112 protein-coding genes, 1 pseudogene and 2 other annotated features (2 of these 115 cut by a window edge) are annotated in these 115,343 nt (G+C 40.1%); of the genes and pseudogenes, 91 read left to right on the top strand and 22 right to left on the bottom strand.

Going from position 1 to position 115,343, the window contains the following annotated elements; translation table 11 throughout:
• The 3 genes from K8L98_RS19330 to K8L98_RS19320 all read left to right on the top strand — a co-directional run.
• Nucleotides 1–49 carry the end of a serine hydrolase gene (locus K8L98_RS19330; RefSeq protein ID WP_223437276.1) on the top strand. It extends 1,232 nt beyond the left edge of the window, so 49 of the gene's 1,281 nt are visible here — the last part of the coding sequence; its start codon lies off the left edge, out of view; the stop codon is at nucleotides 47–49.
• Nucleotides 50–128: 79 nt separating this feature from the next.
• Entirely contained in the window at nucleotides 129–935 is an 807-nt protein-coding gene (locus tag K8L98_RS19325) for a histidinol-phosphatase (RefSeq protein ID WP_223437275.1), read from the top strand.
• 252 nt (nucleotides 936–1,187) lie between these two features.
• The gene (locus tag K8L98_RS19320) at nucleotides 1,188–1,406 is read left to right on the top strand and encodes a hypothetical protein (RefSeq protein ID WP_223437273.1); all 219 of its coding nucleotides are present in this window, start codon (nucleotides 1,188–1,190) and stop codon (nucleotides 1,404–1,406) included.
• Between the two features lie 261 nt (nucleotides 1,407–1,667).
• On the opposite strand, the gene K8L98_RS19315 is transcribed toward K8L98_RS19320, so the two are convergent.
• The 3 genes from K8L98_RS19315 to K8L98_RS19305 all read right to left on the bottom strand — a co-directional run bounded on the left by K8L98_RS19315 (nucleotide 1,668) and on the right by K8L98_RS19305 (nucleotide 4,771).
• A complete protein-coding gene (locus K8L98_RS19315) occupies nucleotides 1,668–3,302 on the bottom strand; it encodes an NTTRR-F1 domain (protein ID WP_223437271.1) in 1,635 nt (544 codons plus the stop codon).
• Between the two features lie 114 nt (nucleotides 3,303–3,416).
• The gene (locus K8L98_RS19310; protein ID WP_223437269.1) at nucleotides 3,417–3,902 is read right to left on the bottom strand and encodes a hypothetical protein; all 486 of its coding nucleotides are present in this window, start codon (nucleotides 3,900–3,902) and stop codon (nucleotides 3,417–3,419) included.
• Between the two features lie 308 nt (nucleotides 3,903–4,210).
• Entirely contained in the window at nucleotides 4,211–4,771 is a 561-nt protein-coding gene (locus K8L98_RS19305) for an NADPH-dependent FMN reductase (protein ID WP_223437267.1), read from the bottom strand.
• A 73-nt stretch (nucleotides 4,772–4,844) separates the two neighbouring features.
• On the opposite strand from K8L98_RS19305, the gene K8L98_RS19300 reads away from it, so the two are divergent.
• On the top strand, nucleotides 4,845–5,936 hold the full coding sequence (locus tag K8L98_RS19300) for a low temperature requirement protein A (RefSeq protein WP_223437265.1): 1,092 nt from the start codon (nucleotides 4,845–4,847) through the stop codon (nucleotides 5,934–5,936).
• A gap of 191 nt (nucleotides 5,937–6,127) precedes the next feature.
• Here the strand turns inward: K8L98_RS19300 and rpsD are convergent, their stop codons facing one another.
• The gene (gene rpsD, locus K8L98_RS19295) at nucleotides 6,128–6,730 is read right to left on the bottom strand and encodes a 30S ribosomal protein S4 (RefSeq protein WP_070876502.1); all 603 of its coding nucleotides are present in this window, start codon (nucleotides 6,728–6,730) and stop codon (nucleotides 6,128–6,130) included.
• A gap of 348 nt (nucleotides 6,731–7,078) precedes the next feature.
• On the opposite strand from rpsD, the gene K8L98_RS19290 reads away from it, so the two are divergent.
• Nucleotides 7,079–8,869: a sensor domain-containing diguanylate cyclase gene (locus K8L98_RS19290; RefSeq protein WP_223437264.1), complete on the top strand. Its 1,791-nt coding sequence runs from the start codon at nucleotides 7,079–7,081 to the stop codon at nucleotides 8,867–8,869.
• Between the two features lie 111 nt (nucleotides 8,870–8,980).
• On the top strand, nucleotides 8,981–10,165 hold the full coding sequence (gene megL, locus K8L98_RS19285) for a methionine gamma-lyase (RefSeq protein ID WP_223443600.1): 1,185 nt from the start codon (nucleotides 8,981–8,983) through the stop codon (nucleotides 10,163–10,165).
• Between the two features lie 36 nt (nucleotides 10,166–10,201).
• On the opposite strand, the gene K8L98_RS19280 is transcribed toward megL, so the two are convergent.
• Complete coding sequence (locus K8L98_RS19280) at nucleotides 10,202–10,681, bottom strand: GAF domain-containing protein (RefSeq protein ID WP_223437262.1); 480 nt, start codon at nucleotides 10,679–10,681, stop codon at nucleotides 10,202–10,204.
• A 136-nt stretch (nucleotides 10,682–10,817) separates the two neighbouring features.
• Between K8L98_RS19280 and refZ the strand changes: the two genes are divergently transcribed.
• Nucleotides 10,818–11,456, top strand: a complete 639-nt coding sequence (gene refZ / locus K8L98_RS19275; RefSeq protein WP_223443597.1) for a forespore capture DNA-binding protein RefZ — start codon at nucleotides 10,818–10,820, stop codon at nucleotides 11,454–11,456.
• A gap of 36 nt (nucleotides 11,457–11,492) precedes the next feature.
• On the opposite strand, the gene hisJ is transcribed toward refZ, so the two are convergent.
• Nucleotides 11,493–12,296 (bottom strand): histidinol-phosphatase HisJ, encoded by an 804-nt coding sequence (gene hisJ, locus K8L98_RS19270; protein ID WP_223437259.1) that lies wholly within the window; start codon nucleotides 12,294–12,296, stop codon nucleotides 11,493–11,495.
• 228 nt (nucleotides 12,297–12,524) lie between these two features.
• Between hisJ and ezrA the strand changes: the two genes are divergently transcribed.
• Nucleotides 12,525–14,228, top strand: coding sequence for a septation ring formation regulator EzrA (ezrA, locus tag K8L98_RS19265; RefSeq protein ID WP_223437257.1), 1,704 nt, complete (start codon nucleotides 12,525–12,527; stop codon nucleotides 14,226–14,228).
• 44 nt (nucleotides 14,229–14,272) lie between these two features.
• On the opposite strand, the gene brnQ is transcribed toward ezrA, so the two are convergent.
• Nucleotides 14,273–15,631 carry a branched-chain amino acid transport system II carrier protein gene (gene brnQ / locus K8L98_RS19260; protein ID WP_223437255.1) on the bottom strand — a complete coding sequence of 453 codons (1,359 nt, stop codon included), beginning with the start codon at nucleotides 15,629–15,631 and terminating at the stop codon, nucleotides 14,273–14,275.
• A 261-nt stretch (nucleotides 15,632–15,892) separates the two neighbouring features.
• Here brnQ and K8L98_RS19255 point away from each other — a divergent pair, with 261 nt between their 5' ends.
• The 6 genes from K8L98_RS19255 (at nucleotide 15,893) to K8L98_RS19230 (ending at nucleotide 22,178) form a co-directional block, all read left to right on the top strand.
• On the top strand, nucleotides 15,893–17,032 hold the full coding sequence (locus tag K8L98_RS19255; RefSeq protein ID WP_223437253.1) for a cysteine desulfurase family protein: 1,140 nt from the start codon (nucleotides 15,893–15,895) through the stop codon (nucleotides 17,030–17,032).
• Nucleotides 17,033–17,036: 4 nt separating this feature from the next.
• Complete coding sequence (thiI, locus tag K8L98_RS19250; protein WP_223437251.1) at nucleotides 17,037–18,236, top strand: tRNA uracil 4-sulfurtransferase ThiI; 1,200 nt, start codon at nucleotides 17,037–17,039, stop codon at nucleotides 18,234–18,236.
• Nucleotides 18,237–18,325: 89 nt separating this feature from the next.
• A complete protein-coding gene (locus K8L98_RS19245) occupies nucleotides 18,326–18,529 on the top strand; it encodes an alpha/beta-type small acid-soluble spore protein (RefSeq protein ID WP_223437249.1) in 204 nt (67 codons plus the stop codon).
• Between the two features lie 105 nt (nucleotides 18,530–18,634).
• Nucleotides 18,635–18,772: a hypothetical protein gene (locus tag K8L98_RS19240; RefSeq protein WP_223437248.1), complete on the top strand. Its 138-nt coding sequence runs from the start codon at nucleotides 18,635–18,637 to the stop codon at nucleotides 18,770–18,772.
• 149 nt (nucleotides 18,773–18,921) lie between these two features.
• Nucleotides 18,922–20,499 carry an acyl-CoA synthetase MbcS gene (gene mbcS, locus K8L98_RS19235; RefSeq protein ID WP_223437246.1) on the top strand — a complete coding sequence of 526 codons (1,578 nt, stop codon included), beginning with the start codon at nucleotides 18,922–18,924 and terminating at the stop codon, nucleotides 20,497–20,499.
• A gap of 92 nt (nucleotides 20,500–20,591) precedes the next feature.
• A complete protein-coding gene (locus K8L98_RS19230; protein WP_223437243.1) occupies nucleotides 20,592–22,178 on the top strand; it encodes an amidohydrolase in 1,587 nt (528 codons plus the stop codon).
• A 335-nt stretch (nucleotides 22,179–22,513) separates the two neighbouring features.
• On the opposite strand, the gene K8L98_RS19225 is transcribed toward K8L98_RS19230, so the two are convergent.
• Nucleotides 22,514–23,317, bottom strand: a complete 804-nt coding sequence (locus tag K8L98_RS19225; protein ID WP_223437241.1) for an NAD kinase — start codon at nucleotides 23,315–23,317, stop codon at nucleotides 22,514–22,516.
• Between the two features lie 254 nt (nucleotides 23,318–23,571).
• On the opposite strand from K8L98_RS19225, the gene sppA reads away from it, so the two are divergent.
• The 10 genes from sppA to K8L98_RS19175 all read left to right on the top strand — a co-directional run bounded on the left by sppA (nucleotide 23,572) and on the right by K8L98_RS19175 (nucleotide 32,756).
• Entirely contained in the window at nucleotides 23,572–24,576 is a 1,005-nt protein-coding gene (sppA, locus tag K8L98_RS19220) for a signal peptide peptidase SppA (protein WP_223437239.1), read from the top strand.
• A 15-nt stretch (nucleotides 24,577–24,591) separates the two neighbouring features.
• Nucleotides 24,592–25,107, top strand: coding sequence for an RDD family protein (locus K8L98_RS19215; RefSeq protein WP_223437237.1), 516 nt, complete (start codon nucleotides 24,592–24,594; stop codon nucleotides 25,105–25,107).
• Nucleotides 25,108–25,165: 58 nt separating this feature from the next.
• The gene (locus tag K8L98_RS19210) at nucleotides 25,166–25,864 is read left to right on the top strand and encodes a DUF2953 domain-containing protein (RefSeq protein ID WP_223437235.1); all 699 of its coding nucleotides are present in this window, start codon (nucleotides 25,166–25,168) and stop codon (nucleotides 25,862–25,864) included.
• A gap of 15 nt (nucleotides 25,865–25,879) precedes the next feature.
• The gene (gene ytfJ / locus K8L98_RS19205) at nucleotides 25,880–26,353 is read left to right on the top strand and encodes a GerW family sporulation protein (protein ID WP_223437233.1); all 474 of its coding nucleotides are present in this window, start codon (nucleotides 25,880–25,882) and stop codon (nucleotides 26,351–26,353) included.
• Between the two features lie 188 nt (nucleotides 26,354–26,541).
• Entirely contained in the window at nucleotides 26,542–27,042 is a 501-nt protein-coding gene (tpx, locus tag K8L98_RS19200) for a thiol peroxidase (protein WP_223437231.1), read from the top strand.
• A 143-nt stretch (nucleotides 27,043–27,185) separates the two neighbouring features.
• Nucleotides 27,186–28,178: a class I SAM-dependent methyltransferase gene (locus K8L98_RS19195; RefSeq protein WP_223437229.1), complete on the top strand. Its 993-nt coding sequence runs from the start codon at nucleotides 27,186–27,188 to the stop codon at nucleotides 28,176–28,178.
• Nucleotides 28,179–28,554: 376 nt separating this feature from the next.
• Nucleotides 28,555–29,742, top strand: coding sequence for an acetate kinase (locus K8L98_RS19190; protein ID WP_223437227.1), 1,188 nt, complete (start codon nucleotides 28,555–28,557; stop codon nucleotides 29,740–29,742).
• Nucleotides 29,743–29,882: 140 nt separating this feature from the next.
• Nucleotides 29,883–31,298: a Na+/H+ antiporter NhaC family protein gene (locus K8L98_RS19185; protein WP_223437225.1), complete on the top strand. Its 1,416-nt coding sequence runs from the start codon at nucleotides 29,883–29,885 to the stop codon at nucleotides 31,296–31,298.
• Nucleotides 31,299–31,399: 101 nt separating this feature from the next.
• A complete protein-coding gene (locus K8L98_RS19180) occupies nucleotides 31,400–32,254 on the top strand; it encodes an EcsC family protein (protein ID WP_223437223.1) in 855 nt (284 codons plus the stop codon).
• Nucleotides 32,241–32,756, top strand: coding sequence for a MogA/MoaB family molybdenum cofactor biosynthesis protein (locus K8L98_RS19175; protein WP_223437221.1), 516 nt, complete (start codon nucleotides 32,241–32,243; stop codon nucleotides 32,754–32,756). Before K8L98_RS19180 ends, K8L98_RS19175 begins: the two co-directional genes overlap by 14 nt.
• Before the next feature lie 63 nt (nucleotides 32,757–32,819).
• Here K8L98_RS19175 and K8L98_RS19170 read toward each other — a convergent pair whose 3' ends face one another.
• Nucleotides 32,820–33,131 carry a hypothetical protein gene (locus K8L98_RS19170; protein WP_223437219.1) on the bottom strand — a complete coding sequence of 104 codons (312 nt, stop codon included), beginning with the start codon at nucleotides 33,129–33,131 and terminating at the stop codon, nucleotides 32,820–32,822.
• A 185-nt stretch (nucleotides 33,132–33,316) separates the two neighbouring features.
• Here K8L98_RS19170 and K8L98_RS19165 point away from each other — a divergent pair, with 185 nt between their 5' ends.
• The 4 genes from K8L98_RS19165 to K8L98_RS19150 all read left to right on the top strand — a co-directional run bounded on the left by K8L98_RS19165 (nucleotide 33,317) and on the right by K8L98_RS19150 (nucleotide 36,574).
• Nucleotides 33,317–34,528: an argininosuccinate synthase gene (locus K8L98_RS19165; protein ID WP_223437217.1), complete on the top strand. Its 1,212-nt coding sequence runs from the start codon at nucleotides 33,317–33,319 to the stop codon at nucleotides 34,526–34,528.
• Complete coding sequence (gene argH, locus K8L98_RS19160) at nucleotides 34,525–35,898, top strand: argininosuccinate lyase (RefSeq protein ID WP_223437215.1); 1,374 nt, start codon at nucleotides 34,525–34,527, stop codon at nucleotides 35,896–35,898. The genes K8L98_RS19165 and argH overlap by 4 nt, the downstream gene beginning before the upstream one ends.
• Nucleotides 35,899–35,984: 86 nt before the next feature.
• Nucleotides 35,985–36,155 (top strand): hypothetical protein, encoded by a 171-nt coding sequence (locus tag K8L98_RS19155; protein WP_223437213.1) that lies wholly within the window; start codon nucleotides 35,985–35,987, stop codon nucleotides 36,153–36,155.
• A gap of 188 nt (nucleotides 36,156–36,343) precedes the next feature.
• The gene (locus K8L98_RS19150) at nucleotides 36,344–36,574 is read left to right on the top strand and encodes a hypothetical protein (protein ID WP_223437211.1); all 231 of its coding nucleotides are present in this window, start codon (nucleotides 36,344–36,346) and stop codon (nucleotides 36,572–36,574) included.
• 261 nt (nucleotides 36,575–36,835) lie between these two features.
• Here K8L98_RS19150 and K8L98_RS19145 read toward each other — a convergent pair whose 3' ends face one another.
• Nucleotides 36,836–36,976 (bottom strand): hypothetical protein, encoded by a 141-nt coding sequence (locus tag K8L98_RS19145; protein ID WP_223437208.1) that lies wholly within the window; start codon nucleotides 36,974–36,976, stop codon nucleotides 36,836–36,838.
• Between the two features lie 374 nt (nucleotides 36,977–37,350).
• Between K8L98_RS19145 and K8L98_RS19140 the strand changes: the two genes are divergently transcribed.
• Together K8L98_RS19140 and ald are read left to right on the top strand one after the other, a co-directional pair.
• Nucleotides 37,351–38,109 (top strand): SDR family oxidoreductase, encoded by a 759-nt coding sequence (locus K8L98_RS19140; protein ID WP_223437206.1) that lies wholly within the window; start codon nucleotides 37,351–37,353, stop codon nucleotides 38,107–38,109.
• A gap of 169 nt (nucleotides 38,110–38,278) precedes the next feature.
• Nucleotides 38,279–39,397 carry an alanine dehydrogenase gene (ald, locus tag K8L98_RS19135; RefSeq protein ID WP_223437204.1) on the top strand — a complete coding sequence of 373 codons (1,119 nt, stop codon included), beginning with the start codon at nucleotides 38,279–38,281 and terminating at the stop codon, nucleotides 39,395–39,397.
• Between the two features lie 534 nt (nucleotides 39,398–39,931).
• Here ald and K8L98_RS19130 read toward each other — a convergent pair.
• Complete coding sequence (locus K8L98_RS19130; protein WP_223437202.1) at nucleotides 39,932–40,990, bottom strand: NTTRR-F1 domain; 1,059 nt, start codon at nucleotides 40,988–40,990, stop codon at nucleotides 39,932–39,934.
• Nucleotides 40,991–41,079: 89 nt separating this feature from the next.
• On the opposite strand from K8L98_RS19130, the gene K8L98_RS19125 reads away from it, so the two are divergent.
• From K8L98_RS19125 to K8L98_RS19115, 3 genes are all read left to right on the top strand, one after another.
• Nucleotides 41,080–41,433: a hypothetical protein gene (locus K8L98_RS19125; protein WP_223437200.1), complete on the top strand. Its 354-nt coding sequence runs from the start codon at nucleotides 41,080–41,082 to the stop codon at nucleotides 41,431–41,433.
• 460 nt (nucleotides 41,434–41,893) lie between these two features.
• A complete protein-coding gene (locus K8L98_RS19120; RefSeq protein WP_223437198.1) occupies nucleotides 41,894–41,992 on the top strand; it encodes a YjcZ family sporulation protein in 99 nt (32 codons plus the stop codon).
• Nucleotides 41,993–42,294: 302 nt separating this feature from the next.
• Nucleotides 42,295–42,864, top strand: a complete 570-nt coding sequence (locus K8L98_RS19115; RefSeq protein ID WP_223437196.1) for an NTTRR-F1 domain — start codon at nucleotides 42,295–42,297, stop codon at nucleotides 42,862–42,864.
• A 39-nt stretch (nucleotides 42,865–42,903) separates the two neighbouring features.
• On the opposite strand, the gene K8L98_RS19110 is transcribed toward K8L98_RS19115, so the two are convergent.
• Nucleotides 42,904–43,092 (bottom strand): helix-turn-helix domain-containing protein, encoded by a 189-nt coding sequence (locus K8L98_RS19110; RefSeq protein ID WP_223437195.1) that lies wholly within the window; start codon nucleotides 43,090–43,092, stop codon nucleotides 42,904–42,906.
• 700 nt (nucleotides 43,093–43,792) lie between these two features.
• Nucleotides 43,793–44,470, bottom strand: coding sequence for a hypothetical protein (locus K8L98_RS19105; RefSeq protein ID WP_223437193.1), 678 nt, complete (start codon nucleotides 44,468–44,470; stop codon nucleotides 43,793–43,795).
• A gap of 601 nt (nucleotides 44,471–45,071) precedes the next feature.
• Between K8L98_RS19105 and K8L98_RS19100 the strand changes: the two are divergent.
• From K8L98_RS19100 to K8L98_RS19085, 4 genes and pseudogenes are all read left to right on the top strand, one after another.
• Nucleotides 45,072–46,128, top strand: a pseudogene (locus K8L98_RS19100) (GerAB/ArcD/ProY family transporter).
• Nucleotides 46,129–46,635: 507 nt separating this feature from the next.
• Complete coding sequence (locus K8L98_RS19095) at nucleotides 46,636–47,316, top strand: metal-dependent hydrolase (RefSeq protein ID WP_223437186.1); 681 nt, start codon at nucleotides 46,636–46,638, stop codon at nucleotides 47,314–47,316.
• Nucleotides 47,317–47,445: 129 nt separating this feature from the next.
• Nucleotides 47,446–47,688, top strand: coding sequence for a hypothetical protein (locus tag K8L98_RS19090; RefSeq protein WP_223437184.1), 243 nt, complete (start codon nucleotides 47,446–47,448; stop codon nucleotides 47,686–47,688).
• A 69-nt stretch (nucleotides 47,689–47,757) separates the two neighbouring features.
• Nucleotides 47,758–49,077 (top strand): DRTGG domain-containing protein, encoded by a 1,320-nt coding sequence (locus K8L98_RS19085; RefSeq protein WP_223437182.1) that lies wholly within the window; start codon nucleotides 47,758–47,760, stop codon nucleotides 49,075–49,077.
• 160 nt (nucleotides 49,078–49,237) lie between these two features.
• Here K8L98_RS19085 and K8L98_RS19080 read toward each other — a convergent pair whose 3' ends face one another.
• Nucleotides 49,238–49,534 carry a YtpI family protein gene (locus tag K8L98_RS19080; RefSeq protein WP_223437180.1) on the bottom strand — a complete coding sequence of 99 codons (297 nt, stop codon included), beginning with the start codon at nucleotides 49,532–49,534 and terminating at the stop codon, nucleotides 49,238–49,240.
• A 147-nt stretch (nucleotides 49,535–49,681) separates the two neighbouring features.
• On the opposite strand from K8L98_RS19080, the gene K8L98_RS19075 reads away from it, so the two are divergent.
• Nucleotides 49,682–50,617, top strand: coding sequence for a DHH family phosphoesterase (locus K8L98_RS19075; RefSeq protein WP_223437178.1), 936 nt, complete (start codon nucleotides 49,682–49,684; stop codon nucleotides 50,615–50,617).
• Nucleotides 50,618–50,622: 5 nt separating this feature from the next.
• Here K8L98_RS19075 and K8L98_RS19070 read toward each other — a convergent pair whose 3' ends face one another.
• The 3 genes from K8L98_RS19070 to ytrH all read right to left on the bottom strand — a co-directional run bounded on the left by K8L98_RS19070 (nucleotide 50,623) and on the right by ytrH (nucleotide 51,812).
• Nucleotides 50,623–50,805, bottom strand: coding sequence for a YtzJ family protein (locus K8L98_RS19070; protein WP_223437176.1), 183 nt, complete (start codon nucleotides 50,803–50,805; stop codon nucleotides 50,623–50,625).
• A gap of 168 nt (nucleotides 50,806–50,973) precedes the next feature.
• On the bottom strand, nucleotides 50,974–51,477 hold the full coding sequence (gene ytrI, locus K8L98_RS19065; RefSeq protein WP_223437174.1) for a sporulation membrane protein YtrI: 504 nt from the start codon (nucleotides 51,475–51,477) through the stop codon (nucleotides 50,974–50,976).
• Entirely contained in the window at nucleotides 51,474–51,812 is a 339-nt protein-coding gene (gene ytrH / locus K8L98_RS19060; protein ID WP_070877732.1) for a sporulation membrane protein YtrH, read from the bottom strand. The genes ytrI and ytrH overlap by 4 nt, the downstream gene beginning before the upstream one ends.
• Nucleotides 51,813–52,029: 217 nt before the next feature.
• Here ytrH and dnaE point away from each other — a divergent pair, with 217 nt between their 5' ends.
• The 8 genes from dnaE (at nucleotide 52,030) to K8L98_RS19020 (ending at nucleotide 62,992) form a co-directional block, all read left to right on the top strand.
• Nucleotides 52,030–55,392, top strand: coding sequence for a DNA polymerase III subunit alpha (dnaE, locus tag K8L98_RS19055; protein WP_223437172.1), 3,363 nt, complete (start codon nucleotides 52,030–52,032; stop codon nucleotides 55,390–55,392).
• Between the two features lie 123 nt (nucleotides 55,393–55,515).
• Nucleotides 55,516–56,751 carry an NADP-dependent malic enzyme gene (gene ystJ, locus K8L98_RS19050; RefSeq protein WP_223437170.1) on the top strand — a complete coding sequence of 412 codons (1,236 nt, stop codon included), beginning with the start codon at nucleotides 55,516–55,518 and terminating at the stop codon, nucleotides 56,749–56,751.
• Nucleotides 56,752–56,761: 10 nt separating this feature from the next.
• Nucleotides 56,762–57,418 (top strand): FadR/GntR family transcriptional regulator, encoded by a 657-nt coding sequence (locus K8L98_RS19045; protein WP_223437168.1) that lies wholly within the window; start codon nucleotides 56,762–56,764, stop codon nucleotides 57,416–57,418.
• A 183-nt stretch (nucleotides 57,419–57,601) separates the two neighbouring features.
• Nucleotides 57,602–58,465, top strand: a complete 864-nt coding sequence (gene accD, locus K8L98_RS19040) for an acetyl-CoA carboxylase, carboxyltransferase subunit beta (protein WP_223437166.1) — start codon at nucleotides 57,602–57,604, stop codon at nucleotides 58,463–58,465.
• Complete coding sequence (gene accA / locus K8L98_RS19035) at nucleotides 58,459–59,436, top strand: acetyl-CoA carboxylase carboxyl transferase subunit alpha (protein ID WP_223437165.1); 978 nt, start codon at nucleotides 58,459–58,461, stop codon at nucleotides 59,434–59,436. Before accD ends, accA begins: the two co-directional genes overlap by 7 nt.
• Nucleotides 59,437–59,739: 303 nt before the next feature.
• A complete protein-coding gene (gene pfkA / locus K8L98_RS19030) occupies nucleotides 59,740–60,699 on the top strand; it encodes a 6-phosphofructokinase (RefSeq protein WP_223437163.1) in 960 nt (319 codons plus the stop codon).
• 53 nt (nucleotides 60,700–60,752) lie between these two features.
• Nucleotides 60,753–62,513, top strand: coding sequence for a pyruvate kinase (pyk, locus tag K8L98_RS19025; protein ID WP_223437161.1), 1,761 nt, complete (start codon nucleotides 60,753–60,755; stop codon nucleotides 62,511–62,513).
• Between the two features lie 92 nt (nucleotides 62,514–62,605).
• Complete coding sequence (locus tag K8L98_RS19020; RefSeq protein WP_223437159.1) at nucleotides 62,606–62,992, top strand: FxsA family protein; 387 nt, start codon at nucleotides 62,606–62,608, stop codon at nucleotides 62,990–62,992.
• Between the two features lie 44 nt (nucleotides 62,993–63,036).
• Here the strand turns inward: K8L98_RS19020 and ytvI are convergent, their stop codons facing one another.
• Entirely contained in the window at nucleotides 63,037–64,146 is a 1,110-nt protein-coding gene (gene ytvI / locus K8L98_RS19015) for a sporulation integral membrane protein YtvI (protein ID WP_420828798.1), read from the bottom strand.
• 340 nt (nucleotides 64,147–64,486) lie between these two features.
• Here ytvI and K8L98_RS19010 point away from each other — a divergent pair, with 340 nt between their 5' ends.
• The 26 genes from K8L98_RS19010 (at nucleotide 64,487) to K8L98_RS18885 (ending at nucleotide 90,921) form a co-directional block, all read left to right on the top strand.
• Nucleotides 64,487–64,945 (top strand): DUF441 domain-containing protein, encoded by a 459-nt coding sequence (locus K8L98_RS19010; protein WP_223437157.1) that lies wholly within the window; start codon nucleotides 64,487–64,489, stop codon nucleotides 64,943–64,945.
• Between the two features lie 393 nt (nucleotides 64,946–65,338).
• Nucleotides 65,339–66,457, top strand: a complete 1,119-nt coding sequence (gene citZ, locus K8L98_RS19005; RefSeq protein WP_223437155.1) for a citrate synthase — start codon at nucleotides 65,339–65,341, stop codon at nucleotides 66,455–66,457.
• 230 nt (nucleotides 66,458–66,687) lie between these two features.
• Entirely contained in the window at nucleotides 66,688–67,956 is a 1,269-nt protein-coding gene (gene icd / locus K8L98_RS19000) for an NADP-dependent isocitrate dehydrogenase (protein WP_223437153.1), read from the top strand.
• A gap of 66 nt (nucleotides 67,957–68,022) precedes the next feature.
• Nucleotides 68,023–68,961: a malate dehydrogenase gene (mdh, locus tag K8L98_RS18995; RefSeq protein WP_223437151.1), complete on the top strand. Its 939-nt coding sequence runs from the start codon at nucleotides 68,023–68,025 to the stop codon at nucleotides 68,959–68,961.
• An 80-nt stretch (nucleotides 68,962–69,041) separates the two neighbouring features.
• The gene (locus K8L98_RS18990) at nucleotides 69,042–69,518 is read left to right on the top strand and encodes a MaoC/PaaZ C-terminal domain-containing protein (protein ID WP_223437150.1); all 477 of its coding nucleotides are present in this window, start codon (nucleotides 69,042–69,044) and stop codon (nucleotides 69,516–69,518) included.
• Nucleotides 69,519–69,795: 277 nt separating this feature from the next.
• Nucleotides 69,796–70,515 (top strand): response regulator transcription factor, encoded by a 720-nt coding sequence (locus K8L98_RS18985; RefSeq protein WP_223437148.1) that lies wholly within the window; start codon nucleotides 69,796–69,798, stop codon nucleotides 70,513–70,515.
• Nucleotides 70,508–72,268 carry a two-component system histidine kinase PnpS gene (gene pnpS, locus K8L98_RS18980; protein ID WP_223437145.1) on the top strand — a complete coding sequence of 587 codons (1,761 nt, stop codon included), beginning with the start codon at nucleotides 70,508–70,510 and terminating at the stop codon, nucleotides 72,266–72,268. Before K8L98_RS18985 ends, pnpS begins: the two co-directional genes overlap by 8 nt.
• Before the next feature lie 218 nt (nucleotides 72,269–72,486).
• Nucleotides 72,487–73,467 (top strand): FtsH protease activity modulator HflK, encoded by a 981-nt coding sequence (hflK, locus tag K8L98_RS18975; RefSeq protein WP_223437143.1) that lies wholly within the window; start codon nucleotides 72,487–72,489, stop codon nucleotides 73,465–73,467.
• Nucleotides 73,457–74,392: a protease modulator HflC gene (gene hflC, locus K8L98_RS18970; protein WP_223437141.1), complete on the top strand. Its 936-nt coding sequence runs from the start codon at nucleotides 73,457–73,459 to the stop codon at nucleotides 74,390–74,392. Before hflK ends, hflC begins: the two co-directional genes overlap by 11 nt.
• Before the next feature lie 146 nt (nucleotides 74,393–74,538).
• Nucleotides 74,539–77,169, top strand: coding sequence for a DNA polymerase I (gene polA / locus K8L98_RS18965; RefSeq protein ID WP_223437139.1), 2,631 nt, complete (start codon nucleotides 74,539–74,541; stop codon nucleotides 77,167–77,169).
• A gap of 12 nt (nucleotides 77,170–77,181) precedes the next feature.
• The gene (mutM, locus tag K8L98_RS18960) at nucleotides 77,182–78,006 is read left to right on the top strand and encodes a DNA-formamidopyrimidine glycosylase (protein ID WP_223437137.1); all 825 of its coding nucleotides are present in this window, start codon (nucleotides 77,182–77,184) and stop codon (nucleotides 78,004–78,006) included.
• A gap of 66 nt (nucleotides 78,007–78,072) precedes the next feature.
• On the top strand, nucleotides 78,073–78,708 hold the full coding sequence (gene ytaF / locus K8L98_RS18955; RefSeq protein WP_223437135.1) for a sporulation membrane protein YtaF: 636 nt from the start codon (nucleotides 78,073–78,075) through the stop codon (nucleotides 78,706–78,708).
• 17 nt (nucleotides 78,709–78,725) lie between these two features.
• Entirely contained in the window at nucleotides 78,726–79,331 is a 606-nt protein-coding gene (gene coaE / locus K8L98_RS18950; RefSeq protein WP_223437133.1) for a dephospho-CoA kinase, read from the top strand.
• A 124-nt stretch (nucleotides 79,332–79,455) separates the two neighbouring features.
• Nucleotides 79,456–80,478 carry a glyceraldehyde-3-phosphate dehydrogenase gene (locus tag K8L98_RS18945; protein WP_223437131.1) on the top strand — a complete coding sequence of 341 codons (1,023 nt, stop codon included), beginning with the start codon at nucleotides 79,456–79,458 and terminating at the stop codon, nucleotides 80,476–80,478.
• 467 nt (nucleotides 80,479–80,945) lie between these two features.
• Complete coding sequence (speD, locus tag K8L98_RS18940) at nucleotides 80,946–81,326, top strand: adenosylmethionine decarboxylase (RefSeq protein ID WP_070877709.1); 381 nt, start codon at nucleotides 80,946–80,948, stop codon at nucleotides 81,324–81,326.
• A 152-nt stretch (nucleotides 81,327–81,478) separates the two neighbouring features.
• The gene (locus tag K8L98_RS18935) at nucleotides 81,479–81,877 is read left to right on the top strand and encodes a cytosolic protein (protein WP_223437129.1); all 399 of its coding nucleotides are present in this window, start codon (nucleotides 81,479–81,481) and stop codon (nucleotides 81,875–81,877) included.
• 74 nt (nucleotides 81,878–81,951) lie between these two features.
• A complete protein-coding gene (gene nrdR / locus K8L98_RS18930) occupies nucleotides 81,952–82,410 on the top strand; it encodes a transcriptional regulator NrdR (RefSeq protein WP_223437127.1) in 459 nt (152 codons plus the stop codon).
• A 60-nt stretch (nucleotides 82,411–82,470) separates the two neighbouring features.
• Nucleotides 82,471–83,880 (top strand): replication initiation and membrane attachment family protein, encoded by a 1,410-nt coding sequence (locus K8L98_RS18925; protein WP_223437126.1) that lies wholly within the window; start codon nucleotides 82,471–82,473, stop codon nucleotides 83,878–83,880.
• 19 nt (nucleotides 83,881–83,899) lie between these two features.
• Complete coding sequence (dnaI, locus tag K8L98_RS18920) at nucleotides 83,900–84,835, top strand: primosomal protein DnaI (protein WP_223437124.1); 936 nt, start codon at nucleotides 83,900–83,902, stop codon at nucleotides 84,833–84,835.
• Nucleotides 84,836–85,054: 219 nt separating this feature from the next.
• On the top strand, nucleotides 85,055–85,879 hold the full coding sequence (gene ytxC / locus K8L98_RS18915) for a putative sporulation protein YtxC (protein ID WP_223437122.1): 825 nt from the start codon (nucleotides 85,055–85,057) through the stop codon (nucleotides 85,877–85,879).
• A 496-nt stretch (nucleotides 85,880–86,375) separates the two neighbouring features.
• Nucleotides 86,376–88,307 carry a threonine--tRNA ligase gene (gene thrS / locus K8L98_RS18910; protein ID WP_223437120.1) on the top strand — a complete coding sequence of 644 codons (1,932 nt, stop codon included), beginning with the start codon at nucleotides 86,376–86,378 and terminating at the stop codon, nucleotides 88,305–88,307.
• A 133-nt stretch (nucleotides 88,308–88,440) separates the two neighbouring features.
• Nucleotides 88,441–88,570: a sequence feature (ribosomal protein L20 leader region), on the top strand.
• A 58-nt stretch (nucleotides 88,571–88,628) separates the two neighbouring features.
• Entirely contained in the window at nucleotides 88,629–89,147 is a 519-nt protein-coding gene (infC, locus tag K8L98_RS18905) for a translation initiation factor IF-3 (RefSeq protein WP_180850219.1), read from the top strand.
• 21 nt (nucleotides 89,148–89,168) lie between these two features.
• Entirely contained in the window at nucleotides 89,169–89,369 is a 201-nt protein-coding gene (gene rpmI / locus K8L98_RS18900) for a 50S ribosomal protein L35 (protein WP_029279195.1), read from the top strand.
• 27 nt (nucleotides 89,370–89,396) lie between these two features.
• The gene (gene rplT, locus K8L98_RS18895; RefSeq protein ID WP_223437118.1) at nucleotides 89,397–89,756 is read left to right on the top strand and encodes a 50S ribosomal protein L20; all 360 of its coding nucleotides are present in this window, start codon (nucleotides 89,397–89,399) and stop codon (nucleotides 89,754–89,756) included.
• Nucleotides 89,757–89,986: 230 nt separating this feature from the next.
• A complete protein-coding gene (locus tag K8L98_RS18890) occupies nucleotides 89,987–90,256 on the top strand; it encodes a DUF1294 domain-containing protein (RefSeq protein WP_223437116.1) in 270 nt (89 codons plus the stop codon).
• 56 nt (nucleotides 90,257–90,312) lie between these two features.
• Nucleotides 90,313–90,921 carry a TVP38/TMEM64 family protein gene (locus K8L98_RS18885; protein WP_223437114.1) on the top strand — a complete coding sequence of 203 codons (609 nt, stop codon included), beginning with the start codon at nucleotides 90,313–90,315 and terminating at the stop codon, nucleotides 90,919–90,921.
• Nucleotides 90,922–90,927: 6 nt separating this feature from the next.
• Here the strand turns inward: K8L98_RS18885 and K8L98_RS18880 are convergent, their stop codons facing one another.
• Complete coding sequence (locus tag K8L98_RS18880; RefSeq protein WP_223437112.1) at nucleotides 90,928–91,323, bottom strand: sigma-w pathway protein ysdB; 396 nt, start codon at nucleotides 91,321–91,323, stop codon at nucleotides 90,928–90,930.
• Nucleotides 91,324–91,461: 138 nt separating this feature from the next.
• Between K8L98_RS18880 and K8L98_RS18875 the strand changes: the two genes are divergently transcribed.
• Nucleotides 91,462–91,950 (top strand): dUTP diphosphatase, encoded by a 489-nt coding sequence (locus K8L98_RS18875; protein WP_223437110.1) that lies wholly within the window; start codon nucleotides 91,462–91,464, stop codon nucleotides 91,948–91,950.
• A gap of 62 nt (nucleotides 91,951–92,012) precedes the next feature.
• Nucleotides 92,013–93,098 carry a M42 family metallopeptidase gene (locus K8L98_RS18870; protein WP_223437108.1) on the top strand — a complete coding sequence of 362 codons (1,086 nt, stop codon included), beginning with the start codon at nucleotides 92,013–92,015 and terminating at the stop codon, nucleotides 93,096–93,098.
• Nucleotides 93,099–93,132: 34 nt separating this feature from the next.
• Here the strand turns inward: K8L98_RS18870 and sspI are convergent, their stop codons facing one another.
• Nucleotides 93,133–93,345 (bottom strand): small acid-soluble spore protein SspI, encoded by a 213-nt coding sequence (sspI, locus tag K8L98_RS18865; RefSeq protein ID WP_029279208.1) that lies wholly within the window; start codon nucleotides 93,343–93,345, stop codon nucleotides 93,133–93,135.
• Nucleotides 93,346–93,619: 274 nt separating this feature from the next.
• Here sspI and K8L98_RS18860 point away from each other — a divergent pair, with 274 nt between their 5' ends.
• The 3 genes from K8L98_RS18860 (at nucleotide 93,620) to pheT (ending at nucleotide 98,685) form a co-directional block, all read left to right on the top strand.
• Nucleotides 93,620–94,378, top strand: coding sequence for a TrmH family RNA methyltransferase (locus tag K8L98_RS18860; RefSeq protein WP_223437106.1), 759 nt, complete (start codon nucleotides 93,620–93,622; stop codon nucleotides 94,376–94,378).
• 538 nt (nucleotides 94,379–94,916) lie between these two features.
• Nucleotides 94,917–95,159 (top strand) — a binding site (T-box leader).
• A gap of 62 nt (nucleotides 95,160–95,221) precedes the next feature.
• Entirely contained in the window at nucleotides 95,222–96,256 is a 1,035-nt protein-coding gene (pheS, locus tag K8L98_RS18855; RefSeq protein ID WP_223437104.1) for a phenylalanine--tRNA ligase subunit alpha, read from the top strand.
• Nucleotides 96,257–96,270: 14 nt separating this feature from the next.
• Nucleotides 96,271–98,685: a phenylalanine--tRNA ligase subunit beta gene (gene pheT, locus K8L98_RS18850; RefSeq protein WP_223437102.1), complete on the top strand. Its 2,415-nt coding sequence runs from the start codon at nucleotides 96,271–96,273 to the stop codon at nucleotides 98,683–98,685.
• A 53-nt stretch (nucleotides 98,686–98,738) separates the two neighbouring features.
• Here the strand turns inward: pheT and bioA are convergent, their stop codons facing one another.
• Nucleotides 98,739–100,118 (bottom strand): adenosylmethionine--8-amino-7-oxononanoate transaminase, encoded by a 1,380-nt coding sequence (bioA, locus tag K8L98_RS18845; protein ID WP_223437100.1) that lies wholly within the window; start codon nucleotides 100,116–100,118, stop codon nucleotides 98,739–98,741.
• Between the two features lie 141 nt (nucleotides 100,119–100,259).
• Here bioA and K8L98_RS18840 point away from each other — a divergent pair, with 141 nt between their 5' ends.
• Both K8L98_RS18840 and bioD read left to right on the top strand, forming a co-directional pair.
• The gene (locus K8L98_RS18840) at nucleotides 100,260–100,853 is read left to right on the top strand and encodes a biotin transporter BioY (RefSeq protein WP_223437098.1); all 594 of its coding nucleotides are present in this window, start codon (nucleotides 100,260–100,262) and stop codon (nucleotides 100,851–100,853) included.
• On the top strand, nucleotides 100,850–101,566 hold the full coding sequence (bioD, locus tag K8L98_RS18835) for a dethiobiotin synthase (protein ID WP_223437096.1): 717 nt from the start codon (nucleotides 100,850–100,852) through the stop codon (nucleotides 101,564–101,566). The genes K8L98_RS18840 and bioD overlap by 4 nt, the downstream gene beginning before the upstream one ends.
• Nucleotides 101,567–101,592: 26 nt before the next feature.
• On the opposite strand, the gene rnhC is transcribed toward bioD, so the two are convergent.
• Nucleotides 101,593–102,531 carry a ribonuclease HIII gene (gene rnhC / locus K8L98_RS18830; protein WP_223437094.1) on the bottom strand — a complete coding sequence of 313 codons (939 nt, stop codon included), beginning with the start codon at nucleotides 102,529–102,531 and terminating at the stop codon, nucleotides 101,593–101,595.
• 105 nt (nucleotides 102,532–102,636) lie between these two features.
• Here rnhC and zapA point away from each other — a divergent pair, with 105 nt between their 5' ends.
• The 12 genes from zapA to uvrC all read left to right on the top strand — a co-directional run.
• On the top strand, nucleotides 102,637–102,909 hold the full coding sequence (gene zapA / locus K8L98_RS18825; RefSeq protein ID WP_070876341.1) for a cell division protein ZapA: 273 nt from the start codon (nucleotides 102,637–102,639) through the stop codon (nucleotides 102,907–102,909).
• An 8-nt stretch (nucleotides 102,910–102,917) separates the two neighbouring features.
• Entirely contained in the window at nucleotides 102,918–103,460 is a 543-nt protein-coding gene (locus tag K8L98_RS18820) for a CvpA family protein (protein WP_223437092.1), read from the top strand.
• Nucleotides 103,461–103,594: 134 nt separating this feature from the next.
• Nucleotides 103,595–105,319 carry a DNA polymerase/3'-5' exonuclease PolX gene (gene polX / locus K8L98_RS18815; protein ID WP_223443590.1) on the top strand — a complete coding sequence of 575 codons (1,725 nt, stop codon included), beginning with the start codon at nucleotides 103,595–103,597 and terminating at the stop codon, nucleotides 105,317–105,319.
• Between the two features lie 29 nt (nucleotides 105,320–105,348).
• Complete coding sequence (locus K8L98_RS18810; protein WP_223437090.1) at nucleotides 105,349–107,706, top strand: endonuclease MutS2; 2,358 nt, start codon at nucleotides 105,349–105,351, stop codon at nucleotides 107,704–107,706.
• 21 nt (nucleotides 107,707–107,727) lie between these two features.
• Nucleotides 107,728–108,132, top strand: coding sequence for a DUF350 domain-containing protein (locus tag K8L98_RS18805; RefSeq protein ID WP_223437088.1), 405 nt, complete (start codon nucleotides 107,728–107,730; stop codon nucleotides 108,130–108,132).
• A gap of 409 nt (nucleotides 108,133–108,541) precedes the next feature.
• Nucleotides 108,542–110,230, top strand: a complete 1,689-nt coding sequence (locus tag K8L98_RS18800; protein ID WP_223437086.1) for an AMP-binding protein — start codon at nucleotides 108,542–108,544, stop codon at nucleotides 110,228–110,230.
• 214 nt (nucleotides 110,231–110,444) lie between these two features.
• Nucleotides 110,445–111,029 carry a fatty acid metabolism transcriptional regulator FadR gene (locus tag K8L98_RS18795; protein ID WP_223437085.1) on the top strand — a complete coding sequence of 195 codons (585 nt, stop codon included), beginning with the start codon at nucleotides 110,445–110,447 and terminating at the stop codon, nucleotides 111,027–111,029.
• A gap of 49 nt (nucleotides 111,030–111,078) precedes the next feature.
• Nucleotides 111,079–111,852: an enoyl-CoA hydratase gene (locus K8L98_RS18790; protein WP_223437082.1), complete on the top strand. Its 774-nt coding sequence runs from the start codon at nucleotides 111,079–111,081 to the stop codon at nucleotides 111,850–111,852.
• Nucleotides 111,853–111,926: 74 nt separating this feature from the next.
• Nucleotides 111,927–112,700 (top strand): electron transfer flavoprotein subunit beta/FixA family protein, encoded by a 774-nt coding sequence (locus K8L98_RS18785; RefSeq protein WP_223437080.1) that lies wholly within the window; start codon nucleotides 111,927–111,929, stop codon nucleotides 112,698–112,700.
• 54 nt (nucleotides 112,701–112,754) lie between these two features.
• Nucleotides 112,755–113,732 carry an electron transfer flavoprotein subunit alpha/FixB family protein gene (locus K8L98_RS18780; RefSeq protein ID WP_223437078.1) on the top strand — a complete coding sequence of 326 codons (978 nt, stop codon included), beginning with the start codon at nucleotides 112,755–112,757 and terminating at the stop codon, nucleotides 113,730–113,732.
• Between the two features lie 166 nt (nucleotides 113,733–113,898).
• Nucleotides 113,899–114,213, top strand: a complete 315-nt coding sequence (trxA, locus tag K8L98_RS18775) for a thioredoxin (RefSeq protein ID WP_223437075.1) — start codon at nucleotides 113,899–113,901, stop codon at nucleotides 114,211–114,213.
• Nucleotides 114,214–114,446: 233 nt separating this feature from the next.
• Nucleotides 114,447–115,343 carry the 5' portion of an excinuclease ABC subunit UvrC gene (uvrC, locus tag K8L98_RS18770; RefSeq protein WP_223437073.1) on the top strand. Its footprint extends 876 nt past the window's final position, so the window shows 897 of its 1,773 coding nt (coding positions 1–897); it begins with the start codon at nucleotides 114,447–114,449; its stop codon lies off the right edge, out of view.

The raw sequence follows: 115,343 nt of genomic DNA, 5'->3' as shown, positions 1-115,343 counted from the left end.
GCTGTCTAAGAAAATCGCCAACATCGTTTATTCTTCGATTAATCGATAAGACACCTCACAAAAAGGTGTCTTTTTAGCATGATGGAAAATTGATACACTACTAATAGAAGAAAAGCGAGGTGCAGAAAATGAAATTTGATTACCATACTCATCATGAAAGATGCGGACATGCAGAGCGCTCCATTCGCGATTACGTGGAAGCGGCATTGGAAAAGCAGCTGGATATCATTGGGATTTCGGACCATTCTCCATATTTATACAGCGAAGAAGATCATTTGTTCCCGAATATTGCGATGGCAAAAAGTCATTTTCCGGAATACGTGAAGGAAGTGCTGAGCCTGAAAAAAGAGTATGAAGGCAAAATAGAAGTTCTTCTTGGTGTAGAGTCTGATTTTTTTCCGGAGCATATCCATATGTACAAGCAGTATTACGCAAAGTATCCATTCGATTATGTGATTGGATCGGTGCATCATGTTGAAGGGCTGAATATTTTTAAAAAAGATCGCTGGGAAGGGCTCACTGAAAAGGAGAAACAGAAGACGAAGGACAACTATTACACCTTGATTCAGAAATCTGCCCACAGTGGCGTGTTCCAAATTCTCGGACACATAGACGCCATGAAAGGTTATTATCCCGAATTTTCAGCGATTCAAACTGAGGCGGTGGACCGGACGTTATCCATCATTTCAGAGTGTGATGTAGCGATCGAAATCAATACATCCGGCAAAAATAAATTTTGCGGAGGATGGTATCCTTCTGACGAAATACTGGAAAGAGCACTTTATCATGGAGTGAAGGTCACATTCGGTTCAGATGCCCACACCCCTGCTCGTGTCGGAGATGAATTTGAAGAGGTGCAGAATAAGCTAAAAGAAATGGGATTCAAAGAATGGGCTAGTTTTAGGCAAAGAAAACGGTTTATGACTTCTCTATAAAAAATTCCAGTGAATCACGCGAATCACTAGAAAACTTGAGACTTGGTTGAAAATTGAGGAATTAGTGCCGGAAGACAGTTTACGGAGTGTAACAAACCGTTTTGGAGAAAAATTTACCAGGACAGCAGGAAAAATGCTGAAATATATAATATCTTACCTTTTCCAAAAATTACACGAAAATAAATTTGTTATAACTGTTATAACGGAACATTTGTTCGCATATGATGAAAGGAGAATAAAGGAGCTGATATTATGAAGGTCTTATTGGAGAAATCAAAAAATCAGCAGATGCCGATTGAAATTATCTACCTTTCTGAAAAAGGATTAATTACGCAAAGAACTATCATTGTTAATGAAGTAAATGAAAATTATATGAAGGTTTACTGTTTCAGAAAGCAACAAATTAGGCTCTTAAAAACAGGAAATATTTTATCAGCTGCTATGCCAAAGAGGAAAGCGAAATTTGCCTAGAAAACAGTTTTAGGTTTAAGAATAGAATTTGCAGTTGTTTTATCCCTGGAAATCGTTTTATCAACGTTTCCAGGGATTTTATAATTACCATGAGCAGATCACAAGCAGCAGGAAAACCTTGCCGTTCCAATACATTGGAGAGCAGAAGATAAAAGGAAGGTTTAAATGTATTAACGAATGAAAACATACAAGCTATTAATTATGTAAAAAGATGACTCGGGATTAACCCGAAATCATCTCTAAATGGTTGTGAATTAAGCGTTAAAGTCCAGTCGGTCCAGTCGGTCCAGTAGCGCCAGTAGCACCTGTTGCGCCAGTAGCACCCGTTGCACCTGTTGCGCCAGTAGCACCCGTAGCACCCGTTGCGCCAGTAGCACCTGTTGCGCCAGTAGCACCCGTTGCACCTGTTGCGCCAGTAGCACCCGTTGCACCTGTTGCGCCAGTAGCACCCGTTGCGCCAGTAGCACCAGTAGCGCCAGTAGCACCCGTTGCGCCAGTAGCACCCGTTGCGCCAGTAGCACCCGTTGCGCCAGTAGCACCCGTAGCACCCGTTGCGCCAGTAGCACCCGTAGCACCAGTAGCACCCGTTGCGCCAGTAGCACCCGTAGCACCCGTAGCACCCGTAGCCCCCGTTGCGCCAGTAGCACCCGTTGCGCCAGTAGCCCCCGTTGCGCCAGTAGCCCCCGTTGCGCCAGTAGCCCCCGTTGCGCCAGTAGCCCCCGTTGCGCCAGTAGCACCCGTAGCACCCGTCGCGCCAGTAGCACCCGTTACGCCAGTAGCACCCGTAGCCCCCGTTGCGCCAGTAGCCCCCGTTACGCCAGTAGCACCAGTAGCCCCCGTAGCCCCCGTAGCCCCCGTTGCGCCAGTAGCACCCGTCGCGCCAGTAGCACCAGTAGCACCCGTTGCGCCAGTAGCCCCCGTAGCACCCGTTGCGCCAGTAGCCCCCGTTGCGCCAGTAGCACCAGTAGCACCCGTTGCGCCAGTAGCACCCGTCGCGCCAGTAGCACCAGTAGCACCCGTTGCGCCCGTAGCACCCGTTGCACCTGTTGCGCCAGTAGCACCCGTTGCGCCAGTAGCACCTGTTGCGCCAGTAGCACCCGTTGCGCCAGTAGCACCAGTAGCACCCGTTGCGCCAGTAGCACCAGTAGCACCCGTTGCGCCAGTAGCACCCGTCGCGCCAGTAGCCCCCGTTGCGCCCGTAGCCCCCGTTGCGCCCGTAGCACCAGTAGCACCCGTTACGCCAGTCGCGCCAGTAGCACCAGTAGCACCCGTTACGCCAGTCGCGCCCGTAGCACCAGTAGCACCAGTAGCACCCGTTGCGCCAGTAGCACCCGTTGCGCCAGTAGCACCCGTCGCGCCAGTAGCACCCGTTGCGCCCGTAGCACCAGTTGGGCCAGTAGCACCAGTCGGGCCTGCAGCCCCTCCGTCTATTAGGAATAATGATACATCATCTACTACTATTTCTGCAGTTCCTGCTTGAGGAAGTTTATTAATAAGGATTAAAGCCTGAGTTGCTCCTAAAGGTACTGGAGAAGTATTATCATACAGCTCAATCCAATTAAATTGATTAACATCCGGTAATCTATTTGCTGGGATATTTGTAATTAACCCAAATCCTAATAATGAAAAAGCATCATCATAATAAGCAACAGTTATAGAAATTGGCGGACTTGGAAGAGCTCCTACTTTTGCTAGTGAAATTTTAAATAGAAATGTTTCTGTTGGATTCACTTCTGTAAATTGGAAAATAAAGGAGTTTATATTTCCGCCAACAAAGCGTGCAGAAAAGAAACCGCTATGAGAAATTTGAGAGGATATAGTTGCGTTTATAGCAACCCAGGGCGGGAATGAACCTGTTTCAAAACTATCGTTTATAATTCTATTTTCAATTGACATTTGGAACCTCCTTTCAACTTTTAATAGCTTTACCAATAGTAATATAAGTAAAGCTTTTATATAGTACGCATATTTTTTGTTATTGACAGTGCATTTTAACTATTAAATTCAAAATTAGTTATTAAGTCTATTAATAAATGTAATCAATATTTCATACAGAATTTTTGTCTGATTATCCAAATCGTTAAAATTATTTTGACTTCTAATATAATTAAATTTCAGCCTGTTACTTTTTGCTGTTTCGTTTTGATATTTAATTTCTTTGATATCAATTAAGAAGTTTTCGGTTTGTATTGGATCTGTAAATGATAATAAAGCAAGTGATTTTATTGTTTCCTCCATTGCTGCATTAAGAGCAATTTGATTTTGAATTTGGAAAGTGATTGGATTAAAATCATTAGAATCTAGATATTTTTTTTGAGCAGTTGTGTATATAGCTGCTACGTTCTCTGTATTAATTACCTGTTTACTAAATTGATTAACTCTACTAATTAAATGATCTTTATCAGCATTTTGAATAGTATCGAATTTTACAAAAGACTTGTATTTATCAAATAAAGCATCAACAAACTTGTTAGTATCATTATTAATTGTAATCAATCCTCCTTTCTGCAAATATCTTATTCAGAAATAAAAGAATTGAATAGGATCATTAACTGAATAAAAGACACATTTTTACATTTTTTGAAATTTCATAAAAATATTACACAAACAAAAAAGCCGCCTGAATTATTTCAGGCGGTATTATTATTCATACCTTTCTATCTAAGTCTCTATTAATAATGGAGATCTAAGAACTGCAGCATCATCTTTGGAAAGACGGGAATAAAGATCAGACATTTAATAGACCTCTTTTAATAAATGAAATCGAAGAAAGTTTATAAATCGGAAGATTCACCTTAAACTCCTTAATCAAGAATAGGAGTGTGATCAATCCAATAAATAAATTGTTGTAAATAACGCTGAAGATAACGTTTAGTTTTTTCGTCAGTAAGCACTTTCTGCTCAGAGTCAACCTTTTCGTGTACTTGCGAAATTAATACTTTTTGAAATGGAAGAATATGAACTTGCATGGCTTCTAATATTTGTCTAGTTTGCATCTGAGAAAAAGCAGTGCCTAATCCCCCAGGAGTTGCTCCGATTAAGCCAACTGGTTTTTTACTCAGAACAGAGGACTTCGGAGGTCTTGATGCCCAGTCCAATGCATTTTTTAGCGCGCCCGAAATTCCTGAATTGTATTCTGGACTTACGATTATAATACCGTCGACTTCTTGAATAGCCGACTTAAATGAGGTTACTGGTTCTGGATCACCGCCGACTTCTAAATCCTCATTAAATAAAGGAAGATCTTTGATCTCTATCCAGCGAAATTGAACGGAATCATACATGTCTGTCAATGATTGAGCAATAATTCGATTAAAAGAATTTTTTCTTAAACTGCCGCAAATAAGGCCAATGGTTTTAGTCATGTAATTTCCTCCTTGTATGTAATCATCTTTTATCTTACTATAAACTTGTTAAATATAGGAAGGAGTAATGTGGATGGAAGAAAAGAAAGTTACGTGGTTAGAGCTTTTTTATGACTTGCTATTTGTGGCAGCGGTTGCTACTGCTACTCATGTCTTACTTCATGTTGAAAAGGGATTTATTCATCCAGAGTATTTATTTAAGTTTGCATTAATATTTATTCCAATATGGTGGGCTTGGACTGGTCAAACTATGTTTATTAATCGGTTTGGACAGGATTTTTTACATCAGCGTATCTTTATGATTTTTCAAATGTTTTTTGTACTTATTATGATATCAAGCTTATCGGTAGATTTTGATCAATATTATTTCTCTTTTCTGATTGGTTATATTGGACTGAGAGCATTGACATCAATCCAATATCTTGTTGTTCAGAACTTTGAAAAAGGGGATAGAAAAAAGGTAGCACGTTTTTTAGGAATACGTTTTGGAATTGGGGTTTTTATCTCATTTCTCTCTATCTTTTTTGATTCTTGGGTTCGATACGCAGTGTTATATGCAGGAATTATTGTTGATATGATTTTACCTATTATAGGACATAAGTATTTGGTAAAAGTACCGTCTAATACCGCTCATTTGTTAGAACGGTTTGCTTTATTGACATTAATCCTGTTTGGAGAATCTGTCATCAGCATCCTTGCTGTAGTACAACCTCAAAAAGGGGAATGGGATTCAATCTTATTTTCAATTATGACATTCGTCCTTATTATTTCAATGTGGTGGCAGTATTTTGAAAATGTAGAAAAAAAGGTGAACAAATCTATTCAGAGAGCAGGACAAACAATTGTTTACGGACATTTATTTATTCTAATGTCTTTGAGCATGATTGCAGCATCTATCAAACTGATGTTTTTACATGAGGTCCAATATACATTTATCTTATATTTTGTATTCGGTTCTGTATTGCTCTATTTCATTGCAACTACAATTGTTTTTCATCAATACAGGTTTGAACAGCACCGTTTAAAAATTTATCATTTAGGATTGTTTTTAGGGATTTTAGCAGTCTTTTTTACGATTAATTTGTTCCTGACAGTTCCGTATATTGTAATAATAGGAGAATTAACCCTATTCTTTATCGTTTATGCTAAAGTTACAACCACATAACAAATATAGCCATTTCATAAATGGGTTCATCAGGGAAATAAAAATTTTTAGCTGAATAAGCAAAAGGGTTCTTCTAATCGAAGGTCCTTTTTTCATTCCTAATAGACAAATAAAAACACAAAAAACCCTAGAAAGTACGTTATATTAACGTTTCTAGGGTTTTGATAAATGCTGTTTACGATCCGCTTTACTTAACGTGAGTAGAACTCAACGATAAGAGCTTCGTTAATTTCAGCCGGCAATTCAGAACGCTCAGGTAAGCGAGTGAAAGTACCTTCTAATTTGTCAGCATCGAAAGTTAAGAATTCAGGAACGAAGTTACTTACTTCGATTGATTCTTTAACGATGTCAAGGTTACGTGATTTTTCACGTAAAGTGATTGTTTGACCTGGTTTCACTTGGAATGATGGAATGTCTACACGGCTTCCATCAACCATGATGTGACCATGGTTAACGATTTGACGTGCCTGACGGCGAGTGCGAGCTAAACCAAGACGATATACAACGTTGTCTAAACGAGATTCAAGAAGAATCATGAAGTTTTCACCGTGTTTACCAGTCATTTTAGCAGCTTTGTCAAATGTGTTGCGGAATTGACGCTCGTTCACACCGAACATGTGGCGAAGCTTTTGTTTTTCCTGTAATTGTAAGCCGTACTCAGATAATTTTTTGCGTTGAGTCGGGCCGTGCTGACCTGGCGCGAATGGACGCTTTTCTAATTCTTTACCTGTTCCGCTTAATGAAATTCCCAAACGACGGGAAAGTTTCCAACTTGGACCTGTATAACGAGACATATATGTCTCCTCCTTACATGTTTTTATTTGGCATAAAATAAAAACAGACTGACCCTAAACTGACATGCACATTTTGTTTTCATATATCCTCGCTCCAGCAGCAGAGAGTTACACGATACACCTCACAATGGAGGAACAAAATGAAATCACAGCAGTGGTATCAATAGGCTGCGAATATTTATTTTACACAACGAACATTATATGATTTTAATAATATAAAGTCAAGGAAACATTTGAAAAAGGTCCAGGAATGAATCTTTTGAAAAAAACATTAAATAGATAAATTGGAAAATATTCTATGCTATACTGAAATAAATAGTGCAGGATTCGACAATACGGGGGATTTTTGTGACACACCTAACTGAGTATACGTTAATGTCTATTAAGAGTCTTTTCTTTGATTATATCAGCAGCGAAAGCCTGCAAAACAGCAAAACACATGAAGAATATTTTGTCAGCACCCTGCAGAATGCAATGAATTCAAAGGATGCTGCGCTTTTTAAATATGAGAATCATAAGTTTGTTCTGCTGGCTGCAACTGCCGGCTTTTATCAATTCAATCGAATTGTTAAACAGCAAAATCGAGTGGAAATGCATAATCATGAGGTTGAACTATTAATTCCAGGAGAATTTCTTATCGTAGTAAAAGAAGAAAAGAATGCATTCAGTAAGGAGTTCTACGAGAAACTTCAAAGAGAATGTGATCAGTTCCTTTCCTATTTTATCAGACTGTTTAATAAAAAGGAGAGCGACGCAAAACATAAATCACTGTATCAGCTGACAGAAAAACTTCATTCCACTATGAGCAAGGACGAAGTTTTGAATCAATTAATCTTTTCTCTTCAAACGATGTTTCCTGCTTATCTTTTTTATTTGTTCCTATCACAGGATAATGAAAATAAACAAAATTTGTTGATTAAAAGCTTGGATTATGAGGGGAATTACGGAAATGAAAAAGCAATGGAGGCTTATTTGACAGGGGATGTACAGTGGGAGCTTTCCAAACATTCAAATCAGCTTGTAGTTTATGCTCCGCTTAAAGGAAATCAGGGGGTATATGGAGTTTTAGAAGTCACACAGCAAAATCAATCTGATTTGAACAGTGATGTCATGCTTATTATTACATCTCTCGCAAAGGCTGCCGGCAATGCACTTGAAAACGCAAAGCTTTATGAACAATCAAAAAAGCTTGTTTCTGACCTGCAGCTTATAAATGAAACCTCTCAGCGTCTGAATAAAAACTTGCGGTTAATTGAAACGATGACTTTCATGTCAGAACGGATTATGCGTTCATTTTCTGCTGAAGAGGTTGGCTTTTATTATATGAATGAGGAAAGACAGCCGCGCATTTTGCCGGGCAGTACGCCTTTTTTTCACAAAAGGGAATCAGAACCTTATATTAACTTAGTTCATAGCAAAGTTAGCCAGCAATTAGAAGGTATGTTTATGGGAGAAGTAAGGGTAAATGAAAGCTCAGAATTTTCCTCGCTCATTGCCATCCCGATGATTCAAAGCGAACAGCTGAAAGGATTTGCCATTGTTCTTCATTCTGACTCTTATTTCTTTACATTTGAGATGTTTAAGCTGCTGCAATCGCTTATTCATCATTCTACGCTGGCCCTGATGAATTCCATGCTTCGGGAGGAACTTGAGCAGCTTGTTAAAACTGATCATTTAACAAAGTTACACTCCCGCAACTTTTTGGACGAGTCAGTGCAGAGTTCCCTGGAAAAAGACCGGCAGGGAACGTTTATCTTAATGGATATAGATAATTTTAAGCAAATTAATGATACTTATGGACATCAAGTTGGAGATGAAGTTCTCATTCAAGTCGCAAAGATTATGAAGAACAGCATCGGTGAATACGATATTGGTGCAAGATGGGGCGGTGAAGAACTTGCAGTCTATTTGCCGCAGGGGGATCTTGCAGCAGGAATCACTTTTGCGAACAGCCTTGCAGCTTCAGTGCGGAAAGAAACAGTTCCGACAGTTACTGTTTCATGCGGAGTCGCACATTGGAGGGAAGGCCGTCATGATACCCTGAAAAGAATCATCATGCGTGCAGACAAAGGTTTATACAATGCGAAGGAAAGCGGCAAAAACTGTGTCATTTTTCAAGAGGATATAGAGGTTGAATAAGAAAGATGTCATTTAGGATGCCATCTTTTTTTCTTTTGTTAAGAAAGCGCTTTCAAAATTAATTGAACTATCATATGATATTGAATGTAGGAAGAGAAGGGGGAGAGGACACTGAAGAAGGAACTCAGCTTTGAAACAAAGGTTATTCACGGACAAAAACAAATGAATGACCCATATAACAGTTTAACGCCTCCGCTTTATCAAACAGCGACATTCGTATTTGACCGTGCTGAAACTGGAGAAAAGCGTTTCGCAGGAGAAGAAGAAGGTCATATTTATTCTCGATTAGGAAATCCGACCGTACAATTAGCCGAACAGAAAATAGCAGCACTTGAAGAGGCTGAAGCAGCACTTGCTTTTGGATCCGGTATGGGAGCTGTTTCAGCTGTTCTCATGTCTATGGTCAAAACAGGTTCCCATATTCTTTGCTCTAAAGGAATCTATGGATGCACATTTGGATTGCTGAAAATGCTTGAAGAAAAATTCGGGGTCACGCATTCATTTTCAGAATTGACCAGTATAGAAGAAATAGAAGCTGCGATTAAACCGGAGACTTCATGCATTTATATTGAAACGCCAATTAATCCTACTATGCAGCTGATTGATCTGGAAACAGTTACCGCTGCTGCAAAGTCACACGAATTAAAAGTAATAGTTGATAATACGTTTTGTTCACCATATCTTCAGCAGCCTCTTTTGCACGGCTGCGACATTGTGCTGCACAGTGCAACAAAATATATTAGCGGCCATGGTGATGTAATCGGAGGTTTTGCTGCAGGAAAGAAAGAATACATTCACCAGCTTGCAATGACAGAAAGAAAAGATATCGGCGCCATTATGTCTCCATTTGATGCCTGGCTTTTGCTTAGAGGTTTGAAGACACTGCCTGTCCGAATGGATCGCCACTGTGAAAATGCGGGAAAAATTGCAGAAAGGCTCCTTGCTCATCCATCAGTTGAACATGTTGCCTATCCATTTTTGGGAGATCCGAAGCAGGTTGCTCTTGCTGAGAAACAAATGAAAAAAGGCGGCGGACTCATTACCTTTACACTTAAAAACCATGATAAAGCAGGAACTCAAGCTTTCATCAACTCGCTGGAGCTGATAAAGATTGCCGTTAGCCTTGGGGATGCAGAGTCCTTGATTCAGCACCCGGCAACTATGACACATTCGGTGATACCAGAGTATGAAAGAAAACAAATGGGGATTGAAGATAATCTAGTCCGGCTGTCGGTAGGTCTTGAAAACATCGAGGACATTTGGGAAGATCTAGAACAGGCACTAGAGAGAAAATAAAAAACCGGAACCCTGAAGGTTCCGGTTTTGTGATTCTTATAAAATATCAGTCAGTGCCGCTGTAAATTTCTCTAAATATTCTTGATCCAGTTCACTGAAACGGTTTTTTACAGGGCTGTCGATATCAAGCACACCGAACAGCTGCCCATCTTTTACAATTGGTATAACGATTTCAGACTGTGATGCTGCATCACATGCAATATGGCCCGGGAAAGAGTGAACGTCTGCGATGCGCTCAGTTTTTTGATTTGCTGCGGCTGTTCCGCAAACTCCTCTGCCCATAGGGATTCTGACACATGCAGGAAGACCCTGGAATGGCCCTAATACAAGCTCGCTGTCTTTATATAAATAGAATCCGACCCAGTTCACTTCGTGCAAAAATTGATTCAATAATGCAGAAGCGTTTGATAAATTGGCGATTTGATCGCTTTCTCCTTCTAAAAGAGCCTTCAGCTGTTTAATAAGCAGCTGATAATTTTCTTCTTGTTTGCCGCCGTACTTTTCGACATGAAACATGGTTCTTCCCCACCTTTGTGTATTTTTCAGCAATTTATAAAGAGCCGGACAAACTTTGTCGAGAAAACATTAGAGGATAAACCTCCTGTTTCCTTGAAATAACATAGTAATGATGAAAGGGGTGAGATTTATGCCAATGCAGCCGACCGTCCCCAATCAAACGAAAGAAAAGATCATTGAAGCAGCTATTGCATTATTCAACACACAGGGCTTTAATGGGACTTCTGTCAGGGAAATCGCCAAAAAAGCAAATGTTAATGTTGCTCACATCTCCTACTATTTTAATGGAAAGGGCGGCCTCTTGGAGTACCTCGTCTCCAAGTATTATGAAGGATACCTTTCTGTCATTGAAGAAGGCTATATTCGACTGAGCCATGAAACACCGAAAAATTGTCTTCTTCTCTTAATTCAGGACATTTTAAACTACCAGCATTATAATCGTCAACTTGCGAGGTTTGTGCTTAGAGAAGTTACCCTGGACTCAACTTTAATAAGAGAAGTCATGACCACGTATCTGACGAAGGAAAAGTATTTTTTAAAAGCCATTCTTGAAGAAGGCATTAAAACCGGCTATTTCCGCAAAGCGCCAATGGTGCACATTTTAGTGCAGCTAAAGAGCCTGCTGAACATGCCCTACCTTCAGACTCAATATATGACTGAAGTGCTTTATATACAAACACATGAAACCTATTTCGTAAAACAATACTTCCACGAAATTGAAATATGGATCGATCATTTGCTGTGCGAACCTGCACAGAAAGAAGCTATTGTTTAAAAAATACAGGCTCCCCAATCATTCTGCATAGGAATCTTAGAAAAGAGCCTCCTTAAAAAGGGAATAGTGTGCACCAACATCCTTTGCACTATGGGCGTCAGACCCGTATATGAGAGGGATGTTTTGTTTTTTTGCCTCGTTAATCATCCACTGATCAAGATAAATGGCACCGCATAAATCTTTCCTTAATCCTGCTACATTAAAATCAAGCTCCATGTTCTGTTCTTTAATAGCAAGCAGCAAATCATATTGCATGTTCTTTAAATCAAAATCTGAAGGAAACCGCTTTTGAAATTTATTGATGAGAGTGAGATGCCCAAGCCTTTTCGGTTTATGTGGACCAAGCTTCGATTTTACTGCGGCAAGCAGGGTTTCATAATATTTTTTATGAAGTGATTTCAAGCTTCCTGCAGCTTCAATCATCTGAGGAAACGCACTCTCATGAAAATCCACGCAATAATAATGGTCTCCTATTTTTAAAAAGTGAACCGAAAGCACAGCATCATCAACATACTTGCTGTATTCATCCAGAAATGCCTGTGTCTCTTGTTCAAATCCCTCAATATAATCAATTTCAAATCCAATGTTAACCTTAATATCTTTTGAGTATTTTTCTTTTACTGTTAACAGTTGTGAGAAATAGTCATTTAAAAGTCTCCTGCTCATTGCACTGTCTGAATCCGGAACGGGGTCGGAAAAACCATCAGGCAGGGGAGCATGCTCAGTAAATGTTATTTCTTCCAATCCAATATTAAGAGCTTTTTCGATATACATTTCAAAACTGTCTGCTGTACCATGTGGGCAAAATGGCGTATGGACATGTCCGTCTTTTTTTATCATGCTTAGTCACACCTCTCGAAAGCCTCGAAATATGGCGATAAATTATGTAAAAAAATTTAAATTATCGGTCAAAAATTGTCGTTTACATGGTATCATAAATACAATGAAATAACATCATTCACAAATAAATACACTTTACATAAGAATTCGACAATCGTTACTTACATTCATATAAAAATATTATACCTTGTTATGACGATTTGCTGGAACACAACGAGGGGGCTCATTATGGAAGTCGTTATTGGACTTATTGTCATTTTGCTGGTTTTATTTAGTGTCGGCTACGTTATCAGAAGAAACATATACAAAGAAGTAGATCGTTTAGAAGCCTTGAAGATTGAGATTATGAACCGGTCGATTGTAGATGAACTTTCAAAAGTCAAAGATTTGAAAATGACAGGACAAGCAGAAGAATTATTTGAACGGTGGAGGAAGGAATGGGATGAGATTATTACTGCCCAGCTTCCTGAAGTGGAGGAGCTTCTGTTTGATGCAGAGGATTATGCTGATAAATACCGTTTTACTAAATCCAAAAAGGTTTTGGAACACATCGAAAAAACACTGAAGCTTGTTGATGAATCAATTGAAATCATCATATCTGAGATCAATGAGCTGATTACAAGCGAAGAAAAGAACAGCACAGAGATAGAGGACGTAAGGGCAAATGTGAAAAAAGCAAAAAAGAAGCTTCTTGCACACAGCCATACGTTTGGCAAAGCTCATGCAAAGCTTGATGAAATGCTAGGTGAGATTGTTGAATCTTTAAAACAATTTGAAGCAGAAACTGAGGCAGGCAACTATTTGACTGCAAGAGAGATTCTGCTCATTCAGAAAGAAGAGATTCTGATCCTGCTCTCTAAGATTGATGACATACCAAAACTTTTGGCAGAGTGTCACACCGTTATTCCGAATCAGCTTGCAGAGCTTGCTGAGGGCTATCAGGAAATGCTGGATAATGGCTTCCATTTAAAGCATATTCAGTTTGAAACAGAGCTTCTCAAAATGACGAAGCAGCTTGAAGAGCATATGGAGCTCCTAGCTGAAACTAATACAGCTGAAGTAAAAGAAAGCTTAGAAGAAATTCAGGAAGCAATTGACACATTCTATGATCTGCTGGAAAAAGAAGTTCTTGCCCATCATTATGTGCAAGCGGCAACAAGCAAGATTGATCAGCAGATTTCAGAGCTTCTCACTAAGCGTACAGAAACGCAGGAAGAAGCAGAACTTGTTAGACAGAGCTATCAGATTTCTGAAGCTGATTTGGATAAACAGAGAAAACTGGAAAAACAGATTAATTCTCTCAATAAGCAGTTCTCGCATATTCAAAATAACCTGCAGACAGAACCGCTTGCCCATTCTATTTTAAAAGAAGAGCTAGAAGAACTTGAGAAGCATATTGCTTCTGTCAAAACTGAGCATCAGGATTTCAGTGATCTGCTTCAGGCCCTCCGCAAGGAAGAACGCGAAGCAAGACAAGCATTGGCTGATGCAAGAAAGCAGCTTCACGACTCCAGCAGAAAAATCCAGAAAAGCAATGTGCCTGGACTGCCTGAGAGTCTTGCGCAGCTGCTTCAGGAAGCAAAGCAATCGATTTCTCATGTTTCACGCAAGCTTGAAGAGATTCCATTGGATATGATTGTGGTTAATTCAATGCTTGATGAGGCTGCAAAGAACATTGATACTTTCTCCAAACAGGCTGAGGAAATGATTGAACAAGTATATTTAGCTGAAAAAGTCATTCAATATGGCAATAAATACAGAAGAAGAAATGGAACAGTTGCTGATCAATTAAAAGAGGCCGAACTTCATTTCCGGAAATATGAATACAGCAAGTCGCTTGAAAAAGCAGCCGCAGCTCTCGAACAAGTTGAGCCAGGTTCACTTTCAAAGCTTCAGATCATTCTTGATGAAGACACAAAACCATCCTCATAAAAAAACTCCCGTACCAATTGGTACGGGAGTTTTTTTATCCATTTCTATTTTCTTCGCGAGCTTGCAAAGGCTGCACCGCTTTTCTGATTAGTCCGGGTGGAGGATATGATTAGCCCAATTACTCCGCCAATGATAGCAGGGACTAAAAATCCAATGCCGTAGTCGAATAACGGAATAGTGGATACCAGCCACTCGTCAATTGCGCCTGGGAGCAGACCTCCAGCTTTTAATCCATCAGCAATGCTTATGACTGTTGTCAGCATTAAACTGCCGATGTAAACTTCAGGTGCTCCTTTAAAATAACTATGAAGAAAAGAAAGAATGATCAGAACAATTGCAAGCGGATATAAAGCAATCAAAATTGGAACAGAAAAAGCAATCAGCTTCGTTAATCCCGCGTTTGCAACAATTGTACTGAATAAACAAATAACTGTAATGATCAGTTTATATGAAACACTTGGAAAGACCATTGAAAAGTACTTGCCGCACGCTGAAACCAAGCCAATACTTGTTGTCAGACAAGCGAATGTAATAGCGGTGCTTAAGATCACATTTCCCAGTGAACCAAATAGGATATTGACTGATTCAGACAAAACAGCACCGCCGTTATCAAAATAACCAATTTGGCTCACGCTCGTAGCCCCCAAATACGCGAGGGAAATATAAACAGCAGCAAGACCCGCAGCTGCAATTAATCCGCATCTGATACAAATTTTTGCAATGGCCGCACGGTCTGTTATCCCTCGTTCTTTAACAGCATTTATGACAACAATACTGAAAACTAATGCTGCAAGAGTATCCATTGTCAAATATCCTTCTAAAAATCCCTTGAAAAAGGCACCATCTGCATATTCTCCTTTAGGAGCCTGCATTTCTCCCATAGGTGTTATGAGCATCTTAACTGAGATTAGTGCAAGTACAATCAGTAAGATTGGGGTTAACAGTTTCCCGACTGTATCTACAATCTTCGCTGGATTGAGCGACAGCCAAAGCGTAATTCCAAAAAAGATAATAGTGAATATCATCAAAGGCAAACTGCTGTCTGCAGCTGCAGCGGGCAAGAAAGGTAATATACCTACTTCATATGTGACTGTTCCCGTTCTTGGAATGGCAAAGACAGGACCAATGGCTAGATATAAAACAAACGTAAATACTAAACCAAAAACGGGATGAACCCTGCCTGCCAGAGATTGAACATCACTGCCTGATACGCTAATCGCGACAACCCCAAGAAGCGGGAGCCCAACACCGGTAATCAGAAAACCGATGATCGCTTCCCACATGTTTACACCAGCCTGCTGGCCCAAACCGGGTGGAAAGATTAAATTACCTGCTCCGAAAAATAGGGCAAAGAGCATAAGTCCTATAGTTAAAGTTTCTTTTGGTGGCAATGATTTTGACATGAAAAATCCTCCTGAAGAATGAGTGTTAGGGAATGTATCCGTTTTCATCCTAACACATTATCTAAAAAATTTGTCGAAAAATAAGATATAATCAATTTTTATTATATTCAAAAAATTTAATATGTCAAATAGTCAAACATTTCTTTCTTATTTTCTGGTTTTATGTTATTATGATTGTTTGTTTCGTACACCATTACTCTTTTATTTAAATATATAGTCTCAGAACTCCTTGTTTTTTAATGTATTGGAGGATTGAATAGTTTGATTTATCTTGATAATAGTGCAACCACAAAACCATATGATGAAGTATTGCATGCTTTTGCACATGTTGCAACCCGTTATTTTGCGAATCCTTCCTCGCTGCACGGTCTCGGTGCAGAAGCAGAAAATCTATTGGCACAGGCAAGAAAACAAATGGCTGGCCTATTAGGAGCAGATGAACAAGAAATTATTTTCACATCCGGGGGCACTGAAGGAAATAATTTAGCCATAAAAGGCATGGCTCTTTCTTTAAAAAAGAAAGGGAACCATATTATCACTACACAAATTGAACATCCTTCTGTCATTGAAAGCTGCAGACAGCTGCAAAAGTTGTTTGACTTTGACGTAACGTATCTGCCTGTAAATGAAGAAGGAATAGTCGCCGTTGAAGATATTAAGAAAAACATAAGAAAAGAAACTATTTTAGTATCAATCATGCATGTAAATAATGAAACAGGATCGATTCAGCCAATAGAAGAAATCAGCATGCTGCTGCTTGATTTTCCGGACATTTATTTTCACGTTGATCATGTACAGGGCGCGGCTAAAGTTCCTCTCTTACTTAAAGGGATTGATTTATGTACGATATCGGGCCACAAATTCCATGCACTTAATGGCTGCGGAGTTTTGTATGCCCGAAAAGGAATGAAATTCGAGCCTCTTTTGTCGGGAGGGGCCCAGGAGAAGCAGGCCCGTTCAGGTACGGAGAGCATCGCTCTTGCGGTATCAATGGCAAAAGCATTAAGAATGTCCATGGATAAATATGAAGCTTGTATAGATAATTTGCAAAAGATGAAATCAAATCTGATCCGAAAGTTAAATAAAATAGAAGGTATTGTCGTAAACACATCTGCTTATAAGTCTGCACCCCATATTATTAATTTTTCCGCACCGGGTATTCAGGCAGAAGTGCTTTTACATATGCTTGAACAATCTGGAATCTTTGTCTCGACAACTTCTGCATGTTCGTCAAAAAGGAAAAAAAGCAGTACAGTACTGCTCGCTATGGGAAAAGGAGAAGCTGTCGCATCAAGTTCGATCCGAATCAGTCTTTCTTATGAAAATACAAATGAAGAGCTGGAAGAATTTATGGCTGCACTTAAGAAATCTCTTGAAAAATTAACGAAATTAACGAGGTAGTAAGATGAATTATGATCATATTTTAATTCGATATGGAGAAATTTCTACAAAAGGAAAAAACCGAAAACGATTTGTCGATCAATTAAAAGAAAATATAAAACTGGTGCTGCATGAGTTCCCTGCCTTAGGCTACAGCAGCAACAGGGACCGTATGTATATCAGGCTTCACGGTGAAAATCACGAACCGATTCTTGAAAAACTGAAAAATGTTTTCGGCATACATTCTTTTAGTTTAGCTTTAAAAGTAAAGAATGAGCTTGAGGCAATTAAAAATGGAGCACTTGAGCTGATGTCTGAGCAATATAAACCTGGAGATACCTTTAAAATATCTGCAAAAAGAGCGGATAAATCATTTCCGCTGCTTACAAATGAAATTAATCACGCAATCGGCAGCCACATTCTGCAAAATTTTGAAGGCTTAACAGTGGATGTGCATGAGCCTGATATCGATTTAAGAGTTGAAGTCCGTGAGGAAGCTGCCTATTTGACTTGTAAAGATTATCAGGGAGCGGGCGGTCTTCCTGCAGGGGCAAGCGGAAAAGCGGTATTAATGCTCTCAGGAGGGATTGACAGTCCAGTTGCAGGTTTCTTTGCAATGAAACGCGGTATTGATGTTGAAGCGGTTCACTTCTTCAGTCCTCCATACACGAGTGAACGTGCCAAGCAAAAGGTGATTGACCTGGCAAGAAAGCTTACTTCTTTTAGCGGGAAAATCAAGCTTTATATTGTGCCGTTTACAGAAATACAGGAAACGATTCAAAAGCAAGTGCCTGAAAGCTATAACATGACATCTACACGGCGGATGATGCTTAAAATAGCTGACAGAATCCGCGAAAAACAGGGCGGGTTAGCTATAATCACCGGAGAAAGCCTTGGACAAGTTGCAAGCCAAACGTTAGAAAGCATGTTTGCTATAAATGAGGTGACGAGCACGCCGATTATCCGTCCGCTGATTACTTATGATAAAACGGATATTATAACTATCGCCAAGCAAATTGGAACACATGATACCTCCATTTTGCCTTACGAAGACTGCTGTACTATCTTTACACCAGCGTCGCCAACGACAAAACCAAAACTTGAAAAAGCACAAAGGTTCGAAAGTTTTCTGGATTTTGAATCGCTGATTGATAAAGCTGTTGAAGATACGGATGTAATCGTCATTTCGTCTGCTGAAGATAAAGAATTTAATAAGTTATTTTAGACCAGAAAAATTGTGAACAATTACCAAAATTAGTTTGAATGAAGCCATGTGTTTTTACACAATCTATACTCACAAGGAGGTGAAAACACATGGCAAACAACAATAGCTCAAACCAATTAGTAGTACCAGGTGCACAACAAGCGATCGACCAAATGAAATACGAAATCGCAACTGAGTTCGGAGTGAACTTAGGAGCTGAAACAACTTCTCGTGCTAACGGTTCTGTAGGTGGAGAGATTACTAAACGTTTAGTATCTTTCGCTCAACAAAACATGAGTGGTTTTTCAAAATAATTGAACTAAATAGATATGGCTACGAAGGGTGGGGATCATACCCCACTCTTTTCTATTCGCTTTTTTATGCTTGCGGAGCATTTTAAATAGAGGAGGTTTTTTATCATGACAAAGAATAATCGTCCAAATACCGAATTTGAAGGCGGACAGGAGCAGGACCAAAAGCTTCAGAAGTCTAAAAAGCAAGGCCGGAAAAGAAGAAATGAACCTAAAAACGCAGTTGAATCGAATGAGCAAAGCTAAAGCTAGAAAGCGCGGATGATGTTTCCGCGTTTTTTTAATGGAGCTGTTTAACTAGGATTTCAATAAAATATAAGATATGTTGCAATAATATTCAAAAATGTTAAAATATTATGTATAATTTACTGTGAGATAACAAGGGAGGGGTCAAAATGTTGAGAGATGAGCTAATTGCGCCAGAAAACTATAACCTAGTAGAAGAAGTAGAAAAGCATGCAAAAGATGCAGACCGGATCGCATTGAAGTGGGAGAATGAAAAAGGCGATAAAGAAGAGCTTACATACGGACAGCTTCTTGATAAAGCAAATAGAATTGGAAGCGCTTTATTAAATAAAGGTCTAATACAGGGAGACAAAATTCTTGTCATCATTCCCCGTTTTCCTGAAGCATATGCAGCATACTTAGGAGCATTAAAGGCTGGCTTTGTTGTCATCCCAAGCTCGGAAATGCTGCGCACAAAAGATCTTCAATATCGTGTGACCCACGGAGATGTGAAAGCCATCATCTCTTATACGGATTTCACAGAGGAATGCAAAGGAATAAATGAATTTGATTCCCTTCATAAATTTTCAATTGGAGGAAAAGCTGAAGGCTGGTACTCTCTTGAAGATGAAGCAGCTAAGGAATCAGGGGAGCTAAAGCTTGCGGAGACCAAAAGGGACAGTCATGCCTTTTTATCCTACACGTCAGGCACCACGGGCAATCCCAAAGGGGTCGTACATACACACGGCTGGGCTTTTGCTCATTTAAAAACAGCAGCTGCGAATTGGCTGAGCATTGAAGAAAATGATGTGGTATGGGCAACGGCAGGACCGGGCTGGCAAAAATGGATCTGGAGTCCTTTCTTATCGGTGCTTGGATCAGGTGCAACAGGACTTGTCTATAATGGGCGGTTTGAACCTAAGAAATATCTTCAGCTGCTGCAGGATTATAAAGTTAACGTATTATGCTGCACACCGACTGAATATCGTCTGATGGCTAAGGTAGACAATTTAAAAGAATACTCTCTTCCTTCTCTGCACAGTGCTGTTTCAGCTGGTGAGCCTTTAAACAGGGAAGTTATTGATACATTTAGAAATTACTTTAACATCGAAGTGCGTGATGGATACGGACAGACGGAAAATACCCTGCTTGTAGGTGTGATGAAGGGCATGGAAGTAAAGCCAGGCTCAATGGGCAAGCCTACTCCTGGAAATAAGGTCGAAATCATTGATGATGAAGGAAACATCTGCAAAGTTGGAGATGTAGGTGATATTGCGGTCCATGTTGATACACCAGCTTTATTTAAAGAGTATTATAAAGACGCCGAGCGAACGGCTATGCAATTTAGAGGCAGCTATTATATTACCGGGGATAGAGCAAGAACAGATGAAGACGGCTATTTCTGGTTTGAGGGAAGACGGGATGATATCATCATCAGTTCAGGATATACAATTGGACCGTTTGAGGTTGAAGACGCACTCGTCAAGCATCCTTTTGTAAAAGAGTGCGCTGTTGTCGCAAGTCCGGATGAGCTTCGCGGGAGCATCGTAAAAGCGTATGTTGTCCTGCAGGATGATGTGGATGAGAGCTCGCCGGAACTGATACCTGTATTACAGGATCATGTAAAAGAGCTGACAGCCCCTTATAAATACCCGCGTAAAATTGAATTTGTATCTGAATTGCCTAAAACGACCTCCGGCAAAATCAGAAGAATTGAATTAAGGCAGAAAGAGCTTGCAGAAGCATAATAGGTAAATAAACCAGATGGATGACTCTGTCTGGTTTTTCCATGTGCCGAGTGATAACATATATTGAAAAAGAAAGCTGGAGGAATGTCACCGTGGGCACGCTTTGGTTTGGCGGAACAATTTATACTTTAATAGAAGAAAACGATACGGTTGAAGCGGTCTATGTTGAAAATGGCCTTGTAGTTGCTGCCGGGGATGAGGAAAAGATCCGGGCTGATTACCCGTGCACGGATGAAATAAATCTTAAAGGCAGCATCATGATTCCAGGATTTACAGACAGCCATATGCATTTAATGGGTCATGGTGAAAAACTGATCCGTTTGGATTTTACTGGCATGACTTCATCTGATCAGGTCATTCAGAGTCTTCGCGAGAAGGCAGAAGGACTTGAGCCGGGAACGTGGATTGTTGGTGAAGGGTGGAATGAAAATCAGTTTGAAGATAAAAAAATTATTCATCGCAGAGAGCTTGATGAAGTAACTTGCACTCACCCTTTGATGCTTAAACGAATTTGCCATCATGCAGTAATCGTTAATACAAAAGCAATGGAACTTGCCGGAATAACACCTGCAACCCCGGACCCTGAAGGCGGAGTTATCGTAAAGGATCCTGACGGAAATCCTACAGGCTACTTGCTTGATCAGGCACAGGAACTTGTTTTTCAGGCGCAGCCTCAAGTGTCTGTTGCATACTTAAAAGAAGCATTGATGAAATCGATAGAGGATTGCCACAAAAAAGGTCTTGTAGGCGGACATACTGAAGATTTGGCCTATTATGGCAGTCTTGAAAATACTTTGCATGCTTATGATGAAGTCATGAATCATGAAAAAAAGAAATTCAGAGCTCATTTGCTTGTCCATCATTTAGTGGCAGATGAATTTATGCAAAAGGAAAGAAATCTAGGGCCATTTATTGAATTTGGGGCAATGAAGCTCTTTGCAGACGGTGCGCTTGGAGGCAGAACAGCTCTATTAAGCAGTCCTTACGAGGATGATCCTGATACAAACGGAGTAAGCATTCACTCTGATGAAAACCTGAAACGCCTGATTCAAACAGCAAGAACCTACGAAATGGAAGCAGCTATTCATACAATTGGCGATTTAGCTTTCGAAAAGGCTCTTGATGCCATTGAAGCATATCCTCCTGTGAAAAAGAATCAGCATGACCGGCTCATACATGCCCAAATCTTAAGAAGAGACTTAATTGAAAGAGCTAAAAAACTGCCGATCATTTTGGATATTCAGCCCAGGTTCGTCTCAAGTGATTTTCCATGGGTGATTGACAGAATTGGTGAGGATAGAATGAAGGATTGCTACGCTTGGAAAACGATGATATCAGAAGGATTAAAATGTGCAGGAGGTTCAGATGCCCCTATTGAGCCCATTGATCCTCTTCTCGGAATTTATTCAGCAGTTAAGAGAGAGAGTATTTACGATCATCAAGTATATATGCCTGAAGAGAAGCTTTCTGTGTATGAAGCAGTAGAGCTTTACACAAAAGGCAGTGCTTATGCCATCCATCACGAAAATGACCGCGGGTGTATTGCAAAGGGATATTCAGCTGACTTCACTGTGCTGAACCGGGATATTTTTAAAGAGGACGCACTGCTCGAAACAGAAGTGGTTATGACGGTTGTAGACAATACCATTGTATATAATAGAGAAAGACATGCAAATTAAGCTGCATGTCTTTCTCTATTCTTGACTGCTGGAACAGCTTTCAGTGATACTCAGTTCGGCCAATTTTCGAATCAAAAGAAAGCTGAACCTTGGCTAAATAAAGGCCATTTCTGCTGGGAAATTAGGATTTAGCAAGATCCTGAATAATAAAGGCGAATAGATAAAAAAACGTCGGCTAATAAATTCAATAAATCGGCTAAATTAAATCAAATTACCGTTAATAAAACTGGGATTTCCGCTAAATAAGCAGATTCCCCGAAAAAGTAAAACCCGGACTTTTTCGGGGAATCCTTAGCTTCCATGCCTGAGCTAAACAGTCGGTTCCGTTTTTCTAATTATAAAAACGTCCGCTTCACTTTTTCCCAGAATGAATTATCTTTTAGTTTTACCGTTTTAATAATGGAGTGACTTAGTGACAGATCAATTTTTTCGACGTGGCGGATGCTTAGTGCGTCATTATCCATGCCGATTACGGGATGGTCATTACCATCCTGGACAATTTTCAGAGTCAATTTTCTGTCTGCGCTTAAGATGAATGGAGATCCGAGTGTTCGATATTTATTGTTATTAAGTGACGCAAGCTCACTTACTTGAAGACATGGAAGGAGCGGATCGACTACAGCACCCTGTACAGATTTATTGTAGGCGGTGCTACCTGTAGGCGTGGAAATAATCATGCCGTCTCCTCTGAATGTTTCAAAATGAAGGTCGTCAATGAAAACATCTATGACAAATGTTTTGATAATGCCAGAGCGGATGGAGCATTCATTCAGACACTGAAAGGTCGTGTGGCCGTCAATTGTAACATCGAGAATCGGATAGCGTCTTACTTCGATTTGCGCTTCTTTCATTGCTTCAATGATTTTATCTGTTTCTTCAACTTTAAAGTCACAGTATAGGCTTACCGTTCCTTTAACAGAAATACCTACATACAGACAGTCATCTCTGAAATTCGTTTTTCTTACAGCCTGAAGGAACGTGCCGTCACCGCCTATGCTTACGATAATATTTGCCTGCTTTGAATCAGGTACAACGTTAAATCCCTGTTCTTCAGCAAGAGAGGTAAGCCCTTTCACTTTTTGTACTAGTTCGTCCTCTTTTTTGTAATAAAAATAAACGTTGCGGCGATTATCTGTCATGTTAGTCCTCCTTAATGTTGGAAAAGTTACACAATCTTAGCAAATGGTGTTACAATACTTTATGGTGTTTAGTTTACCATTTTTAACATAAATATTGAAAGAATTGCACGTTTTTTTATGATCGCTTTTCGTAAAAAAAGGTTGTTTTCAAGAGCTTAAGATAAGTCCGCAAAAGGGAACAAAATTTTATGTGAAAAAAACAACAATAAAATGCGAAAACAGTTATGTCTTGCGAAAATCAGGGAGGAATCATCATGAATGGAAAACGATGGGGGGCCCTTGTCATTGCTGCTGTCCTGTTTGGTATTTCAATAGTAGTCAGCTTAACCAATATGGCTTTGGCAAACAGCAATGCTTTTACAAATGCCCTAACTGCAAATGAAGAGTTTACAGAAACGGTTTTGGAACCTGGAAATGAATCTAAAAAAATTGTTGTCCTTGAAGTGAACGGAGTGATTCAGGATACAGGCGAAAATGTCACTTCATTTTTTGAAACTGCAGGTTATCAGCATCAGCAATTTTTAGATATGATTGATGCTGCTGCGAAAGATAAAAGTGTTCGCGGCATTATGCTGAAAGTGAATTCTCCGGGTGGAGGAGTCGTTGAAAGTGCAGAAATACATAAGCATTTAATCGAGGCAAAAGAAAAACATAAGAAAAGTATCTATGTTTCTATGGGTACCACTGCTGCTTCTGGAGGATATTATATCTCAGCTCCAGCTGATAAAATCTATGCGGCGCCTGATACATTGACGGGCTCATTAGGAGTTATTATGCAGGGCATTAACTACAGCGGTCTGGCAGAGAAGTACGGCGTAAAATTTGAAACGGTGAAAAGCGGAGAGTTTAAAGACATTATGTCTCCTGCACGTGAAATGACGCCTGAAGACAGAGAAATTCTGCAGGCGATGGTTGATAATGCATATCGGGGCTTTGTTGATGTGATCGCCGACGGGCGCGGCTTGTCTGACGGGGAAGTGCGCAAACTTGCTGATGGCCGAATTTATGATGGACGTCAGGCTAAGGAATTAAACTTAATTGATGAACTGGGTTTTTCCGATGATGCACTTAAAGGTATGAAAAAAGATCTCAAGTTAGAGGGTGCTCACGTTATTGAATATGAAACTAGTGCAGGCCTCGATTCATTGCTTGCGCTTGGCGCCAATAAAGTGTTCAGCGAGGAATTTGAGCTGATGGGATTATACCGCTTTTTCTCACAATCTAATTCACCGCGGATGATGTACCTTTATTCAGAATAAGAGGAGGATTTGCAAATGGATGCTACGTATGAAGAAGGACATAACCATGAGCAGCCTCTTCAGAGAATAGAAGAAAGCCATCCAGTAATGAATATTCATTACGCAGGCTTTTGGCTCCGGTTTTGGGCATATTTAATTGATTTAATTGTCATTGGAAGCGTAAATCGCATCGTCTTTCATCCGTTGTTTACTTGGCTTGAGGTGCCCACATCAGACAATTTCATTTTCTCCCCCATCCAAATTTGTACGGCTGTCTCTTTCTACTTGTACTTTGTCTTGATGACAAAGTATTTGGGGCAGACATTGGGGAAAATGGTTTTTGGGCTTAAGGTTATATCTCTTAAGCAAGAAAAGCTGTCGTGGAGTACCATATTTTTCAGAGAGCTGATCGGTCGTTTCATTTCGAAATTCACATGGATCGGATATGCTGTCACTGCCTTTACGCCTAAAAAGCAGGGAGTACATGATCTCTTTGCAGATACAGCTGTTATAACGGAATATATGAAAAAACATGAACCTGCTGCCGATTAACGGCTGCAGGTTTATTTTTTTTTTAGGAGGGTGATAATGAAAGATTGAAAGGTTGTGAATGAAGGTGTTATGGATCTGGATTATTGCATGTGCACTTTTTTTGTTCTTTCTTTTCCTTACTATGAAAATAACGGTTATTTTCGATTTAAAACATGTAGGTGACGATGATGAAATAAAGGTCAAGCTGAAAGCTTTATTCGGGCTGCTGAAATATACTATTAAAATCCCTCTAATAAAAGTAGACCCCAATGGACCAAATCTCATTTTAAAGGAAGAGAAAAAAATGGGTAAGGCGGACAAGCCGAAAGAAAAAGATGAAAAAATCTCTCCTGATGATTTTTTGACGAGTATAAAAGATGTTAAAGAACTGACTGAGCATATTGTTCATTTACATGTTATTATCCGAAAATTTTTACAGCATGTGAAAATTGTTAAATTTGAATGGCGCTCTCAGTTAGGGACCGGAGATGCTGCGACTACAGGTATGCTTATTGGCCCGGGCTGGACAATAAAAGGAGCAGCGGTAGCGGTTATCAGTGGATATATGAAACTGAAAAGCCAGCCAATTATATCAATTGAGCCAAATTTTTATCAAAAGAGTTCAAAAACAATCCTTTCATGTATGCTTCACTTTCGAACCGGGCATGCTATGGTAGCGGGATTACGCTTGCTCAAATATTGGAGAGGCGGACGTCCAACCTTTATTAATCAGCAACTTTCTTTTCTTTCTAAAGAAAAGAAAAATAAACCAGCTTAGAGGAGGCTACTTATCATGAGTGATCATCCGATTCAAGGACTTATGAAAACAGCTATGGAAAACCTGAAACAAATGATTGATGTAAACACTATCATTGGTGATCCTGTAGAAACACCTGATGGCAGCGTCATTTTAACCGTTTCAAAGGTTGGCTTTGGTTTTGCTGCTGGCGGAAGTGAATTTAACGCCTCAGGCAGCGAGGAAAAAAATCATTCTGGAACAGGAACAGGCGGGTCAGCAGGCGGTCATAAATTACCTTTTGGCGGAGGCAGCGGCGGCGGTGTTTCCATTACTCCGATTGCATTTTTAATTGTTGGCACAAATGGCGTAAAGATGCTGCATTTAGATGAAAGCACGCATTTATACGAAAAAATTCTGGATACTGCTCCTCAGGCGGTAGAGAAAATTCAGGGGATTTTCAAAAAAAATCGCAGTGATCAAAATCAATCAAGTGCTCAGCAGCAGCAAAAAGAAGATTTTAATATTTAATAACAGGTGCCTGTCATTTAATTGACTGGCACTTTTTAATGAAATCCGCGTCATATGTTTGATGATTAAAGGTTTATTTCCCGTATAATAATTTAAATATTTTGTAAATAGACAGGCGTAAACATTGCAAACGCGCTTTATTCAAGCTATATTAACACTGTACATACTTATTGGGGAGGAGTTTTTTTATGGCATCTATTACATTTAAACAAAATCCGGTAACGCTTATTGGCAATGAGGTAAAGGTTGGGGACACGGCTCCTAATTTCACTGTGCTTGCAAATGATATGTCTGAAGTTTCATTATCTGATTCTAAAGGTCAAGTCCGAATTCTATCTGTTGTACCTTCTATTGATACGGGTGTATGTGATGCACAAACACGCCGTTTTAATGAAGAAGCAGCTAAATTGGATAATTTAAAAGTATTAACTGTCAGTGTAGATCTTCCTTTTGCTCAAAAGCGCTGGTGTGCAGCTAATGGCATTGAAAATGTCCAAACGGTTTCTGATCACCGCGATCTGTCTTTTGGCGAAGCATACGGTGTACATATCCAGGAATTAAGACTGCTGGCACGTGCTGTATTTGTAGTTGACAGCAATGATAAAGTGACATACGTTGAATACGTAAGTGAAGCAACAGATCATCCTGATTACGATGCTGCAATTGAGGCTGCTAAAGCTGCAAACTGATAATTGCCAAAAAGAACCTCATGGCCCCGGGGCACTGAGGTTCTTTTTGTTTGCAAAAAAAGCAGGACATGGTGTTTGCTGCTTGAAATATATAATACCGATCAGTAGAATGGGGGATACGAACATTGAAGGAGGAAACGACCATGCAAGCCGTTTCGAAAGTAGAGAAGCTGTTTAGTTTGATGAATGAATCAGCTGAATTAATTTCAAAAGAATTAAATTGTACATATATAGAGGCAGTTGCCGAAACTGGAGAGAATTTATTTCAAAATGAAGTACTTCAGGAGGAAATGAGCGAAATCGCCAAAAAGAACCTTGCAAAGAAATATGAGCAATTAAATATCCGTTCATATGAAAAAGAAGAAATCCGCAAAGCGTTCCAGCTCGTTATCTTAAAAGGGCTGAAAGAAGGCGCTCATGCCAATCACCAAATGACTCCTGATACGGTTGGCTTGTTCACCGGATATCTAGTTAATAAATTTGCTTCAGATCAAAAGGAAATCTCCCTCCTCGATCCAGCTGTGGGGACTGGGAATTTATTAACAACTGTTCTAAATCACTTGAAACAAGAGCAAACAGAAAATTTTGGCGTAGAAGTAGATGACCTTCTTATAAAGCTTGCTTTTTTAAATGCAAATCTTGGAGAGCACTCCGTTCAGTTTTACAATCAGGATTCTCTGGAACCACTCTATGTTGATCCTGTTGATTATGTCATTTGTGATTTGCCGATCGGCTATTATCCGAATGATGTTGGTGCAGATAAATTTGAACTCAAGGCTGACAGCGGCCACTCTTATTCCCACCATCTCTTTATTGAGCAAAGCATTAAGTACACAAAAGCAGGAGGATATCTTTTCTTTATCGTGCCAAATCATTTATTTGAATCAAAAGAAGCACCAAAGCTAAAGGAATACTTAAAAGAGCATGTCATAGTACAAGGCCTTCTTCAGTTGCCAGAGTCTTTGTTCAAAGATAAACAGCATGCTAAAAGCATTTTTATCCTTCAGAAAAAGGGAGAAGGCGTCACTGCTCCTAAACACGCAATGCTTGCCGAACTTCCGAAGTTTTCAGATAAAGCAGGCATGCAGTCCATTATGAAACAGCTGGACAGCTGGTTTGCAGAAAATAAAAAGTGAGTTTAGGATGAAAAATTAAATTTACTGCTTCAATCAGCTTGGGAAAAAACGGGAAGACAGCAGATGTCTCCCCGTTTTTTTGCTTAGATGAGCACTTGTCTCAGATGTAAAAAAAGAATGATTGGACACATTTTAAAACTCTGCCTTTGTATTAATTTTAAATGACCTGAAAGGTTCATTTTCCTTTGAAATATCTGAATAAAATGAATATATCCTGCAAACGATTGCAAGCTGGAAATGTACTTGAAATGTCTGACATGCAATGTTTAAATGAGAAAGTCAGATAATATTCTGGTTCATTTGTAAAGAATAAGGAAGAGAACAATTTCTTATTAAATATGCAAAGTGCTTTATATAAAAAGGAGCGGTAAACATAATGGCAAAAGTAATTGCAATTAATGCAGGGAGCTCTTCTTTGAAGTTCCAATTATTCGAAATGCCGGCTGAGGACGTTTTAACGGCTGGTCTTGTAGAACGAATCGGTTTAGATCAAGCCGTATTTACGATTTCAGTAAACGGGGAAAAAATAACAGAGACAACAGATATTCCAGATCATGCTGTTGCTGTTAAAATCCTGCTTTCTAAATTAACAGAGCTTGGAATAATCGGTTCGTTGGATGAAATTGAAGGAATTGGCCACCGTGTTGTTCACGGCGGAGAAAAATTCGATGATTCCGTACTTATTACTCCTGAAACATTGAAAGAAATTGAAGAGCTATCAGAACTTGCTCCTCTTCATAATCCGGCTAACGTTGTCGGTATCAAAGCATTTAAAGAGGTTCTTCCAAACGTGCCTGCTGTAGCTGTTTTTGATACAGCTTTTCATCAGACAATGCCGGAACAATCTTTCTTATACAGCCTTCCATACGAGTATTATGAGAAATTCGGCATTCGTAAATACGGTTTCCACGGAACATCTCATAAGTACGTTTCAGAAAGAGCAGCTGAATTATTAGGCCGTCCGATTGAACAGCTTCGTCTTATTTCCTGTCATTTAGGGAACGGTGCAAGTATTGCTGCGATTGAAGGCGGAAAATCCATTGATACATCAATGGGCTTTACCCCGCTTGCTGGTGTAGCGATGGGAACTCGTTCAGGGAATATCGATCCTGCTTTAATTCCATTCATTATGGAGAAAACAGGTCATTCTGCTATTGAAGTATTGGACATTTTAAACAAAAAAAGCGGTCTGCTTGGAATTTCAGGATTATCATCCGACCTGCGCGACATTACAAAAGCTGCAGAAGGGGGAAATGATCGTGCAAGAACTTCATTAGAAGTATTTGCAAGCAGAATCCACAAATATATCGGTTCCTATGCAGCGCGCATGTCAGGTGTAGATGCTATCATCTTCACTGCTGGAATCGGGGAAAACAGCATCGATATTCGCGAACGTGTACTTCGCGGATTAGAATTCATGGGTGTATACTGGGATCCTGCACTTAATCAGGTTCGCGGCGAAGAGGCGTTCGTAAGCTATCCTCATTCACCAGTAAAAGTCATCATTATTCCAACAAATGAGGAAGTTATGATTGCGCGTGATGTTGAACGCATTGCTAAATAAAATGGAATGATAGAAAGGCAGTCATCATTGATGGCTGTCTTTTTTGAATTCTTCCTTATATGCAAACTAAATGCATTAGTGGAAATGCCATGTTTTTGGCACACTAATAAAAAAATGCATGAAAGGAAGGAGCAATCTGTTTGGAATACGCCTGGCTCTCACTTGTTCCGTTTTTAATTGTTATTGCACTATCTATATGGCTGAAAGAAATTTTGCCCGGACTCGTACTTGGTCTGCTTGCAGGTTCTTTTATTGTAAAGGCAGAACTTTTAGGAGGTCTGCAGCAAGTACTGAATTATGTTCTCGAAACGCTGGCGGATGATACAAATATGAAAATTATTGTTTTTTTGTATTTATTTGGCGGGTTAGTCGGAATGATGAAAATTTCCGGAGGAATTAAAGGGTTCTCAGAGTGGGTCGGAAAGAAAGTAAAGTCAGAACGGGGGCTGTTAAGCATTATTTGGCTGTCTTTGCCCTTTACCTTCATGATGCCGATGTTTCGGATTATGATGATCGGGCCAGTCATTAAGTCACTTATGGAAAAAACCGAACTGTCAAAACAAAAAGTTGGTTTTACAATGGATGTTTCAACTGCTTCTACAATTGTTTTATTGCCCGCAGGCACTGCATTTACTGGTTTTATGCTTTCATTGGTAGAGAGCGGAATTGAAAGAAATCACCTGGACCTCTATCCCTATCAAATTTACCTCTCAAGCATACCTTTTAATTTCTTTGCAATTGTCATGCTTTTTCTTGGACTGATCAGCACGTTCAGAAAATCTAAAAAACAGAGCAGGGCAAAAAAACAAAAGGCAGCGGCAGAAGAGCACCCCTATCATGGAATAGGGCTTAAGCAAGAGCTGGAAGAAGTAAAAGCTCAACCCTGGCATTTAATAGTCCCTTTATTTTTTCTTCTTGGACTATCAATGTTTCTGCTTTGGCAGGATGGCACTGAAAAGGGCGGAAATACAGTTTTTCAATCTTTTGCAAAAGCGGATGCAACCTTCGTTATGCTGCTTGCTGTCTTCTTGACATTGGTGATTACCTTTTTGTTTTACAGCATACGCCGAGTCCCGCTGAAAGAAACACTCTATCATTTTTATGACGGCGGCAATCAGATGATGCAAGCAATTATCCTTCTTATTTTAGTATGGGCCCTTTCCCTTTCAGCCGAGGATATTGGCTTTTCTGATTTCATCAGTTTGACGCTTGGGAACGTTCTGCCTGCTTCCTTAGTGCCGGCCATTATCTTTTTGCTTGGCTCTGCTGTCGGTTATTTTATCGGATCTTCCTGGGGGACGTGGGGATTATTTATGCCGCTTGGGATGACACTTGCGGTCGCTTCAGGTGCTTCCATACCGCTTACAGTGGGCGCGGTATTTGCAAGCGGGGCATTTGGCGCCATGACCTCACCGCTCGGAGATACTACCATTACTACAGCATCAATCCTCGAGATGCCTGTTGTAGAGTATGCCCGCTATAAATTGACTTTTACCGCAGTCGGCTGTGCAGCTGCAGCCATATTATATGTTGCCGCAGGTCTTTTATTAAATTGATTCGAGCTGAAAAGCAGCATGTGATCATCAATGAAACTAAATGATCCAATATGATATAATTAAATAAATAATGGAGATGTCTGGAAACGGGAGGAAGGAAAATGACGCTATCAAATCGGGAAAGTCAGTTGCTTGCAGAAATACAAGTGTGGGAACAGCGCTTGAGGGAGGATCTTCGCTCAGATTTTGGCCGCACGTATGACAAGTGGCTAAACCGAAAGCTTAACGGCATTCCAGAGCCGATCAAACGGAAATTCTTCGATAAGCTTGACGATATCCTCTTTCATTTGCATTCTTTCATTCAAAACTCACATGTGCAGCATGATGCAAGACAGCAGCTGCTCATGACAGCAAAAACATTTGATGAAGACATTCATCACATTTATGATTTAAAAAAACTCAGTGTAGATCAGCTGCATTACATATCAGATTTACAATTGTCCAAGCATCGTCTATATTCATTCGTTCAAGGCGGTTTAGCAGGGACAGGGGGATTCCTATTAATGGGAATTGATCTTCCAGCTCAAATGCTGTTAAACCTGCGTGCAGTACAAATGACAGCTCTAAGCTACGGCTATGAAGTGAATTCTCCTTTTGAAATGATGACATCTTTAAAAGTTTATCATGCTGCACTTCTTCCCAAGCATCTGCGCTATAAGCAATGGGTTGATCTGACAGATGACCTGAATAACAAAGAGGAAAATCCGTTTTTTTATGAGGGAGAAGACAAGCTTGCCAATCAGGCGAGCATTGATCATTTACTTAAACAGCTTTTAAAAGTATCAGCTATATCCATGCTGCGAAAAAAGATGATTGGCGGTATTCCATTGATAGGTATGGCTATTGGGGCTGGAATAAATTACCAGCTGACAAGGCAAATTACAGATTTTGCCCATCAATATTACCGCTACAGGCTGCTGCTTGAAAAAAAGGAGGCCGATTATGAGTTCAATTGAACATAAATTGCAGGCACCTTCAAAGGTATATTGCAAAATTATAACGGTCAGCGATACTAGAACGGCAGATACGGATAAAAGCGGTCAGCTAATCTCGGCGCTTATTAAAAAAGCAGGTCATGAGGTTGTTCAATATGAAATCATTCCTGATGAAGAAACGTTAATTAAAAGCGCTGTTAACAGCGGGTGCAAATCGAGTGAGGTTGACGTGATCCTCCTAAATGGAGGCACTGGAATTGCAAAAAGAGACGTAACAATTGAAGCAGTTCAGAGCTTGCTTGAAAAAGAGATTCCAGGCTTTGGAGAGCTGTTCAGAATGCTGAGCTACCAGGAGGACATTGGATCATCAGCCATCCTGAGCAGAGCTATAAGCGGCGTTTCAGATGATACAGTTATCTTCTCTATGCCAGGTTCTGCGGGTGCTGTTAAACTGGCAATGGAAAAGCTGATCATACCGGAATTGGGACATGTTGTAAGAGAAGTTAATAAAGATCTGAAATAATCATAAAAAAACATCACCGTCTCAGGTGATGTTTTTTTATGCATATTATCTTATTTCTATACTTTAATAATGCACACGTTCTGATACATGCTGATGAAGTCTGAACCACAGCCATAAATCATTGATAATAGATGCGTGCTCGGATATTTCGGCGTTAAGCCTGCAGGATTTTGAAAAATCCTCTTCATTGTTCAATTCATCCTGTTTCGCGTTAATCTGTTCTTCTATTTTTGCGATTTGGTCCGGTATGCTTCCCCGTATTTTTTCCCATTGCATCAGGATTGCTTCCTGTTCAAGGGGGTGAATCTTTTCCCACTCCATTTCGAGGTTTGGATAATAGATTCCAAGCCGCTCGCTAAAACGAAAATGTTTCATTGTCATTCCCCCGTGCGTAAGCTTTCCTTTATTCTACATGACACGTGCATAAAATTCACGATTATTTCATAAAAAGTTTTGAGAAACCTATTGAAAAACTATGAATAACTTGTTAAAGTAGTATTTATCAAATGAATATATATAAATCAAAATTAATATTTATACATCCGAGAGGGGAAATTAAGTTGAATATAAATAAAAAAGTAGTATTGGCTTATTCAGGCGGTTTAGATACATCAGTAGCAATCAAGTGGCTTCAGGATCAAGGGTATGAAGTGATTGCATGCTGTTTGGATGTCGGTGAAGGAAAAGACCTTGCATTTATTCAAAGCAAAGCTCTGCAGGTCGGAGCTTCTAAATCATACGTAATTGATGCTAAAACAGAATTTGCTGATGAATTTGCATTGGTTGCTCTTCAATCACATGCTTTATATGAAGGCAAATACCCGCTTATATCTGCCCTGTCACGTCCGTTGATAGCTAAAAAGCTTGTAGAGGTTGCTGAGCAGGAGAATGCCATCGCAGTTGCGCACGGCTGTACAGGAAAAGGCAATGATCAGGTTCGGTTTGAAGTATCTATTAAAGCTTTGAACCCTGACCTTGAAGTGCTTGCTCCAGTCCGCGAGTGGAGCTGGTCGCGTGAGGAAGAAATTCAATATGCACAGGAAAATAATATTCCGATTCCAATTAATCTAGGAAGTCCGTTTTCAATTGATCAGAACTTATGGGGCAGAAGCAATGAGTGCGGAGTTCTTGAAGATCCATGGGCAGCTCCTCCCGAAGAAGCATATGACCTGACAAATTCGATTGAGAATACACCTGATACACCTGACATGGTGGAAATCGAATTTGAACAGGGTGTGCCGGTTTCATTAAATGGTGCTTCTTATCCACTGTCAGAGTTAATTCTTCATTTAAATGCACTTGCAGGAAAGCATGGAGTCGGAAGAATTGATCATGTAGAAAACCGCCTTGTTGGGATTAAATCGCGTGAAGTATATGAATGTCCGGCTGCAATTACACTGCTTAAAGCTCATAAAGAATTAGAAGATCTGACTCTTGTAAAAGAAGTGGCACACTTTAAACCTGTTATTGAAATGAAGCTTACAGAGCTCATTTATAACGGTTTATGGTTTTCGCCGCTCAAGGATGCCCTGCTTGGTTTCCTGAAAGAGACACAAACATATGTAACAGGAACGGTTCGGGTAAAACTCTTTAAAGGTCATGCCATTGTTGAAGGAAGAAAATCTGCATACTCTCTTTATGATGAAAAGCTTGCAACATATACAACTGATGATTCGTTTGACCATCAGGCAGCAGTCGGTTTCATCTCTCTTTATGGACTTCCTACCAAAGTCAGCAGCATGGTACAGGGAAAAAAGAAGGTGAACGTATGAAAAAACTGTGGGGTGGCCGCTTTCAAAAAACACCTGAAAAATGGGTGGATGAATTTGGAGCTTCCATTTCATTCGATAAAGAACTCGTTCTAGAAGATCTTCAGGGAAGTCTTGCGCACGTTCATATGCTCGGACAATGCGGGATCATCGAACCTGCTGAAGCAGAGCAAATAAAGACAGGACTTCTACTCTTAAAAGAAAAGGCAGAAAACGGAGAACTCCAGTTTTCTGTTGATTATGAAGACATACATTTAAATATTGAAAAGCTGCTCATTGATGAAATCGGCCCTGTCGGAGGGAAACTGCATACCGGCAGAAGCCGAAACGATCAAGTTGCTACCGACATGCACCTTTATTTGAAAAATCATGTAAAGGAAATTACTCAGCTGATTAATGAATTTCAGCAAACGCTTTTAGAAAAGGCAAAAGAAAATGTAGAAACGATTTTACCGGGATATACTCATCTTCAGCGTGCACAGCCGATCTCGTTTGCTCATCACCTCTTAGCCTATTTCTGGATGCTTGAGCGGGATAAACAGCGCTTTGATGAATCCTTAAAGCGAATAAATATTTCGCCTCTCGGCTGCGGGGCGCTTGCAGGGACAACGTTTCCGATTGATCGTTACTTAACTGCTGAACTGCTTGAGTTCGAAGGGATTTATGAAAACAGCCTTGACGGAGTAAGCGACCGCGATTTTATCATTGAATTTCTAAGCAACAGTTCCCTGATGATGATGCACTTATCTCGCTTATGCGAAGAACTGATTTTATGGTGCAGCCAGGAATTTCAGTTTGTAGAGCTTGATGATACTTACGCAACGGGAAGCTCAATGATGCCGCAGAAGAAAAACCCGGACATGGCTGAATTAATCCGAGGTAAAACGGGACGGGTTTATGGCCATTTGTTTGCTTTGCTGACGACTTTGAAAGGATTGCCGCTCGCATATAACAAGGATATGCAGGAGGATAAAGAGGGAATGTTTGATACAGTCCGCACAGTAGAAGGAAGTCTGCAAATATTTATTGGCATGATCGGAACGCTGAAAGTGAAAAAAGAGAAAATGAAGAAAGCTACAACAGAAGACTTTTCAAATGCGACGGAGCTTGCTGATTATCTTGCGAAAAAAGGCATGCCTTTCAGAGAAGCACACGAAGTAGTTGGGAAACTTGTTTATACTTGCATTGAAAAAGGCATTTATTTAAAAGATCTTTCACTCGAAGAATATCAGGATGCATCTTCTTTATTTTCTTCAGATATATTCGAAACAATCGATCCATATACTGCTGTTGCAAAAAGAATCAGTGATGGCGGTACCGGTTTTTCAAAGGTTAATGAAGCGATAGCTAAAGCTGAAAATGCATTACTGTGAAATTTGAAGTTTTTACCATCGTAAACAGGTCCATTTTCACAAACGATAGTATAGACACACTATCTGAATACGAGGAGCTGATATCGATGGGAAAAGAAAAAGATCCGAAAAATCAATCTGCCTATTTTGATTATGAAGGTGAAAATGAAACGTCACAGCTGATTACAGACGCTTATTCAAGCGGGGTAGTTGAGCAGCAATACGAGCAAAATTTCCTTCAGGAAAATCTTCAGCCAAGAGAAGAAGAAACAGAATAGTGAAACTGTATAAAAACAAGAAAAAGTCATCAATCATGATGACTTTTTTTGTTTGTATTAGGATCCAGTAGAACATGCAAGAGGAAACCTGTGCTGTTTTTAAATAATTTTTAACTAATTCTGCGACGATAACAGCAGATAATGGAATAATCATGGATCCCATCAAAGAAATGAAATAAGAAGCTTCAGTGACAAATGCAGGTAATGTGCTCAAGCATACGGCACCAATCCCGAACAAAGCTGCACTTTTCAGCCTTCCAAGTGATGGGAATATATTCAGCAGGCTGAAGGCGCCTGTATTAGCATTGTTCAATTTAATGGAAAACATGGATATAAGTGAACAACGTAAAATAACCATCACGATTGGGATGGGATCGGTTAAAGAGCTTGCTGATATGAATGGATTCAGCTGGTTATAATAAAGGGCACTATAAGCACCAAAGCATGCTGACAGGAAAATTCCCAAAAAATTGCCGGTGTATAAGCCGAAAAAAGCCATGCTTAGGAGATTTTACGTATCTCCCCATATCAGCTGAAGCACTGATACCTTAAATATACTGAACAAAAACAAGGCTTGCATAAAGAGCCATTGTCAAAAATGCAAAATTTGTTTCTGCGGGCATATCAAATGCTGAAGGCGCTGCAGACCTTGTAGTAAAATACAAGTAGAGAATAAATCCTTATCCAGCAAGCAAAAAAGGCAGAAAAGATCTTGTGATTTTCTTTACAGCATCGAAGCCTGCAGCGGCAATTGCCGTCATGCCTGTACCTAGCAGCATAGCAAGGGAGCGAATCAGGTTCAGCCTGAAAGCAGCAATCATCATGGTACCTCCTATTGTTTGAAGGCAGAACAATACAGTGATGTAATGATTCACACCGGTGAAGAGAAAAAGCGCGCTCCTTTTATTCCATAAAAGATCTTATCGCATATTGTGCAGGAATTCCGTGAATTGAGCCAGAAAACGATAAACGGGCAGTTCCGCTTTTCGTAATGTCCAGCTCCACCGCCCAGCTCCTCGGCCAGAACAAATTCCCCCAAAAAGTCAAACCCGGACTTTTCGGGCGAATTCTTATCTGTCTGCCGGAGCTAAACGGGCGGTTCCGCTTTTCGTTATTGTAAGATCCTTTTCATTTCACTACAATGAAAAAGATAAAAAGTTTAATATATCCCGGTGCACCGAGGAGGATTTTAACGTTGAGACATGCCATCATAACAGCTGGTTCAAAAGGTTTAGGAAGAAAAGTGACGGAGCTGTTCCTGAATAAAGGCTACTCAGTCACAATTAATTACCGCAGTGATGAATCTGCCGCTGCGCAGCTAAAGAAACAATATGCACATCTTGAAGACCGCATGCTCTTTATTAAAGGGGACGTAACAAAAAAGGAAGACCTGCTTTATTTAGTTGATGAGGCATTCAAAAAGTTTGGCCGCATCGACTGTTTAATAAATAATGCCGGCCCTTACATATTTGAAAGAAAAAAACTGGCTGATTATCTGGATGAGGAATGGCATGAAATGATAGACGGCAATTTGACTGCTGTCTTTCATCTACTGAAAAAAGTGATTCCCATTATGCGAAAACAGCAATACGGGCGCATTATCACCTACGGATTTCAAGGAGCTGATTCATCATCCGGCTGGCTCCATCGTTCAGCCTTCAGCGCAGCAAAAACCGGGCTTGCTTCTCTAACAAAAACCATTGCCATTGAAGAAGCAGAATACGGCATTACAGCAAATATGATCTGTCCTGGAAATATCACAGGAGAGATGAAAGAAGCGACTATTTCTCAGGCAAGAGAGATACGAGATCCGGAGACGCCGATTGGCAGATCCGGTACGGGAGAAGATATTGGAAGACTGATTGCGTTTTTATGCAGTGAAAATTCAGATATGATAACAGGAGCCGTCATTGAGGCTACCGGAGCTGTAAATGTATTGAACCGAAGACCATAATGTTTACCTCTACTTAGCTGGGCTTTTTTTAAAAGATTGAGAAATCTATTTAAGAAAAACACACATTTCCTAGAATACATTTCCAATTTATATAAGTTTCCATATGATAAATTAAGGAAATACTAAAACAGTACCGGAATGAATTGGAAATGATACAGGAGGAAAAACGATGAAAATCGGCATACCTAAAGAAATTAAAAATAATGAGAACCGTGTGGCAATGACCCCTGCTGGCGTCATCCCCCTTATTCAGGCGGGTCATGAGGTTTATATTGAGCAAAACGCAGGGGAAGGATCTGGTTTTCCTGATCATCAGTATATTGAAGCAGGTGCAAGAATTGTAGCTTCACCAGAAGAAGCATGGGCGATGGACATGGTTATGAAGGTGAAGGAGCCCCTTCCCTCTGAATACCAGCATTTTCGTGAGGGCTTAATTTTATTCACCTATCTGCATCTTGCTGCTGAATCAGATCTTACACGTGCACTGATTGACCGGAAGGTAGTTGGAATAGCATATGAAACCGTTCAGCTTCCAAACCGATCACTGCCTCTATTAACACCGATGAGTGAAGTGGCAGGAAGAATGGCCTCGCAAATTGGAGCCCAATTTTTAGAAAAGCCAAAAGGCGGAATGGGTATTTTATTGTCAGGAGTTCCAGGAGTGAAGCGCGGGAAAGTGGCCATTATTGGAGGCGGTGTAGCCGGAACGAACGCTGCCAAAATTGCCGTCGGACTTGGAGCCGATGTTACCATGCTCGATGTGAATCCGGATCGTCTGCGCCAGCTGGATGATATTTTTGGAAAAGAAATCACCACGCTTATGTCAAATCCCTTTAACATTAGTTATGCTGTGAGCCAATCAGATCTTGTCATTGGAGCGGTGCTGATTCCGGGGGCAAGAGCGCCAAAGCTTGTATCCGAAGAAATGGTCCAAAGTATGACGGCAGGTTCAGTCATTGTTGATATTGCCATCGATCAGGGCGGTATTTTTGCTACTACAGACAGAATTACAACTCATGACAATCCTACGTATGTAAAGCATGGCGTCCTTCACTATGCTGTGGCCAATATGCCTGGAGCGGTACCGAGAACATCAACGATTGCCCTTACAAATGTAACTGTTCCTTATGCCGTGCAAATTGCGAATAAAGGGTATAAAAAAGCTTGCTTGGAGAATGAATCGCTTTTAAAAGGCCTCAATACATTAAATGGGTTTGTAACTTATGAAGCTGTTGCGGAATCTCATGGATTAGCCTATTCAGATGCAAAAGCACTGCTGGGCGAATAATGCAGAAAGAAAACATTAACAAGATGTTTGCTTTACTTGGGAAATCAGGTTTTGAAGAAGTTAAAGCTAGCTTGAAAAACACTTAGGGTTTTATGCTACTTTCCTTATTAGGTAATTGCTTAGTTCTCGGAGTATAAAAAGGGTGACTGACCACATTCCTTGCTAAAATGTGTTTCAGTCGGCCATATACTCCGGGAATTTTATTTATTGATTTGGCTCCCATTGATTTTGTAACATGGGAATAAATGTTTCCGGTAGTCATAAATCAGTTTCATGAAAGGGCATTTTTGTACTAAAATTTCTTTATAAATGGATCTGTTAAAGTTTAAGTGGTCATTTTCTTATGAACTCCCTCGGTTAGATAAGTTTTTCTTATAAATGTTCGCTAGAACTAACGGGGACCTTATGTTCAATTTGCTATCTTATGTAGAAAAGCCTCCTTGCATGGATTGCTACTTAGTAATGATTCATGCAAGAAGGTGTAAAAAATCAACTTATTAGGAAATACCTTAACAGAAATATCATAGAGATTTATTAACCAATTCTTTGAATTAGTAGAGAGGCAGCTAATACTGGACGAGAATCAATAGTATTGATCAAGGAATCGAGACTTCCTCCAATATTTACTAATGAAACATTAATAGGTGAAGTGACATTAATAATAGTAAAGCCAATAACTTGATTACTCTGACCAGCAGCACTAGTTGTTCCGTAGTTTGAAGCAAGTGCTTGACCCGTATCACTGCGGAAAATTGCATATGCACCGTTTTGGCTCAAAGATAGCGTCACTTCGTAGTCTATACGATATCGGCCAGGTGTGTTGATAGTAACAAAAGTACCACCAAAGGTGAAATTTGCTCCTGTGATTGTAGGGTTAACGCTATCGAAAGTTACAGGTGCTCCTGATGGTACTGTTAGAGGTGCACCGATTTTAAATACCTGTATAAATCCTGGCGGTGTTCCTGGTCCAGTAGCCCCAGTAGCGCCAGTAGCGCCAGTAGCGCCAGTAGCGCCAGTAGCGCCAGTAGCCCCAGTAGCCCCGGTAGCGCCAGTAGCGCCAGTAGCCCCGGTTGCTCCAGTAGCCCCGGTAGCCCCAGTAGCCCCTGTCGGTCCAGTAACACTTTCTATTGTTAGAAGAGCTACATCATCTACTATTACATCAGCAGATCCAGCTTGTGGCAATTTGTTAATTAAAACTAAAGCTTGTGTCGTTCCAAGTGGAGCTGGGGATGTTGTTTCATATACTTCTAACCAAGTTTCATCCTCAACGTTAGGTAAGCGGCTAGAAGGGATATTTGTAATTAAGCCGTATCCTAAAAACGAAAAAGATGCATTATAGTAAGCTACTGATAATGTTATGGGAGGACCTGAGAGGGTTCCTGCTTTTGCTAATGAAACTAGAAATTCAAATCTTTCGGCAGGATTTGCTTCTACGTATTGAAAGATATAGGAATTTACACTTCCACCTAATAAACGTGCTGAATAAAAACCACTATGAGAAAATTGAGTCGATATAGTAGCATTGAATGCAGACCATGGAGGAAATGAGCTTGTCTCAAATCCACCGTTTATTATTCTGTTTTCAATTGACAATATATTACCTCCAATCATATTTTTTTGCTTCACAGACAATCTTCTTAGAAGCATATGTTAGCTTATGAACTAGCTATATATAAGTGCTAGTGAACTTTCATCAATTATTTAACTTAAAGGAAAAACGTAGATTATTCACCTATTTTCTAAATAAGCCTGTCTTGGTTTTTGTCAAAGAAGAAATAGCAAATTCACAGAATCAAATTACAGCAGATGAAATGAATGGGATTGCGATATTAGAATTATCCAATCTAATATTTAGGTTCAAAAACCAGGTTCTAATCCTGTTGCAAAACCAGAAACAAGGGTCGGTACAAATTCATACTGGTGGAATAACTGCTGATTCTGTAAAAATAATTGCTGAATACTTCATTGCTAAGAAATGGTGGGGACAATTACAATTTGAAGCTCCAGGCAATCCTAGAATGCTATCTATCCGGTGAACTTAGTCCATCAATGAAAGCAGAATACGAATCTTGGTTAAATAAACGTGACTGGCATTATGAAGTGATAAAGAAATAAATTGAAGCAGAAAAAAGGAGACTGACTTTTTACGGTCAATCTCTAACATTTGGAGACGTATGTCAGAAGTGGCAAACTACATACGCCTTCTAAAGTATGTAGGTGTTGGAATAAGAATGAATTCCAATTGTTTACAATGTTATAAATGAAAAGTGAACTAACATACAATGATTTATAAGATTAGACTACATAAAAAACCCTTCTCTTTGTTGAGGAGGGCATTTTATGTTTTACAAAACCAATCTTTGTTAATGATTTTGAAATTATACTCGGAGTTTAAATGGAAGATGATACATTTTCTCGAAATTCAGCATTTGTCCAAACAAACGCAACTTTTCCACATAAAGTATTAGTAGCTTATATTGAGGGGAGGAATCTTAAATGAGTGATTATGGCAGAAGAGACAACAATTTTGCGTTAATCGTTGTGTTGTTTATTTTATTGATTATTGTAGGCGCTTCATTCTTTAATAGCTACTAATAGCTGTTTATTTTCCTCTCACAAATGGGGTATACCACCAGATATCTCATTTATTAAGCTGCAGATGAAAAATCGGCAGCTATATGTGACTGTCACAAATATTCGCTGTAGCCTAAAAAGTCCTTCTCTTAATTGAGAGGGCTTTTTTGCCTTGGTCAGTAATCTGAGTTAACTGCTTTAAAAGAGTATATGTGTGCTTCTAGTTGATGAAAGTGCACCAGTACTCAAAATATAGCAAGTACATAAGATATTATAAGCTTTAAAAGTTATGAAGCTAATTAAACAAGATTGGAGATAACCTAGTGACAATTGAAAATAAAATATCAAATGGCGGATTTGAAATAAGTACATTCTCACCTTGGATTTATACAAATGCAACTATTACGAGTGAATTTTGCCATAGTGGTTCTTTTACAGCACGGCTATCTGGTGGAAGTGTAAATAGCTATCTCATTCATTTTGTTGAAGTAAATCCTCCCGAGAGATTTGAATTTCTGGTTTCATTAGCAAAAGTAGGAACCAATCCAAGCCCGCCGCTATCATTATCGGTAGCTTACTATAATGCATCTTTTGTGTTTTTAGGATATGGCTTAATTATTAATATTCCAGCTAATCAATTACCCAACGTTGCCATGGAAACATGGTTAGAATTAAATCAAACAACTTCCCCAATCCCACTTGGAACTACACAAGCTCTAGTTTTAATTAACAAGCTACCCCTGGCTGGTTCAGCTGATGTAGTCGTGGATGACGTATCTTTTCTAACAATAGACAGCGTTATTGAACTAATGCGTACTACTGCTAGTGATAATTTGTCCTCTGGTTCTCTGCAAAATAATGGAATTAATATTGTAAATTTCTTTTTCCAATAAAAAGCCCTTCTCATCTGAGAGGGCTTCACTAACTTTTTACTACAGCAAGTCACTTTTATTAATTTCAAACAGTTCGCAGACTTTCGCAATTTGATCAGCAGTTAAATTTTTTTTATTTCTCTCAATGGAAATAAGTATTCTGACTGAAATATTTAGATATTTGGCTAATAGCCCTAGGGGGATACTGCGTTCTTCTCTAAGCTGCCGAAGTTTCGTACCAGCAATCATAGTAATCAGTCCTTTGAGCTTCTGTTATCTTTATAATCATCGGCAGAAAATCTGATATATACAGGAAAAGCCCTTCTCTTAATTGAGAGGGGCTTTTTTTATTTAACTTCCTGTTCCCGGGTCTTTATAGATTGCTCCGCCACCTGTACCTGGTCCTTTATGAATTGGGATACCGCCAACTCCTGGATCCTTCATGGAAATCAATTCAAACCAAAAGCGCATCTCCTAATGAAGTACGCCTTTTTATGAAGTAAGAATGTAATTTGGAGCAGGCACTACACGTCTCTTTTAATCACTACTTATGGTATCTTTTTTGTTTGTTGACTGTCGAAGCAAGTAACTGAAAATGTAAAAGGATTTGCGGGAAGACGACACCACTTGGAGAAAAAGGATTTTCAGGTCTCTTGGATATTACCTTATTTTCCTATTTCTTCACTTATTCAAAAACCGGATTTTCCGTTAGCCTTGAAAAAAAGCTCAGATAATTTTACCTGAGCCTTTTTAGTGGTATTTACTTATCCAATAATATACTTGTGTTCGTCTTCGTCTTTTTGTTTAACTAACCTTCCACCGTTAATTAAATAACTTAGAGCTTCAATTCACATTCTAATTTTTCAAGAATATGGACCTAACATAAAAAGAGCACAGTTCTTGCTGTAGAAAACGCCCTTTCGCTGAAGAAGGCCACGTCAGTTTATCATTAATTTTTCTTCTCTAATTCTAATTGATTAACAATGGAAGATACTAATGTATTCAATGGGTTAATAATAGTCTTAGATGTTTTATACTCAACTTGCCGAGATGCATCAACCATAGATAATTGAGCAACGGAGATAACTTTCTTTTCATCTTTAATGATTTGGTTTAAGAACTTGGAAATTTCTTGATTGTATTCTTCTTTTTGTCCTTGCATGATCAATTCAAAAGTATTATTTATAACAATAACCTCTATATCTAAAGATTTTTGATGGTTATTAGCATAATGGTTAAGACGTTTCACTGTACCTTCAACAGTTGCAGGATTTGTAAAAAGAATTGTCTGAGGTTGCTGTAAATTGCAGATGAAATCAAAGAAAGGTTCATCAATTTTAATAATTGGCACTGATATTGAGAGTTGGTCTTCTTGTAAAATTGCAATATAGTTTGTGCAAGTAATAAGGATAGCATCAACATTACATTGGGCAATCCACTCTATTTGCTCTTTAACTTTAATTTGAGCATCTGATTCTTGGAAATTTTCATCTGATGTAACTCGATACATTAATGCTGGGTCAACAAAGTGTATTAATTCAATGTTAAATAGGGAAAGTGCATTTTCTATATATTCTATATTCGAATAATGTGCGTGTAAGCATCCTAATCTTTTTCTCAATTCCATTCCACCTCTAATATATTTCTGATTATTCTATCAGTATGCGAATCCAATTGTCTATTATTATTGAGATGAGACCTTTCCTCATATTCCCATTAAATGGCCCGATTGCTGGTCAGAACAATTGAAACCACTCTTCAATTAAACTGCTCTTTACTTCAAGAATTAGAGGCGACACTTTGTTAAGCAATCGCCCCCGATTGTGAAAGATAATAATACTATTTAATGCTTTTGAAACCAGTGCTATATTACTCTCGTTATTTTGCAAAGTGCCTATGCATAAAACCTAATTTTACGTTTAATTTCTTTTAAGAATGAAGCACTAATTGACCTTGCTTTCTCTGCTCCATTGTTTAAAATTTCAACTAACGTTTCAGGGGAGGCCATAAGCTCAATATATTTCTCCCGTGGTATTTTCCTAGAATTGAGAGATGCCTTCACAAGCATTTTCTTATAAGTGGCAGGAACAAAAGTATCAAACCAGCAAAGGGAGGGCGTCTTTCCCTATAGAAAACGTTGATATAACAACGACTCCTAAAACCAAGAGTTTATTCTGACAAAACAAGGTCAACAATAGGGGTTATAAACATTGATGGGAAGTTAGACTATGGTAAATAATCTTAAAATTAATGCAAGACAATTTGCAATATTTGTTATTTTATATTCTATAGGCACCACCATCTTATTGGTTCCTGGAAGTCTTGCTCAAGAAGTAAAACAGGATGCTTGGATCGCAGCTTTAGTCGGTACAGGCGTAGGTTTATTACTGGTGGTTTTATACAATGCCGTAGGCAGGATGTTCCCTACGATGACAATAATCGAAATGAATGAAGTACTTCTTGGCAGTTGGATAGGTAAGGCCGTTTCTCTTACTTTTGTTTTCTTTTCACTTCTGTCCACGACAGAACTATTGCTTTATGTGGGAACTTTCATGACTACACAGGTCATGCCGGATACGCCAATCGAAGCTATCCATGTTATTTTCTCATGTTTTTTTATTCTTAATTCTAGTAGTTACAGTCTTAATAACTCCTGGACAAGTGAATTTTGAAAACATACAACCCGTATTGGAAACAGGAATAAAACCGATGATCCGTGCTGTTTATCTTTTTACAAGTTTTTTTTCTTTATCTTTAATTGTCTTATTAATGATTTTTCCTGTTTCAGTGAATCGACCAAAAGCAGCTGAAAAAACTTTTTATATCGGAATACTAATCGGGGGATTCTGTTTAAGCATCATTATTATTTTAGCTATTTTAGTTTTGGGCGCGGATAACTCAGCGAGGCAGATGTATCCGAGTTATGCTTTGGCTAAGAAGATAAGCGTAGGGAATTTTTTGCAACGGATAGAAGCCATAATGGCCTGCATGTGGTTTATCACGATTTATTTTAAAATGACTCTTTATTTTTACGCGTCCGTTATCGGTCTTGCACAAACGTTGAAATTAGACAATTATCGCCCACTTACGATACCTTTAGGGATGATCGTGGTTTCACTTACCTTAATTGTACATCCCAATGTGATCCACGGAGCCAAATTTGATAAAGAAATATGGCCACTATATGCCTCAACATACGGACTTGTTCTTCCTTTACTCTTATTAGCAGTCAATGCTTTAAGGAAAAAAATACATAAACATAAAAAAAGTAAAGTTTTTCAGTAAGCAATGCTCTAACTAAATAATTTAGTTACATTATGAATCTTAAATATGTAGATGAACTAAATTCAACTTTAAATATAAAGAAAATAGATATACATATAGGTAAGGATAAGGGTCAACAAGGAATTTTAATTCAGTTACCTGGATAGCTTCTTAGAAAGCTATTTAAATATGAAAGTGCCACTAAACAAAATGCTTGTCGGTTTTCATATTCAGATTATGCCATTGCTATTATTAAAAGAAGTTGGGGTCAGCATCTAAAAACAATCTTTTTGACCACATTATTGACCACATTTTACCCGAAAAAAATTGAAAATCTACAAATGGGCAAAACGTTATTTTAGAGAAATATTAAGTTGGATATATATATAGAAAAATAAAAGAACCTGATTTTCCAAGTTAATAATAAAAAGATGATGTTCGCTTTTCCTATTTTTATGGGAAGTTATAATGTGACATCATTGGTCATTTCTAGTACGATAAAATTATCAAAGGATTGGGAGTGAGAAAATGAAAGTTTCATACCATGGACATTCAGTTGTAAAAATTCAAACGGATAAACATACGATTGTCATTGATCCATTTATAAATGGAAATGGCCAGACAGACTTGAAGGTTGAAGATTTGAAAGTTGATGTTATTTTACTGACACATGGTCATAACGACCACGTCGGTGATACCATTCAGCTTGCGAAACAAAACAATGCCCTGGTTGTTGCTCCTTTTGAACTTGCTACATATTTAGGATGGAAAGGATTAAATGTTCATCCTATGCACATTGGCGGATCGCACAAATTTGATTTTGGAACGGTTAAATTAACACAGGCATTTCATGGTTCAAGCTATGAGGAAGAGGATCAAAAAATCATTTATACAGGCATGCCGGCTGGCATTCTCTTTAAAAAAGACGGGAAAACGGTTTATCATGCAGGGGATACAGGTCTCTATTCAGATATGAAACTACTTGGCGAATTTGAAGATATAGATCTTGCCTTTTTGCCGATCGGGGATAATTTTACAATGGGTCCTGAGGATGCGGCGATTGCAGCGAAGTGGATTAAAGCAAAGACAGTAGTTCCCATGCATTATAATACGTTTCCTGTCATTGAACAGGATCCAAAAGATTTTGTCAGCAGGCTCACAGGCAAAACCGGAAAAGTCATGGAAGCAGGAGAATCTATTAAACTATAAAAATGCAGGCGGGGGTTATTCCTCCGCTTTTTTCTATGTCTATTTTTCTCCTCTTAAAACCCGGGTGTTTTCGCATGAATGAGAGGACCGGCGCATAAAATGAAACAAGCTGTAAAAAGGAGTTGGTCAATGATGCGTATTCTTTATATCTTACTTGCGGGGGCTGTTGTCTATTTTGCTTTGCCCCATCTGGATTTTTCAAGCAGCAGTTCACTTGAAAGCTTGTTTTCTCTCGTTTGGCTGATGTTTGCTTTATTTGTGATAGGAGGCAATATGACGGGACTGATTTATACTCCTAAAAAACGTTTAACAAAACATTCAGCTGTAAGTAAATACCAGAAAAAAACAAAGCAGCGTGCAGCCGCTCGTTGATATAAAGCCTTCACACCCTTATAATGAAGTTGGAAGATTAGAATGGCTGATGAAAAAGGGTGAAGAAGCTTGGCAACGAAGCATGAACAAATACTGCAGCATATTGATTCCCTCCCAATCGGAGAAAAAATCTCGGTCCGTCAGATTGCAAAAGATATGAGCGTGAGCGAGGGTACAGCTTATCGTGCGATAAAAGAAGCAGAAAACAAAGGGTATGTCAGCACGATAGAGCGGGTGGGAACAATACGGATTGAAAAAAAGAAAAAAGAAAACATCGAAAAACTCACTTATGCTGAGGTTGTAAATATCGTTGATGGACAAGTACTGGGAGGCCGTGCGGGACTTCATAAAACGCTGAATAAGTTTGTCATCGGCGCAATGAAACTAGAAGCAATGATGCGTTATACAGGCGCCGGCAACCTGCTGATTGTAGGGAACCGCACGAATGCCCATCAGCTTGCAATTGAAGCGGGTGCTGCTGTGCTGATAACAGGCGGCTTTGACACGGACGAGCATGTCAAAAAAATTGCCGATGAGGCAGAGCTTCCGATTATTTCAACGAGCTATGACACCTTTACTGTTGCAACCATGATCAACAGGGCCATTTACGATCAGCTTATTAAAAAAGAAATTGTTCTTGTAGAAGACATCTTAACATCACTGGACAAGACCGTATGCCTGAAAACAACCGATCCAATTGAAGAATGGTACCAGAATAATTATAAAACAGGGCACGGCCGTTTTCCTGTTATCGATCATAATTTAAAAGTACAGGGAATGGTTACATCTAAAGATGTAATGGGGTATGAACGCCATGTCATTGTAGAAAAAGTGATGACGAAAAACCCGATTACCGTTATCGGAAAAACATCCGTGGCATCTGCAGCTCAAATGATGGTCTGGGAAGGCATCGAAGTATTGCCTGTTGTCGATCATAACAATCGTCTTGAAGGAATGATCAGCCGTCAGGATGTGCTCCAGGCGCTGCAGATGATTCAAAGACAACCTCAAATCGGCGAAAAACTGGATGATATTGTGACAAACCAATTTGTGGTGATTGCCGAGGATGCAAAAAAGGCAAATGTTTATCGCTTCCAGGTCAGTCCCCAAATGACCAATCATCTTGGCACGATTTCTTATGGAGTATTTACAACAGTCGTCACAGAAGCAACCAACCGCTATTTGCGTACACAAAAAAAAGGCGAAATTGTTGTTGAGAATATAACCATTTATTTTATGAAGCCTGTTCAGATGGATAGTATGCTTGAGGTTCACCCGAAAATACTTGAAGTCGGACGCAAGTTTGGAAAAATAGATGTTGAAGTGTTCAGCAATGGCGTTGTTGTCGGAAAAGCGATGATGATGGTTCAGCTTATTGAGAGAAGTTAATGCTGATATCTAAAAAAGGACGGAGAGCCGTCCTTTTTCTTTTTTAAGTAATAAGAAAGTATAACATTCTGCATTTTGATGGCAGGCGGCAGCGCCTAACTCCCCGGTCAGTGCAGGCTCTGCCATGCCTGCACTGACCAAGGCGCTTCCGCTTTTTTAATCAGCCTTGTTTGGATTCCTTGACGGCAAAAGGCAAATAATGTTTATAAGCTTTATATCCTGCCCAGCTGCTGGCGAGTCCGACGATCATAAAAATGATTCCAACGACTAATGATACAGTTGAATGAAAAAGAAATAATTGATTGAGTCCAAAGAAAAAGACGAAAATTCCAAGTGCAATGCTTGATTTTGCAGAGAGCCACTGCTTCTCCATAGGTTTTTTTGTTCTGTAGAATTTCACTTTATAGAAGAGATAAAAGGAAAATGCAAAGATGATCAGAATTACGAATACAGGCATTAAGTAAAACCTCCATATTAAACTTACATCCTCTATTTTAATCATTCTTGCAGTGAATTGCCATAACCAAAGAGAAGATTCGCTTTTCTGCACGGTGGTTTTTATGATTTAATTAGTCTATAAGCAGGTACGCAAAGGAGATTACATATGAAAAGTGAAATACTGTCAGCCATAAAAGAAAATCAAACGATCATTATTCACAGGCATGTGCGGCCTGATCCGGATGCATACGGATCACAGTGCGGATTAGCTGAAATCATTAAAGCATCATTTCCTGATAAGAAAGTTTTACTTGCGGGACTTGGGGAGCCGACTCTTGAATTTTTGTACAAAATGGACACCGTAACAGACCAGGATTTTGAGGGCGCTTTAGTGATTGTCTGTGATACAGCCAATCAGGAGCGTATTTGTGATCAGCGCTACCATACAGGCGCGAAATTAATTAAGATTGATCATCATCCTAATGAAGATCCGTATGGAGATCTATTATGGGTTGATACAAATGCAAGTTCTGTCAGTGAAATGATTTATGAATTTTATCTTTCAGGGAAAGAAGATGGACTTATTTTGCCTGATAAAGCAGCTCAGCTGATTTATGCAGGCATAGTGGGAGATACAGGCCGTTTTCTTTTTCCGAGCACAACGAAAAAAACGCTGAAATACGCAAGTGAGCTAGTCGAGTACAACTTTGCTTTCACTGAAATTTATGATGAGTTATATAAGACAAAGGTGAATGCTGCAAAGCTGAGCGGATACGTTCTGCAAAATTTCAAACTGTCATCTTCCGGTGCTGCCTCGATGATCCTGACAAAAGAAATTCTCGATAAATTTGAAGTAAGTGCTTCTGAGGCTTCACAATTGGTTGGTATGCTTGGCAATATTGAAGGTCTTCGGGCATGGGTCTTCTTTGTAGAGGAATCCGATCAAATTAGAGTACGATTAAGATCTAAAGGACCGATTATCAATGAATTGGCAAAGAAATACCGCGGCGGAGGTCACCCGCTTGCTTCCGGGGCATCGATTTATAATTGGGAAGAAGCAAAGCAGGTTCTAGCAGATCTCGAAAAGGTGTGTCAGGGTTAATCGCTTTATTTAACAGGAATAAACCAATATCCAAATTCTGTAGAATCTTCATGGAAGGTCAGTCCTTGTGAAAGCAGTTCTTTTTTAATTAATGAAGCGAGCTCCGCAGACTCTGCATAAGCGGAGAAACCTTCTTTCAGCCGTTCTGCTTTTTCGCGGGCCATCTTTTTGTGATTTAATACATACATCACATTCCCTCCTTCTTTATAGTGGGTGACCGGGTCTGATGCTATTACCATTTTACCCCAAAGACGCGAGGGAGTGCGATTTAATTAATTGAAATTTCAAAAAATAATTCAATTTATTTAGATATGTTTATACTTGAGCCATTTGTTCGGTTCGTTAAGTCCCGGTTTCTACTTTGCGAATGCTACTTTAAGCTCAATGAAAAGAGTGGTGTATATGAACATTTCCTCAATTTCTACCTTATACTGCTTGTCATCAATTTTATATACCTTATTTTCAATGGCTTTTTTCATCAGCTTCCGGCTTTTATAAACACTTTCCAAATCCTTTGCAATGACGTCAGAAATATCCTCTTTTACATGATCTTGGATCATATAGGTCATAAGTGACGTGAATTGATACCTTTCCCCATTGATCAGTGTCACATGGATGTTTTGGACCCTCAGTTTTTCCTGATTTATTTTATTAAGAGTCTCAATTTCTTCTTTATAGCTTATATTTGTTTTTTTTAATTCCTCAATTGTATATGCCTGATCTTCAATCTTGGTAATAAGCTCTTCCTGCCATTCCCCGTAAATAAAGAGAAAGATACACCAGCTGACGACGGCGCCGAGAACCATTCCTGCGAAAAGTCGCTGCCAGGAAGGTCTTTTGTATAAAGGCGGTATTCTCATTGAGGCTGCTCCTGTGTCAGCCATGAAATAAGAAGCCAGCCAGTCTGTGCCCCGCCCATTGCTGATATAATAAGCAGAATCTGCTTGATGACATCCCGTGTTTCACCTTCGAAAAATCCTCTTTCAAAGCTGTAAAACGTATCAAACGTACCGCCGATTGCAGCGACAAGCGCCCAAATTTTCAATCTGTTTGCAAGGCTGTAAATCGTTGACAGAGGAGGCTCTCCGGCTAAGTATGCTCCTACGCCGCCGATGATTGAACCGCCTAAGATTACTCCGAGCGCTATAAAATAACTATTAATAAAGGCTGGTATAAAAGCTTCTTTAACCTCCATTTTTCATCATCCCCTTACTAATGTATATGGACAAACAGTGGGAAGTATGTGATGAGAAAGCTTCAATTTGTGTCACTTTTCAAACAGGAATATAATATTACTATGGGATTGTTAGAAAAGCGGAGCCGTTCTGGCCAAGTAGTCAGGCGGTGGAGCTAGACATAGATGAACAAAATTTTATACAATTTATAGCTGTCAGAAAGGATGGGAACATAGATTGCCATTTGTTCACCTTCAAGTTCAAAGTGCCTACAGTCTGCTGAACAGTTCAGCAAGAATTAACAAGTTAATTGAAAAAGCTGAATCATTTCAATTAAAGGCTCTCGCTATTACAGATTTTCACACGATGTATGGAGCGATTGCTTTTTATAAACAATGCAAAAAACACGGCATAAAGCCAATTATCGGACTGACAGCTTCAGTCATTTTAGAGGAGACCGATGAAACTACAGGGTATCCCCTGGTATTGCTTGCTAAAAATAACGACGGCTACCGGAATCTATTGAAAATAAGCAGTGTTCTGCAAACAAAATCGCCTGAAGGAATTAAGAGCAGATGGCTGAAATCCTACAGCGGCGGTTTAATTGCGTTTACCCCTGGAAGAACTGGGCTTGCTGAAAAGTATATACAAGAGGGAAACAGTGAAGAAGCAGTCAAGATTTTAAAGATATACAGAAGCCTTTTTAATGAAGGAGACTTTTATTTATCTGCTCAAAAGCATTTCCTTCATGATGAACTTAAAATGGCTGAAGAACTGCTCCAAATAAGCATTCAGACAGGCCTTCCGCTTGTAGCAGCAAATGATGTTCATTATATAGAAAAAGAGGATGCCTTTGCACATAATTGTTTGCTGTCTATTAAAAATGGCTCAAAAATGGAAGATGACAGCGATTATGCATTGCCTTCGAATCAGTATTATTTTAAATCACCGTCTGAAATGGCTGAACTTTTTCAAGATTGTCCCGAAGCCTTGGAGAATACGCTGAAGATTGCAAAAGAATGTAATGTATCTCTTGAGCTTGGAAAAACACAGCTTCCGAAATACCCTGCACCAGGCGGCCAATCGCCTGATGAATATTTGGAGAGACTCTGCCTGCAAGGATTGAAACACCGTTTTTCAGAACCCAAAGATACATATTTTAAAAGGCTCGAGTATGAACTGGATGTTATTAAACAAATGAAGTTCAGTGATTATTTCTTAATCGTTTGGGACTTTATGAAGTATGCCCACGATCATCACATTTTGACGGGACCTGGGAGGGGGTCTGCTGCAGGATCCCTTGTAGCATACGTATTAAAGATTACAGATGTAGATCCGATAGAACACCATCTTTTATTTGAACGGTTTTTAAATCCGGAACGAATCAACATGCCCGATATAGACATTGATTTTCCTGATACAAAACGGGATGAAATGATTGCCTATGTTGCAGAAAAATACGGGTCCATGCATGTTGCTCAAATTGTGACATTCGGTACGCTTGCAGCTAAAGCTTCGCTTCGGGATGTCGGGAGAGTCATGGGAGCATCAGCAAAAGAATCAGATGTATTGGCCAAACTCATTCCTTCTAAACCAGGTACAACTTTAAAGCAGGCTTATTCAGAGTCCAAAGATCTGCAAAGCCTTCTTTCGGAATCGGATCTTTATAAGAAAATTTATGAAACGGCCATGAAGATAGAAGGGCTTCCGCGCCATACATCCACACATGCTGCCGGTGTAGTGCTCAGCAGCGAGCCGTTAACGGACATCATTCCCATTCAGGATGGGCACAACGGCATTTATTTAACTCAGTTTTCGATGGATTACCTTGAAGACCTCGGTTTGCTGAAAATGGATTTTCTTGGATTGAGAAACTTGACACTAATCGAAAAAATAACAGGTCTTATTGAACGGAATGAGAAAAAGAAAATCGATTTCTCCCAAATTTCATATAAGGATGAAGAAACATTTGAACTTCTCGGGCAAGGAGATACAACTGGGGTCTTTCAGCTGGAGTCTGATGGAATGCGGAGCGTTCTTAGACGGCTGAAACCAACTGATCTTGAAGATATAGTGGCCGTAAATGCCCTTTTTCGCCCGGGGCCAATGGAAAATATCCCTCTATTTATAAATCGGAAGCATCAGAGAGAAAAGATCGAATACCCGCACCCTGCTCTAGAGCCTATCTTAAAGACAACCAATGGGGTAATCGTGTATCAGGAGCAAATCATGGAAATAGCTTCGAAAATGGCTGGGTTTTCTTTGGGTGAAGCTGATTTATTGAGAAGAGCAGTAGGAAAAAAAATTAAAGAGATGCTTGATCAGGAAAGAGAACATTTTGTATCAGGCTGCATTAATAACGGCTATGATGAAGTTTCTGCAAACAGTATTTATGATTTAATTGTTAAATTTGCCAACTACGGATTTAACAGGAGCCATGCTGTTGCCTACAGCATGATTTCGTTTCAGCTTGCTTATTTAAAGGCCCATTACCCTGTTTATTTTATGGCGGCGCTTTTAACAAGTGTGATCGGCAATGATGAAAAAGTGGCTCAATATATTAGAGAGGCCAAGCAGCGAGGTGTTGCTGTCTTGCCGCCATCTATTAACAGGAGCGAATATCCTTTTATTGTAGAAAAGGGCAGCATCCGGTTTAGTCTGAATGCAATTAAAAATGTTGGAACAAATGCTGTTAAAGAAATATATCAGGCAAGAAAGAAAAGGGAGTTTGCCGATCTATTTGATTTTTGTGTGAGGGTATCAACGAAAATCGTCAACCGAAAAGTGATGGAATCTCTTATCTTTTCAGGTGCAATGGATGAGTTTGAAGTGGAAAGATCTACGCTCCTTGCGAGTCTTGATTTAGCTATCGAGCATGCAGCCCTTTTTTCTTCAGATGATGAAAATCAATATGATTTATTTTTAGAAGAGGAAGAATTTAGTATAAAGCCGAAATATATAGAAGTTGAACCGTTCAAAATTGAAGAAATGCTTAAATTCGAAAAGGAAGCACTGGGATTTTACTTTTCAAGTCATCCTGCATCAGCGCACTCATTTTTATTTAATAGGTATGGGATTGTAAAAATCAGTGATGCCCGGCAATTACTTCATCAAAAGGTGAAGATTGGGGTATTTATTACAGCAATACGCACAATCCGGACAAAAAAAGGTGAGGTTATGGCGTTTCTTGCATTAAGTGATGAGAGCGGGGAACTTGAAGCGGTGGCTTTTCCGTCTGTTTATACTAAAGCAGGTGAAATCTTTTCTCAAGGAAAAGTCGCTGTACTCAGCGGGAAGATTGAGAATCGCAACGATCGGATGCAGCTGATTATATCGGATGCAGAGACTACCCAGGATCTCGAGAAAAGAACGAAAACACTATTCCTTAAAATTGAAGAGACTCATCTGGCTGAAGGGAAACTGCAGACTGTACAAGATACTCTCAAACGTCATCGCGGCAGCACACCTGTTTTTCTCTATTATGAGAAGGACAAAAGAACCGTCCAGCTGCCAAGAGACTACTTTGTGGATGGGAATGACCGATGTTTATCTGAGCTGAAAGACCTTTTGGGCAATCAGAATGTTGCAGTGAAAGAATAAATCCGGCACATTTAAACGGTAAGTTATAAAATACAAGACTTTACAATAACTAAAAATATGTTATGATTTATTATTGGCTGGAGTGGTCAGACCACCTCCAATATGACCCTAAGGAGTGAGAAGATGTCATTGCGAGAAGAAGCATTACATATGCATCTAATTCATAAAGGAAAGCTAGAATCAAAATCAAAAGTACCAGTCAGAAATGCTAAAGACTTAAGCTTAGCTTATTCTCCAGGGGTCGCTGAACCTTGTAAGGAAATTTATGACGACAAAAATAAAGTGTACGATTATACAATGAAAGGCAACATGGTAGCAGTAGTATCAGATGGCACTGCCGTGCTTGGCCTTGGAAATATCGGGCCAGAGGCAGCACTCCCGGTAATGGAAGGCAAAGCGGTCCTATTCAAAAGCTTTGCGGGAGTTGATGCATTTCCGATTTGTTTGAATACGACAGATGTGGATAAAATTGTAGAAACGGTCAAATTGCTTGAGCCTACATTCGGAGGCATCAATCTTGAAGATATTGCAGCACCGAATTGTTTCGTTATTGAAGAGAGATTGAAGAAAGAAACAAACATTCCTGTTTTTCATGATGATCAGCACGGAACTGCTATTGTAACTGTTGCAGGACTTGTGAATGCACTTAAGCTTACAGGAAAACAAATGTCTAACATTAAAGTGGTTGCAAATGGAGCAGGTGCAGCAGGGATAGCAATTATCAAGCTTCTATACCGCTATGGCGTGCGCGATATCATTATGTGCGATTCAAAAGGTGCGATCTTTGAAGGACGTTCATTTGGCATGAATAATGTGAAGGCGGAAGTAGCAAAATTTACGAACCGTGACCGTGCTGAAGGCTCATTGGCAGATGTCATTAAAGATGCGGACGTATTTATTGGCGTTTCAGTTGAGGGTGCGTTAACAAAAGAAATGATTGCTGCCATGAAAAAGGATCCAATTATTTTCGCGATGGCGAATCCAGTGCCAGAAATCATGCCAAGTGATGCAAAAGAAGCAGGAGCGATGGTTATTGGCACAGGCCGTTCAGATTTCCCAAACCAAGTCAACAATGTTCTTGCGTTCCCGGGAATTTTCCGAGGTGCACTTGATGTTCGTGCTACACATATTAACGAACAAATGAAAATTGCCGCTGTAGAAGCGATTGCCTCATTAATAAGTGCAGAAGAATTGTCCGCTGATTATGTCATTCCGGCTCCATTCGATGCACGTGTTGCTCCTGCTGTAGCTGCAGCAGTAGCCAAAGCAGCGATGGAAACTGGTGTGGCAAGATTAAAGGCTGACCCAAATGAAATAGCTGAGAAGACTAAACAGTTAGCGATCATCGACACAAAGTGAGTGGTGTACAGTGACTGAACCGAAGTCGAAAGTGTATATTGAGATACTTCGTCAAATCAGGTCCTTTATCCACGAAGACGGTCTTTCAGCAGGAGATAAAATACCATCTGAACGAGAGCTCGCAGAACGTTTAAATGCAGGAAGATCATCAGTCAGAGAAGCACTTCGGGCGCTCGAGCTGCTTGGAATGATTGAAACAAGACGCGGTGATGGAACTTATATTAAGGATTTCCGCGAAAATGCTCTTGTTGAAATTCTCGGAACGTTTATTTTACAGGATAAGAATGCTATCGCCGATTTAATCGAAATGAACGTTCTTTTGGAATCAAATGCATTAAAGCTATTGCTTGAGAAAGATAATAATGGTGAAGAGTTAAAGAATCTCGCCATCGCTATTCAGAAGCAGAACCTGGGACATATGGAAATTATGGCTAAGTTCATGCAGCTGTCGGACAACTATCTTTTACTCAGGATATGGACTGTACTGAATGAGTATTTAAAAGTAATACAGACGGATCAGCATTCAGTCAGCGCCATTTTTTATGAAAAAATAATTGACGGACTTGCTTCAAAAGATGAAAAGATGGTTTTTGAATCTTTTTACACTCTAACAAGCAAGAAAAACTCAAGCGCCCTGGTCAGCTCCGACAGGCAGAAAAAGCTCTGACCGAAAAGTTAGGCAGATAGATGCTGGAATTAATGAATTCCGATAGGTTAAAGAAAATGTCGAATAGGACATGACACCTTTTTACAAAAAAATTGAAGATGGTTCGTTAAAGTAGATAGATATGGCTAAAAGAGATCATTTCTAAAGACACCGAATTATTTTCATAGAAAAGGAGGCAACGTTTTGTTAAAGGATTTGTTTTCGAAAAAGAAGAAATATGCATCCATTCCTTCTGAGCAGGCAAAGCATGATGTTCCAGAAGGAATAATGACAAAGTGTCCTAGCTGTAAAAAGATTATGTACTCTAAAGAATTGAATAAAAACTTGAGAGTGTGCATGAATTGCGGCCATCATCACACCATGAATGCCAGAGAAAGAATTAAAAGCTTATTTGATGAACATTCATTTTCAGAGTTCGATAAAGAAATGGTTTCAGAAAATCCGCTGGATTTTCCAGGTTATATGGAAAAAGTAGAAAAAGACCGCAAAAAAACAAATTTAAATGAAGCGGTTGTGACCGGAGAAGGCACGATAAACGGCAATAATACAGTCGTTGCCATCATGGATGCAAGCTTCAGGATGGGCAGCATGGGATCGGTTGTCGGCGAAAAGATTACTAGAGCGATAGAGCGTGCAAATGACCGGGAGCTGCCATTTATTATCTTTACAGCTTCGGGCGGTGCAAGAATGCAGGAAGGTGTTCTCAGTTTAATGCAAATGGCAAAGACGAGCTCTGCACTAAAAATGTTCAGCAATAACGGAGGTTTGATCATCTCTGTTATGACACATCCGACGACAGGCGGAGTTTCAGCAAGCTTTGCATCTCTTGGCGATTACAATTTTGCAGAACCCCGTGCATTGATTGGGTTTGCAGGAAGAAGAATTATTGAACAGACAATCAGAGAGGACCTGCCTGAAGATTTTCAGACGGCAGAATTTCTATTGAAACACGGCCAGCTTGATGCCGTTATTAATCGATTGGATATGAAAGAAACTCTTTCAAACATCCTCGAACTTCATACGTCAGGCGGTGGATCTTCATGGTAGGAGAACTGGAGTTTGAAAAACCTGTAACAGAGTTAAGGGGAAAAATTTCAGAGCTAAAAGAATTTACAAAAAATACCGATGTAGACCTTTCAGCTGAGATTGTGAAGCTTGAAGGCCGTCTGGAAAAGCTTGAAAAAGATATTTATACAAATTTGCAGCCTTGGGATCGAGTGCAAATTGCAAGACATCCTAACCGCCCGACAACTTTGGATTATATTGAAAAACTTTTTACGAATTTCTTTGAGATCCATGGTGACCGCTATTACGGCGACGATGAAGCTATTGTAGGGGGCATCGCAAAATACGACGGGCTTCCTGTAACGGTAATAGGACATCAGCGCGGCAAAGATACGAAAGAGAATATACGCCGGAACTTCGGAATGCCTCATCCGGAAGGCTACCGCAAAGCATTGCGGTTAATGCATCAGGCTGAAAAATTCAACCGTCCGATTATCTGCTTTATTGATACAAAAGGGGCTTATCCCGGCAAGGCAGCAGAAGAACGGGGCCAAAGCGAAGCCATCGCCAAAAACTTATTTGAAATGGCTGGATTATCAGTTCCGGTTATCTGTATTGTAATTGGGGAAGGCGGCAGCGGCGGAGCGCTGGCGCTGGGAGTTGGAAATCATATTCATATGCTTGAGAACTCCACTTACTCTGTTATATCGCCAGAAGGAGCAGCTGCTCTTTTATGGAAGGATGCAGGGCTTGCAAAAAAAGCCGCGGAAACAATGAAAATCACAGCACCTGATCTGAAGAAGCTTGGCGTCATCGATCAAATTATCAATGAAGTCAAAGGCGGCGCACACAAGGATGTATCTGAACAGGCAAAAAATATGGATAAAGTCCTTCATGCTTCCCTTAAAGAGCTGTTAAAGCTGGATGGACCTCAATTAATTCAGCATCGCTATGAAAAGTTTAAAAGAATCGGTCAAGTTTCGTTTGCAGGAGAAATACTTGGGGTAAAATAGATTAACGTGTAGCCTTCGAACCAGGAAGGCAGCACGTTTCTTTTTTTAAGGGAATATGACTAGTAAATGATGGTAATCGCAGACCCTTGAACTATTGAGATTTTTCGACAAATCAAAAAGGAAGCGTTTACTTTATTTAATTTTTAAAGATTCGCTGAAAACCCCTCAAAACAAGAGGTTTTATTGTATAATGAGAAAGGTTTAAATGTAACGTGAAAATTCGACATTTGTCGTTTCTTGTCTATTGTGTTGCCCATTTCTTCATGTTATTTTAATATCACATACTACTTTGGGGTGAGAAAAATGAAAAAAATCGGCGTATTAACTAGTGGAGGAGATTCGCCTGGTATGAACGCGGCCGTGCGCGCTGTTGTACGTAAAGCGATCTACCATGATGTAGAAGTGTACGGAATTTATCACGGTTATTCTGGATTAATTGCTGGACATATCGAAAAGCTTGAGCTTGGATCTGTAGGAGATATTATCCACCGCGGGGGTACAAAGCTCTATACTGCACGCTGTCCTGAATTTAGAACAGTTGAGGGACAATTAAAAGGAATCGAGCAATTAAAGAAACATGGAATAGAAGGCTTAGTTGTCATCGGCGGAGACGGTTCTTATATGGGAGCCAAAAAGCTGACTGAACATGGTTTTCCATGTGTAGGCGTTCCGGGAACCATTGATAATGACATTCCAGGCACTGATTTTACCATTGGATTTGATACTGCACTTAATACAGTAATTGATGCTATAGATAAAATTCGTGATACTGCAACATCACATGAACGTACATACGTGATTGAAGTCATGGGAAGACATGCTGGAGATCTTGCGTTATGGTCGGGTCTTGCAGGCGGAGCAGAAACCATTCTTATTCCGGAAGTTGACTATGACATGGAAGATATCCTTGCACGTTTAAAGCATGGAACAGACCGGGGCAAAAAACACAGTATTATCATCGTGGCTGAAGGCGTTGGAAGCGGAGTGGACTTTGGAAGGAAAATTGAAGAAGCTACAAAACTTGAAACACGCGTATCTGTTTTAGGGCATATACAGCGCGGAGGATCACCGACTGCGTTTGACCGTGTGCTTGCAAGCCGTCTTGGCGCTTATGCTGTAGAACTATTGCTTGAAGGAATAGGCGGACGTGCAGTTGGCATTCAAAGCAATAAACTGACAAACAATGATATCCTTGAGATTTTGGATACTCCGCATACAGTTGATAAGAACATGTACCAGCTTTCAAAAGAATTATCAATCTAAATGATATCTGTTTGGTATCGTTTTCATACCTATTAACAGGAGGAATATATCGAATGAGAAAAACGAAAATAGTCTGTACGATCGGCCCTGCAAGTGAAAGTGTTGAAAAGCTTACGCAATTAATGGAAGCCGGAATGAACGTTTCACGCTTGAACTTCTCACACGGAGATTTCGAAGAGCACGGAGCACGAATCAAAAACATCCGCGAGGCTTCAGGAAAGCTTAATAAGGATATCGCAATCCTATTGGATACTAAAGGACCTGAAATCCGCACACACTCCATGCAGGAAGGAGCAATCGAGCTTGTTGCAGGTTCAGAAGTGATCGTTTCAATGACTGAGGTGCTTGGAACTGCTGATAAGTTCTCTATCTCATACGAAGGACTAATTGATGATGTACATGCAGGCTCAATCATTTTGCTTGATGATGGACTGATCGGACTTGAAGTTCTTGAAATGAATAAAGAAGCGAAAGAAATCAGAACAAAGGTTTTAAACACAGGGACATTAAAAAATAAAAAAGGTGTGAATGTACCTGGCGTGAGCGTTAAGCTTCCAGGAATCACAGAAAAAGATGCAAATGATATTGTTTTTGGAATTGAGCAGGGAGTAGACTTCATCGCTGCGTCATTCGTACGTCGTGCAGCAGATGTTCTTGAAATTCGTGAATTGCTTGAAAAGCACGGTGCCGGCCATATTCAAATCATTCCTAAAATTGAAAATCAGGAAGGTGTCGACAACATCGACGAGATTCTTGAGGTTTCAGATGGTTTAATGGTTGCACGCGGTGACTTGGGTGTTGAAATTCCTGCTGAAGAAGTGCCATTGGTTCAAAAAGAACTAATTAAAAAGTGCAATGCTTTAGGCAAACCGGTCATTACAGCTACGCAAATGCTAGACAGCATGCAGCGCAACCCTCGTCCGACACGGGCAGAAGCAAGTGACGTTGCAAATGCTATTTTTGACGGTACAGATGCGATCATGCTATCAGGTGAAACGGCTGCAGGATCCTATCCGGTTGAAGCTGTTCAAACGATGAATAACATTGCTTCACGTGCAGAACAGGCGCTTGATTATAAGCAAATTCTTGCAAAACGAAGTGAACAAGCTGATATGACAATTACGGATGCAATTGGACAATCGGTTGCGCATACAGGCCTTAACTTGAAGGCTGCTGCTATTGTAGCAACAACTGAGAGCGGTCATACTGCCCGAATGATTTCTAAATACCGTCCTAAAGCTCCGATCGTTGCTGTTACTTCATGTGAGTCAGTATCCCGCAAGCTTGCTCTTGTTTGGGGAGTCTACCCGCGCAATGGTGAGAAAGCAGCATCAACAGATGAAATGCTTGACCAGGCAGTAGAAGAGTCATTACAGTCCGGAATTGTTAAACATGGTGATTTAATAGTCATCACTGCAGGCATTCCTATCGGCGAAACTGGTACAACGAACTTAATGAAAGTTCATGTTGTTGGCGATGTGATAGCTAAAGGACAGGGAATCGGCCGCAAAACAGCGTTTGGCAAAGTTGTCGTAGCAAGCTCTACTTCTGATGCTGAATCAAAAATGATTCAGGGTGCTATTTTAGTTTCTCAAAGTACAGATCGCGATATGATGGGTGCACTAGAGAAAGCTTCAGCACTAATTACAGAAGAAGGCGGATTAACAAGTCATGCTGCTGTAGTTGGTCTGAGCCTTGGAATTCCGGTTATCGTAGGAGTAGAAGATGCAACTTCTATCCTGAAAGATGGACAGGAAATTACAGTTGATGGATCACGCGGTGCCATTTATCAAGGACATGCAAGTGTTCTTTAAGAAAATACCGTAAAAAAGAGAAGGGCTTTTCCTTCTCTTTTTTGCATGCATTCCATATACTCTTTATATATGACAAAATGAGGTGCATTTAGATGAAATATTTGCTGCCGTTTTTAATTATCATCCCAGCATGTGAAATCGGCATCCTGCTTTTCTCAGGTAAAACGATCGGAATCATTCCAACTATCCTTATGATTATTGCTACTGGAATAGCTGGAGCATGGCTTGCAAAGAAGCAGGGAATGGAAGCAATCCGAAAAGTTCAGCGGGAAATAAGCTTTGGGAATATACCTGGTGATGCCATAATAGATGGTCTTTGTGTGCTTGTCGGGGGGCTGCTTCTATTATCACCCGGTTTCCTAACAGATTTAACTGGGTTTGTTTTATTAATACCGGCAACAAGGAAATTCGTAAAGCCGCTTCTCCAGAAATGGATCAGCAGGCTGATTGACCAAAATCGATTTACGATTATACGATAGAGCCGCTCTGAGCATATTGCATCAGCGGTTTTTTTAGCTTCCTATCATGATTTCCTGGCAGTGATAAATGTCCAAATATCTTCAAATACTCTTGCATTATGAAGGGCATTGAAAATGACTAAAGCCACAGGTCCCGCAATTAAACCGAGAAATCCAATCAGTTTAAATCCAACAAATAATGAAATCAGAGTAGCCAGAGGATCTAGCCCAATCGTTGAGGATAAAATCTTGGGCTCCATCATTTGACGCTGAATCAAGATAATCAGATATAAGACACCTAAACCAATTGCAAATGGCAGATCGCCGCTGAATGCCGAATAAACAATCCATGGAACAAAAACCAAGCCTGTTCCCAGATAGGGAAGCAAATCTACTGTTCCAATTAGCAAAGCAATCGTTATTGCATAATCCACCCTCAGAAAGAGTAACCCTATTAATACGATAATCGTTGTGATGCTGATTAAAATCAGCTGCGCTTTAATAAATCCAAGCAAAGCTTTTTTTAGATCATCAACCACCGTTCTCCCGCTTTTTCTTGCTTTAAGAGGAAGATACTTTCGCAGCAGTTTTTGAAATTTGTACCAGTCTTTGCTGATAAAAAAAGCAGCCAGCAAGGAGAAAATCGTTACTGTTGCGGCGTTCGGCAGCCAACTGATCAACAGAGGAATATTCTCAAGCAGCCCTTTTAAAAAATCGGCTGCATTCGATCCGATTTGTTCACCTGCATTTTGAATGTTGGCAAGTATCGTAGCCTGCTGACTTGAATCAAGCGTATTAAATAATGCAGCAATATCTTCATAGATGGGAAGCACACGATCCCCAATGAATGTCTCAATATAAACAACCAGAGTTTTGAAATGCTCAGGAACGGACGACGCCAGGTAGGTTGTTCCCGTTACGAGTTCTGCGATAAGCAATGTAATGATTCCTGCAAAAATGACAAACAGGAATGCGATTGAAATAAAAACCGCAGCACTTCGGACCATTTTTGTTTCAAGCACATTGACCATTGGATTAATAAGAATCGCAAGAACGAGACCTATAATAAACGGGTAAGTAAGAGCCGAAACATAATAGACAGAGGCGAGAGCAGCTGCAATGATACATACAACAGCAAGTGCTCTGGCAGCAACTTGTATTAAATATGCATTCAAATGTTTCCCTCCTGTTTTTCATTCAGAATTTTTATAGGATAAGAAAGGATATTAATTTCCATACTCGTGTCCAGCTCCACCGCCTAACTCCTCGGCCAGAACGGCTCCGCCAGCAAAGGTAAAAAGCACCTTTTCTGTCGGATCCTTATCTGTCTGCCTTAGCTAACCAGGCGGTTCCGCTTTTCAAGTTGTCCAGCTCCACCGCCTAACTCCTCGGCCAGAACGGCTCCGCCAGCAAAGGTAAAAAGCACCTTTTCTGTCGGATCCTTATCTGTCTGCCTTAGCTAACCAGGCGGTTCCGCTTTTCTAAGTAGATACATGTTTGAAAGGGTGTAAGAAAATGAATCAACCTGTCCTATTTTTAATCATATTATTGATAGTTGGATTTCTTGCCAAAAATCAGTCATTAATGTTTGCAGTCGGCTTTTTACTTGTTATCAAACTGACTGGGCTTGATACTAAATTGTTCCCGCATATCCAGGCAAAAGGAATCAATTGGGGCGTAACTGTTATTACGATTGCCGTTTTGGTGCCGATTGCGACCGGTGATATTGGATTTAAGCAGCTGACAGAGGCAATGCGATCATCCTACGCATGGATTGCTTTAGGAGCCGGGATTGCTGTTGCCCTTATTGCCAAAAATGGCTTGACGCTTCTTTCAGAAGATCCTCATATAACAACAGCTCTTGTCTTTGGAACTATTTTAGCGGTGTCTTTATTTGGTGGAGTTGCAGTCGGCCCGCTGATTGGTGCGGGTATTGCCTATTTAGTGATGCAAACAGTTAAATTTTTTGGTTAATATAATAAATTCTGATACAATAAGTGAGAAGGCGCCCTAAAAACTCATTATTCTTCTTTAATATCATTTTTCTGACAAATTTTTTGGTTCTGGAAATTCTTTTCGTTCACAAAAATCAGATAATTGTTTATAATGGGTATAGGCAGTTTAATTCCGCCTTCTTATTAATTAAAGTCACAATTGAAGATAACATTCGATGTGGCTATTATATTAGCTGCTTATGTAAGCATTTTCTTTTTAAAAAATGCTAGTGTATTGAGCAAGCGCTCGGTCGTTTAAACGATTGAAAGATTGGGCAAATAAAAAGAAAAAGACCAGTTTGTCGAATGCTATCTTTTATTGTTGACGAGAAGAGCGGATCAATGGGGATATTTTTGCAAAGGAGAGATTTACATGACAACAACACGGGGTCTAGAAGGAGTAGTTGCTACTACTTCATCTGTAAGTTCAATTATTGATGATACTCTTACATATGCGGGGTATAACATCGATGATTTAGCAGAGAATGCTAGTTTCGAAGAGGTTGTTTATTTATTGTGGCATAGAAAGCTTCCGACGAAAGATCAGCTTGCAGAAATTAAAAAAGAGCTTGCTGAAAATGCAGAAATACCGCAGGAGGTTATCGATCACTTTAAATCATACGATCTAAAATCTGTGCATCCGATGGCAGCTCTCCGTACAGCTGTTTCTCTTCTTGGATTATTTGACAGTGAAGCAGATGTAATGGATCCGGAAGCTAACTACCGCAAAGCGATCCGTCTTCAGGCAAAGCTGCCGACAATTGTTTCAGCATTTGCCCGCATCCGCAAAGGACTTGAGCCTATTAAACCAAAATCAGATGTTAGTTTAGCAGTGAATTTCCTGTATACTTTAACTGGGGAAGAGCCGAGCGGTGTTGCAGTGGAAGCTTTTAATAAAGCATTAGTCCTTCATGCCGATCATGAGCTGAATGCATCTACATTTACAGCACGCGTATGTGTAGCTACATTATCAGATGTTTATTCCGGCGTAACTGCAGCAATCGGTGCTCTTAAGGGACCTTTGCATGGCGGAGCAAATGAAGCGGTAATGAAAATGCTCAAAGAAATCGGCGACATTAATAACGTGGAGTCATACTTGCATGAAAAGTTCTCCCGAAAAGAAAAAATTATGGGCTTTGGACACCGTGTGTACCGCCAGGGAGATCCTAGAGCGAAACATCTGAAGGAAATGTCTGAAAAATTGACAAATCTTACAGGTGAGCCGAAATGGTTTGAAATTTCTACTAAAATTGAAGAAGTTGTAACAAGTGAAAAATCCATTCCGCCAAACGTAGATTTCTATTCTGCATCCATGTACCACAGCTTAGGCATTGATCATGATTTATTCACGCCTATCTTTGCTGTTAGCCGTGTATCAGGATGGCTCGCTCATATTCTCGAGCAATATGAGAACAACCGTCTGATCCGCCCGCGTGCAGATTACACAGGGCCGAATATGCAGAAATATGTGCCAATGGACAAGCGGGGCTGATCTCCCTTAATCACACAAGAGGCCCTTTTCGGTAAAACTGAAACGGCCTCTTATTGAAGAATCAGAAGCCCGCAGTTTTAGCTTTTCAAGTAGAGCCCATCGCCTGACTCCTCGGCCAGAACGGCTCCGCCAGCAAAGGTAAAAAGCGCCTTTTCTGCCGGATCCTTATCTGCCTGCTTGAGTTAACCAGGCGATTCCATTTTTATATTACATAACAGGAGGTCATTATTTTGACACAAGGACAAAAAATTACAGTTGCAGATGGAGTATTAAACGTACCTAACAATCCTATCATTCCATTTATCGAAGGGGACGGAATTGGTCCTGATATCTGGGCGGCTGCTTCACGCGTTTTAGAGGCAGCAGTTGATAAAGCATATAATAGTGAAAAGAAAATTGAGTGGAAAGAAGTTTTAGCTGGAGAAAAAGCATTTAACAAAACTGGAGAATGGCTCCCTGAAGAAACACTCGAAGTAATCCGCGAATATTTCATTGCTATTAAAGGACCTTTAACTACTCCAGTAGGCGGAGGAATCCGTTCATTGAATGTTGCTCTTCGTCAAGAGCTTGACTTGTTTACTTGTCTTCGTCCTGTACGCTATTTTAATGGAGTTCCTTCTCCAATTAAGCGTCCTGAAGATACAGACATGGTGATTTTCCGTGAAAATACGGAAGATATCTATGCAGGTATTGAGTATGCTAAAGGATCAGAAGAAGTAGAAAAATTGATTTCTTTCCTTAAAAATGAATTAGGCGTTAATAAAATCCGTTTCCCTGAAACTTCAGGCATCGGCATTAAACCTGTTTCTGAAGAGGGAACTCAGCGACTCGTGCGTGCAGCAATCAATTATGCAATTAAAGAAGGCCGCAAATCAGTTACACTTGTTCATAAAGGAAACATCATGAAATATACTGAAGGTGCTTTCAAGAACTGGGGCTATGAACTGGCTGAAAAAGAATTCGGAGATCAAGTATTTACTTGGGCTGAATACGACCGCATTGTAGAAAAAGACGGCAAGGATGCTGCAAACAAAGCACAGCAGGATGCAGAAGCTGCAGGCAAAATCATTGTAAAAGATTCGATTGCAGATATCTTCCTTCAGCAGATCTTAACTCGTCCGCGTGAATTTGACGTAGTTGCAACAATGAACTTAAACGGAGATTACATTTCTGATGCCCTTGCTGCTCAAGTTGGCGGAATCGGTATTGCTCCTGGAGCAAATATCAACTATGAAACTGGACATGCTATCTTCGAGGCTACTCATGGCACAGCTCCTAAATATGCGGGACTTGATAAAGTAAATCCATCATCTGTTATTCTGTCTGGTGTGTTAATGCTTGAGCACTTAGGCTGGAATGAAGCAGCTAAATTAGTTGTGGACGCAATGGAAAAATCAATCTCAGATAAAGTAGTAACGTATGACTTTGCCCGTTTAATGGACGGCGCTAAAGAAGTAAAATGCTCTGAATTCGCTGATGCTTTAATCAGCAAAATGTAAGTAAACAAGGTAAGGCTATTTTTCTTATAAGAAAAATAGCCTTACCATGTAAAGGAGATGTTTTAAATGGGAATGAAACGTAAAAAGGTATCAGTCATAGGCGCCGGCTTCACTGGTGCGACTACGGCATTTCTATTAGCTCAAAAAGAACTTTCAGATGTTGTATTAGTAGATATTCCGCAGCTTGAGAATCCTACTAAAGGAAAAGCTTTAGATATGCTTGAAGCAAGCCCTGTTCAAGGATTTGATGCAAATATTATTGGAACAAGCGATTATGCCGATACAGCTGATTCTGATATTGTCATCATTACAGCAGGCATCGCCCGCAAACCTGGAATGAGCCGAGATGATCTAGTTCAAACAAACCAAAAAATTATGAAGAGTGTTACAAAAGAAATTGTAAAATACTCTCCAAATACAATTATTATCGTATTAACTAATCCTGTTGATGCAATGACATACACTGTGTATAAAGAATCAGGGTTCCCGAAAAGCCGTGTTATCGGACAATCAGGAGTACTTGATACAGCGCGCTTCCGTACATTCGTTGCTCAAGAGCTGAATCTTTCGGTGAAGGATGTAACAGGTTTTGTACTAGGCGGACACGGAGACGATATGGTTCCGCTAGTACGCTACTCATATGCAGGCGGAATTCCGCTTGAAACACTGATCCCGAAAGACCGTTTAGAAGCAATCGTTGAGAGAACACGCAAAGGCGGCGGAGAAATTGTTAACTTATTAGGCAATGGCAGCGCGTATTACGCTCCAGCAGCTTCATTAGTTGAAATGTCAGAAGCGATCCTTAAAGATCAGCGCCGCGTAATCCCTGCGATTGTCTACTTAGAAGGCGAGTATGGCTATAAAGGAATTTACCTTGGCGTGCCAACTATCCTTGGCGGTAACGGGCTTGAGCAAATTATTGAACTTGAATTAACAATTGACGAAAAAGAAGCTTTAACAAAGTCTGCAGAATCTGTAAAAAGCGTAATGAAAGTTCTTTCGTAAAAAACTGAAGTTGGGGTGAAATCCCCAACTTCTTTACTAAACGAATTGTAAACGTTTTCAATTTTGGAGGTGACCCGAAAATGCTGCTTGGCAAAAAAAGAAAACTTGGGAGACAAATCGAAGAGATTACAACAGGCGAAAAATTAACGCTTACTGAAAAGATTGAAGATAAAGATCTGCTCCTGTATCTTGGACTGACGAATGACGCGAACCCGCTGTACATTCAGCATGACTATGCCTCTTTAACACCTTATGAAAAACCGATTGTACCAAGTATCATGCTGACAGGAATTATTACTTCTGCTGTTTCGAAATATTTGCCGGGACCAGGAAGCCATATTCTGCAGCAGAACCTCTCTTTTCCCCTGCCAGTCTATCATTACAGCATGATTCAGTTTTTCTTTGAAGTCACAGATGTAAATAAAACAGAGAATCAAATTACCTTGCGTGTAGAAGCGCTAAATGAAAAAGAAGTGACTGTTATCGAAGGAACGATCACTGTCGTACCGCCAGTTCAGCTTTCTTCAATGGACGGACATGCTCTTGAAAACTTTTAATCCTAAAATACCAGCGTCCTAAAGCGGATGCTGGTATTTTATTTTAATAAATATCCCTGATACATGTACTTTTCTACTTCTCCATTATGAATCCAATAGGAATTTGTCTGCTTTTTATTGGTCATTCTAATGAATAGGAACCTGCCTATTTTAAGCAGGATTTGCACGATCTGAAAGAAAACGTTTGTTCAATTGCATCTATCCTCTATAATGGAGATATAAAAAGAGATAAAGCAATTTGGATTGTTTGGGGTAAAACTATTTGGTGGAGGCTTATATGAGTAAGAAAATTCTGGTCGTAGATGATGAACAATCAATATTAACCCTGCTTCAATACAATCTTATTCAAGCGGGTTTTGAAGTCATTACAGCAATCGATGGAGAAGAAGGTCTTGAAAAGGGTTTAAATGAATCGCCTGATTTAATGGTGCTGGATCTCATGCTTCCCAAAATGGACGGCATAGAGGTATGCAAACAGCTTAGACAAAAGAAAATCATGGTGCCGATTCTTATGCTAACGGCTAAGGATGATGAATTTGATAAAGTTTTGGGTTTAGAACTGGGCGCAGATGATTATATGACAAAGCCTTTCAGTCCAAGAGAAGTAGTTGCGAGGGTAAAGGCTATCTTAAGAAGAACTCAGACTTCAGCAGATACAGAAATCAAAGAGCTCGATACTTCTGATAGAATGATGATTGGAGATCTGAAGATTCTCCCGGAACATTATGAGGCATATTACGGAGATGAACGTCTTGAGCTGACTCCCAAAGAATTCGAACTTCTTGTTTATTTAGCCAGACATAAGGGACGTGTGCTTACAAGGGACCAGCTGTTGAGCGCAGTATGGAACTATGATTTCGCCGGAGATACCCGAATCGTTGATGTTCATATCAGCCACTTGCGTGAAAAAATTGAACGAAACACAAAAAAACCGCTTTACATAAAAACGATAAGGGGACTGGGATACAAGCTCGAGGAGCCTAGAATGGATGAATAGGTTTCGCTCACGCCTGATATTTGCTATTATCACACTGATTATTGCTGTTTTAATTGGCCTCGGGCTGCTTCTTGGTCAAATATTCGGCAGTTATTATATGAATTCTTTTCAGGAGCGGATAAAAGAAGAGGCAAAAATAACTGAGCTTTTTATTCAGGAAAAAGGATTTGCGTCTCCTGATTTCGATTCGTTTCTTCAAAATTACAGTGATACAATCAATTCCCATATTACAATCTATGATCGAAACGGAAACGTTTTAAAGGATGCAGGACCTTTTCAGCAAGACCATGATGCCATTGCGAAAGAAATTCTGCTGAAACACCGCAATTCCAAAAAAGGATTCAAACTCAATATTGAAGAAGACAATCTTTATTTTTACGGTTTGCCTTACATTGAAAAGGATGTGAAGCAAGGATACATTGTCCTGAGTTCTACAGAAAACTCTTTAAAGAAAATCAATCAGCAGATCTGGATTCTTCTCATTGCAAGCCTTGGTTTGGCTCTTCTCGTTATTCTTCTGCTTGCGGTAAGAATTACGTCGCGCTATACGCGACCAATTGAATCTGCAACAAATGTGGCCATGGAGCTTGCAAAAGGCAACTATAAAGCGAGAACGTATGAAGACCATATGGATGAAACAGGCATGCTGAGTCAATCAATAAATATACTGGCAAGAAATCTTCAGGATATGAACCGTGCCCAGGAAATGCAGCAGGATCGTCTGCAGACTTTAATAGAAAATATGGGCAGCGGATTGATTTTGATTGATGGAAGAGGGTATATCAATCTTGTCAATCGTGCATACAAAGAATTATTTAATATTGAATCTACCGACTTTTTATATAAGCTGTACTATGAAGCATTCCAGCATAAAGAAATTGTGGATTTGGTCGAACACATCTTTATGACTGAAATTAAGGCGAGAAAACAGCTGCATCTTCCGCTGAAAATAGAGCGCAGGCATTTTGAAGTCTATGGTGCTCCGATTATTGGCACAAACGATGAATGGAAAGGCATCGTTCTGGTTTTTCATGATATTACGGAACTTAAAAAGCTTGAGCAAATGCGAAAAGACTTCGTTGCAAATGTATCTCACGAGCTGAAAACGCCAATCACATCCATAAAAGGCTTTACGGAGACCTTGCTTGATGGTGCACTTGAGGACAAGCAGACACTGGAGTATTTTCTGTCTATCATTTTAAAGGAAAGCGACAGACTGCAAACGCTGATTCAGGATTTGCTGGATTTATCGAAAATTGAACAGCAGGGCTTCAAGCTCAATCTTCAAAACTGCAATGCAAAGGAAATCCTTGAAGAGGTCATTATCATTCTTAAAAGCAAAGCAGATGAGAAAGAAATTGAGTTATCACTGCATGTAAATTCAGGCGAACTCTATGTGTATGGGGATGTGTATCGTCTGAAGCAAATCTTTATTAATCTCATAAGCAATGCTTTGAACTATACCCCTAAAGGCGGCAGAGTTCAGGTGTTTTTAAAAGACGGTGAAAGTTACGCAACTTTTATTGTCAGCGATACAGGCATTGGTATTGAAAAAGAAGAGATTCCGAGGATTTTTGAACGTTTTTACAGAGTAGATAAAGCGAGAAGCCGGAACTCAGGAGGAACGGGCCTTGGGCTTGCTATTGTGAAGCATTTAGTTGAAGCGCATAAGGGCCAGATTTTTGTAAACAGCACGGTAGGCGAAGGAACGACGTTCACAGTAAAACTAAATAAAAATCATCATTTAGATTAGTTTTACATTATATTTACATCACATTTAATTTTACTTAATAAAGTGCTGTTAATATAATAAGTGAAAACCCCTTCATCCAAGGAGCCAATCTTTTGGACGAGAACATTCCCTGTTCTCGTCCCTTTTTTTGTTCGTGTAGATAAAAATGCTTACAAATAAATGAAACCTTTTCTTGGGAATTGCGTAAATATTTATGAAGGGAAAAAGGGGGCGTAGAAATGATCAGCATCAAGCGCATTTATACAATAATCGGAGCTGTCTTATTAGTTATTGTTTTAGCTATTATCGCTTTTACAACCTGGTATACGGTCGATGAATCGGATCAGGCTGTTATTATTACATTTGGTGAAGTGGAAGAAGGCATAAGTGAACCTGGACTTCACTTTAAAATGCCGTGGCCAATTCAAAAAGTAGAAAAACTGTCAAAAGAAACATTCAGTCTTCAGTTTGGGTACACAGAAAAGGATGGAGATGTGAAGTCATTTCCAAAAGACACAAAAATGATCACGGGTGATGAAAATATTGTTTTGGCCGATATGGTTGTGCAATGGAAAATCACCAATCCTGAAAAATATTTATTTAACTCTGAGGATCCTCAGGAAATTTTATATGATGCTACATCTGCCTCATTAAGAAGTATTATCGGAAGTTCAATTATTGACGATGCACTGACATCCGGAAAAGTTGAAATCGAGGAAGATGTACAGGAGCTTTTAATTTCCCTCGTTGAAAAATATGATATCGGTATTTCGGTCCTTGCTGTGAAGCTGCAGGATGTTGATCTGCCGAATGATGAGGTTCGCAAAGCCTTTACAGATGTAACAAGTGCCCGTGAAACGATGAATACAAAAATAAATGAAGCAAAGAAATATTCAAATCAGCGTACTCAAGAGGCAGAAGGGGAAAAAAATGCATTAATCTCAAAAGCAGAAGGTGATAAAACCGCAAGAATTGAGAAAGCACGCGGTGAGGTGGCTACTTTCAATGCCGTTTTGAGTGAATATCAGAATGCAAAGGGAATCACTGAAAAACGCTTAATCCTTGAGACGATTGATCAAGTACTGCCGGGAGCAAGCATTTATTTCATGAAAGATGACGGAAACACAATGAAGTATTTCCCGATTGGAGAAATGCAAAAACAAACAGAGGCTATGCCTAAAGCAGCAGATGAAAAAGGAAGTGATAAAAATGGCCAATGATAATCTAGTCAAAATGAAAAATGAGCGCAGAGATTTCAGCGGATACCGGAAGTATATCCGCACGGCGATCTGGTTCATTTTAACGCTGATCCTTGCTGTTATGCTGCTGACAAATCTTTTCGTTGTTAAAGAAAATGAGTACAAAGTAATCCGCCAGTTTGGGGAAGTTGTTAAAATTATTGAAAAACCAGGTTTGCACATAAAAATACCATTTGTACAAACGGTATCTTCCATTCCAAAATACCAAATGACTTTTGATGTAGAAGAGGCGGAAATTAATACAAAAGATAAAAAGCGCATCTTGATAGATAACTATGCTGTGTGGAAAGTAGATGACCCCAAAAAATTGATTGCCAATGCAAGAACACTTGTCAATGCTGAAACAAAGATGGCTGAATTCACGTTCTCTACTGTTCGTTCTGAACTTGGGAAATTGAACTATGATGAGATCATCAACGATGAAAAATCTTCACGGGGAAGCATTAACGATAAAGTAACAGATATTGTGAATTCACTTCTTGAAAAAGATGAATACGGCATCAGTGTAACGGACGTCCGGATTAAACGAACAGATCTTCCTGAAGATAATGAGGAATCGGTTTACACCAGGATGATCTCAGAACGTCAGTCTACAGCCCAGGAGTATTTATCTATGGGAGATGCCCGGAAAAATACGATCATTGCAGAGACAGACCGGACTGTAAAAGAAATGCTTGCTAAAGCGGCTGCAGACGCAGACGTCATTCGAAGTCAAGGTGAAAAGGAAGCAGGTAAGGTATACAACAGTTCCTATTCAAAAGATCCTGAATTCTATGAACTGTATCGCACTCTGGAATCATACAAGAAAACAATCGGCAAGGAAACAGTCATCATTATGCCGTTTGACTCTGAGTATGCAAAAACATTGATGGGTGAGACGGAATAATCTTTAACACCTTTAAAGAAATAATAATCCCCCTTGATTTTCTTTCTATCTGCCTGTCATGGTAGAATAGAGAAAGATAATCATGGGTTTTTTTTATAAAAAAACATATTTTCAGGTGCAATTTTTACTACAGGAGGTTCATTTGGATGACAAAAAAACTTGTTCTCATTGACGGGAACAGCATTGCCTATCGCGCTTTTTTTGCATTGCCGCTGCTGAATAATGATAAAGGTGTACATACCAATGCTATATATGGATTTACTATGATACTTATGAAAATTCTTGAGGATGAAAAACCTTCCCATCTTCTAGTTGCATTTGATGCAGGGAAAACTACCTTCAGACATGAAACGTATAAAGAATATAAGGGCGGAAGACAAAAGACACCGCCAGAGCTGTCGGAGCAGTTTCCGTTTATCCGCGAGATGCTGGATGCCTACAGCATATCAAGATATGAACTTCCAAATTTTGAAGCGGACGACATAATAGGAACTCTATCAAGACAGGCCGAGAAGGATGGATTTGAAGTGAAAGTCATCTCCGGCGATAAAGATTTAACTCAGCTTGTTTCAGAGCATATCACTGTTGATATTACTAGAAAAGGAATTACTGACGTTGATTCATATACACCGGAGTTTGTTCAGGAGAAATATGGACTTGTTCCGGCTCAGATTGTGGATATGAAAGGGTTAATGGGTGATAGCTCGGATAATATCCCCGGAGTACCAGGAGTAGGAGAGAAGACAGCAATTAAGCTTCTTAAGGAGTACGAAACGCTTGAGCGGCTCCTTGAGTCACTTGATCAGGTAACCGGGAAAAAGTTAAAAGAGAAGCTCGAGGAAAATAAGGACCAGGCCATTATGAGCAAGGAGCTTGCAACAATCAACTGTGATGCACCGGTAGAAATCACATTGGATGATGTGCAGTACGGGGGCTACGATGTAAAGAGTGTAATAGGGATTTACAAAGAGCTTGGATTCAATTCGCTTCTCGATAAGCTTGGAGTGGAAGCAGACATTGAGGAACAGCCAATTGAGGATGTCCAATTTGAAATTGCAGAAGAAATAACAGATGACCTCCTTACAGATGAAGCTGTTCTAATCGTGGAAGTATTGGAAGAGAATTATCATAACAGCGACATTATCGGCCTTGCCATTATAAATGAGAACGGAAACTTTTATGTTCCGACCGATCTTGCTTTGAAATCTGAAAAGTTTTCAAAATGGGCATCAGATGATACGAAACGGAAAACCGTTTACGATGCTAAACAATCAATTGTGGCTCTTCATTGGCAGGGAATTGATCTGAATGCAGTTGAATTTGATGTTTTGCTTGCGGCATACATCCTCGATCCTTCACAAACGTTTGATGATGCTGCAAGTGTTGCCCGTCATAAAGGAATACATATCGTTCAGTCTAATGATACTGTATATGGAAAAGGGGCCAAGCGGAGGATTCCGGATACAGAAAGGCTTGCAGAGCATCTGGTCCGGAAAGGAAAAGCTCTTCAAACAGTCAGGGAAAAACTTCAGCTTGAACTGGAGGAGAATGAACAGCTTGCGCTTTATCAGGAACTTGAAATGCCGCTTTCGATCATTTTAGCTGATATGGAAGCAACAGGTGTAACGGTGGATGTGGACCGTTTAAATGATATGGGCCAGCAGCTGACTGAACGGTTAAAAACTCTTGAAGAAAATATCCATCGTTTAGCAGGGGAAGCATTCAACATTAATTCTCCGAAGCAGCTCGGCGTGATTTTATTTGATAAGCTTCAGCTTCCAGCTGTAAAGAAGACAAAAACAGGATATTCTACATCTGCAGATGTTCTTGAAAAACTTGCAGACAGGCATGAGATCGTTCAGGAAATCCTCCATTACCGTCAGCTTGGGAAGCTGCAGTCAACTTATATTGAAGGGCTGCTGAAAGTTGTTCACCGCGACACAAATAAAGTCCATACAAGATATGTTCAGACATTAACGCAGACAGGGCGTTTAAGCTCGACAGATCCAAATCTGCAGAACATACCAATCAGGTTAGAAGAAGGGCGTAAAATCCGCCAGGCCTTTGTCCCCTCTGAACCAGACTGGGTAATGTTTGCTGCAGACTATTCTCAAATTGAGCTGAGAGTTCTTGCCCATATAGCAGGAGACATCAATTTAATTGAAGCCTTCCAAAATGATCTGGACATTCATACGAAAACGGCAATGGATGTGTTTCATGTTGAAGCGGAAGCCGTGACATCCAATATGAGAAGACAGGCAAAAGCCGTAAACTTTGGTATTGTTTACGGCATAAGTGATTATGGTTTATCTCAAAGCTTAAATATCACCCGTAAAGAAGCGGGTGAATTTATTAAACGTTACCTGGAAAGCTTCGATGGTGTCAAAGAGTATATGGAAGAAATCGTTCAGGAAGCAAAGCAAAATGGCTATGTAAAAACACTGCTGCAGCGCCGCAGATACATTCCTGAGATTACAAGCAGAAATTTCAATGTGCGCAGTTTTGCCGAAAGAACGGCTATGAATACACCGATACAGGGAAGTGCAGCTGATATCATTAAAAAAGCGATGATAGATATGGCTGCACAGCTGAAAGAAAAGAACCTGAAAACACGATTATTGCTGCAGGTGCATGATGAACTGATCTTTGAAGCGCCTAAAAGTGAAATCGAAATTCTGGAAAAATTGGTTCCGCAAGTGATGGAGCATGCCGTTGAACTAAAGGTGCCGCTTAAAGTTGATTATTCATTCGGATCATCATGGTATGACGCAAAATAAGGAAGTGATAGGATGCCTGAACTGCCAGAGGTAGAAACCGTAAGACGGACACTTATTGAACTTGTAAAAGGAAAAACAATAGCAGCCGTTTATATTCATTGGCCTAAAATCATTAAAAGACCGGAAGTGACTGAGCAATTTCAGGATGCAGTCGCTGGTCAGACAATCCATGATGTAGGGAGAAGGGGAAAGTTCCTGAAATTTTTCCTTGATGACTATGTGCTCGTTTCACATCTGAGAATGGAAGGAAGATACGGCTTATATAAGGACTCTGACCCCATTGATAAACATACCCATGTTGTTTTTGCGATGACAGACGGTACAGAACTGAGATATAAAGATGTACGCAAGTTCGGAACAATGCATCTTTTCAAAAAGGGAGAGGAGGAACTCGATCTTCCCTTATCTCATTTAGGACCTGAGCCTTTTTCTGAGAATTTTACAGTGAGTTATCTAAGCGAAAAGCTCCAAAAAACAAATCGGAAAGTAAAAGTTGTCCTGCTTGATCAAAAAGTGATGGTCGGACTAGGGAATATATATGTTGATGAGGCTTTATTCCGGGCGGGCATTCACCCTGAACGCCCTTCAAACGAGTTATCAGATGAGGAAATCGTAAAGCTTCACAATGAGATTATTCTTACTTTAAGTGAGGCGGTTGAAAAAGGCGGCAGCACCATAAGATCCTATGTCAACACACAAGGGCAGATTGGTATGTTCCAGCTTGAACTGTTTGTTTACGGAAGAACGAATGAGCCGTGTAAAGTTTGCGGAAAAACGCTGATAAAAACAGCTGTAGGGGGCAGAGGAACACACTACTGCGAAAATTGCCAGCGATGAGACTTTAACAACTCATAGGCCATTGTCATATACTACCGTAGCTTTTTTGCGGAAGGGGCATGGTTTATGGTTGCAGCTGCATCACTCTTTTTATTAGCATTTGCAGTAAGTTTGGATAGTTTTTCAGTCGGGTTTACTTATGGATTAAGAAAAATGAGCATGCCATTTAAATCAATCGTTATTATTGCCTGCTGTTCGGCAGTGACTTTGCTTTTTGCTATGGGAGCAGGTCATCTGCTTACGTCATTTCTCCCCCATAGTCTGACTGGAAAACTTGGAGGCATGATCTTAATTGCCATTGGAGCGTGGGTTCTTTATCAGTTTTTTCGGCCTGTAAAAGAAATGACGCAGGAAGAATCGGAGAAAACACTGCTCAACTTAGAGATTAAATCTTTCGGAATTGTGATAAATATATTAAGCAGGCCTACTGCGGCGGATATTGATAAATCAGGAACTATTACAGGAGTAGAGGCGCTGCTGCTGGGTTTTGCGTTATCACTTGATGCATTTGGAGCTGGAATTGGAGCTGCTCTTTTAGGGTATTCGCCTATATTAACAAGCTTGCTGGTAGCTGTTATGAGCTCATTGTTTGTAGCGTTTGGGATAAAATCAGGCCATCTCTTTTCACGGTTTGCCTGGATGGATAGACTCACTTTTTTACCAGGTGTCCTGCTGATTATTTTAGGCGTCTGGAAGCTGTAGGGGAAGGAGGGTTCAAATTGACATTGGCGATTGGATTAACAGGAGGCATAGCCAGCGGAAAGAGCACAGTCTCAAACATGTTTAAGGATGCAAATATCCCGGTAATAGATGCAGATGTAATCGCCAAACAAGTAGTGGAAGCAGGAGAACCAGCTTACCATTTAGTGGTAGAAACATTTGGGCGCAGCATCTTAAAAGATGATGGTGCAATTGACCGTGAAAAGTTAGGCAGCATCGTCTTTCAAAATGAAACAGAGCGAAAAAAATTAAACGGCATCGTTCATCCTGCTGTCCGCAAGGAAATGCTGAAACAAAAAGAGGATGCCGAAAGAAGAAATGAGCCTGCGGTTGTGCTGGATATTCCTCTCTTATTTGAAAGCAATTTAGCACATATGGCAGACGTAACAGTTGTTGTATATGTAGATTCCCAGGTGCAGCTTGAGCGTCTGATGAACCGGAATCAATTGACAAAACAGGAAGCCGAGTGGCGGATACAGTCACAGCTGCCTCTGAAGGATAAGAAGGACAAAGCTGATGAAGTGATCGATAACAATGGCTCGCTTCAGTCTACGAAAAGACAATTTGAAGACTTAATGAAAAAATGGAATCTTGCTTCTAAATGAAGCTTGATTCTTTTTTTTTTGAAAAAAAACGAAATTAATCATCCTATTAGTGGTCAAATGTGATATACTATTTATGAAATTAAGCATATATTAGTATATCACATAATCCGGAAGGGGTAATGGTATGAAAGCGAAGATTGCCATTAACGGTTTTGGTCGCATTGGGAGAATGGTATTTAGAAAAGCAATCTTTGAAGAGGGTTTATCGATTGTAGCGATTAACGCCAGCTATCCGGCTGAGACGTTGGCGCACATGATAAAATATGATACAAATCATGGGAAATTCGAGGGAGAAGTTATTCCATTCGATGATTATTTACTTGTAAATGGACAAAAAATCCAACTGTTGAATTTCAGAGATCCCAGGGATTTGCCATGGGGATTGATGGATATTGATATCGTCATTGAAGCAACGGGTAAGTTCAATGACGGCGAAAAAGCTATGTACCATGTACAGGCAGGGGCTAAAAAAGTAGTCCTGACGGCACCTGGCAAAAACGAAGATGTAACAATTGTGATGGGAGTAAATGAAGAGGCTTACAATAATGAACAGCATATCATTATTTCAAATGCTTCCTGCACAACAAACTGTCTCGCGCCAGTTGTAAAAGTACTTGACGAGCAATTCGGAATTGAAAACGGATTAATGACGACAGTACATGCGTACACAAATGATCAAAAAAACATAGATAACCCTCATAAAGACCTTCGCAGAGCAAGAGCCTGCGGCCAGTCCATTATTCCAACAACTACAGGAGCAGCAAAGGCACTGTCACTCGTATTGCCGCATCTTAAGGGAAAACTGCATGGGATGGCGCTCAGAGTGCCGACACCAAATGTTTCACTGGTAGATCTTGTGGTGGATGTGAAGAGGGATGTAACGGTTGAAGAAGTAAGTTCTGCATTTATGACTGCAGCAAGCGGACCTTTACAAGGAGTGCTGGACTTCACGACAGAACCGCTTGTTTCTATAGATTTCAATACAAACCCCCACTCTGCTATCATTGATGGTTTATCAACAATTGTGATGGCGGGCCGTAAAATAAAAGTACTGGCCTGGTATGACAATGAATGGGGATATTCATGCAGAGTCGTTGACCTTGTTCAATTTGTTGCTTCAAAAATGAAGCGGCTGTCTGCAGTTTAATAGGATGATAAGATGAAAACAGGCTGCGCTGGCAGCCTGTTTTTTTTATGTCTAAGGAATCTGAGCTGGAGAATGTAAATAGATGGATTAACGGATGTACAGCATCTATGCGTTTAGATAATGTTATAAAACCGTCTTAAGCGGTTGAAACAAACGTTCTCAGTTTCATAAATTTAACCATCACCGCAAAAAAGAGGATAGTAAGAAAAAATGGGCTTCTCTAAAATCAGTTTTGGCGGGCTCTGCGGTTCATGTGAGAAACTGTGCTGTATTTTTTCAAAAAAAGTTTGTTGCAAAAACAAACTAAAGGAAGTATACTATTTTTCGTGAACTTCTTACTAAGCACGGCCTTGTGGCTACTTAAAGGGTTAGGACCTCTTTGGACTAACTTTCCCCCGTGGTAGTTGAACAAACCATTTGCGAAGAATTCATGTAAACTAATTTTGCTAAAGGGGGATCCATTAAAAATGGAAACAATGGGACGACACGTTATCTCAGAATTATGGGGATGCGACTTTGATAAGCTAAACGACATGGAATACATTGAAAAAACGTTTGTAAATGCTGCATTAAAATCAGGTGCCGAAGTACGAGAGGTTGCCTTTCATAAATTTGCTCCACAAGGTGTAAGCGGAGTTGTTATCATCTCTGAATCACATTTAACGATCCACAGCTTCCCTGAGCACGGATATGCAAGCATCGATGTATACACATGCGGTGACTTAAATCCAAATATTGCTGCTGACTACATTGCAGAAGCTCTTGGAGCACAAACTCGCGAGAATATTGAAATTCCGCGCGGCATGGGTCCTGTACAAGTTAAACAAGCTCAAGTAAAAGCTCTTTAATGATGAATCATTTTAATGTAAAATAAAAGAGGTGCAGCAGCACCTCTTTTTTCTTATGTTTCTGAAATGTTCTTTTATAATAAAAACCTGCACTTTTGTCTAAGAATTACAAGTTTACATATAGAAAACAATAAAAGGAGCTTTATCCGACTATGAGCATACTGCGAAAAATGAAGGTTTTTCTTTCTACAGGTCAAGAAACGTCCGAAAATCACTATGACGACGATTTAAAAAGCCATTATTATAAAACAACTGCAAAAAAGGCAATTGAAGCTGTTGAAAATACATTCAGCAAACAGCCCGGTGCGACGGTAACATCTGTTTCAGAAGACCGAGGCGAAATCAGCATTGTGATTGACAAGCCGAAAAAAGCGCTGATGATTATCACCATCGTTTCGGTGAGACCATATGAAACAGCCATTGATTTTAATGTATCAGCAGACACTAAATTGGCAAGCGATTTCGGATTCAGCCGGAAGCTGATTATTGATGCCTATGAAAAGCTGAACAAGGCACTGCCGTTTATTGGAACCGGACTGTATCCAAAGTGATTCTTGCAGCATGTCATTTATTTTCATGAAAAATAAAGAAACAACCCTGATGCTTTTGGATTGGAGCTGGTAGTATGAAATGTCCAACATGTCAGCATAATGGAACAAGAGTGCTTGACTCTCGGCCTGTGGATGAAGGGAAATCGATTCGAAGACGACGTGAATGCGAGGAATGCCAATATCGGTTTACAACCTTTGAAAAAGTGGAAGAAATTCCGCTGATTGTTGTAAAAAAAGAAGGCGTTAGAGAAGAGTTCAGCAAGGACAAAATCCTGCGGGGCTTGATTAAGGCTTGCGAAAAACGCCCTGTGCCCCTTACGAAATTAGAGGAAATCGTACAGGATATTGAAAAGGAATTAAGAAATCAAGGAATCTCAGAAGTAAACAGTGAAGATATCGGCGAGATGGTAATGGACAGACTTGCACACGTTGATGAAGTTGCATACGTCCGGTTTGCTTCAGTTTACCGTCAATTTAAAGATATCAATGTTTTCATTCAAGAGTTATCAGAACTGATTAAAAAGGTGAAATAAAGAGCTCGTGAAGGAATCGCTTCAGGCTCTTTTTTCAACTTATGAAATAGAGGGAAAGTAATGGACAAGCATTGGAATCAGTTATTGCCTGTTGATCGGTATTTGGTCAAAATGAATGGTGTCCTGCAGGATTTTGACAGGAAAGTTTTGACGCTGCTTTATCAGCCGCTATTAGGTGCAAAATGCTATGGTCTTTATATGACGCTTTGGGCGGAGCTTGAACAGGACCGGATGTGGAGCGAAGAAACGACACATCATGGGCTGATGTCCCTCATGCAAAGCAACCTGAGAGAAATCTATGAAGAGCGGATTAAACTTGAAGGCATCGGATTATTAAAAACGTATCAAAAGGAACAAAGTGACACTAAGCTGTACATCTACGAATTAATGCCTCCCCTGAAGCCTGCTGATTTTTTTCAGGATGGGGTATTAAACATTTATTTATATAATCGCGTTGGGAAAAACAAATACAATCAGCTGAAAAAGTTTTTTGCAGACAGCAGTCTGTCTCCTGATCTTGTTCAGATTACCAGACCGTTTAATGAGGTATTTAAATCTCTTCAGCCGAGTGAAATGATTTCCAGACTCACAGATGAGGTGCAGGAAGACCTTGAACTTGAAAAAGGATCAGAATTTTATCATTCAGGAGAAGCCGCATCGCCTCAGATGACAGATGAAGTGTTTGATTTTGATTTATTTTTTGCAGGGTTGTCAGAAGCTGTCATTCCCAGAAAATCCATAACAAAGAAAGTGAAAGAAACCATTAAAAAGCTTTCATACTTGTATGGCATTGGTGCAATGGAAATGAAGAATGTCGTGATGAATGCAATTGACGCAAATGAAACAATCCGGATCGACAGTTTGAGAAAAGCTGCAAGAGACTGGTATCAGTTTGAACACGGCGAAAAATTGCCTGCACTTGCCGATAAAATCCAGCCGGTTTTACTAAGATCTGAGACTTCCTCAAAAAAAGAACTGTCTCAGGAGGAAATGCTGATCAGACAGCTGGATTCAATATCGCCAAAGCAGTTTTTAATGGATCTTGCAGACGGTATTGAGCCATCAGCTGCAGATCTGCAGATCGTTGAAGAAGTAATGTTTAAGCAAAAGCTTCATCCTGGCGTCGTTAATGTTTTAATTTACTATGTAATGTTAAAAACAGATATGAAGCTATCGAAAACATATGTGCAAAAAATTGCAAGTCACTGGGCAAGAAAACAAGTATCCACTGTGAAATCGGCTATGGAGCTTGCAAAGCAGGAGCATCGACAATATCAGGAGTGGGCCGAAAAGAAAACCGTTTCTAAAACAGGCAGAAAGCTGATACGGAAAGAGAAGCTTCCTCAGTGGCTTAAAGAAGACCTGGAAAAACCTGATACCAAAGAAGAAGTCAGCCAAACAGAAGTGGATCTTGAGCGGAAAAGGCTTGAAGAAAAAATAAAACAATACAGACAGCAGCAGTCAGATTAACAATTGGAGGTGAATCCAAGTGGAATCGATTAATAAAACATTAAGCGGACTTGCGGGCCGTGAGGATTTTCAAAAACGGATGAGTGCGATGAAAGCACAAATTATGAAGAATCCCGATATTCAACAATTTCTGAGTGAACATCGTACAGAAATTAATGATGCGATGATTAACAGAAGTCTAATCAAGCTGTATGAATATATCGGCCAAAGCAAGCGGTGTGCAGATTGCCCAAGTCTGTCAGAGTGCAAGAATTTAGTTGAGGGATATCATCCCAAGCTCATTCTTCAGGGGAAAACGATTGATTTAAAATATGAGGTTTGTCCAATGAAGGAAGCGGAGGATGAACGGAAAAAACATCAGGCTTTAATTAAATCCATGTTTATTCCCCGTGATATTCTTAATGCGAAACTTGAAGATATTGACCTTAAAGAAGACAGCAGAATAAGAGTTGTCAATATGGTGCTTAGCTTCAGCGAAGAATATGAGGCAGGAAAACAGGTAAAGGGAATGTATCTATACGGTTCGTTTGGAGTCGGCAAAACCTATATACTTGGAGCCATTGCGAACGAGATCGCCAAGAAAAAAATCCCTTCCATGCTCGTCTATGTTCCCGAATTTATGAGAGAGCTGAAGAGCTCGCTCCATGACAATTCACTTGAAGACAAGATTGATGCCGTTAAAAAAGTGAAAGTGCTTATGCTCGATGACATTGGCGCAGAAGCGATGTCCAGCTGGATTCGGGATGATATATTAGGCTCTATTCTTCAATATCGCATGCTTGAAAATCTTCCGACATTTTTCACATCAAACTTCAGCATGAAAGATCTGCAGAGTCACTTAAGTGTTACGCAGCGCGGGGAAGAAGAACCTGTCAAATCAGCGCGGATCATGGAGAGAATTAAATATCTTGCCGATCCATATGAGTTAAAAGGACGAAATTGGCGGGAGAGATAAATATGCAGTGCCAGACACAGTTCTACAGGGACTGTGTTTTTTATTTATTTTAAAGTAAGTATAAAAATGCTGCGATTTGATTGCAATCGGACGCCCGGAACCTCGGGTCAGAACGGAAAGGAGCTTGCACGTTTCTAATTCCCTTTAAAAAAGAATTCTATTTAACGGTTCTCCGCCATATACATGAAATCAGGTATTGGCTAAAAAGGGGGGACAACCATGATCGAAATATTTTTCAATTCTCCGCATGAAGCAGAAACAGTCCACAATATGATTGATCATGAGCGTGATAAATGGAAAGCTGAGATTGTTAGAATAAAGGAACATGGAATCCAGATTGAAAGCAATGATCCAGGTGAGATGATTAACGTCCTTCTGATTCCGGTGATCGTCCGCTACATCCTGAAGTACAAAGAATCTCACATGATGCTGTCCATCCTCAAAGACAAATTCTTTTTCCAAGAGCCAGAGGAACAACAGCAAATTATACATATTGCCGAGGCGATTATTGAAGGAGAACGCAGCGAGATTCCAAACGTTGATCAGCTTCCGCAAAGGGAAACTCCCATCTATGAAGCTCTGGCCGATTTTATCAGGCCAGATCTGTCTTTTGCTCTTCCATCCTTTATAAAGTTCCGTCTTCACCAGTATGTGGAGCGTTTATATAAATATATTGAGGTTGCGATCGAAGAGTACAAGCTCGAGCAGGAATATCAGACTTTTATTCAAAGTTTAAGAGATTATGCCATGAACAGAGAAACGAAAGTGAACGTGCTTCACATCGTGCATGAAAAAGAGCTGACAGTTTACAATGAACATTTTGCTGAACTGAGCCAGGATGAGCTGATGAAGTATATTGACCGGTCTTTTATTCATCAGCATCCTATGTACATTGATGCCTCGCTTTTGGCGCCGCTGGTGTCAATTGCTCCAAACAAAATTCATTTATATACCGATTCACCTGACTTTGGCATGATACGGACGATACAGAATATCTTTTTGGAGCGGGTAAACATTTATCCCAGAAAAATGTCCGGTATTTAAGAAAAGCGGAAACGGCCATTTAGCCCAGGCATGACAGATAAGAATCAGGCAGAAAAGTTCGGGTTTGACTTTTTGGGCGGGATTTGTTCTGGCAAGGGAGCTGGGAGATGAAGCCAGTCACCAATGCTGATACTACCTTATCTTATAAAAAAAGCTGAATAATCTTGATTTCCCCTGGAAATGATTCTATAATACGTAGTAAATACATGATAAGTTATGATGAGGACATGAGGGTGTTATCACGGCGCAAAGAGAGGGAAGTCACGGCTGAGAGCTTCCTGGCATGAATAACTCGCTTACCACCTCTAAACTTCAGCTATGAAAGGCATGCTGCCCAGTAATTGCTGACGGGTATTCCCGTTACAGATTTTTTTGAGCCATTCACTGTATTTTGCGGATGGAAACAAGGGTGGAACCACGGCGAATAATCACTCGTCCCTTACTATAGGGACGAGTTTTTTATTTTTTAAAAAATTATATTTAAGGAGTGACAAGGATGTCAGACGCTGTAAAAATTTCATTTCCGGACGGAGCTGTAAAGGAATATCAGGCAGGCACAACAACTGAAGATATTGCGGCATCCATCAGCCCGGGGCTTAGAAAAAAATCATTGGCAGGTAAATTCAATGGTGAATTAATTGACTTGAAAACACCAATCAATCAAGATGGCAGCATAGAAATAGTCACATTGGACAGTTCTGATGCATTAGAGATTATCCGTCACAGTTCTGCACACGTACTCGCGCAGGCTATAAAAAGGATCTACAAAGATGTGAAGCTTGGAATTGGCCCGGTTATCGAGAATGGATTCTATTATGACATTGATATGGACCAATCGATTTCTGTTGAAGATCTTCCGGCAATAGAAAAAGAAATGAAAAAAATCATCAATGAAAACATTGAGGTTGTCCGCAAGGAAGTAACGCGGGAAGAAGCAAAAGCCATCTATGAAGAGATTGGAGATAACCTAAAACTAGAACTGCTTGATGCTATCCCTGAAGGCGAAAAGGTGACAATCTATGAACAGGGCGAATTTTTCGATCTTTGCCGCGGAATTCATGTTCCTTCAACTGGAAAATTAAAAGAGTTTAAACTTTTAAGTGTTGCTGGTGCGTACTGGCGCGGAGACAGCAACAATAAAATGCTGCAGCGCATTTATGGCACAGCTTTTATTAAAAAAGCCGACTTAGATGAGCATCTTCGTTTATTGGAAGAAGCGAAAGAGCGCGATCACCGCAAGCTGGGAAAAGAACTGAGCTTATTCACTACATCTCAAAAAGTAGGTCAGGGTCTGCCAATCTGGCTTCCAAAAGGTGCGACAATCCGGCGCATCGTCGAGCGCTACATTGTGGATAAAGAAGAGCGCTTGGGCTATCAGCACGTTTACACTCCTGTTTTGGGAAGTGTGGAGCTGTACAAAACATCAGGTCACTGGGATCATTACCAGGACGACATGTTCCCTGCAATGTCTATGGATAATGAGGATTTAGTTCTTCGTCCAATGAACTGTCCGCACCACATGATGGTTTACAAGCATGATATTCACAGTTACCGCGAGCTTCCGATCCGTGTAGCTGAGCTGGGCACAATGCACCGCTATGAAATGTCAGGTGCACTCAGCGGGCTTCAGCGCGTGCGTGCGATGACACTTAATGATGCACATATCTTTGTCCGTCCGGATCAAATTAAAGACGAGTTTATCCGCGTTGTGAGATTGATTGAAGAAGTATATAAAGATTTTGGAATCAATGATTATTCATTCCGTCTTTCTTACCGCGATCCAGAGGATAAGGAGAAATATTTTGATGATGATGCGATGTGGGAAAAAGCTCAAAGCATGCTGAAGTCAGCAATGGATGAGCTTCAGCTTGATTATTTTGAAGCAGACGGCGAAGCAGCTTTTTATGGTCCAAAGCTTGATGTGCAAGTCCGCACAGCGCTTGGAAAAGATGAAACGCTTTCTACCGTTCAGCTTGACTTCTTATTGCCTGAGCGTTTTGATTTAAATTATGTCGGTGAGGACGGCAAACAGCACCGCCCAGTTGTTATTCACCGCGGGGTAGTATCAACAATGGAACGCTTTGTTGCATTCTTGATTGAAGAATACAAAGGGGCTTTCCCGACTTGGCTCGCTCCGACACAAGTGCAGGTAATTCCGGTTTCACCTTCTGTGCACCTTGATTATGCAAAAAAAGTTCAAGAACTGCTGCAGGCTGAAGGAATCCGCGTAGAGCTTGACGCACGCGATGAGAAGATCGGCTATAAAATCCGTGAGGCGCAAATTCAGAAAACACCTTATATGCTTGTTGTCGGTGATAATGAAGCGGCTGAATCTGCCGTTAATGTCCGCAAATACGGGGAACAAAAATCAGAGACAATTGCTCTAAAAGAGTTTATCGAAGGTATCGTAAAAGAAGTGAAGAGATAAAATCTTCTCAAAAAAAAGTATTGCACATCCAGTAAATGTTTGATACAATTCATTTTGTTGCAATAAACCAGCATGACTTGACAGCGGAAAATTTTTCGTGATATAATTTGCAGGGTAATTGAATAGAAGTTTGTCTTGCAAGCAGAAGCACCCGCTTCTCACCTGATCGACGCATTATTGCAGTCTGCAGGTTTACGACTATATATACTTAGTATACTAAATCGTAGTGTGGGTGTTTTGTGCGCCCACACTTTTTTGTTTTTCAAGAAAGTGTAGCACAAACAATTCATCTGTTCAGTTAAAAATCCTTGGAGGTGGCTAATTATTAGCAAAGACATGATGGTAAACGATGGAATTCGCGCTCGTGAGGTTCGTCTGATTGGTGCAAATGGCGACCAGCTTGGAATTAAATCTCGCCAAGAGGCGCTTGAGATTGCTGCCAGATCGAATCTTGATTTAGTTTTAGTTGCTGCAAACGCGAAACCACCTGTATGTCGTATTATGGACTACGGCAAATTCCGTTTTGAGCAGCAAAAGAAAGATAAAGAAGCACGTAAAAATCAAAAGATCATCAGTATTAAAGAGGTTCGCTTCAGCCCGACAATTGATGAGCATGATTTTAACACAAAACTTAAGAATGCACGCAAGTTCCTTGAAAAAGGAGACAAAGTGAAAGCTTCTATCCGTTTTAAAGGCCGTGCAATCACTCATAAAGAAATTGGTCAACGTGTTTTAGACCGTTTTTCTAAAGCTTGTGAAGATTTAAGTACAATTGAGTCACATCCGAAAATGGATGGACGCAGCATGTTCTTGGTTCTAGCACCTAAAGTAGAAAAGTAAAGATACGAGGAGGAATACCTTATGCCAAAAATGAAAACTCATCGCGGCGCTGCAAAGCGTTTCAAAAAGACTGGATCAGGTAAATTAAAACGTTCACACGCTTATACTAGCCATTTATTTGCTAACAAATCTACAAAAGCAAAACGCAAACTTCGCAAAGGCACTTTAGTAAGCAAAGGCGACTTCAAACGCATCCGTCATTTATTAGATAATATTAAATAATTCGTTTTCACATAGGAGGGAATTGACATGCCAAGAGTAAAAGGCGGTACTGTCTCACGTCAAAGACGTAAAAAAGTTCTTAAATTAGCTAAAGGTTATTACGGTTCAAAACATACATTATACAAAGTTGCTAACCAGCAAGTAATGAAATCATTAATGTATGCTTACCGCGATCGCCGTCAGAAAAAACGCGATTTCCGTCAGCTTTGGATTACTCGTATCAACGCAGCTGCTCGCTTGAATGGTCTTTCTTACAGCCGTTTAATGCATGGCTTAAAGCTTGCTGGCATCGAAGTAAACCGCAAAATGCTTGCTGAGCTTGCTGTAACTGATGCTCAAGCATTTGCTCAATTAGCAGACGCTGCTAAAGCAAAATTAAACAGCTAATCGCTGCAGAAAGGTCATTCTCACCGTTTGAGAATGGCCTTTTTTCTCATTATTTTAAAATGGATAAGGAAGATAGAATTTTGCGCTTGGATGGCAAGCGGAAGCGCCTGACACCTCGGTCAGAACAATTCCGTCAATATAGTCAAACCCGGATTTTTCTGCCGGATTCTTATCTGTCATGACAGAGTTAAACGGGCACTTGCGCTTTTCTTATAGAAAGGATGAAGATGATGGCGCTTTTGATCAGTTATTACATATTGCTGAATATTTATGGCTTCTATTTAATGGGAGCAGATAAAAATAAAGCTAAAAAGGGACAATGGAGAATTAAAGAAAGCAATCTTTGGCTTATTGGCTTCATTGGGGGAGCGATCGGGCTGACAATTGGAATGAACGCTTTCAGACACAAAACGAAGCATCAATCTTTTGTTGTCGGTCTGCCTGCTTTGATGATTATTCATCTCTTCCTGTTGGGCTATTTTTTATTTAAGATGTCATAATACTGCTTTGAATTAGATACAATTTAGTACACACGATTCTCACAAAAAGTCATCTTATGAACTGCATGAAAGAGGTGAGGACAATCGATCTTGCAACTTCTGCAGTCGTTTCAACGGTTCAGTCAACAGGCTTTCTAGCTCCGCTTTTTTTTATCTTTATGCACATTTTAAGACAGTTTTTGTTCATTCCTGTAGTTGTCATCTGCATCATTGGCGGAATTTTATTTGGCACTCAATTTGGTACCTTTTATTCCATTATTGGCCTGACTGTCGCAAGCATAAGTTTTTATACCCTATCTAAACAATTTCCTTCTTTTTTGGAACGTTTTTCAGGATTAAAGAAAAAATGGCTTGGAAGCTATACGAGACTTTCTGTAGGGCAAATTATTGTACTCAGAATGATCCCGTTCGTTAACTTTTCCATTTTATCGTTATGTATCCTTGATCGGTCGACTTCATTTAAAGACTACGCAAAGCTTTCATTTTGGACTCATATACCTGCAGCTTTTTGTTTTACATCTTTTGGGGCATACTTTGGGAAATTCTCTCTTGTTACAACAATCGTATTAATTGGTACACTGATTTTATTTGTCTATTTGCTGAGAGAAAAAAGAGTTATTATAAAATGGCATGATTTTTTTGCAAAAACCATGCAAAAGCCGTGACCTATGTCACGGCTTTTGGGTTTTTAACAAGAATTCTTTCACGGGACTTTTCCAATCAAGAGCAGCATGAGGATATCGTTCCCTCACTTTTTCTTCTACAAATTCAAAATCAGAGAGGGAGAGCCCTTGAAGTTTACTTAGGCTGCCGGTCCAAATAAAGATGGATACAACCTCAAACGCCTGATCCGTTGTTCCAAGGTATTTCTCGCCTTCGAACAAAACACCCTTGTAAGTCAACAAGAAGTTTTTGCGCACGTTGTCACGCTCATCAAGCAGAAAAAACTGCTTTTTTTCCTGTGCAAGCTCAAGCTTCCGCTTGGGATTCAGCACATATTTTGCTAGGGAATAAAGGACAAAGACAATAAGAACAAGCAAAAGTAATCGTAACAGGATTACTATCATGGCAGTGCCTCCCAAACGTATTTTGTTACAATACGAATGAAGCATTCATAAGGTTTCAGTTTTTTTATATATGATTAAATTTTTTTGAAGTAAACAAGTGTAAGTGGTAAACTTGGCGGAGTATAGGAGTGATAAACAATGAATTTATTGAAATTATTTGAGATGCAGAAGGAACTTGATTCGAAAATTGAAAAACAGCACGGCCTGGAAGAGGAATCGCTGCTAGAAAAGAAAATTTTAGCTTTGCTTGTTGAAGTTGGCGAACTTGCCAATGAAACAAGGTGCTTTAAATTTTGGAGTTTAAAACCTCCAGCTGAAACTAGTGTCATTCTTGAGGAGTATGTGGATGGCATACATTTCATTTTATCGCTTGGAATTGAGATTGGCATGACAGAGAGTAATGAATTTGAACTGTTCGATGAAGGTGTTTCTTTAACAGCACATTTTGTTCATGTATATGAAAAGATTGCGCAGTTTGAAAAAAGCCATTCTGAAGAACACTATCTAGAACTGTTTCAGCAGTATCTTTTGCTTGGAAAAGTTCTTGGATTTTCAGCTGAAGAAATTGAGGCTGCTTATGTAAAAAAGAATGAAGTAAACCATGATCGTCAAAAACAGGGCTATTAAGATTTTGAATTACTTTCCAGTGTTTAGTATAATAGGAAATAGTAAAAGAGGGGGGTAAATGAATGGCGAAATTAGATGAAACACTGCAGATGCTGAAAGATTTAACAGATGCAAAAGGCATTCCCGGCAATGAAAGAGAGCCGAGAGAAGTCATGAAGAAATACATAACGGCATATGCCGATGAGGTAACAACAGACGGTCTTGGGAGCTTAATCGCCAAAAAAACAGGAAAAGAAGGCGGCCCGAAAATTATGGTTGCCGGCCACTTAGATGAGGTTGGCTTTATGGTCACTCAAATTGATGATAAAGGATTTCTTCGTTTTCAGACGGTAGGCGGATGGTGGTCACAGGTTATGCTTGCACAGCGTGTGACAATCACTACAAAAAAAGGAGATGTTACAGGTGTTATCGGTTCTAAACCGCCGCATATCCTTCCTCCTGAAATGAGAAAAAAACCGGTCGACATTAAAGATATGTTTATTGATATCGGGGCATCAAGCCGTGAAGAAGCAATGGAGTTCGGTGTATTGCCTGGAGATCAAATCGTCCCGTATTTTGAATTTACGGTTATGAACAATGAAAAGATGCTGCTTGCGAAAGCGTGGGATAACCGCATCGGCTGTGCAATTGCAATTGATGTCTTAAAAGGGCTGAAAGATGCTGAACATCCAAACGTTGTATATGGTGTGGGTACGATTCAAGAGGAAGTAGGGCTTCGCGGAGCACGTACGTCTGCACATGCTATACAGCCTGATATTGGATTTGCCGTTGATGTTGGAATCGCAGGTGATACACCAGGAATTTCAGAGAAGGAAGCATCAAGTAAAATGGGTGAAGGCCCGCAAATTATTCTTTATGACGCATCAATGGTGTCTCATAAAGGATTGCGTGATTTTGTTGTCGGTATTGCCGATGAACTCAGCATCCCATATCAATTTGACGCGATTGCAGGCGGAGGAACAGACTCAGGTGCAATCCATATGACAGCGAATGGCGTTCCTGCTCTTTCCATTACAATTGCTACTAGATATATCCATTCTCATGCTGCCATGCTGCATCGGGATGATTATGAAAATGCAGTGAAATTAATTACTGAGGTTATTAAACGTCTAGACGAAGAAACCGTTAAAACGATTACCTTTGATTAAATAACATAAAAATGCTGGGCAGTCTGCCCAGCATTTATTTCTTCTTTAAACCCTCTTCAAGAATCGTCAGCATTTCATTTTTCTCATCCTCGCTGGAATTCTGCCAGATTACTTCGAACAGAACGCCTAAGCCAGGAAGCATTTTTTCTTCGCCGTTTTGAATTGCATCTACAATCGTATCCTCAAGCTGACCTTGATCATTGCCTGATACATTTGAGATAATGGCATTTCTTAAATTTAAATCCATGATAATCACTCCACCTCTTATAATATTTACCTATCTATATCCTGCGTTATTTTGTGTTTTTTATGTATGTTTTATAAGATATAATATAGAAAAGTGAAAATGCCCGTTTAGCTCCGACAGACCGGAAAGGCTCCGCCATAAAAGCCCGGTTTTGACATTTATGGCGAAGCCGTTCTGGACAAGAAGTTGGGCGGTCAGCAGACAATAGTTAAAAGCAGAATATTAAGGTCCATTAATTATATAGAAGAAAAGCGGCTATAAAGGAGCAGTAATCGTGAAACGAATTGAATCTGTACAAAATCAAAAGGTAAAGCAATGGCGTAAATTACATACCAAAAAAGAACGTGACACAACGAATACATTTTTAATTGAAGGCTTGCATTTAGTAGAAGAAGCCTTAAAAGATAAATCAGTGATTAAAGAATTGATCATTTCAGAAGAAGCATCCATTCCATCACATTGGAATGCGGATGATCTGCCGATTATATATGTCACGAAAGAAATCATGAAAGCAATCTCTGAAACAGAATCCCCGCAGGGTGCAGCTGCAGTCTGTGTTCAATCAGAAAAGCACGAAATAAGTGCCTGGAAAAAGGTCGTGCTGATAGATGCCATTCAGGACCCGGGCAATCTGGGAACAATCATCAGGACTGCAGATGCAGCAGGGATGGATGGGGTCATACTTGGAGACGGAACCGTGGATGCATACAATTCAAAGGTTGTCCGTTCCAGTCAGGGATCAATCTTTCATATTCCAATCGTAAAAAGAAAATTGAATCAGGCAATCCCAGAGCTTAAACAGCAAAATGTCTCTATATATGGAACCTCGCTTCAAAATGGCGTTGATTATCGTAAAACCGAAGCAGCACCTTCATTTGGTCTGCTTATTGGCAATGAGGGAAGCGGAGTAAATAAAGAATATCTTCAGCAAACTGATCAAAATCTTTACATTCCGATTCTAGGAAAAGCAGAATCCTTAAATGCAGGAATTGCAGCGGGCATTCTAATGTATCATTGTATTGGGAATCAATAAAAATAGTGAAATTTTCTCAACTTTAAATTTACGGAGCTAATAAATTTGGAGTTTTTACAAAATAGAAAAGAAAACGGCTAAACAAAAATAAACGGCTAAATTAATTCCAGAATCCGCTAAATAAAACGGATGTTCCGCCAGTAAATATGAAGTTTTGGCTAATAAAATTTCATATTTGGCTAAATGTTCTGCCAATCTGAGCTTGGTTAGCAGTTTTATTAGAGATTTTAGAAGTCATGCCGCTTTTCGCTTTGCCTCCTAGCCCCTCGGTCAGGAACGCAATCCCCGATAAAGTCAAACCCGGACTTTTCCGGGGATTTTTTATCTGTCATGCCTGAGCTAACCAAGCGGTTCCGCTTTTCGGTGTTGTCCAGCTCCATCGCCCAGCTCCTCTGCCAGAACGGATCCGCCAGTAAAGGCAAAAAGCGCCTTTTCTGTCGGATCCTTATCTGTCATGCCTGAGCTAACCGGGCGATTCCGCTTTTCTAGTCTTGCATGAACATATTCTTTTCATTATAATAAGATACAGTTACATACTCTAACAGTGATGATAGAGAAGAGTAGTTTACGGGAGCGTCAATCAGGGAGAAAATGCCGGTGACTGAGAGCATTTTTTTGACAGCAGTAAATGAATTCACCTCTTTAGCTGGCATCAGGACCATTCGGTTTTTGAATGTAAAGATGTTCCGGATCAATTCCGTTATCTTAGAACGAAGTGAACAGCTGTTTCTTTTTGGGCTGTTAACAAGGGTGGTACCGCGATATTCAACTCGTCCCTTTTTTGGGCGGGTTTTTTATTTTGGAAAAAAATGAGCAATCATTTGAAATAAAGGAGGAAACAGCATGCAGGAGCAACTGAAACAGCTTCAGTTAGAAGCACTTGAAAAAATACAAACAGCTAATGATTTAAAAAGCCTGAATGACATCCGTGTCTCATACTTAGGCAAAAAAGGACCGATTACAGAAGCGCTTCGCGGTATGGGAAAACTATCTGCAGAAGAGCGTCCGTTAATGGGTGCCCTTGCAAATGAGGTCCGCGAAAGCATTGCAACAAGCATTGCAGCAAAACAGGAGGGACTGGAGGAAGCTGCGGTTGAGGAAAAATTGGCAGCAGAAACAATCGATGTAACACTTCCTGGGCGCCCGGTCCGATCAGGAAACCATCATCCTATTACAGCAGTTATTGAGGAAATTGAAGATCTTTTCCTCGGAATGGGTTATTCAGTTGAAGAAGGCCCTGAAGTTGAAACGGATTATTATAACTTTGAAGCATTGAACCTTCCTAAAGGACATCCTGCAAGGGATATGCAGGATTCATTCTACATTACTGATGAAACGCTGCTTCGTACACACACATCCCCGGTTCAGGCTAGAACGATGCAAAAGTATAAAGGGCAAGGTCCTGTTAAAATTATCTGTCCGGGTAAAGTGTACCGCCGCGACAACGACGATGCGACACATTCTCATCAATTCACTCAAATTGAAGGGTTAGTGATCGATGAAAACATCAGCATGAGCGATTTAAAAGGAACACTGGAAGCCTTTGCTAAAAAGATGTTTGGAGAGGACAGAGAAATTCGTTTGCGCCCAAGTTTCTTCCCATTTACGGAGCCTTCAGTCGAGATTGATGTTTCATGCTTTGCATGCGGAGGACATGGATGCAATGTATGTAAGGGAACTGGCTGGATTGAAATTTTAGGTGCAGGAATGGTTCATCCGAACGTGCTTGAAATGGCTGGATTTGACTCGAAAAAGTACAGTGGATTTGCATTTGGAATGGGACCTGAGCGCATTGCGATGCTGAAATACGGTATTGATGATATTCGCCACTATTACACCAATGATGTACGTTTCTTAAAACAATTTAAAAGAGCATAAAAGGAGGTTTACCGATGTTTGTTTCATATAAATGGCTGCAGAATTACGTTGATCTCAGCGGAATATCAGCAGAAGAACTGGCAGAAAAGATTACTAGAAGCGGGATTGAAGTAGAAGGTGTTGAAGCGCTGAACGAGGGTATGAGCGGTGTTGTCATCGGTCATGTACTTGAAAAAGAACAACACCCTAATGCAGATAAACTGAACAAATGTTTAGTCGATGTCGGGGGAGAACTGCCTGTACAAATCATTTGCGGTGCTGCAAATGTCGATAAAGGCCAAAAAGTAGCAGTTGCAACTGTGGGTGCAGTTCTTCCTGGAAACTTTAAGATTAAAAAAGCTAAGCTGCGCGGTGAAGAATCAAACGGAATGATCTGTTCTCTTCAGGAGCTCGGAATTGAGTCAAAGCTTGTGGCAAAAGAATTTTCTGAAGGGATTTTTGTATTCCCGAATGACGTTCAGCCAGGTGCAGATGCTCTAGCTGAACTGAGCCGAGATGATCAGATTCTTGAACTGGGGTTAACTCCGAACCGTTCAGATTGCTTAAGCATGCTTGGTGTCGCACACGAGGTAGCGGCGATTTTAGGAAGAAGTGTCACATATCCTGATCTTACACATGAGGAAGCTTCTGAAAAGGCATCTGATTTTATTACTGTAGCTGTAGAGGCTAAAGAAGAGAATCCTTTATATGTAGCTAAAGTGATCCGCAATGTACGAATTGCTCCATCACCTCTTTGGCTTCAAACAAGGTTAATGGCTGCAGGAATTCGTCCGCACAATAATGTTGTGGATATTACCAACTATGTATTAATCGAATACGGTCAGCCATTGCATGCATTTGACTATGACCGCTTAGGTTCAAAAGAAATTCTTGTTCGTCTTGCTGAAGCAGGGGAAGAAATCATCACACTAGATGGACAGAAACGTGTCCTTACGCATGAACATCTTGTTATCACAAATGGCAAAGAGCCTGTTGCTCTAGCAGGCGTGATGGGCGGAGAAAATTCTGAAGTTCATTCAGATACAACAACGATCCTGCTTGAGTCTGCGTACTTCAACGGTCAAACCGTCCGCAAAGCTTCCAAGGATCATGGGCTTCGCAGTGAAGCAAGTGCGCGTTTTGAAAAGGGCGTTGATCCAAACCGTGTCCGCGCTGCAGCAGAACGTGCAGCCCAATTAATGATGGAGCTTGCAGGCGGAGAAGTATTAAATGGATCTGCAGAAGTGAACTGTTTAGAAGCAGAGCCTGCTGTTGTCAGCATTCATGTGGATAAAATCAACAAAGTGCTCGGAATGAACATATCAGTCAATGAAATTCAGTCGATCTTCACTCGTCTTGGCTTTGAAATAAAGGAAGATAACGGAACGTTTACAGTTACTGTTCCGACAAGACGCGGAGACATTACGATTGAAGAAGATTTAATTGAAGAGGTAGCAAGACTGTATGGCTATGATAATATTCCATCAACATTCCCGGTCAGCGCATCTTCACCAGGCAGACTGACTGAATATCAGTCTAACCGCCGCAAAGCTCGCCGTTATCTGGAAGGAGCAGGCTTGTACCAGGCGATTACGTATTCTTTAACAAGTGAAGAAAAAGCATCTCAATTTGCTCTTGAAGCATCAGATTATACTCGTCTTGCTATGCCGATGAGCGAAGAGCGCAGCGTACTCCGCTTAAGCTTGGTTCCGCATTTGCTGGAAACACTGAAATACAATCTTGCTCGTCAAAATGACCAAGTAGCGCTTTATGAAATGAGTTCGGTTTTCATTTCAAATGGAGCAGGAGAACAGCCTGTTGAAAAAGAGCGACTAAGCGGTGCTGTTACTGGTTTGTGGCATTTAAATCAATGGCAGGGCGAAAAGAAGCCTGTTGATTTCTATGTAGTAAAAGGAATTCTTGATGGATTGTTTGATGTCCTTGGGCTGAAAGAGCAAATCACATACAAACAAGCTAAGCGAGATGGGCTGCATCCGGGACGTACCGCAGAAATCTTGCTAAATGGGATCACTGCAGGATTCATCGGCCAAGTTCATCCAAAGCTTCAAAAACAAATGGATCTAACTGAAACATATGTATTTGAACTTGCTTTACAGCAGCTGCTGGAGACGAATCTGGAAGAATTAAAGTTTTCCGTGATCCCTCGTTTCCCTTCAATGACAAGGGATATTGCCCTTGTTGTTGACAGAGAAATTGTCGCAGGAGATCTTAAAGAAACAATTTCTGAAGCAGGCGGAAAGCTTCTAAAAGAAGTGTCTGTATTCGATCTATATGAAGGGGATAAACTGGAAGAAAATAAAAAGTCGCTCGCCTTCTCTCTGCGCTATTTCGACCCGGAGCGCACATTAACTGATGAAGAAGTAACGAAGGCTCATGAAAAAGTGCTTCGTGCAGTTGAAGAGAAATACGCAGCTGTGCTGAGAGGTTAATGAATCATATGAAAAGCAGTGAAATCTAATGAGATTTCACTGCTTTTTTGCATTCAGTTTTTCTCTGTAACGTCTCTGATCGACTGATAAAGTATGGCAGTCATCTCTTCCAATTCCTCTTTTGCTGCTGCAAGCGGAGGCATAAATACAATGACATTTCCCAGAGGTCTGAGGAGCATGCCAAGCTCCCTTGCACGTCTGCAGACTTTAACTCCCACCCTGTCCTTCCAATCAAACGGCTCGGCTGTATCCTTATCCCTGACTAATTCAATCCCGATCATAAATCCTTTTTGCCGAATATCACCTACGTGGGCTAATTGCGAAAAAGCTGTTAATTGACTTGCCAGATATTCTGACATGATCTCCACTTCCTGTATTAAATTCCGCTTCTCTATTAATTCAAGATTTGCAATGGCAACAGCACACCCTAAAGGGTTTCCGGTGTAACTGTGGCCATGGAAAAACGTTTTTTGCTCCTCATAGTCTCCTAAAAATGCTTTGTAAATCTCTTCAGAAGCAACTGTAATTGCGACAGGAAGATACCCGCCTGTCAATCCTTTTCCAGCTGTTAAAAGATCAGGAGTGACATGCTCGTGCTCACATGCAAACATTTTCCCTGTTCTGCCAAACCCTGTAGCGACTTCATCCGCTATCATCAGAACCTCATATTTTGTACAAAGCTCTCTCACGCCTCTCAAGTAACCTTCAGGCATCACAATAATTCCGCTTGCACCTTGTACAATCGGTTCAATAATCAGCGCAGCAATTTCATCAGAACGCTGTGCCAATAGAGTCTCTAACTCTTTTAACGATTCATGAACGATGACAGTTTCAGAATTTCCGTATGGTGAGCGGTATACTGAAGGGTAAGGAATTTTAATGCAGTCAAAAAGCAGGGATGAATAGGCTTTATGAAAGAGGTCGATGGCTCCTACTGAAACCGCGCCAATCGTATCTCCATGATAAGCATCCTTCATAGTGATAAATTGTCTCTTAGTTTCTTTTCCTTTATGCTGCCAGTATTGGAAGGCCATTTTAACGGCAATCTCTACAGAAGTTGCACCTGAGTCTGAATAAAACACTTTGCTGAGACCTTCAGGCATAAGTTTAATGACTTTTTCTGCCAAAAGAATAGCAGGAACATTGGCCATTCCAAGCAGGGTAGAGTGTGCTACTTTATCCAGCTGCTGTTTGATGGCTTCATTTAATTCTCTTATATTGTGGCCGTGCACATTTAACCAGATGGAAGAGACGCCATCCCAATATTCTTTGCCGTTTACATCAATTAGTTTAAGGCCTTTTCCTTCAGCGATAATAACAGGCTGATCCTCTATGTAATCTTTCATTTGGGTAAAAGGATGCCAAATATATTGCTTGTTCTTTGCTGCCAGTTCTTCGTAGGTAATTTCAGCGAGTGCCGGACTTTTATACATGGTTTGCCCCCTTTAAAAATATTGTTATAACTCTATCGTATAGACAGCAATCAATATATGTCAACCAAAAATTAATTTAGTTGACATATATATTTTACTGTAGATAAAATGAAGACAAATAAAAGGAAAGGAAGAAAAAGAATGAAGCGTTCGCTGTCGGTTTATTCCATTTCAGTTGTATCAATGTTTGCAGCTTTAACAGCAGTAGGAGCATTTATAAAAATACCGATGCCGGTTATTCCATTTACATTGCAGATTCTATTTGTATACCTTGCAGGTGCTTTACTGGGCAGCAAGCTTGGAGCAATGAGTCAATGTCTTTATATTGCAATCGGACTTTCCGGACTGCCGGTATTTTCAAGCGGTGGCGGTCTTTCTTATATTTTCCAGCCGACATTCGGTTATTTAGTGGGATTTGCTGCCGCCAGTTTTGTCATTGGCTATATCCTTGAGAGGTGTAATCAGCCGAAGCTGAAGCATTTTCTGTACGCTCATTTTACCGGTCTTATCATTGTTTATTTGTTCGGTGTAGGCTATTTATATCTCTCGTTAAACACATGGATTGGAACAGGGATTTCTTTTGGTGCAGCATTTTACAGCGGTTTTTTGCTGAGTATATTCGGCGACTTGCTTCTTTGTTTTGGAGCTTCGCTATTAGCATTAAGATTGTATAAATCCGTGCGCAGGCCTTTAGAAAAAGGTCGAGTGTCCTATTCAGGGGCAGCTAAGGGATGAGCGGAATATTTGTTACCGGTACAGACACAGGCATTGGCAAAACGTTTGTAACGGCGTATTTACTTGGAATTCTTCAGCGTTCCGGGATAAAAGCCGTACCGTACAAACCAGTTCAAAGCGGCGGAAGGCTGGAGGAGGGTATTCTTGTCGCAGAAGATATTGAAGAATATCGTCTGGCTGCAAATCTTCCGTACCAGCAAGATGAGCTTTGTACATACTGTCTGGAAGACCCCGTTTCACCCCATTTAGCCGCAAAAATATCAGGTGTTAAAATCGACAAGAATCGTTTGGTCAATCAATATATCAAGCTTCAAAAAGAAAATGATCTTGTGATCGTAGAAGGTGCAGGCGGTCTCGCAGTTCCTCTTGCCGAAAATGAAGATGAAATCTATTTAACGAAAGATCTTATTAAAGAGCTAGACATTCCTGTCCTGATTGTCACTCATCCCTCACTTGGAACGATAAATCATTCATTGCTGACTGCAGAATATGCCAAAAAAAATGGTATAGCCATTCTTGGATTTATCATCAACAATGTGTCTGAGGAAGAGTCTTTAATGGAACAGGACAATGTGCGGATGATTGAAATTTTGAGCGGGGTGCCTGTGATTGGGAAAATTCCATACTCAAAAGGAAAATTTGAAAGTTTATTAAATAGAGAGTCTCTTATTTCCCTGGAACAAATCGTGAAAAAAAAGCGGCAAAATCATTAAGATTTTGCCGCTTTTTTTATTAGGTTTCATCTATCCTTTTTTCTTGCAGCCAATTTTTTTGCTTTGTCTGTATTGGCAAAATGAAACTTTGTTAAGCTTCTTAATGTGCTTTCTCCTTTTTTCGCAATTATTGCTGCTGCAGCTTCGTCAACCTTCGCTCCAGCACCTTTAGGAAGTGTCATGCCAGCTTTTTCAGACAGACGATCCATCTCCTTAAGAAAGGCGTATCTTGCCAAAATAGAAGCTGCTGCAACCGCAAGGTGTATTCCTTCTGCTTTTGTGCTGAAAAAAGTATTTTCTTTACGGTAGGAAATGCCGCTGAGATGCTTGAAATAGATGGAAGGCTCTGCGAATTGATCGATCAGCACAGCTTCCGGCACTTCCGGCTCAATTTTGTCGTAAAGTTTGTTGATTGCCTGATTATGAAGGATGGCCTTCATTTTCCCCTGGGACATTCCGGTGTTCTGGAGCTGATTGTATTTTTCATTATGCAGGACCAGCAGACTGTAGGGTACTATAGATAGAAGATTTTTGGCAATGACTGAAATTTGTTTATCATTCAAATGCTTTGAATCTTTTACACCTAATTCCTGAAGCAGCGGAATCTGATCTTTTTTCACATAGGCTGCAACCACAGTGATCGGGCCGAAGAAGTCACCCGTTCCGACTTCATCCGATCCTATGATGGAGAGAGTGGATATGTTTGCCGGCGGACTAAAAACAGTAAGTGGCTTCGAAGGTTTCTTAGTAGTCTTTTGCTCAGGCTTAGACCACTTTTCTGCTTCTTCCGCTGCCAGATTACCCTGAAACAGAACTTTTCCAGACTTATAGGCAGTAATGGTGCATCCATTTGATTTAGCAGTAAATACAGCACCCGGCGGAAGCTTTGAGCCCAAATCCGAAGAGTAATAGGATTTCATTTTCAGGATGGTCGGCTGATCGATTTTAATAACGGCATTGGACAAGAGATGACACCTCTTTTAAAATAATGATTGATACTAGATATTGATTGGCATTATCTTTCCATTATACTAGATATCATGTTATGATAAAGATTAGGATTCTCAAGAATGGAGGATTTTTCGTTGGATAACCACTCAAAAAAGAAAACGACAGTTGATATATATGGACAGCAATTTTCAATAGTAGGCACGGAGAGCACAAGTCATGTGCGCCTGGTGGCTTCTATTGTTGATGATAAAATGCGAGAAATCAGCAGCAAAAGTCCTAATCTTGATATTAATAAGCTGGCAGTCTTAACTGCAGTGAATGTTGTGCATGACTATTTAAAATTAAGAGATGAATTTGAAAAACTAGAGAAACAAATCATAGAAAAGGATTGACGCGGTAAATGCTTGATATTGCACTTTTTATCATCTTGGCAATGGGCCTATTAGTCGGATTAAAACGCGGCTTTATTCTTCAATTCATACATCTTACAGGGTTTATCATCGCCTATATTGTAGCATATAAATACTTTGGTGTTTTGGCGCCAAAGTTAGAGCTGTGGGTTCCATACCCAACGCTTGGCGAGAGCGGATCGGCTATTTCCTTTTTTACAGGCGGAAATCTTGAAGATGCATACTATAGAGCTGTAGCGTTTGTCATTTTATTTATCGGCACAAAGATCTTGCTGCAAGTAGTAGGATCTATGCTTGATTTTGTTACATACCTTCCAATCCTTAAACAGCTGAATAAATGGGCTGGCGCCATTTTAGGATTTCTTGAAATCTATTTAATTCTTTTTATCTTGCTGTTTATTGGCGGGCTGCTTCCGGTTCCGGAAGTCCAGTCAGCAATGGGGGATTCTGGACTTGCAAAAGTAATCGTTCATCACACGCCGTATTTTTCTGATAAAGTTCAGGAATTATGGCTGCAATATGCACCGAATTAACTTCTCCTCCAATTAGGAGAAGTTTTTTTGGTAAAAAGACCTTTATCTCTTCTGTTGTACTTTTGCAGAAAAAATTTGTATCATTTTAAATGAACCGCAATAGATGGAAAAACGACTTGACCCGAGGTGATGGAATAATGAGCGTACATAAAAAAGATGTGATTAAATTACTTGAATATATAGCAGTACACATGGAACTTAAAGGAGAAAATCCATTTAAGATAGCTGCTTTCCGAAAAGCTGCCAATGCACTCGAAACAGATGAGCGGAGCTTGTCTTCAATTGAAGATTTTACAAAAATCGCAGGAATCGGAAAAGGAACAGCTGCGGTTATCACTGAGTTTATTCAAGCAGGCAAATCTGAAACCCTGGAGCAGCTTCAGTCAGAAGTACCGCAAGGGCTGATTCCATTGTTGAAACTCCCAGGACTAGGCGGCAAAAAAATTGCAAAGCTTTATAAAGAGCTTGGGGTAACGGACGTTGAATCTCTTAAAAAAGCCTGTCTTGAAGAAAAGGTTCAGAATCTTGCCGGATTCGGGAAAAAAACAGAAGAAAAAATTCTTGCTGCGATTGATGAAATTGGAACCCGTCCAGAGAGGCTGCCGTTATCATTTGCTCTGCCGATTGCTGAAGAAATTGAGACGTATTTGGAATCGTGTGAAGAGGTTCAAAAGTACAGCAGGGCAGGCAGTCTCAGACGAATGAGAGAGACTGTCAAGGATTTGGATTTTATTATCGCAACGGAGCATCCCCAGTATGTCAGAGATCAGCTCATAAAAATCCCTAATATCTCTGAAATCATTGCAAACGGAGACACAAAGGTCTCTGTTCAGCTGCAATATGAATATGAAATTGGTGTAGATTTTCGTTTAGTTACTCTTGATGAATTTGCTACGACACTTCATCATTTTACCGGTTCAAAGGATCACAACGTTAAAATGCGGCAGCTTGCAAAGGAACGCGGCGAAAAAATAAGCGAATATGGTGTTGAAAATAGTGAGACAGGTGAAATCACCACTTTTTCATCAGAAGAAGAATTTTACGCTCACTTTGATCTTCCTTTCTTTCCTCCTGAAATCCGGGAAGACGGGACGGAAGTAGAAAAATACATGAAGGATACTAAGCTGATATCTGCCGATGATATAAAAGGCGATCTTCATATGCACTCAACATGGAGCGATGGAGCTTTTACAATCAGTGAAATGGCAGAAGCGTGCAGAATGCGCGGGTATGAGTATATGGCTATTACAGATCATTCCCAGTACCTTAAAGTGGCAAATGGCCTGACTCCTGAACGATTGAAAGCTCAGCGGGATGAGATTGACAAATTAAATGAACAATATGAGGATTTTAAAATTTTTGCCGGAGTAGAAATGGATATTCTGCCGGATGGCACTCTTGATTATGATGATGACGTATTAGAAGGCATGGACTTTGTCATTGCATCCATTCATTCCAGCTTTTCTCAATCACAGGATATCATTATGCAGCGTCTGAAAACGGCTCTTGAAAGCCATCATGTGGATATGATCGCACACCCTACAGGCAGGCTGATCGGCAAGAGAAACGGATATGAGCCGGATGTTGAGATGCTGATTCAGCTTGCAAAAGAAACGAATACTGTTTTAGAGCTGAATGCAAATCCGAACAGACTTGATTTGAGTGCTGAGCACATTAAAAAAGCACATGAATCAGGTGTAAAACTTGCAATCAATACAGATGCACATAATATAGACATGCTTGAAGATATGAATACAGGAGTTTCAACAGCAATTAAAGGATGGGTGAAAGCAGAAAACGTAATCAATACTTGGGATCTGAATCAACTGCAATCCTTTTTTAACAGGCATAATAAGTAGCCCAAACGACAGCAAGGAGGCTGTATACCGTGCAGCAGCGTGTGTTTAAAGTATTGGAATTCAATAAAGTTAAAGAACAGCTTTTAAAGCATATATCTTCTTCTTTAGCAAAGGAAAAAGTGGAGAGGCTTGTTCCATCCACTGATTATGATGAGGTAAGAAAATGGCAGGAGCAGACTGATGAGGCAGCAAAAGTCCTCAGGCTGAAAGGAAATGCTCCCCTAGGCGGTCTCGTTGATATTCGCCAAAGCATTAAACGGTCTCAAATCGGCGGAATGCTGAATCCGCATGAACTGATGGAGATTGCCGGAACTCTTTATGCAGGCAAGCACATGAAACGGTTTATTGAGGACATGGTGGAAAATGGAATTGACCTCCTTCATTTGGACGGATTCGCGGCTGAAATTCAGCCGCTGCAGGAGTTAGAACAGCACATTCTTCACTGTATTGGTGATAATGGAGAGGTTCTCGATGGAGCAAGCGATGCTCTTCGTTCAATCCGGACATCATTAAGAACAACAGAATCCAGGGTTAGAGAAAAGCTTGAGTCGATGATCCGGTCCTCATCTGCTCAAAAAATGCTTTCTGATGCAATTATAACCATACGAAATGACAGGTATGTGATTCCTGTTAAGCAGGAATACCGTTCTGCATACGGCGGTATTGTCCATGATCAGTCTTCATCAGGAGCGACATTATTTATTGAGCCTCAGGTAGTGGTTGACTTAAACAACACGCTTCAGCAGGCGCGCATGAAAGAGAAAATCGAAATTGACCGCATTTTAACAGAAATTACTGCGAAAGTGGCTGAAGAAGCTGATCCACTTTTGATTAATGTGGAAGCGCTGAGCGAAATGGATTTTATGTTTACGAAAGCAGCGTACGCGAAAAAAATAAAAGCTTCAAAGCCAGAAATGAATAACAGCGGAAGAATTAAGCTGTTCAAAGCAAGACATCCGCTTTTGAATGCCGAAGAAGTTGTCGCAAATGACATTGAACTTGGCAGTGAGTTTACGACAATTGTTATAACAGGTCCGAATACAGGCGGAAAAACAGTCACCCTTAAAACGGTCGGTCTGTTTACATTGATGGCGCAATCCGGCCTGCAGATTCCATCTCTTGACGGCTCTGAGATGGCAGTATTTGAAAATGTATATGCTGATATCGGAGACGAACAGTCAATTGAACAAAGCTTAAGTACGTTTTCTTCTCACATGGTAAACATTGTTGATATTTTAAAACGCGTTGACAATAACAGCCTTGTGCTATTCGATGAGCTGGGCGCAGGAACAGATCCGCAGGAAGGCGCTGCACTAGCCATCTCTATTTTAGATGAAGTTCATCATCGCGGGGCAAGAGTGATCGCCACAACGCATTATCCTGAACTCAAAGCATATGGATATAACCGTGAAGGTGTTGTCAATGCAAGTGTTGAATTCAATATTGAAACATTAAGCCCGACTTATAAGCTTTTAATCGGCGTACCCGGCCGAAGCAACGCATTTGAAATTTCAAAGCGGCTGGGTCTAATGCAAACAGTTATTGACCGGGCAAAATCTCATATGAGTGCTGAGAGCAATGAAGTAGATTCAATGATTGCCTCGCTCGAAGAGAGCAAAAAACGCTCTGACACAGAGCTTACTGAAGCAGAACAGCTGCGCAAAGACGCAGAAAAGCTTCATTCAGAGCTGCAAATTCAAATTCTTTCTTTTAACGAAGAGCGCGATAAGCTTTACGAACAGGCAGAGAAGAAAGCGGCAGAAAAAGTGGAAGCTGCAAAAGCAGAAGCAGACTCCATTATCCGTGAATTAAGAAAGATGCAAAAAGAACACCGGACTGGTATTAAAGAACATGAATTAATCGATGCCAAAAAACGACTTGAAGAAGCGGTGCCTGAGTTTGAAAAAAGCAGCAAGCAGCTGAAAAGCAAGCCGCAGAAGCATCAGTATGCAGAAGGCGATGAAGTGAAAGTCATCAGCTTCAACCAAAAAGGGCATCTGCTGTCAAAAGTAGGCGACCATGAATGGCAGGTGCAGATCGGCATTCTGAAAATGAAGGTAAAAGAAGATGATCTGCAGTACATCAGCAGACCTAAGCCTGTTGAAACCAAGCCCCTTGCTATGGTAAAAGGCAAGGACTATCACGTCTCCCTCGAACTTGATTTAAGGGGCGAACGGTATGAGAATGCTCTCCTCAGGGTAGAAAAATATATGGACGATGCTGTGCTCGCAGGCTATCCTAGAATTTCAATTATTCACGGCAAAGGGACCGGAGCACTTCGAACAGGCGTGCAGGAATACTTGAAAAAGCATAGAAATGTTAAAAGCACGCGGTACGGGGAATCCGGCGAGGGCGGTTCAGGTGTTACGATTGTTGAATTAAAATAATCGAAATATGGGAGATAAGAAATGAATCAATTTTGGGAGAATGAATTCGTTCAGACAGCAGCATATTTTAGCGTAGTCATCTTATGCATTGTTGTGTTTTTGACCATTTTTGAACTGGTGACCAAATATAATAACTGGGATGAAATTCAAAAAGGGAATCTTGCAGTGGCAATGACGACGGGCGGAAAGATATTTGGAATTGCCAATGTATTCCGTTTTTCAATTGGGCAGCATGATACGCTGCTTGAGATGGTTGGCTGGGGAATGTTTGGCTTCATATTATTGCTTTTAGGCTATTTTATCTATGAGTTTCTAACGCCTAAATTCAGAATAGATGATGAAATTCAAAATGACAATCGTGCGGTAGGCTTTATTTCAATGGTGATTTCAATTGGTCTATCCTACGTTATCGGCGCAGGCATTTAAGGGGAGAAAACAGTGGAAACATTAGCAAAAGTACTGCTTGGAGTATGCGGTTTGTTTATTGTAATAGGCATTATCTTTATGGTTTTTTTCGCTTGAAAAATTTAATATTATGAAGAATATCCGGAATTCATGACATGAATCCGGATATTTTTTAATAAGATAAGGATAAAGTTCTGCGCATTGATGGCAACTCGGATGCGCCCAGCTCCTCGGACAGAATAAATACGCAGGAAAAGTTAAACCCATACTTTCCTGTCGGATCTTACATGTCATGACTGAACTAAACGGCCGCTTGCGCTTTTCTTCATACATTTAAAATAATTCAAAAACAATCTATATTCTGAATATAACTTTGGTATACTTTCTTTATAAGCCTAAAGTCATATTGGCAACAAAGGGAGGAATTGAAATGGAAGTTCAAAAACCTTGGCTTCATCTATATCCTGAAGAAATACCTCATTATGCTGAAATTGACAACAAGCCTCTTCAATCTTATCTCGCGCAAGCAGCACAAGAATTTCCGACAAAAACAGCTATTCATTTTTTAGGCAAGGAACTGACTTTTACAGAGATTTATGAACAATCTTTAAAACTTGCAGCCTACCTCCAGGAACTTGGATTAAAGAAAGACGAAAGAGTATCCATTATGCTCCCGAATTGTCCACAGGCAGTGATTGCTTACTATGGTATCTTATTTGCTGGAGGTATTGTCGTCCAAACAAACCCTCTGTACATGGAAAGGGAGCTTGAGTATCAACTCAATGATTCTGATGCGAAATACATCATTACGCTTGATCTCCTTTACCCAAGAGTCTCTAAAATGAAAGCGCTGACAAGCATTGAGCATATTATTGCGACAAGCATTAAAGATTATCTCCCTTTCCCGAAAAATCTTCTGTACCCATTTGTGCAGAAAAAGCAAAATCAAATCGTGATAAAAATAGAGCACAGCGGACACACGCATTTATTCAAAGAAATCATGAAACGGCAGCACACGTCTATTGAGGAAATAGAAACAAATCCTAAAGAGGATATTGCCTTGCTGCAGTATACAGGAGGAACAACCGGTTTTCCAAAAGGAGTCATGCTGACACATGAAAATCTGGTTGCAAATACTTCCATGTGCTCATCCTGGATGTATAAATGCAAACGCGGAGAAGAATCCGTGCTCGGCATTTTGCCGTTTTTCCATGTTTACGGGATGACAGCGGTTATGAATCTATCAATTATGCAAGGCTTTAAAATGATTCTGCTTCCCAAATTCGATGCGACAGATACGCTTAAAGCGATTGATAAATTAAAACCGACACTGTTCCCTGGTGCTCCTACCATTTATATTGCACTACTAAATCATCCGGATCTGAAAAACTATGATCTTTCATCAGTGGAATCGTGTATAAGCGGATCAGCTCCTCTTCCGGCAGAAGTTCAGGAGAAATTCGAGCGTGAAACTGGCGGTAAGCTTGTGGAGGGATACGGCTTATCAGAAGCATCCCCTGTTACGCACGCCAACTTCCTCTGGTCGCACCGGAAAAAAGGAAGCATAGGTGTGCCATGGCCTAATACAGACTCTATTATTCTGTCATTTGAAACAGGCAAGCAGGCAGCTTACAATGAGCTTGGAGAAATTGCAGTGAGAGGTCCGCAGGTAATGAAAGGATATTGGAAAAAACAAGAGGAAACTGATGCCGTATTAAGAGAGGGCTGGCTTTTAACCGGTGACATTGGCTATATGGACGAAGAAGGATATTTCTATATCGTTGACCGGAAAAAAGATATGATTATCGCTGGGGGATTCAACATTTATCCGCGTGAAATCGAAGAGGTTTTATATGAGCACGAAAAAGTGCAGGAAGTGGTAGTAGCCGGCATTCCGGATCCTTACCGGGGAGAAACGGTGAAGGCATATATCGTTTTGAAAGAAGGGGCTGTGGCAACTGAGCAGGAATTTGATGAATTTGTCCGCAAGCATATGGCAGCTTACAAGATTCCAAGAATCTATGAATTCCGCAAAGAGCTGCCAAAAACAGCAGTCGGAAAAATTTTGAGGCGTTCACTTGTAGAAGAAGAAAAAGAAAAACTGAAAAATGCCAATTAATCAGAAAACCGTTTATTTAAATGGTCTTATTGAATAAAATGAAGAGCAATAAGAATAGAAAATATAAAAGAACCATCTCATCCTATTGCTGAGAAGGTTCTTTTCATCTATTATGATGAAGATAAAACCATCTTTCTTCTTGACAGATGGATGATGTAATTTTATGATTGGATTATGAATGATGATTCATTCAGTTTGAAGGGACGATTTGATATTGAAACAGAAAAGACCAAAATATCTCCAAATTATAGATGCAGCTGTCATTGTCATCGCTGAAAACGGCTATCATCATGCACAGGTTTCAAAGATTGCGAAGCAGGCAGGAGTCGCAGACGGAACCATTTATCTTTATTTTAAAAATAAAGAAGACATCCTGATTTCCTTGTTTCAGGAAAAAATGGGCGTATTTATCGAAAAAATTCAACAAGAAATAGCAGGAAAGGACACGGCGGCGGAGAAGTTATACATGTTGATAGAAAAACATTTTTCTCTTTTAGCCGAAGATCATCATCTTGCCATCGTTACCCAGCTTGAACTAAGGCAGTCAAATAAAGATTTGCGCCTGAGAATCAACGAGGTTCTGAAAGGATATTTAAATATTCTTGATTCGATTATTCAAACAGGAAAAGAAACATCCGAATTCAGTGAAGCCCTGGATATACGCTTAGCGAGGCAGATGATATTTGGAACCATTGATGAAACGGTGACAACATGGGTCATGAATGATCAGAAATTTGATTTGACTGCTCTTGCAGGAAGCGTTCATGAACTCATGATCAAAGGCTGCGGAAGGGTATAAGAAAACCATTCCTGACGTAATAGTTTAAATGCTTAAGGAGGCCTGAGCTGTGAGTTATTTTAATGTTAAAGTAGAAGATTATGTTGCGGTCGTAACCATTCACCAACCTCCCGCAAATGCCCTTTCATCTTATGTTTTGAAAGAGCTTTCATCCCTTATGGATGAGTTTGAAGCAAATAAAGAAGTCAGGGTCATTGTCATTAATGGCGAGGGACGATTCTTCTCTGCAGGTGCTGACATAAAGGAATTTGTATCAGTGCCGAATGGTGAAGAGTTCTCTAAGCTTGCTGCAAACGGACAGGAACTTTTTGAGAGAATTGAAACATTCTCAAAACCTGTCATCGCGTCAATTCATGGTGCTGCTCTAGGCGGGGGCCTTGAGCTTGCAATGAGCTGTCATGTCAGACTTGTCACTGAGAATGCAAAGCTTGGGCTGCCTGAGCTTCAGCTTGGACTTATTCCAGGCTTCGCAGGGTCGCAGCGTCTTCCCAAGTATGTTGGAGAAGCAAAAGCTCTTGAAATGCTGCTGACAAGTGAACCGATTTCAGGAGCAGAGGCAGCCAAGTACGGTCTTGCCAACCATGCTTTTGCAGAAGAGTCCTTATTAGATGAAACGATGAAGCTTGCAAAGAAATTTGCTGCGAAAAGTCCGATTTCCGTCAGTGCAGCCATCGATTTAATCAATGCTTCTAAAACCCTTCCTTATCATGATCGGGTGAAAAAAGAAGCGGGCTATTTCGGGACTGTATTTGAAAGCGCAGATGCAAAAGAAGGAATCAGTGCTTTTCTTGAGAAAAGACAGCCTCAGTTTAAAGGCAATTAAATTAATGATAAAACGTTCCTGACGTTTTTTCTATACAACTAAATTGAATGCTTAACGTAAATAGGGGGATGGACATGAATATTTATGTAATCATGAAGAAAACGTTTGATACGGAAGAAAAAATAACGCTTCAAAACGGCAAAATCAATGAAGATGGCGCAGAATTCATTATTAATCCTTATGATGAATATGCCATTGAAGAAGCGATTCAGATCCGCGATGCAAACAGCGGTGAAGTGACAATAGTGACAATCGGCGGCGAGGAATCTGAAAAAGAATTACGTACAGCACTTGCTATGGGGTGTGACAAGGCTGTGTTAATTAATACGGAAGATGATCTTGAAGATGGCGATCAATTTACAACATCCAAAATTCTTGCTGAATATTTCAAGGATAAAGACGCAGACCTTATCTTAGGAGGAAATGTGGCGATTGATGGCGGATCCGGACAAGTTGGCCCCCGTCTTGCTGAACTTCTGAATATTCCTTATGTAACAACGATTACTAAGCTTGAGATTGACGGAAACAAAGCAACAGTCGTCCGCGATGTTGAAGGTGATTCTGAAGTAATTGAAACAACATTGCCCTTGCTTGTAACAGCACAGCAGGGATTGAATGAGCCTCGCTATCCATCTTTGCCGGGTATTATGAAAGCAAAGAAAAAGCCTTTAGAAGAACTGGAACTGGATGATCTCGATCTTGAAGAAGATGACGTTGAACCAAAAACAAAGACAATCGAAATTTATATGCCGCCTAAAAAAGAAGCGGGTAAAGTACTTCAGGGCGATCTGGATGCACAAGTGAAGGAATTAGTATCACTTCTTCGCAACGAAGCAAAAGTAATCTAAGTATTTACCTAAAAGCAAATTTTTCAATCAAACGTATAACAGGGGGACTTTATAATGGCAAGAAAAGTACTGGTATTGGGAGAAGTACGCGATCAATCATTGCGCAATGTTTCTTTTGAAGCGATTGCTGCAGGTAAAACGATTTCTGAAGGCGGCGAGGTATCAGCTGTTTTAGTAGGAGACAGCGTAGCATCGTTAGCTGAAGAAATGATTCATTATGGCGCAGACCGTGTTATTACAGTTGAAGATGAGAAATTGAAAACGTATACACCTGACGGCTATTCACAGGCATTGCTTGCCGTTATCGAAGCTGAAAAACCGGAAGGTCTTGTTTTCGGTCATACAGCTCTTGGAAAAGACTTATCGCCAAAAATCGCTGCTAAGATTGGATCCGGTCTTATTTCAGATGCTACAGATTTAGAAGCAGCAGGCGGAAATGTCGTTTTCACCCGTCCGATCTATTCAGGAAAAGCTTTCGAGAAAAAGATTGTAACAGACGGAACAATTTTTGCTACAATCAGACCAAATAACATTGCTCCGCTTGAAAAGGATGAAACAAGAACGGGTGAAGTTTCTTCTGTTTCTGCAGAGATCAAAGATCTTCGAACAATCGTAAAAGAAGTGGTGCGCAAAGCAACAGAAGGCGTGGATCTTTCTGAAGCTAAAGTCATTGTAGCCGGCGGACGCGGAGTAAAAAGCACAGAAGGCTTTAACCCGCTGAAGGAACTATCAGATGTTCTTGGCGGAGCAGTTGGAGCTTCCCGCGGTGCCTGCGATGCTGATTATTGCGACTACTCCCTGCAAATCGGCCAAACCGGAAAAGTGGTAACTCCTGATCTATACATTGCATGCGGTATTTCTGGAGCAATCCAGCATTTAGCCGGAATGTCTAACTCAAAGATTATTGTTGCAATTAATAAAGATCCCGAAGCAAATATTTTCAAAGTAGCCGATTATGGAATTGTAGGAGATTTATTTGAAGTTGTGCCTATGTTAACAGAAGAGTTTAAAAAATTAAAAGTTCATTCATAATATCATTTTCATAAAAACACGCACTTAGCGGCGTGTTTTTAATTTGAATGAAAAGATGTTTTTCATCACAAAGTAAGGGAAAAGAAATAGTGAGCAAAAAATTAGCAGGTCACTTTCTTTAATGCTATACTTTAGGCATCACTTGAACAATTAGGAGGAAAATATAATGGCAATTACTAATGTAACAGATCAAACCTTTACAACTGAAACTAGTGAAGGTGTCGTACTGGCAGACTTTTGGGCTCCTTGGTGCGGACCTTGTAAAATGATTGCACCGGTTCTTGAAGAGCTTGATCAGGAACTAGGCGATAAAGTGAAAATCGTGAAGCTTGATGTTGATGAAAACCAAGAAACTGCAGGCAAATACGGTGTAATGAGTATTCCTACATTGCTTGTTTTCAAAAATGGAGAAGTTGTTGACAAAACAGTCGGCTTCCAGCCTAAAGAAGCATTAGCAGAACTATTAAATAAACACGCATAATAAAAATGAGATCCGGTTTATCCGGATCTTTTTTTTTCTCTTTGAGGTTAAGACAGCTGCTGAAAAAATTGTCAATTATTGCTCAGGAAATGATTTGGCGCCTTGGAGGTAAGGTGAGGCACCCATGGTTGTAATGAAAAGACTCCAGCGCTCTAAAATGATACAATAAAAGGAATAACTTATCGTTGATATATTTATTCTGCGCTAAACTTCAGGGAAACGGAGTGTCCGCTATGGAACAACTAATAAAAGAAAAGCTGGCACTTCTGCCAGATCAGCCGGGCTGTTATTTAATGAAAGACCGATTCGGAACCATTATCTATGTGGGTAAAGCAAAAGTGCTTAAAAACAGGGTACGGTCTTACTTTACCGGCTCACATGACGGTAAGACGCAAAGGCTTGTAAATGAAATCAGGGATTTTGAATATATCGTCACGTCTTCGAACATCGAGGCGCTGATCTTAGAATTAAATTTAATTAAAAAGCATGATCCTAAATATAACGTCATGCTAAAGGATGACAAAACGTATCCATTTATTAAAATTACAGCTGAACGGCATCCGCGTCTTATTGTCACCAGGAATGTCAAAAAAGATAATGGGAAATACTTTGGTCCATATCCTAACGTACAGGCTGCAAGAGAGACGAAAAAACTGCTGGACCGGCTTTATCCGCTTAGAAAATGTTCAACGCTTCCAGACCGTGTTTGCCTTTATTATCATATGGGGCAGTGTCTGGCACCGTGCGTCTATAAGGTAACACAAGAGCAAAACCGTCAAATGGTCGATGAGATGTCCCGTTTTTTAAGAGGCGGTTTCAAGCAGATTAAAGAAGAACTTTCAAAGAAGATGCTGGCTGCTGCTGAGAATCTGGATTTTGAACGGGCAAAGGAATATCGTGACTCCATCGCCCATATTGATGCAACCATGGAAAAACAGAAAATGGCGATGAACGATTTTGTCGATCGGGATGTGTTTGGCTATTCCTATGATAAAGGATGGATGTGCGTACAGGTTTTCTTCATCCGTCAGGGCAAATTGATAGAACGTGATATTGCCATGTTCCCGCTGTACCAGGAGCCGGATGAAGAATTTTTAACCTTTCTTGGCCAATTTTACTCCAAGAACAAT

Origin of the sequence: Metabacillus dongyingensis (assembly GCF_019933155.2) — a bacterium.
Classification (GTDB): Bacteria; Bacillota; Bacilli; order Bacillales; family Bacillaceae; genus Bacillus_P; species Bacillus_P dongyingensis.
Note: the sequence above shows the minus strand (reverse complement) of the source record. Positions and strands in the feature narration are given on the sequence as shown.

Bases quoted from the DNA above. Each gene is read 5' to 3' on its own strand.
- mbcS (WP_223437246.1), top strand. From the start codon at position 18,922: ATGTTGAGAGATGAGCTAATTGCGCCAGAAAACTATAACCTAGTAGAA.
- ytrH (WP_070877732.1), bottom strand. From the start codon at position 51,812: ATGGAGGTTAAAGAAGCTTTTATACCAGCCTTTATTAATAGTTATTTT.
- K8L98_RS19315 (WP_223437271.1), bottom strand. From the start codon at position 3,302: ATGTCAATTGAAAATAGAATTATAAACGATAGTTTTGAAACAGGTTCA.
- rpmI (WP_029279195.1), top strand. From the start codon at position 89,169: ATGCCAAAAATGAAAACTCATCGCGGCGCTGCAAAGCGTTTCAAAAAG.
- rpsD (WP_070876502.1), bottom strand. From the start codon at position 6,730: ATGTCTCGTTATACAGGTCCAAGTTGGAAACTTTCCCGTCGTTTGGGA.
- bioA (WP_223437100.1), bottom strand. From the start codon at position 100,118: ATGTATAAAAGTCCGGCACTCGCTGAAATTACCTACGAAGAACTGGCA.
- sspI (WP_029279208.1), bottom strand. From the start codon at position 93,345: ATGGATTTAAATTTAAGAAATGCCATTATCTCAAATGTATCAGGCAAT.
- nrdR (WP_223437127.1), top strand. From the start codon at position 81,952: ATGAAATGTCCAACATGTCAGCATAATGGAACAAGAGTGCTTGACTCT.
- pheT (WP_223437102.1), top strand. From the start codon at position 96,271: ATGTTTGTTTCATATAAATGGCTGCAGAATTACGTTGATCTCAGCGGA.
- argH (WP_223437215.1), top strand. From the start codon at position 34,525: ATGAAAAAACTGTGGGGTGGCCGCTTTCAAAAAACACCTGAAAAATGG.
- K8L98_RS19240 (WP_223437248.1), top strand. From the start codon at position 18,635: ATGACAAAGAATAATCGTCCAAATACCGAATTTGAAGGCGGACAGGAG.
- K8L98_RS18875 (WP_223437110.1), top strand. From the start codon at position 91,462: ATGAATTTATTGAAATTATTTGAGATGCAGAAGGAACTTGATTCGAAA.
- trxA (WP_223437075.1), top strand. From the start codon at position 113,899: ATGGCAATTACTAATGTAACAGATCAAACCTTTACAACTGAAACTAGT.
- tpx (WP_223437231.1), top strand. From the start codon at position 26,542: ATGGCATCTATTACATTTAAACAAAATCCGGTAACGCTTATTGGCAAT.
- mdh (WP_223437151.1), top strand. From the start codon at position 68,023: ATGGGAATGAAACGTAAAAAGGTATCAGTCATAGGCGCCGGCTTCACT.
- K8L98_RS19180 (WP_223437223.1), top strand. From the start codon at position 31,400: ATGACGCTATCAAATCGGGAAAGTCAGTTGCTTGCAGAAATACAAGTG.
- K8L98_RS18925 (WP_223437126.1), top strand. From the start codon at position 82,471: ATGGACAAGCATTGGAATCAGTTATTGCCTGTTGATCGGTATTTGGTC.
- ytfJ (WP_223437233.1), top strand. From the start codon at position 25,880: ATGAGTGATCATCCGATTCAAGGACTTATGAAAACAGCTATGGAAAAC.
- K8L98_RS19195 (WP_223437229.1), top strand. From the start codon at position 27,186: ATGCAAGCCGTTTCGAAAGTAGAGAAGCTGTTTAGTTTGATGAATGAA.
- K8L98_RS19190 (WP_223437227.1), top strand. From the start codon at position 28,555: ATGGCAAAAGTAATTGCAATTAATGCAGGGAGCTCTTCTTTGAAGTTC.
- zapA (WP_070876341.1), top strand. From the start codon at position 102,637: ATGGAGGATTTTTCGTTGGATAACCACTCAAAAAAGAAAACGACAGTT.
- K8L98_RS19280 (WP_223437262.1), bottom strand. From the start codon at position 10,681: ATGTTTCATGTCGAAAAGTACGGCGGCAAACAAGAAGAAAATTATCAG.
- K8L98_RS19300 (WP_223437265.1), top strand. From the start codon at position 4,845: ATGGAAGAAAAGAAAGTTACGTGGTTAGAGCTTTTTTATGACTTGCTA.
- K8L98_RS18935 (WP_223437129.1), top strand. From the start codon at position 81,479: ATGAGCATACTGCGAAAAATGAAGGTTTTTCTTTCTACAGGTCAAGAA.
- pheS (WP_223437104.1), top strand. From the start codon at position 95,222: ATGCAGGAGCAACTGAAACAGCTTCAGTTAGAAGCACTTGAAAAAATA.
- thiI (WP_223437251.1), top strand. From the start codon at position 17,037: ATGAATTATGATCATATTTTAATTCGATATGGAGAAATTTCTACAAAA.
- K8L98_RS19070 (WP_223437176.1), bottom strand. From the start codon at position 50,805: ATGTATGTATTAAATCACAAAAAGATGGCCCGCGAAAAAGCAGAACGG.
- K8L98_RS19145 (WP_223437208.1), bottom strand. From the start codon at position 36,976: ATGATTGCTGCTTTCAGGCTGAACCTGATTCGCTCCCTTGCTATGCTG.
- K8L98_RS19010 (WP_223437157.1), top strand. From the start codon at position 64,487: ATGAATCAACCTGTCCTATTTTTAATCATATTATTGATAGTTGGATTT.
- hisJ (WP_223437259.1), bottom strand. From the start codon at position 12,296: ATGATAAAAAAAGACGGACATGTCCATACGCCATTTTGCCCACATGGT.
- K8L98_RS18890 (WP_223437116.1), top strand. From the start codon at position 89,987: ATGGCGCTTTTGATCAGTTATTACATATTGCTGAATATTTATGGCTTC.
- K8L98_RS18785 (WP_223437080.1), top strand. From the start codon at position 111,927: ATGAATATTTATGTAATCATGAAGAAAACGTTTGATACGGAAGAAAAA.
- K8L98_RS19095 (WP_223437186.1), top strand. From the start codon at position 46,636: ATGAAAGTTTCATACCATGGACATTCAGTTGTAAAAATTCAAACGGAT.
- K8L98_RS19210 (WP_223437235.1), top strand. From the start codon at position 25,166: ATGAAGGTGTTATGGATCTGGATTATTGCATGTGCACTTTTTTTGTTC.
- K8L98_RS18885 (WP_223437114.1), top strand. From the start codon at position 90,313: ATGAACTGCATGAAAGAGGTGAGGACAATCGATCTTGCAACTTCTGCA.
- K8L98_RS18780 (WP_223437078.1), top strand. From the start codon at position 112,755: ATGGCAAGAAAAGTACTGGTATTGGGAGAAGTACGCGATCAATCATTG.
- K8L98_RS18990 (WP_223437150.1), top strand. From the start codon at position 69,042: ATGCTGCTTGGCAAAAAAAGAAAACTTGGGAGACAAATCGAAGAGATT.
- brnQ (WP_223437255.1), bottom strand. From the start codon at position 15,631: ATGTCAAAATCATTGCCACCAAAAGAAACTTTAACTATAGGACTTATG.
- K8L98_RS19090 (WP_223437184.1), top strand. From the start codon at position 47,446: ATGATGCGTATTCTTTATATCTTACTTGCGGGGGCTGTTGTCTATTTT.
- ytaF (WP_223437135.1), top strand. From the start codon at position 78,073: ATGGTTGCAGCTGCATCACTCTTTTTATTAGCATTTGCAGTAAGTTTG.
- K8L98_RS19080 (WP_223437180.1), bottom strand. From the start codon at position 49,534: ATGCCTGTATTCGTAATTCTGATCATCTTTGCATTTTCCTTTTATCTC.
- bioD (WP_223437096.1), top strand. From the start codon at position 100,850: ATGAGCGGAATATTTGTTACCGGTACAGACACAGGCATTGGCAAAACG.
- K8L98_RS18840 (WP_223437098.1), top strand. From the start codon at position 100,260: ATGAAGCGTTCGCTGTCGGTTTATTCCATTTCAGTTGTATCAATGTTT.
- pyk (WP_223437161.1), top strand. From the start codon at position 60,753: ATGAGAAAAACGAAAATAGTCTGTACGATCGGCCCTGCAAGTGAAAGT.
- K8L98_RS19225 (WP_223437241.1), bottom strand. From the start codon at position 23,317: ATGACAGATAATCGCCGCAACGTTTATTTTTATTACAAAAAAGAGGAC.
- K8L98_RS19075 (WP_223437178.1), top strand. From the start codon at position 49,682: ATGAAAAGTGAAATACTGTCAGCCATAAAAGAAAATCAAACGATCATT.
- K8L98_RS19325 (WP_223437275.1), top strand. From the start codon at position 129: ATGAAATTTGATTACCATACTCATCATGAAAGATGCGGACATGCAGAG.
- speD (WP_070877709.1), top strand. From the start codon at position 80,946: ATGGAAACAATGGGACGACACGTTATCTCAGAATTATGGGGATGCGAC.
- ystJ (WP_223437170.1), top strand. From the start codon at position 55,516: ATGTCATTGCGAGAAGAAGCATTACATATGCATCTAATTCATAAAGGA.
- rplT (WP_223437118.1), top strand. From the start codon at position 89,397: ATGCCAAGAGTAAAAGGCGGTACTGTCTCACGTCAAAGACGTAAAAAA.
- K8L98_RS19170 (WP_223437219.1), bottom strand. From the start codon at position 33,131: ATGAAACATTTTCGTTTTAGCGAGCGGCTTGGAATCTATTATCCAAAC.
- ezrA (WP_223437257.1), top strand. From the start codon at position 12,525: ATGGAAGTCGTTATTGGACTTATTGTCATTTTGCTGGTTTTATTTAGT.
- K8L98_RS18800 (WP_223437086.1), top strand. From the start codon at position 108,542: ATGGAAGTTCAAAAACCTTGGCTTCATCTATATCCTGAAGAAATACCT.
- K8L98_RS18985 (WP_223437148.1), top strand. From the start codon at position 69,796: ATGAGTAAGAAAATTCTGGTCGTAGATGATGAACAATCAATATTAACC.
- hflK (WP_223437143.1), top strand. From the start codon at position 72,487: ATGATCAGCATCAAGCGCATTTATACAATAATCGGAGCTGTCTTATTA.
- polA (WP_223437139.1), top strand. From the start codon at position 74,539: ATGACAAAAAAACTTGTTCTCATTGACGGGAACAGCATTGCCTATCGC.
- ald (WP_223437204.1), top strand. From the start codon at position 38,279: ATGAAAATCGGCATACCTAAAGAAATTAAAAATAATGAGAACCGTGTG.
- sppA (WP_223437239.1), top strand. From the start codon at position 23,572: ATGAATGGAAAACGATGGGGGGCCCTTGTCATTGCTGCTGTCCTGTTT.
- hflC (WP_223437141.1), top strand. From the start codon at position 73,457: ATGGCCAATGATAATCTAGTCAAAATGAAAAATGAGCGCAGAGATTTC.
- K8L98_RS19175 (WP_223437221.1), top strand. From the start codon at position 32,241: ATGAGTTCAATTGAACATAAATTGCAGGCACCTTCAAAGGTATATTGC.
- mutM (WP_223437137.1), top strand. From the start codon at position 77,182: ATGCCTGAACTGCCAGAGGTAGAAACCGTAAGACGGACACTTATTGAA.
- K8L98_RS19215 (WP_223437237.1), top strand. From the start codon at position 24,592: ATGGATGCTACGTATGAAGAAGGACATAACCATGAGCAGCCTCTTCAG.
- pfkA (WP_223437163.1), top strand. From the start codon at position 59,740: ATGAAAAAAATCGGCGTATTAACTAGTGGAGGAGATTCGCCTGGTATG.
- pnpS (WP_223437145.1), top strand. From the start codon at position 70,508: ATGAATAGGTTTCGCTCACGCCTGATATTTGCTATTATCACACTGATT.
- K8L98_RS19110 (WP_223437195.1), bottom strand. From the start codon at position 43,092: ATGATTGCTGGTACGAAACTTCGGCAGCTTAGAGAAGAACGCAGTATC.
- thrS (WP_223437120.1), top strand. From the start codon at position 86,376: ATGTCAGACGCTGTAAAAATTTCATTTCCGGACGGAGCTGTAAAGGAA.
- K8L98_RS18945 (WP_223437131.1), top strand. From the start codon at position 79,456: ATGAAAGCGAAGATTGCCATTAACGGTTTTGGTCGCATTGGGAGAATG.
- K8L98_RS18870 (WP_223437108.1), top strand. From the start codon at position 92,013: ATGGCGAAATTAGATGAAACACTGCAGATGCTGAAAGATTTAACAGAT.
- citZ (WP_223437155.1), top strand. From the start codon at position 65,339: ATGACAACAACACGGGGTCTAGAAGGAGTAGTTGCTACTACTTCATCT.
- K8L98_RS19020 (WP_223437159.1), top strand. From the start codon at position 62,606: ATGAAATATTTGCTGCCGTTTTTAATTATCATCCCAGCATGTGAAATC.
- K8L98_RS18805 (WP_223437088.1), top strand. From the start codon at position 107,728: ATGAATCAATTTTGGGAGAATGAATTCGTTCAGACAGCAGCATATTTT.
- refZ (WP_223443597.1), top strand. From the start codon at position 10,818: ATGCAGCCGACCGTCCCCAATCAAACGAAAGAAAAGATCATTGAAGCA.
- K8L98_RS19120 (WP_223437198.1), top strand. From the start codon at position 41,894: ATGAGTGATTATGGCAGAAGAGACAACAATTTTGCGTTAATCGTTGTG.
- accA (WP_223437165.1), top strand. From the start codon at position 58,459: ATGGTAGGAGAACTGGAGTTTGAAAAACCTGTAACAGAGTTAAGGGGA.
- K8L98_RS19305 (WP_223437267.1), bottom strand. From the start codon at position 4,771: ATGACTAAAACCATTGGCCTTATTTGCGGCAGTTTAAGAAAAAATTCT.
- ytxC (WP_223437122.1), top strand. From the start codon at position 85,055: ATGATCGAAATATTTTTCAATTCTCCGCATGAAGCAGAAACAGTCCAC.
- K8L98_RS19245 (WP_223437249.1), top strand. From the start codon at position 18,326: ATGGCAAACAACAATAGCTCAAACCAATTAGTAGTACCAGGTGCACAA.
- K8L98_RS18820 (WP_223437092.1), top strand. From the start codon at position 102,918: ATGCTTGATATTGCACTTTTTATCATCTTGGCAATGGGCCTATTAGTC.
- ytrI (WP_223437174.1), bottom strand. From the start codon at position 51,477: ATGAGAATACCGCCTTTATACAAAAGACCTTCCTGGCAGCGACTTTTC.
- K8L98_RS19155 (WP_223437213.1), top strand. From the start codon at position 35,985: ATGGGAAAAGAAAAAGATCCGAAAAATCAATCTGCCTATTTTGATTAT.
- K8L98_RS19105 (WP_223437193.1), bottom strand. From the start codon at position 44,470: ATGGAATTGAGAAAAAGATTAGGATGCTTACACGCACATTATTCGAAT.
- K8L98_RS18880 (WP_223437112.1), bottom strand. From the start codon at position 91,323: ATGATAGTAATCCTGTTACGATTACTTTTGCTTGTTCTTATTGTCTTT.
- K8L98_RS19320 (WP_223437273.1), top strand. From the start codon at position 1,188: ATGAAGGTCTTATTGGAGAAATCAAAAAATCAGCAGATGCCGATTGAA.